General features: G+C 64.4%; 108 protein-coding genes and 4 pseudogenes (2 of these 112 cut by a window edge). 51 read left to right on the top strand and 61 right to left on the bottom strand.

The genetic code is table 11. The features are described from left to right. Positions 1-2395, bottom strand: the 5' portion of a protein-coding gene (locus AUC68_RS10470; RefSeq protein WP_083240633.1) for a penicillin-binding protein 1A. It extends 371 nt beyond the left edge of the window; 2395 of the gene's 2766 nt are visible here — the first part of the coding sequence; the start codon lies at positions 2393-2395; its stop codon lies beyond the left edge, outside the window. Between the two features lie 147 nt (positions 2396-2542). Further along, on the bottom strand, positions 2543-3778 hold the full coding sequence (locus tag AUC68_RS10465; RefSeq protein WP_083240632.1) for an N-acetylmuramoyl-L-alanine amidase: 1236 nt from the start codon (positions 3776-3778) through the stop codon (positions 2543-2545). A 675-nt stretch (positions 3779-4453) separates the two neighbouring features. On the opposite strand from AUC68_RS10465, the gene AUC68_RS10460 reads away from it, so the two are divergent. Both AUC68_RS10460 and AUC68_RS10455 read left to right on the top strand, forming a co-directional pair. Then, positions 4454-7468 (top strand): Rne/Rng family ribonuclease, encoded by a 3015-nt coding sequence (locus AUC68_RS10460; RefSeq protein ID WP_069437587.1) that lies wholly within the window; start codon positions 4454-4456, stop codon positions 7466-7468. A 121-nt stretch (positions 7469-7589) separates the two neighbouring features. After that, a complete protein-coding gene (locus AUC68_RS10455) occupies positions 7590-8210 on the top strand; it encodes a hypothetical protein (RefSeq protein WP_069437586.1) in 621 nt (206 codons plus the stop codon). Positions 8211-8265: 55 nt separating this feature from the next. Here AUC68_RS10455 and AUC68_RS10450 read toward each other — a convergent pair whose 3' ends face one another. Beyond that, the gene (locus AUC68_RS10450; protein WP_425283226.1) at positions 8266-9450 is read right to left on the bottom strand and encodes a pyridoxal phosphate-dependent aminotransferase; all 1185 of its coding nucleotides are present in this window, start codon (positions 9448-9450) and stop codon (positions 8266-8268) included. Positions 9451-9706: 256 nt separating this feature from the next. Here AUC68_RS10450 and AUC68_RS10445 point away from each other — a divergent pair, with 256 nt between their 5' ends. The 6 genes from AUC68_RS10445 to aat all read left to right on the top strand — a co-directional run bounded on the left by AUC68_RS10445 (position 9707) and on the right by aat (position 15169). Continuing rightward, complete coding sequence (locus AUC68_RS10445; protein ID WP_158008294.1) at positions 9707-11074, top strand: M48 family metalloprotease; 1368 nt, start codon at positions 9707-9709, stop codon at positions 11072-11074. Positions 11075-11110: 36 nt separating this feature from the next. Continuing rightward, positions 11111-11914, top strand: a complete 804-nt coding sequence (locus tag AUC68_RS10440; RefSeq protein ID WP_083240630.1) for a DsbA family protein — start codon at positions 11111-11113, stop codon at positions 11912-11914. 194 nt (positions 11915-12108) lie between these two features. Further along, on the top strand, positions 12109-12552 hold the full coding sequence (aroQ, locus tag AUC68_RS10435) for a type II 3-dehydroquinate dehydratase (RefSeq protein ID WP_069437584.1): 444 nt from the start codon (positions 12109-12111) through the stop codon (positions 12550-12552). 27 nt (positions 12553-12579) lie between these two features. Next, entirely contained in the window at positions 12580-13038 is a 459-nt protein-coding gene (accB, locus tag AUC68_RS10430; protein WP_069437583.1) for an acetyl-CoA carboxylase biotin carboxyl carrier protein, read from the top strand. Between the two features lie 16 nt (positions 13039-13054). Next, positions 13055-14404, top strand: a complete 1350-nt coding sequence (gene accC / locus AUC68_RS10425; protein WP_069437582.1) for an acetyl-CoA carboxylase biotin carboxylase subunit — start codon at positions 13055-13057, stop codon at positions 14402-14404. A gap of 63 nt (positions 14405-14467) precedes the next feature. Then, the gene (gene aat, locus AUC68_RS10420; protein ID WP_069437581.1) at positions 14468-15169 is read left to right on the top strand and encodes a leucyl/phenylalanyl-tRNA--protein transferase; all 702 of its coding nucleotides are present in this window, start codon (positions 14468-14470) and stop codon (positions 15167-15169) included. Between the two features lie 63 nt (positions 15170-15232). Here aat and AUC68_RS10415 read toward each other — a convergent pair whose 3' ends face one another. The 3 genes from AUC68_RS10415 to AUC68_RS10405 all read right to left on the bottom strand — a co-directional run bounded on the left by AUC68_RS10415 (position 15233) and on the right by AUC68_RS10405 (position 17208). Further along, positions 15233-15802: a DUF2155 domain-containing protein gene (locus AUC68_RS10415; protein ID WP_069437580.1), complete on the bottom strand. Its 570-nt coding sequence runs from the start codon at positions 15800-15802 to the stop codon at positions 15233-15235. Positions 15803-15999: 197 nt separating this feature from the next. Then, positions 16000-16815 (bottom strand): class I SAM-dependent methyltransferase, encoded by an 816-nt coding sequence (locus tag AUC68_RS10410; RefSeq protein ID WP_083240629.1) that lies wholly within the window; start codon positions 16813-16815, stop codon positions 16000-16002. Positions 16816-16824: 9 nt separating this feature from the next. Next, entirely contained in the window at positions 16825-17208 is a 384-nt protein-coding gene (locus AUC68_RS10405; protein WP_069437579.1) for an NADH:ubiquinone oxidoreductase subunit NDUFA12, read from the bottom strand. Between the two features lie 505 nt (positions 17209-17713). On the opposite strand from AUC68_RS10405, the gene AUC68_RS10400 reads away from it, so the two are divergent. Continuing rightward, a complete protein-coding gene (locus AUC68_RS10400; protein ID WP_425283230.1) occupies positions 17714-20278 on the top strand; it encodes an adenosylcobalamin-dependent ribonucleoside-diphosphate reductase in 2565 nt (854 codons plus the stop codon). Then, positions 20275-21381 carry a TSCPD domain-containing protein gene (locus AUC68_RS18735; protein WP_425283225.1) on the top strand — a complete coding sequence of 369 codons (1107 nt, stop codon included), beginning with the start codon at positions 20275-20277 and terminating at the stop codon, positions 21379-21381. The genes AUC68_RS10400 and AUC68_RS18735 overlap by 4 nt, the downstream gene beginning before the upstream one ends. Here AUC68_RS18735 and AUC68_RS16435 read toward each other — a convergent pair. Then, positions 21341-21904, bottom strand: a complete 564-nt coding sequence (locus tag AUC68_RS16435; protein WP_141701209.1) for a hypothetical protein — start codon at positions 21902-21904, stop codon at positions 21341-21343. The genes AUC68_RS18735 and AUC68_RS16435 overlap by 41 nt on opposite strands. A gap of 474 nt (positions 21905-22378) precedes the next feature. After that, complete coding sequence (locus AUC68_RS10390; protein WP_069437577.1) at positions 22379-23149, bottom strand: competence/damage-inducible protein A; 771 nt, start codon at positions 23147-23149, stop codon at positions 22379-22381. Positions 23150-23244: 95 nt separating this feature from the next. Between AUC68_RS10390 and sfsA the strand changes: the two genes are divergently transcribed. The 4 genes from sfsA (at position 23245) to AUC68_RS10370 (ending at position 26372) form a co-directional block, all read left to right on the top strand. Next, the gene (gene sfsA / locus AUC68_RS10385) at positions 23245-23988 is read left to right on the top strand and encodes a DNA/RNA nuclease SfsA (protein ID WP_083240628.1); all 744 of its coding nucleotides are present in this window, start codon (positions 23245-23247) and stop codon (positions 23986-23988) included. Between the two features lie 131 nt (positions 23989-24119). Further along, positions 24120-24863 (top strand): type I methionyl aminopeptidase, encoded by a 744-nt coding sequence (map, locus tag AUC68_RS10380; RefSeq protein ID WP_083240685.1) that lies wholly within the window; start codon positions 24120-24122, stop codon positions 24861-24863. Between the two features lie 61 nt (positions 24864-24924). Then, positions 24925-25668 (top strand): RadC family protein, encoded by a 744-nt coding sequence (radC, locus tag AUC68_RS10375; RefSeq protein WP_069437792.1) that lies wholly within the window; start codon positions 24925-24927, stop codon positions 25666-25668. A 2-nt stretch (positions 25669-25670) separates the two neighbouring features. Continuing rightward, entirely contained in the window at positions 25671-26372 is a 702-nt protein-coding gene (locus AUC68_RS10370; RefSeq protein WP_069437575.1) for a DUF4336 domain-containing protein, read from the top strand. A 117-nt stretch (positions 26373-26489) separates the two neighbouring features. Here the strand turns inward: AUC68_RS10370 and AUC68_RS17800 are convergent, their stop codons facing one another. The 3 genes from AUC68_RS17800 to AUC68_RS10360 form a co-directional block, all read right to left on the bottom strand. Then, positions 26490-26942 (bottom strand): beta-ketoacyl-[acyl-carrier-protein] synthase family protein, encoded by a 453-nt coding sequence (locus AUC68_RS17800; RefSeq protein ID WP_244500487.1) that lies wholly within the window; start codon positions 26940-26942, stop codon positions 26490-26492. 73 nt (positions 26943-27015) lie between these two features. Then, the gene (locus tag AUC68_RS17795; protein WP_244500506.1) at positions 27016-27567 is read right to left on the bottom strand and encodes a beta-ketoacyl synthase N-terminal-like domain-containing protein; all 552 of its coding nucleotides are present in this window, start codon (positions 27565-27567) and stop codon (positions 27016-27018) included. A gap of 158 nt (positions 27568-27725) precedes the next feature. Beyond that, entirely contained in the window at positions 27726-27995 is a 270-nt protein-coding gene (locus AUC68_RS10360; protein ID WP_045366578.1) for an acyl carrier protein, read from the bottom strand. 420 nt (positions 27996-28415) lie between these two features. Here AUC68_RS10360 and AUC68_RS10355 point away from each other — a divergent pair, with 420 nt between their 5' ends. Next, entirely contained in the window at positions 28416-30065 is a 1650-nt protein-coding gene (locus tag AUC68_RS10355) for a long-chain-fatty-acid--CoA ligase (protein ID WP_244500486.1), read from the top strand. A gap of 94 nt (positions 30066-30159) precedes the next feature. Here AUC68_RS10355 and AUC68_RS10350 read toward each other — a convergent pair whose 3' ends face one another. The 5 genes from AUC68_RS10350 to AUC68_RS10335 all read right to left on the bottom strand — a co-directional run bounded on the left by AUC68_RS10350 (position 30160) and on the right by AUC68_RS10335 (position 37211). Beyond that, on the bottom strand, positions 30160-31209 hold the full coding sequence (locus AUC68_RS10350; RefSeq protein ID WP_158008293.1) for a DUF2147 domain-containing protein: 1050 nt from the start codon (positions 31207-31209) through the stop codon (positions 30160-30162). A 171-nt stretch (positions 31210-31380) separates the two neighbouring features. Then, positions 31381-32688: an acetyl-CoA C-acetyltransferase gene (locus AUC68_RS10345; RefSeq protein ID WP_069437572.1), complete on the bottom strand. Its 1308-nt coding sequence runs from the start codon at positions 32686-32688 to the stop codon at positions 31381-31383. A gap of 48 nt (positions 32689-32736) precedes the next feature. After that, positions 32737-32955, bottom strand: a complete 219-nt coding sequence (locus AUC68_RS17790) for a hypothetical protein (RefSeq protein WP_244500485.1) — start codon at positions 32953-32955, stop codon at positions 32737-32739. Further along, positions 32931-34733, bottom strand: coding sequence for a 3-hydroxyacyl-CoA dehydrogenase NAD-binding domain-containing protein (locus AUC68_RS10340; RefSeq protein ID WP_244500484.1), 1803 nt, complete (start codon positions 34731-34733; stop codon positions 32931-32933). Before AUC68_RS10340 ends, AUC68_RS17790 begins: the two co-directional genes overlap by 25 nt. 9 nt (positions 34734-34742) lie before the next feature. Then, positions 34743-37211 carry an acyl-CoA dehydrogenase gene (locus AUC68_RS10335; RefSeq protein ID WP_083240626.1) on the bottom strand — a complete coding sequence of 823 codons (2469 nt, stop codon included), beginning with the start codon at positions 37209-37211 and terminating at the stop codon, positions 34743-34745. Between the two features lie 317 nt (positions 37212-37528). On the opposite strand from AUC68_RS10335, the gene AUC68_RS10330 reads away from it, so the two are divergent. From AUC68_RS10330 to AUC68_RS10305, 7 genes are all read left to right on the top strand, one after another. Then, entirely contained in the window at positions 37529-37771 is a 243-nt protein-coding gene (locus AUC68_RS10330; RefSeq protein ID WP_069437571.1) for a CDGSH iron-sulfur domain-containing protein, read from the top strand. Positions 37772-37928: 157 nt separating this feature from the next. Beyond that, positions 37929-38843: an ABC transporter permease subunit gene (locus tag AUC68_RS10325; RefSeq protein WP_069437570.1), complete on the top strand. Its 915-nt coding sequence runs from the start codon at positions 37929-37931 to the stop codon at positions 38841-38843. Between the two features lie 3 nt (positions 38844-38846). After that, positions 38847-39011 carry a hypothetical protein gene (locus AUC68_RS16805; protein WP_158008292.1) on the top strand — a complete coding sequence of 55 codons (165 nt, stop codon included), beginning with the start codon at positions 38847-38849 and terminating at the stop codon, positions 39009-39011. Further along, positions 39005-40396 (top strand): high-affinity branched-chain amino acid ABC transporter permease LivM, encoded by a 1392-nt coding sequence (gene livM / locus AUC68_RS10320; protein ID WP_244500483.1) that lies wholly within the window; start codon positions 39005-39007, stop codon positions 40394-40396. The genes AUC68_RS16805 and livM overlap by 7 nt, the downstream gene beginning before the upstream one ends. Next, entirely contained in the window at positions 40393-41247 is an 855-nt protein-coding gene (locus AUC68_RS10315) for an ABC transporter ATP-binding protein (protein ID WP_069437569.1), read from the top strand. Before livM ends, AUC68_RS10315 begins: the two co-directional genes overlap by 4 nt. Next, entirely contained in the window at positions 41244-41993 is a 750-nt protein-coding gene (locus AUC68_RS10310; protein ID WP_069437568.1) for an ABC transporter ATP-binding protein, read from the top strand. Before AUC68_RS10315 ends, AUC68_RS10310 begins: the two co-directional genes overlap by 4 nt. After that, on the top strand, positions 41990-42352 hold the full coding sequence (locus tag AUC68_RS10305) for a DUF6867 family protein (RefSeq protein ID WP_244500482.1): 363 nt from the start codon (positions 41990-41992) through the stop codon (positions 42350-42352). Before AUC68_RS10310 ends, AUC68_RS10305 begins: the two co-directional genes overlap by 4 nt. A 58-nt stretch (positions 42353-42410) precedes the next feature. Here the strand turns inward: AUC68_RS10305 and AUC68_RS18375 are convergent, their stop codons facing one another. Next, positions 42411-42647 (bottom strand): hypothetical protein, encoded by a 237-nt coding sequence (locus tag AUC68_RS18375; RefSeq protein ID WP_342027477.1) that lies wholly within the window; start codon positions 42645-42647, stop codon positions 42411-42413. Here AUC68_RS18375 and AUC68_RS10300 point away from each other — a divergent pair. Next, entirely contained in the window at positions 42549-43571 is a 1023-nt protein-coding gene (locus AUC68_RS10300; protein WP_342027480.1) for a branched-chain amino acid ABC transporter substrate-binding protein, read from the top strand. The genes AUC68_RS18375 and AUC68_RS10300 overlap by 99 nt on opposite strands. Positions 43572-43585: 14 nt before the next feature. Here AUC68_RS10300 and AUC68_RS10295 read toward each other — a convergent pair whose 3' ends face one another. Further along, positions 43586-43795, bottom strand: coding sequence for a hypothetical protein (locus AUC68_RS10295; protein ID WP_069437789.1), 210 nt, complete (start codon positions 43793-43795; stop codon positions 43586-43588). 145 nt (positions 43796-43940) lie between these two features. On the opposite strand from AUC68_RS10295, the gene AUC68_RS10290 reads away from it, so the two are divergent. Next, positions 43941-44429 (top strand): hypothetical protein, encoded by a 489-nt coding sequence (locus tag AUC68_RS10290; RefSeq protein ID WP_069437567.1) that lies wholly within the window; start codon positions 43941-43943, stop codon positions 44427-44429. 75 nt (positions 44430-44504) lie between these two features. Then, positions 44505-45791, top strand: coding sequence for an adenylosuccinate lyase (gene purB / locus AUC68_RS10285; protein WP_069437566.1), 1287 nt, complete (start codon positions 44505-44507; stop codon positions 45789-45791). A gap of 57 nt (positions 45792-45848) precedes the next feature. Here purB and AUC68_RS10280 read toward each other — a convergent pair whose 3' ends face one another. The 4 genes from AUC68_RS10280 to AUC68_RS10265 form a co-directional block, all read right to left on the bottom strand. Next, entirely contained in the window at positions 45849-46331 is a 483-nt protein-coding gene (locus AUC68_RS10280; protein WP_069437565.1) for an SH3 domain-containing protein, read from the bottom strand. Positions 46332-46590: 259 nt separating this feature from the next. Continuing rightward, positions 46591-46941: an excalibur calcium-binding domain-containing protein gene (locus tag AUC68_RS17235; RefSeq protein WP_244500481.1), complete on the bottom strand. Its 351-nt coding sequence runs from the start codon at positions 46939-46941 to the stop codon at positions 46591-46593. A gap of 74 nt (positions 46942-47015) precedes the next feature. Further along, positions 47016-47774, bottom strand: coding sequence for an HpcH/HpaI aldolase family protein (locus AUC68_RS10270; protein ID WP_069437564.1), 759 nt, complete (start codon positions 47772-47774; stop codon positions 47016-47018). Between the two features lie 42 nt (positions 47775-47816). Then, complete coding sequence (locus AUC68_RS10265) at positions 47817-48146, bottom strand: DUF1476 domain-containing protein (protein ID WP_069437787.1); 330 nt, start codon at positions 48144-48146, stop codon at positions 47817-47819. Positions 48147-48450: 304 nt separating this feature from the next. On the opposite strand from AUC68_RS10265, the gene purC reads away from it, so the two are divergent. The 8 genes from purC (at position 48451) to AUC68_RS10225 (ending at position 54746) form a co-directional block, all read left to right on the top strand. Further along, positions 48451-49221: a phosphoribosylaminoimidazolesuccinocarboxamide synthase gene (gene purC / locus AUC68_RS10260; RefSeq protein ID WP_069437786.1), complete on the top strand. Its 771-nt coding sequence runs from the start codon at positions 48451-48453 to the stop codon at positions 49219-49221. Positions 49222-49258: 37 nt separating this feature from the next. Next, on the top strand, positions 49259-49504 hold the full coding sequence (gene purS / locus AUC68_RS10255; protein WP_069437563.1) for a phosphoribosylformylglycinamidine synthase subunit PurS: 246 nt from the start codon (positions 49259-49261) through the stop codon (positions 49502-49504). A 60-nt stretch (positions 49505-49564) separates the two neighbouring features. After that, a complete protein-coding gene (purQ, locus tag AUC68_RS10250) occupies positions 49565-50272 on the top strand; it encodes a phosphoribosylformylglycinamidine synthase subunit PurQ (protein WP_069437562.1) in 708 nt (235 codons plus the stop codon). 14 nt (positions 50273-50286) lie between these two features. Beyond that, entirely contained in the window at positions 50287-52494 is a 2208-nt protein-coding gene (gene purL / locus AUC68_RS10245) for a phosphoribosylformylglycinamidine synthase subunit PurL (protein ID WP_069437561.1), read from the top strand. A 51-nt stretch (positions 52495-52545) separates the two neighbouring features. Further along, complete coding sequence (locus tag AUC68_RS10240; RefSeq protein WP_069437560.1) at positions 52546-52782, top strand: BolA/IbaG family iron-sulfur metabolism protein; 237 nt, start codon at positions 52546-52548, stop codon at positions 52780-52782. Between the two features lie 23 nt (positions 52783-52805). Next, positions 52806-53156: a Grx4 family monothiol glutaredoxin gene (gene grxD, locus AUC68_RS10235; protein WP_069437559.1), complete on the top strand. Its 351-nt coding sequence runs from the start codon at positions 52806-52808 to the stop codon at positions 53154-53156. Positions 53157-53295: 139 nt separating this feature from the next. Then, positions 53296-53934, top strand: coding sequence for a DUF1326 domain-containing protein (locus tag AUC68_RS10230; RefSeq protein ID WP_204377025.1), 639 nt, complete (start codon positions 53296-53298; stop codon positions 53932-53934). Between the two features lie 17 nt (positions 53935-53951). Beyond that, positions 53952-54746, top strand: a complete 795-nt coding sequence (locus AUC68_RS10225) for a DUF2182 domain-containing protein (protein WP_069437557.1) — start codon at positions 53952-53954, stop codon at positions 54744-54746. A gap of 66 nt (positions 54747-54812) precedes the next feature. On the opposite strand, the gene rpsD is transcribed toward AUC68_RS10225, so the two are convergent. The 3 genes from rpsD to AUC68_RS10210 all read right to left on the bottom strand — a co-directional run bounded on the left by rpsD (position 54813) and on the right by AUC68_RS10210 (position 57240). After that, positions 54813-55430: a 30S ribosomal protein S4 gene (gene rpsD, locus AUC68_RS10220; RefSeq protein ID WP_069437556.1), complete on the bottom strand. Its 618-nt coding sequence runs from the start codon at positions 55428-55430 to the stop codon at positions 54813-54815. A gap of 215 nt (positions 55431-55645) precedes the next feature. After that, the gene (locus AUC68_RS10215; protein WP_141701208.1) at positions 55646-56215 is read right to left on the bottom strand and encodes a hypothetical protein; all 570 of its coding nucleotides are present in this window, start codon (positions 56213-56215) and stop codon (positions 55646-55648) included. Positions 56216-56418: 203 nt separating this feature from the next. After that, positions 56419-57240 (bottom strand): RNA methyltransferase, encoded by an 822-nt coding sequence (locus AUC68_RS10210; protein ID WP_244500480.1) that lies wholly within the window; start codon positions 57238-57240, stop codon positions 56419-56421. Between the two features lie 93 nt (positions 57241-57333). Between AUC68_RS10210 and AUC68_RS10205 the strand changes: the two genes are divergently transcribed. Then, positions 57334-58563, top strand: a complete 1230-nt coding sequence (locus AUC68_RS10205) for an NADP-dependent isocitrate dehydrogenase (RefSeq protein WP_069437554.1) — start codon at positions 57334-57336, stop codon at positions 58561-58563. Between the two features lie 37 nt (positions 58564-58600). On the opposite strand, the gene AUC68_RS10200 is transcribed toward AUC68_RS10205, so the two are convergent. The 4 genes and pseudogenes from AUC68_RS10200 to recA form a co-directional block, all read right to left on the bottom strand. After that, positions 58601-59776: a cyclic nucleotide-gated ion channel gene (locus AUC68_RS10200; RefSeq protein WP_069437553.1), complete on the bottom strand. Its 1176-nt coding sequence runs from the start codon at positions 59774-59776 to the stop codon at positions 58601-58603. Positions 59777-59779: 3 nt separating this feature from the next. After that, positions 59780-59947: a hypothetical protein gene (locus AUC68_RS18730; RefSeq protein WP_425283224.1), complete on the bottom strand. Its 168-nt coding sequence runs from the start codon at positions 59945-59947 to the stop codon at positions 59780-59782. A 73-nt stretch (positions 59948-60020) separates the two neighbouring features. Continuing rightward, positions 60021-62552 (bottom strand): annotated as a pseudogene (gene alaS / locus AUC68_RS10195) (alanine--tRNA ligase); the annotation flags it as partial. A 461-nt stretch (positions 62553-63013) separates the two neighbouring features. After that, positions 63014-64168: a recombinase RecA gene (gene recA / locus AUC68_RS10190; protein WP_083240624.1), complete on the bottom strand. Its 1155-nt coding sequence runs from the start codon at positions 64166-64168 to the stop codon at positions 63014-63016. Between the two features lie 332 nt (positions 64169-64500). Between recA and AUC68_RS10185 the strand changes: the two genes are divergently transcribed. Together AUC68_RS10185 and AUC68_RS10180 are read left to right on the top strand one after the other, a co-directional pair. Beyond that, on the top strand, positions 64501-65616 hold the full coding sequence (locus tag AUC68_RS10185; protein WP_069437552.1) for an AI-2E family transporter: 1116 nt from the start codon (positions 64501-64503) through the stop codon (positions 65614-65616). 193 nt (positions 65617-65809) lie between these two features. Further along, positions 65810-66097 carry an HU family DNA-binding protein gene (locus AUC68_RS10180; protein ID WP_069437784.1) on the top strand — a complete coding sequence of 96 codons (288 nt, stop codon included), beginning with the start codon at positions 65810-65812 and terminating at the stop codon, positions 66095-66097. Between the two features lie 91 nt (positions 66098-66188). Here the strand turns inward: AUC68_RS10180 and AUC68_RS10175 are convergent, their stop codons facing one another. The 3 genes from AUC68_RS10175 to AUC68_RS10165 all read right to left on the bottom strand — a co-directional run bounded on the left by AUC68_RS10175 (position 66189) and on the right by AUC68_RS10165 (position 69972). Then, complete coding sequence (locus AUC68_RS10175; RefSeq protein WP_069437551.1) at positions 66189-68024, bottom strand: autotransporter outer membrane beta-barrel domain-containing protein; 1836 nt, start codon at positions 68022-68024, stop codon at positions 66189-66191. Beyond that, complete coding sequence (locus tag AUC68_RS10170; RefSeq protein WP_069437550.1) at positions 67985-69181, bottom strand: beta strand repeat-containing protein; 1197 nt, start codon at positions 69179-69181, stop codon at positions 67985-67987. The genes AUC68_RS10175 and AUC68_RS10170 overlap by 40 nt, the downstream gene beginning before the upstream one ends. Positions 69182-69270: 89 nt before the next feature. After that, entirely contained in the window at positions 69271-69972 is a 702-nt protein-coding gene (locus AUC68_RS10165; protein WP_141701207.1) for a hypothetical protein, read from the bottom strand. Between the two features lie 513 nt (positions 69973-70485). On the opposite strand from AUC68_RS10165, the gene AUC68_RS10160 reads away from it, so the two are divergent. Continuing rightward, a complete protein-coding gene (locus AUC68_RS10160; protein WP_141701206.1) occupies positions 70486-71637 on the top strand; it encodes a TIGR03032 family protein in 1152 nt (383 codons plus the stop codon). A 5-nt stretch (positions 71638-71642) separates the two neighbouring features. On the opposite strand, the gene AUC68_RS10155 is transcribed toward AUC68_RS10160, so the two are convergent. Both AUC68_RS10155 and cckA read right to left on the bottom strand, forming a co-directional pair. Further along, positions 71643-72914, bottom strand: a complete 1272-nt coding sequence (locus AUC68_RS10155; RefSeq protein WP_141701205.1) for a sulfotransferase family protein — start codon at positions 72912-72914, stop codon at positions 71643-71645. Between the two features lie 116 nt (positions 72915-73030). Beyond that, positions 73031-75574 carry a cell cycle histidine kinase CckA gene (cckA, locus tag AUC68_RS10150; protein WP_069437782.1) on the bottom strand — a complete coding sequence of 848 codons (2544 nt, stop codon included), beginning with the start codon at positions 75572-75574 and terminating at the stop codon, positions 73031-73033. 172 nt (positions 75575-75746) lie between these two features. Here cckA and AUC68_RS10145 point away from each other — a divergent pair, with 172 nt between their 5' ends. From AUC68_RS10145 to AUC68_RS17155, 3 genes and pseudogenes are all read left to right on the top strand, one after another. Then, a complete protein-coding gene (locus AUC68_RS10145) occupies positions 75747-76106 on the top strand; it encodes a flagellar biosynthetic protein FliO (RefSeq protein ID WP_069437547.1) in 360 nt (119 codons plus the stop codon). A gap of 307 nt (positions 76107-76413) precedes the next feature. Continuing rightward, a pseudogene (locus tag AUC68_RS18725) lies at positions 76414-76758 on the top strand (M15 family metallopeptidase); the annotation flags it as partial. 131 nt (positions 76759-76889) lie between these two features. Beyond that, positions 76890-77222, top strand: a complete 333-nt coding sequence (locus AUC68_RS17155; protein WP_069437546.1) for a M15 family metallopeptidase — start codon at positions 76890-76892, stop codon at positions 77220-77222. A gap of 63 nt (positions 77223-77285) precedes the next feature. Here the strand turns inward: AUC68_RS17155 and dksA are convergent, their stop codons facing one another. Continuing rightward, a complete protein-coding gene (gene dksA / locus AUC68_RS10135) occupies positions 77286-77717 on the bottom strand; it encodes an RNA polymerase-binding protein DksA (protein WP_069437781.1) in 432 nt (143 codons plus the stop codon). 336 nt (positions 77718-78053) lie between these two features. Here dksA and AUC68_RS10130 point away from each other — a divergent pair, with 336 nt between their 5' ends. Together AUC68_RS10130 and AUC68_RS10125 are read left to right on the top strand one after the other, a co-directional pair. Further along, positions 78054-79511, top strand: a complete 1458-nt coding sequence (locus tag AUC68_RS10130) for a YcjX family GTP-binding protein (protein ID WP_069437545.1) — start codon at positions 78054-78056, stop codon at positions 79509-79511. Beyond that, positions 79508-80506, top strand: coding sequence for a YcjF family protein (locus tag AUC68_RS10125; protein ID WP_069437544.1), 999 nt, complete (start codon positions 79508-79510; stop codon positions 80504-80506). Before AUC68_RS10130 ends, AUC68_RS10125 begins: the two co-directional genes overlap by 4 nt. Positions 80507-80630: 124 nt before the next feature. Here AUC68_RS10125 and AUC68_RS17785 read toward each other — a convergent pair. Then, positions 80631-80819 (bottom strand): annotated as a pseudogene (locus AUC68_RS17785) (transposase); the annotation flags it as partial. Positions 80820-80866: 47 nt separating this feature from the next. Between AUC68_RS17785 and AUC68_RS10120 the strand changes: the two are divergent. Further along, positions 80867-81442, top strand: a complete 576-nt coding sequence (locus AUC68_RS10120; RefSeq protein ID WP_069437543.1) for a dihydrofolate reductase family protein — start codon at positions 80867-80869, stop codon at positions 81440-81442. A 77-nt stretch (positions 81443-81519) separates the two neighbouring features. Here AUC68_RS10120 and AUC68_RS10115 read toward each other — a convergent pair whose 3' ends face one another. Both AUC68_RS10115 and AUC68_RS10110 read right to left on the bottom strand, forming a co-directional pair. After that, entirely contained in the window at positions 81520-81816 is a 297-nt protein-coding gene (locus AUC68_RS10115; RefSeq protein WP_069437542.1) for a hypothetical protein, read from the bottom strand. Next, positions 81813-82469 (bottom strand): hypothetical protein, encoded by a 657-nt coding sequence (locus AUC68_RS10110; protein ID WP_141701204.1) that lies wholly within the window; start codon positions 82467-82469, stop codon positions 81813-81815. Before AUC68_RS10110 ends, AUC68_RS10115 begins: the two co-directional genes overlap by 4 nt. 789 nt (positions 82470-83258) lie before the next feature. Between AUC68_RS10110 and AUC68_RS10105 the strand changes: the two genes are divergently transcribed. Next, a complete protein-coding gene (locus tag AUC68_RS10105; protein ID WP_069437540.1) occupies positions 83259-83765 on the top strand; it encodes a hypothetical protein in 507 nt (168 codons plus the stop codon). A gap of 7 nt (positions 83766-83772) precedes the next feature. Here AUC68_RS10105 and AUC68_RS10100 read toward each other — a convergent pair whose 3' ends face one another. Then, positions 83773-84243: an anti-sigma factor gene (locus tag AUC68_RS10100; RefSeq protein ID WP_141701203.1), complete on the bottom strand. Its 471-nt coding sequence runs from the start codon at positions 84241-84243 to the stop codon at positions 83773-83775. After that, positions 84240-84773, bottom strand: a complete 534-nt coding sequence (locus tag AUC68_RS10095; protein WP_141701202.1) for a sigma factor-like helix-turn-helix DNA-binding protein — start codon at positions 84771-84773, stop codon at positions 84240-84242. Before AUC68_RS10095 ends, AUC68_RS10100 begins: the two co-directional genes overlap by 4 nt. Before the next feature lie 367 nt (positions 84774-85140). On the opposite strand from AUC68_RS10095, the gene AUC68_RS10090 reads away from it, so the two are divergent. Beyond that, entirely contained in the window at positions 85141-85995 is an 855-nt protein-coding gene (locus AUC68_RS10090) for a hypothetical protein (RefSeq protein ID WP_141701201.1), read from the top strand. A gap of 30 nt (positions 85996-86025) precedes the next feature. Here AUC68_RS10090 and AUC68_RS10085 read toward each other — a convergent pair whose 3' ends face one another. The 3 genes from AUC68_RS10085 to AUC68_RS10075 all read right to left on the bottom strand — a co-directional run bounded on the left by AUC68_RS10085 (position 86026) and on the right by AUC68_RS10075 (position 87966). After that, positions 86026-87054, bottom strand: coding sequence for an NAD(P)/FAD-dependent oxidoreductase (locus tag AUC68_RS10085; protein ID WP_069437536.1), 1029 nt, complete (start codon positions 87052-87054; stop codon positions 86026-86028). Between the two features lie 6 nt (positions 87055-87060). Next, on the bottom strand, positions 87061-87381 hold the full coding sequence (locus AUC68_RS10080) for a 2Fe-2S iron-sulfur cluster-binding protein (RefSeq protein WP_069437535.1): 321 nt from the start codon (positions 87379-87381) through the stop codon (positions 87061-87063). Between the two features lie 171 nt (positions 87382-87552). Further along, positions 87553-87966: an Hpt domain-containing protein gene (locus AUC68_RS10075; protein ID WP_158008291.1), complete on the bottom strand. Its 414-nt coding sequence runs from the start codon at positions 87964-87966 to the stop codon at positions 87553-87555. Between the two features lie 432 nt (positions 87967-88398). Between AUC68_RS10075 and AUC68_RS10070 the strand changes: the two genes are divergently transcribed. Together AUC68_RS10070 and AUC68_RS10065 are read left to right on the top strand one after the other, a co-directional pair. Beyond that, on the top strand, positions 88399-91161 hold the full coding sequence (locus AUC68_RS10070; RefSeq protein WP_069437534.1) for an apolipoprotein A1/A4/E domain-containing protein: 2763 nt from the start codon (positions 88399-88401) through the stop codon (positions 91159-91161). After that, complete coding sequence (locus tag AUC68_RS10065) at positions 91158-92420, top strand: hypothetical protein (RefSeq protein WP_141701200.1); 1263 nt, start codon at positions 91158-91160, stop codon at positions 92418-92420. The genes AUC68_RS10070 and AUC68_RS10065 overlap by 4 nt, the downstream gene beginning before the upstream one ends. Positions 92421-92598: 178 nt before the next feature. Here AUC68_RS10065 and AUC68_RS10060 read toward each other — a convergent pair whose 3' ends face one another. The 3 genes from AUC68_RS10060 to AUC68_RS10050 are packed head-to-tail and all read right to left on the bottom strand — an operon-like array spanning position 92599 to position 95423. After that, positions 92599-93420, bottom strand: a complete 822-nt coding sequence (locus tag AUC68_RS10060) for an MlaD family protein (protein ID WP_083240619.1) — start codon at positions 93418-93420, stop codon at positions 92599-92601. Positions 93421-93450: 30 nt separating this feature from the next. Then, on the bottom strand, positions 93451-94251 hold the full coding sequence (locus AUC68_RS10055; protein ID WP_204377016.1) for an ABC transporter ATP-binding protein: 801 nt from the start codon (positions 94249-94251) through the stop codon (positions 93451-93453). Continuing rightward, complete coding sequence (locus AUC68_RS10050) at positions 94248-95423, bottom strand: MlaE family ABC transporter permease (RefSeq protein WP_083240618.1); 1176 nt, start codon at positions 95421-95423, stop codon at positions 94248-94250. Before AUC68_RS10050 ends, AUC68_RS10055 begins: the two co-directional genes overlap by 4 nt. 101 nt (positions 95424-95524) lie before the next feature. Here AUC68_RS10050 and dgcA point away from each other — a divergent pair, with 101 nt between their 5' ends. Further along, complete coding sequence (gene dgcA, locus AUC68_RS10045) at positions 95525-96544, top strand: N-acetyl-D-Glu racemase DgcA (RefSeq protein ID WP_069437531.1); 1020 nt, start codon at positions 95525-95527, stop codon at positions 96542-96544. On the opposite strand, the gene AUC68_RS10040 is transcribed toward dgcA, so the two are convergent. Continuing rightward, complete coding sequence (locus tag AUC68_RS10040) at positions 96514-97779, bottom strand: MFS transporter (protein WP_083240617.1); 1266 nt, start codon at positions 97777-97779, stop codon at positions 96514-96516. The genes dgcA and AUC68_RS10040 overlap by 31 nt on opposite strands. Positions 97780-97852: 73 nt before the next feature. Here AUC68_RS10040 and AUC68_RS10035 point away from each other — a divergent pair, with 73 nt between their 5' ends. Continuing rightward, on the top strand, positions 97853-98833 hold the full coding sequence (locus tag AUC68_RS10035) for a hypothetical protein (protein WP_141701199.1): 981 nt from the start codon (positions 97853-97855) through the stop codon (positions 98831-98833). A gap of 378 nt (positions 98834-99211) precedes the next feature. Here the strand turns inward: AUC68_RS10035 and AUC68_RS10030 are convergent, their stop codons facing one another. Together AUC68_RS10030 and AUC68_RS10025 are read right to left on the bottom strand one after the other, a co-directional pair. Then, positions 99212-100285, bottom strand: coding sequence for a glycosyltransferase family 4 protein (locus AUC68_RS10030; RefSeq protein ID WP_069437528.1), 1074 nt, complete (start codon positions 100283-100285; stop codon positions 99212-99214). Beyond that, complete coding sequence (locus AUC68_RS10025) at positions 100285-101115, bottom strand: UDP-2,3-diacylglucosamine diphosphatase (protein WP_069437527.1); 831 nt, start codon at positions 101113-101115, stop codon at positions 100285-100287. Before AUC68_RS10025 ends, AUC68_RS10030 begins: the two co-directional genes overlap by 1 nt. Before the next feature lie 81 nt (positions 101116-101196). Between AUC68_RS10025 and AUC68_RS10020 the strand changes: the two genes are divergently transcribed. Together AUC68_RS10020 and AUC68_RS10015 are read left to right on the top strand one after the other, a co-directional pair. Next, entirely contained in the window at positions 101197-102075 is an 879-nt protein-coding gene (locus tag AUC68_RS10020) for a fructosamine kinase family protein (protein ID WP_069437526.1), read from the top strand. 672 nt (positions 102076-102747) lie between these two features. Beyond that, positions 102748-103593: a fumarylacetoacetate hydrolase family protein gene (locus AUC68_RS10015; RefSeq protein ID WP_069437525.1), complete on the top strand. Its 846-nt coding sequence runs from the start codon at positions 102748-102750 to the stop codon at positions 103591-103593. Here the strand turns inward: AUC68_RS10015 and thiD are convergent. The 12 genes and pseudogenes from thiD to AUC68_RS09955 form a co-directional block, all read right to left on the bottom strand. Then, positions 103590-104423 carry a bifunctional hydroxymethylpyrimidine kinase/phosphomethylpyrimidine kinase gene (thiD, locus tag AUC68_RS10010; RefSeq protein WP_069437524.1) on the bottom strand — a complete coding sequence of 278 codons (834 nt, stop codon included), beginning with the start codon at positions 104421-104423 and terminating at the stop codon, positions 103590-103592. The genes AUC68_RS10015 and thiD overlap by 4 nt on opposite strands. Positions 104424-104498: 75 nt before the next feature. Then, positions 104499-105233 carry a cytochrome c biogenesis CcdA family protein gene (locus AUC68_RS10005; RefSeq protein ID WP_069437523.1) on the bottom strand — a complete coding sequence of 245 codons (735 nt, stop codon included), beginning with the start codon at positions 105231-105233 and terminating at the stop codon, positions 104499-104501. A gap of 9 nt (positions 105234-105242) precedes the next feature. Further along, positions 105243-105932, bottom strand: coding sequence for an HAD hydrolase-like protein (locus AUC68_RS10000; RefSeq protein ID WP_069437522.1), 690 nt, complete (start codon positions 105930-105932; stop codon positions 105243-105245). Further along, a pseudogene (rpe, locus tag AUC68_RS09995) lies at positions 105932-106611 on the bottom strand (ribulose-phosphate 3-epimerase). Before rpe ends, AUC68_RS10000 begins: the two are co-directional and overlap by 1 nt. Next, on the bottom strand, positions 106608-107846 hold the full coding sequence (locus tag AUC68_RS09990) for a phosphoglycerate kinase (protein ID WP_069437778.1): 1239 nt from the start codon (positions 107844-107846) through the stop codon (positions 106608-106610). The pseudogene rpe and the gene AUC68_RS09990 overlap by 4 nt, the downstream one beginning before the upstream one ends. 14 nt (positions 107847-107860) lie before the next feature. Continuing rightward, the gene (gap, locus tag AUC68_RS09985; RefSeq protein ID WP_069437521.1) at positions 107861-108874 is read right to left on the bottom strand and encodes a type I glyceraldehyde-3-phosphate dehydrogenase; all 1014 of its coding nucleotides are present in this window, start codon (positions 108872-108874) and stop codon (positions 107861-107863) included. Between the two features lie 29 nt (positions 108875-108903). Then, positions 108904-110901, bottom strand: coding sequence for a transketolase (gene tkt, locus AUC68_RS09980; RefSeq protein WP_069437520.1), 1998 nt, complete (start codon positions 110899-110901; stop codon positions 108904-108906). 40 nt (positions 110902-110941) lie between these two features. After that, on the bottom strand, positions 110942-111880 hold the full coding sequence (locus tag AUC68_RS09975; protein ID WP_069437519.1) for a phosphoribulokinase: 939 nt from the start codon (positions 111878-111880) through the stop codon (positions 110942-110944). 36 nt (positions 111881-111916) lie between these two features. Then, complete coding sequence (locus AUC68_RS09970; RefSeq protein ID WP_204377015.1) at positions 111917-112843, bottom strand: class II fructose-bisphosphatase family protein; 927 nt, start codon at positions 112841-112843, stop codon at positions 111917-111919. A gap of 264 nt (positions 112844-113107) precedes the next feature. Then, positions 113108-114028 carry an ABC transporter permease gene (locus AUC68_RS09965; protein WP_069437518.1) on the bottom strand — a complete coding sequence of 307 codons (921 nt, stop codon included), beginning with the start codon at positions 114026-114028 and terminating at the stop codon, positions 113108-113110. Then, on the bottom strand, positions 114025-114927 hold the full coding sequence (locus AUC68_RS09960) for an ABC transporter permease (RefSeq protein ID WP_204377014.1): 903 nt from the start codon (positions 114925-114927) through the stop codon (positions 114025-114027). The genes AUC68_RS09965 and AUC68_RS09960 overlap by 4 nt, the downstream gene beginning before the upstream one ends. Before the next feature lie 118 nt (positions 114928-115045). After that, positions 115046-115343 carry the 3' portion of a hypothetical protein gene (locus AUC68_RS09955; RefSeq protein ID WP_141701197.1) on the bottom strand. The gene runs 293 nt beyond the window's last position, so 298 of the gene's 591 nt are visible here — the last part of the coding sequence; the start codon falls outside the window, past its right edge; the stop codon is at positions 115046-115048.

Below are 115343 nucleotides of genomic sequence, written 5' to 3'. Positions count from 1 at the left end.
CCCCGCCCTTTCGGGCCGGTAGGCCGGTCTGGTGATTCACCGGCATCATGATCGTTCCTTCCGGTGCGCGGAACGGCTGCGGCGGCACGTCCTTCAGGGCCTCTTCGAAGAAGTCCTTCACGATCGGGGCCGCGAGGCCACCACCCGTCGCGCTTCGGCCCATGGGCTTCGGCTGGTCGTAGCCCACATAGGACCCGACGACGAGATCGGGCGTATAGCCGATGAACCAGGCGTCCTTGTAGTTGTTGGTCGTCCCGGTTTTGCCCGCAAGGGGCCGGTTGAGAGAGGCCAAACGCCGTGCCGTACCGGAGGTCACCACGCCCTGCATGATGCCCACCATCTGATAGGCCGCGATCGGATCAACGACCTGCTCGAGCACATCGACAAGTTCCGGCTCGGACTGGTTGGTCCATTCGCGCGCGACGCAACCCTTGCAGTCCCGCTTGTCGTGTTTCCAAACCGTCCGGCCGTAGCGATCCTGGATGCGGTCAATGAAGGTCGCCTCGACCTTCTTGCCGCCGTTCGCAATCATCGAATAGGCCGTGACCATGCGGAGCAGCGTGGTCTCGCCTGCGCCAAGCGACATGGATAGGGCCGGCATCAGGTTGTCGTAGACGCCGAAGCGCCGCGCATATTCCGCGATGACCGGCATGCCGATATCCCGCGACAGACGCACGGTCATCAAGTTCCGCGACTTCTCGATGCCCGGCCGCAACGTCGAGGGACCGGCACCGCCGCCCGAATAGTTCTTCGGACACCATGGCGGCATGCCCCGCCCCTGGCTCACGCAAATACGGCCGTCGAGAATGACGCTGTTGGGCGCGTAACCGTTGTCCAGCGCGGTCAGATAGATGAGCGGCTTGAACGACGAGCCCGGCTGGCGCAGGGCCTGGGTTGCGCGGTCGAACTGGCTTTGGTGGAAGCTGAAACCGCCGGCGATCGCAAGCACACGGCCCGAGTGGGGATCCATGGCCACGAGCGCGCCGCTGACTTTCGGGACCTGTTGGAGCGACCATTGACCCGGAACCGCTTCGCTGACTTCGGTCTCCTTGCCCTCTTCATCCTTCTTTTTCGTCGTCTTCTCGAGCGGTGCCACGTAGACGACGTCGCCGGGCTTCAGAGCCGACTGGATCGACTTCCGCGTCCACCGGACTTGCGAGGCGGGAATGACGCCGGTTTCGCGCTCGGCGACCAGCTGGCCTTGCCTGTCGCGTCCCGGACGGAGGCCGATCTTGGCTTCCGAGCCGCTTACTTCGAGGACGACGGCGAGCCTCCAAGGCTCGATGTCCTTCCAAACCGGAATACCGGCAAGGGTCTTGCCCCAATCGCCGGCGATCTCGATCTGCTTCTCGGCCCCACGCCAGCCGGCGTTCGACCGGTCGTACCTGGTCAGCCCCTCGACGAGAGCGTCGCGCGCAGCCGACTGCAGGCGCGGATCCAGAGACGTGCGGACCGAAAGACCGCCGCCATAGAGCTTGTCTTCGCCGAACCGGTCGAGAATCTCGCGGCGTACTTCCTCGGCGTAGTATTCGGAGGCGTGAATTTGGGGTCCGTAGCGCTTGGCCAGAACCGTGAGCGGCTTCTCCTTGGCCGCCTCGCCCTCTTGGGCCGTCGCGTAACCGTTCTCGACAATGCGGTCGATGACCCAGTTGCGCCGGGCCAGCGCGCGCTTTTGATGCTTGATCGGGTCATACCGGCTCGGCGCTTTCGGCAAGACCGCAAGATAGGCCGCCTCTTCCAAGGTGAGTTCGTTGAGCGCCTTATTCCAGTAGCGCTGGGCCGCGGCCGCGACACCGTAGGCGCCGCCGCCGAGATAGATCTCGTTCAGATAGAGCTCGAGGATCTGATCCTTCGTGAACGCACGCTCGATACGAATGGCAAGGATCGCCTCTTTGAGCTTGCGCTCGATGTTCTGGTCGCTCGTCAGGAGGAAGTTCTTCGCCACCTGCTGGGTGATCGTCGAGGCGCCGACCATGTTTCCGCCGCCCGACTGCATCGCACTCAGATTGGTGACGATGGCGCGGATAATGCCCTGAATGTCGAGACCGCCGTGCTGATAGAAATTCTTGTCCTCGGCGGAGATAAACGCGTCGATGACACGCTTCGGAATCGCCGTGATCGGCACGTAGATGCGCCGCTGGCGCGCGTATTCGGCAATCAGGCGCCCGTCATTGGCATGAATGCGGGTCATCACCGGCGGCTCGTAGCGGGCGAGCTTTTCGTAGTCCGGAAGTTCCTGAGACACCTTCCACAGCACGAAGGCCACGGCGCCGGCGACGGCAATGGACAGAATCATGCACGCGGCAAAGACAAAGCCCAAGAGCCGCAAGAAAAACCCGCCGCGCTTCTTCTTCTTCCCCTGTTTGGGGGGCTTCACTGGTGCCGTGATATCCATGTGATCTCTGCTATTTCGGCCCGCCTGCCCGGTCGGCGGGATTCCTGACTTCAACCTAACCAAGAATATGGCAACAAAACGCAATAGTCCCGCGGAATCGGGGAGTCCCGGGGCGCTGGCCGCGCCGGAATCCGCTGGATGCGCCCGCTAGAACGGCGCCTGGGCCATGCGTTGTTTGAAATAATTGTCCACCGCGTCCCGAATGGCGCCCGCCATGCGCTCCCGCCAGGTCTCCGAGGTGAGCTGCTTCTCGTCCTCTTCGTTCGAGAGAAACCCGAGCTCCAACAACACCGAGGGCACGTCCGGGGCCTTGAGCACCCGGAAGCCCGCCGAGCGCAACTGCTTGGTATGGAGCCGGCCCTTCGCGGCCAGTTCCCCGACGATGGAGCGGGCCATCACCACCGAGCGGTTGTTGGTTTCGCGCTGGGCCAGATCGATGAGGATGTTGGTCACCACCTCGTCGGAGTCCTTCGGCAACTCCACCCCTGCAATCGCGTCGGAGAAATTCTCCTTGGCGGCTAGCGCCCTCGCCTCTTCGTCGCTCGCTTCCTCGGAGAGCGTAAAGACGGTGGCGCCCCGCGCATCGTCGATTTCGGCCGGGAAGTAGTCCGCGTGAAGCGATACGAAAAGCCCGGCGCCCTTCTTGCGGGCGAATTTGACCCGCTCCTTGAGCGGCAGGAAGGTATCGTCCTCCCGGGTCATGAACACTTGATACCGGTCCGTCTCCTCGAGTTTCTTGCGCAGCAGTTTGGCGAACGCCAGCACGACGTCCTTTTCCTGGACGCCGTTGGCGCTCTTCGCGCCGGGGTCGACGCCGCCATGGCCCGGGTCCAGCACCACCACCGGTTTTGCATCGTCAGGGGGTTCCACGGCCTGGGGGCGCTCCACCGTTTCCGTCTCAGTGGCCTTGCTGCGCTGTTCCTTCAGCCTCGCGAGGAACGTCTCTTCGTCCGTCGGCACAAGGTCGATGACGAGGCGGGCCGGCTGGTCGTCCCGCGCCCCGAGCACGAAGGACCGGTCGATGAGGAACGGCCCGCTGAGGTCGAGCACGATGCGGGACTTGCCCGGCGCGAACAGGCCGTAGCGGAAGGCCGTGACCAGCCCCCGTTTCTCGTTGCCGATGCCCTTCGGCATCTGGAAGCTCACATCGGCGGCGTCCACGATGACACGGTAGGGATTGCCGAGCGCGAAGACGTTCACGTCCACCTTCTTCGAGAGGTCGGCGATGAAGCGGGTGCGCTCCCGGTCTCCGGCTAGGCGCGCGTCCTGCGCGATGGCGCCGGAGCCTTCCGCCAACGCCTGTTGGGGGCCCGTCAGGGTCATGAGGGCGGCCGTCGAAAGCGCGAATAGCGGCGTCAGAACCCGCCTTCCCAACTGTCGCATGATGCGTATTTCGTCCTATCCGACCGACTCAAACCCCGCCTTGCGCACCAAACGCGACGAGCGCAGTTTCGTTCACGCTGACACGCGACGAGGACGTTTTTGCGGCCCCTCGGTGCCCCAATCGACCCTTGGGGTGACCCAAATCGACCCTTGGCGGGCCCCAAATGTTAACCACGTCTGGTTAAGCGACCGTTGTCCTTTAGAGCCAATCCGGCGCTCAGCACTTGCCAAATCTCCCGGCAACACACTAATAGAGGGTGACTCAAATCAGTGAGTCTCAGGCCCTTGGACGCCGGGAGGCGGGACGGGCACACCAATTTGGCGCGTCGAGCCGAGGAGAAGCTGGCTCCGGCGCAGGTATGCGGCGGCATTTAAGGACTATGCGCCGCCTTGAGTGAAAGCAGCCGCAGCATTTGACCTGCGGCCCGTAGGAAATCGTGATGCACAGTCAGGGCAGACAGATAAGCGGCCGGAATCATGGTGCTTTCTCTTTGCCTCTCGACGCTTGGCGGCCAAGACAGGCCGCTCCCCGAGGCGCCTCGACCGGGGCCGTGACGGGGCATTGCATGAAAATATCGTCTACTGAAATTAGGTCCGCGTGGCCGTCAGGCTTGCGCCCGGCGGAGCGGCTGATGCCGCTTACTGCCGAATGCCGCGCGGCGGAGAACAAACAACATGGCAAACAAAATGCTTATCGATGCGGCGCATCCGGAGGAGACCCGGGTCGTCGTCAAAGGAACTCGTGTCGAGGAATTTGATTACGAATCCGCTAGTAAAAAACAGCTCCGTGGAAATATTTATCTCGCAAAAGTCACACGGGTAGAACCTTCTCTACAAGCCGCATTTGTCGATTACGGTGGCAATCGGCACGGCTTTCTGGCTTTTACTGAAATCCACCCCGATTATTACCAAATCCCTGTCGCGGATCGTCAGGCGCTTCTCGACGAAGAGGCCGCCGAGCAAAGCCGTGCTTCCGCCGAGGAAGCCGCGGAAGACGACGCCGCCTCCAATGGCGGACGCCGGCGCCGGCGCGGCCGCCGTGGCCGTAGCCGCGGCGAGCCCCGCAAGGAGGCTCAGAAGCCCGAGACGGTCCCCGAAGAAGACGCCGTCATGGTGGACGCGCTTCCGATCGCGACCTTCGAACTCGACGATGAGGACGAGATCGATACGACACCCCGCGACGAGGACCGCGGTCCCGATATCCAGCTCGAAGCGGCTGACCTGACCTATGAGGTCTCCGAGCCTGCGGAGCCTGTCGCCGAGTCCGAGGAGGCCAAGAGCGACGAGACGGAGGCGGAGTCGCAGAGCGAGGCTGACTCCGACGAAGACGCCGTCGCGGCCCGGCGCCCGGATGCGCCGAGCGAGACCGACGAGCCCGCGGGCGATGAGTATGACGACGCCGGCGAGACCGACGACGACGTGAACGACGATGAGGACTCGGACGACGACGAGGATTCGGACGACGACGAGGATTCGGAGGAGGACTCGGACGACGACGAGGATTCCGATGAGGACGAGTCCGGCGAAAACGGCCGCAGCGGCTCTGCGAAGGATCGCGTGGAGTCGGTCGGCTCGGAAGATGCGCTCGAGGAATTGCCCGAGCGTGCGCGCCGCCGACGCGGGCGCCCCTACAAGATCCAGGAGGTCATCCGCCGCCGCCAGATCATTCTGGTCCAGGTGGTGAAGGAGGAGCGCGGCAATAAGGGCGCGGCCTTGACGACCTATCTGTCGCTCGCCGGCCGGTACACGGTGCTGATGCCGAACACGGCACGCGGCGGCGGGATTTCCCGCAAGATCACGCAGCCCACGGACCGCAAGCGCCTGCGCGAGATCGCAGGCGAGCTCGAGGTGCCCGAGGGCATGGGTCTGATCATCCGCACGGCCGGTGCCCAGCGCACCAAGACCGAGATCAAACGCGACTACGACTATCTCCTGCGCCTGTGGGAGACGGTTCGCGATCTGACCTTGAGCTCGACGGCCCCTGCCCTCGTCTACGAGGAAGGCAGCCTGATCAAGCGCTCCATCCGCGATCTGTACAACAAGGATATCGACGAGGTCCTGGTCGCCGGCGACGATGCCTACCGGGAGGCCAAGGATTTCATGCGCATGCTCATGCCGAGCCATGCGAAGAACGTGAAGCCCTACAAGGAACCGGAACCGATCTTCATCCGCTATCAGGTCGAGCGGCAACTGGCGGCGATGTTCTCGCCACAGGTGACGCTGAAGTCCGGCGGCTACATCGTCATCAATCAGACCGAGGCCTTGGTCGCCGTCGATGTGAACTCGGGCAAGGCAACGCGCGAACACAGTATCGAGGACACGGCGCTCAAGACCAACCTGGAAGCGGCGGAAGAGATCGCACGGCAGTTGCGCTTGCGCGATCTGGCCGGCCTCATCGTGATCGATTTCATCGACATGGACGAGCGGCGCAACAACCGCCAGGTCGAGAGGCGCCTGAAGGATGCCTTGCGCAACGACCGCGCGCGCATTCAGGTGGGGCGCATCAGCGCCTTCGGCCTTCTGGAAATGTCGCGGCAGCGCCTGCGAACGGGCGTGCTGGAAGGTTCGACCAGCGCCTGCGCCATGTGCCAGGGCACCGGCATCGTGCGCTCGGTGGAATCGGTCGCCCTCGACATCCTGCGTTCGATCGAGGACCGTCTGATCACCGATGGGGTCATGCCGCTCCGTGCGACGACCGCGGTCGAGGTCGCGCTCTACATTCTCAATCAGAAGCGCGCGCATCTGAAGGACATCGAAGCCCGATACGGGGTTTCGATCGCGGTCGGGGCCGATCAGGATCTGCACATCCCGCAATTCGTCATCGAGCGAGCCACGGACAGCACGCAGCGTCGGGCGAGAGTGCCGTGGTCCACATGGACTGGGCGCATCATCGCGAGGACGGTGCGCCGTCCGGGGACCAGGACGCGGACGGCGGCAAGCGACGGCCGCGCAAACGCCGGCGCGGGCGCGGGCGCGGCGAAGGCGAGGCGGACGCCGATCAGACGGCCGATGCGGCCTCCGCCGACGCCGAGTCCGTTGCCGCCGATACGGACAACGAGGCGACCGATGGCGACGGCGAGACGCAGCAGCGCAAGTCGCGCCGCAGAGGTCGCCGTGGCGCCGCCGTGGCCGGGGACGCGGTCAGAGAAACGGCGGCGAGTTGACGGCCGAGCAGCAGGACGGGCAGAGCGGCGATGCCGTCGCGGACGCGAGATCGGTCCTGCAGGATCGGAGCCGGCGGAAGCCCTGTGGACTCCCAGGACGACGATGGCTCCGAGGACGAGACGTCACCGCGCGAAGTCTCGGTCAGCGCCTACGTGTCCGAGGAGAACGCGGACGAAGCCGCCGCAAACGAACCGGCCGACGACACGTCCGAACCGGTGTCGGACGCAGGTTCCGATGAGGACGAGGCCGAACCGGCGACCCGGGACACCGAGCCCGCGCTCAGCATCGCCTCCTCGCGCGACGAACCGGTCGCACCGGCGCCGAAGCCCGAAATTCGCGTGGAAAGCGACAGCGACAAAGAGGCCGCGCCTCAGCGCAAGGGCTGGTGGTCACGCGGTTAAACAGGATTACGTTACAACTAGATGCCAGTGCTTAAGGCTCATGCTACACTGGCATCTACTGAGGAGATTTCGATGCCGCGCGAACGTACAATTTCGTTACCAAAGACGGTACGCACAACCGTAAGCAAGGACGCGATACGCGATGCAGTCCGGTCTACGTTAAAAGAGACACGGTCAGACCGCTCGGTGCAGAACGATCCACATCCGCCGAAGGATGGCGGTCGAAATTTGGCTCCCAAGAGGGGGTGAGCAGGCAGGGGCGATACGCCGGGCGCGTCTTCATCAACTGTCCGTTTGATGCCCGCTACGCTCCATTGTTTCATGCGATCGTATTTGCCATTCTTGACTGCGGTTTCACCCCGCGGTCAGCACTTGAACTTCAGGACGGCTCGCAAGCTCGGATTGAGAAAATCCTGAACATTATCGGCAACTGCATGTTCTCGGTACATGACTTGTCTCGTACTACGTTGGACGAGGCTACTGGGTTGCCGAGATTCAATATGCCGTTCGAGCTTGGTATATTTCTTGGAGCCAAGAAGTTTGGCGATGGCAAGCACAAGCAAAAAAATGCACTGATCCTCGACACTGAACAATACAGGTATCAGGCGTTTCTCTCGGACATTGCGGGGCACGATATCCGAGCCCACCACGACGACTCCGATCAGGTGATCTGCATCATCCGGGATTGGCTAGACACCGCCTCGAATCGCAAAACAATTCCGAGCGGATCAGTCATTTGCGAACGGTATAAGTCTTTCCAACAGGACTTGCCGACCATCTGTGCGGATGCCCGGCTCAATCTCGCTGAACTGACCTATGGTGACTACCTCTACGCCGCTGGCCAATGGCTAAAGCAAACAACCTGACGGCTCGCGAAACTCGAGCGTCTCGACGCAACGACAGCGTCATTTTCGCCTGGCGCTAACGCGTCCTCAGCCAGCCCGCGATGCGCTTGGCGGCTTCGCGCATCTGGTGCTCCGCCCCCGCATAGCTCAGCCGCAAATAGGATCGCCCCCGCGCGGGGTCGAAATCGACGCCGGGCGTGGCGGCAACCCCGATATCGCGCAACATCGCTTTGGCGAACGCCACGCTGTCGTCCGTCAGATGACTGATATCCGCGTAGAGATAAAACGCCCCGTCCGCCGGGAGAATGTTCGGAAGCCCCGCCGGCGGAAGTTCGTTCAGGAGAAGCGCCCGGCTCCGCGCGTAGCGGCTCTTGATCTCCTCGAGTTCGTCAATGCCGTCGAAGGCGCCTAAAGCCGCGACCTGCGAGACGGTGGGCGGGGCAATGTAGAGATTCTGGCACAGCCGTTCGATGGTCCGCGTCAAGGCTTCCGGCACCACGAGCCAGCCCACCCGCCAGCCGGTCATGCTGAAATATTTCGAGAAGCTGTTCACCACGATGGCGCTTTCGGAATAGGCGAGCGCCGTTTCCGCGGCCACGTCGTATTCGAGGCCGTGGTAGATCTCGTCGGAGATCAGCCAGAGCCCTTGCCGGGTACACGCCTCGGCAAGTTCCTTCAAACGCGCGCCCGACGCCATGGTCCCCGACGGATTGTTGGGGCTCGCAAGCAGCAGACCCGCAGCATCCGAACGCGCCAGCGCCTCGACATCGGCCGCGGTCGGCATCCAGCGTCCGTCCGCGCCCGTCTCGATCAGATGGGGCCTGAACCCCAGCGCCTTGAGAATCTGGCGGTAGCAGGGATAGCCGGGAGACGGCAACCCGAAGCCATCGCCGTGATCGAGGATGGCGAGGAAGGCCAGGACGAATCCGGCCGAACGACCCCGACGCACAATCACGCGCTCGGCCCCCACGCCGACGCCGTAGCGCTGTCGGACATAGGCCGCGATCCGTTCGCGCAACTCGGGCAAACCGAGCGACAGCGTGTAACCGAGAGTCTGTTCCGCCATGGCTTGCGCGACACGCTCGCGGGCGGCGCGCGGGGCCGGTGTGGCCGGCTGGCCCACTTCCATGTGGATGATGTCTTCGCCTGCGCTCTCCCGGCGGTTCGCCTCGCTCATCACGTCCATGACGATGAACGGATCGATCGCGCGCGCTTGCGCAAGCTGCCGGGGCAACGGCGGGAACTCGGACGGGTCGTTCACGGGCGGCGCCCCTCGCGGACTATTGATGGAAGCCGGTCGGCAGGTGTCACGTTGTCGCCGCAATCAGGCCTCAAGCAAATCGTGCTTGGCAATGGCGGGGGCCATCAGCGGCGTGCCAACGTAGCGCCCTAAAGAGGCAAAAGAAAACAGCGTCTTTGCGCTTCACAGCCGAGCCAATACGATCGCGTCCATCATGCCGTACCTGGCCAAATTCACGGCTCCGCCCTCCTCCCGCCGCAGGCCCACGGTTTGGCGCGTGGCGGCCACGGCCGGCCTGATCGCTGGGCTCGTGCTTCCGAGTAGCGCCCAAGCACGCGGCGTCATCCGCGATGCGGAGACCGAAGGCCTGATCCGCGATTATGCGGCGCCTATCTTCCGTAGCGCGGGGCTCGGCTCTCAGAACATCAAGATCCACCTCGTCAACGATCAGAACTTCAACGCGTTCGTCGTCGACGGGCACAACATGTTCATGCATGCCGGGACCCTGTTGATTTCCGAAACGCCCAACCAGGTGATCGGCGTCATCGCCCATGAGACCGGGCATATCACCGGCGGCCACTTGGCCCGTTTGCGCTCCCAAGTGGCCCGGATGCAGTCCACGGCGCTGGCGCTCCAACTTCTCGGATTGGCCGCGATGGTGGGCGGCGGCCTCGCGGGCGTTCCCAATGCGGGCCAGATCGGCATGGGCGCCATGGCCGGCGGAACGGACGCGGCCATGCGCAGCTTCATGGCCTACCGGCAAACCGAAGAGTCTTCCGCCGACCAGGCCGCGATGAAATTCCTGGACGCGACCGGCCAATCGGGACGCGGCATGCTGGAGACCTTCGACGTGCTGGCCGACAAGCTTCGGGGCATTCAGGGCATCAATCCCTATTTGATGTCCCACCCGCTCCCGCAGACGCGTATGGCTCAGCTTCGGGCGCTCGTGGAGGCCAGCCCCCATTACGACGTCAAGGATTCGCCGGAGCTGCAATACCGGCACGACCTCGTGCGTGCGAAGCTGTCGGGGTTTCTTGAAAAGCCCGATGCGGCCCTGAACCGCTACCGCCAGGACGAGACCCTGGCGGGCGACTACGCCCGGGCGATCGCGACCTATCGCAAGTCGGGCGTCGATGCGGCCATGCCGTATATCGACAAGCTCATCGCGGCGCAGCCAAATGGCCCTATTTCTATGAGATCAAGGGACAGTTTCTGTTCGAAAGCGGACGCGGGACGGAAGCCATCCCTGCCTTGCAGCACGCGGTTGCGCTCGCCCCCCACGGAGGCCTTGATCCAGATCATGCTGGCCCAGGCCATGCTCAGCACCGAGGACAATCGCTATCTCGACGAGGTCATCCGCAACCTGAGGAAAGCCTTGGTCCGGGAGCCGCAATCGGCTATGGGCTATCGTCAGCTCGCCATGGCCTATGGCCGCAAGGGCGACCAAGCAAAGTCCGAGGGCGCACGGCGCAATTTTCTGGCGCGCGCCTCGCTTGCCTCGGCGGAAGCCTATTTCTATGAAGGGCGCCTGCGCGAGGCCAAGATGATGGCCAAACGGGCGCAAGACGGTTTACCGGGCGGAACCCCGCAATGGCTCCGTGCCCAAGACATTCTCGATTTCCAGATGCCGACACGCAAGAAATGATGCGTGCGGCCCACGCAAGCCCTCGGAGACCATAGCATGACCTTTAAGACTGGCTTGGCCACCGCCCTCGTCGCCGCGGTCGTCGCCGCCATCGTGAGCGCCGCGACCGTCCTGCTCGTTGGGCGGGACGTTGCCGGCACGGCCGGGCTTCCCGGCGCCGACCCGAATACGAAGCAGGTCGAGAACATCGTCCACGATTATCTCACCAAGAATCCGGAGATCCTCGTGGCCATGACGACGGAACTCGACCGGCGCCAAAAGGAAGAACAGGACGTCCTGCAAACCAAGGCGATCAGCGACAACGCCGACGCCCTGTTCCGCTCGGACAAGTCCTTTACGGCCGGCAACCCGGACGGTGACGTCACCGTCGTAGAGTTCTTCGACTACAATTGCGGCTATTGCCGCGCGGCCATGCCTGATGTGGTGAAGCTCACCGACAACGACGAAAAGGTTCGCGTCGTGTTCAAGGAACTCCCGATCTTCGGCGGGGATTCGGAGGACGCGGCCAAGGGCGCTCTCGCGGCCAAGATGCAGGGCAAATATTTCGAGATGCACCAGAAGCTGTTCTCCGCGCCGGGCAAGGCCAACAAGGAGAAGGTGCTCCGCATCGCCAACGAGCTCGGACTGGACGTGCCGCAGCTCGAGAAGGACATGGAGAGCCAGGAGGTCGCCGACGCCCTGGACGAGGCCCATGGGCTGGCCCAAGAGCTCGGCCTGCAGGGCACCCCGCTCTACCTGATCGGGGACCGCACCATTCCGGGAGCCCCGGACGATCTCTACGACCAGTTGGTCGAGAACGTCGCGATCATCCGGAAGAACGGCTGCAAGACGTCCTGCTGAGGCCGGTCCGCCGATCCTCAAAACGGCCCCGATCCGCGACGGCGCGTATCGGGGTCCTCTCGGCTTTTGCTCCGTTGCGAAAAAGCTGATAAACGGCGCCCTACCGCAATGTTCTTTGCGAGTTCTGCGCGCGCGTCCGTCCCATCCGCCGGCCGGGGCCGTTACTCCCCTGGATCGCCTACCGGGAATGAACCATGGCCAACCCGATCTATGTCTTGAACGGCCCGAACCTGAATCTCCTTGGCACGCGCGAACCGGCGGTCTACGGGACCGAGACTCTCGCCGATCTGGAGCAGCGTTGCGTGCGCAAGGCGCAAGCGTTGGGTCTTACGGTGGACTTCCGGCAGAGCAACACGGAAGGTGAGCTCGTCGGCTGGATCCAGGAGGCCCGGACGAAGGCCTCCGGCCTGATCGTAAACGCCGGCGCTTACACCCATACCTCGATCGCCATGCTCGATGCGTTGCTCGCGTGCGAAGTCCCTGTCGTCGAGGTCCATCTCTCGAATATCTTCGCCCGCGAACCGTTCCGCCACCGCTCCTATATTTCCCAGGCCGCGAAGGGGGTAATCTGCGGTTTCGGTGGACTCGGCTACGAACTCGCGATCGAGGCTCTTGCCTCCGCGCGTTCCGGCGCCTAGCAGGACGACGACAATGAAAGGACGCCAATGAGTAAAGACGGGGGAAGCCTCGATACGGATCTCATCCGGGAGCTCGCCACGCTCCTGGATGAAACCGGCTTGACGGAAATCGAGATCGAACTTGACGGACGTCGCTTCCGGGTGGCGCGAAGCGTCAACGTCACCGCGGCTCCCGTCGCCGCGGCGCCCGTATCGGCACCGGAGCCATCCGAACCGAAGCGAGCCGCTGCGTCCGAAGAGGCAGGCGCGCATCCCGATGCCGTGACCTCGCCGATGGTGGGGACGGCCTATCGCTCTCCGGAGCCGGGCGCCACCGCGTTCGTCGAGGTCGGCAGCAGCGTCACCGCCGGCCAAACGCTTCTCATCATCGAAGCGATGAAGACGATGAACCACATCCCTTCGCCCCGCGCCGGCAAGGTCACGGCGATCCTTGTCGAGGACGGTCAGCCGGTGGAATACGGCGAACCCCTCATCGTGATCGAGTAGGAACCGTCAGACGCAAATGTTCGACAAGATCCTGATCGCCAACCGGGGAGAGATCGCGCTTCGCATCGAGCGGGCTTGCAAGGAGCTCGGTATTTCGACCGTCGCGATCCATTCGACGGCGGACGCGCACGCGATGCATGTCCGCCTCGCCGACGAAAGCGTGTGCATCGGCCCGCCCCAGGCCAAGGACAGCTATCTCAACATTCCCGCGATCGTCGCAGCCTGCGAGATCACCGGTGCCGATGCGGTTCATCCAGGCTATGGCTTCCTGGCCGAGAACGCGCGCTTCGCCGAAATTCTCGAGGAACACAGAATTACGTTTATCGGTCCGACGGCCGAGCACGTGCGGCTGATGGGCGACAAGATCAAGGCCAAGGAGACCGCGAAGTCCCTCGGCATTCCCGTCGTGCCCGGCTCGGACGGACCCGTGACGGATATCGAGACGGCGAAAGGCATCGCCGAGGAAATCGGATACCCCGTGATGGTGAAGGCCTCGGCCGGCGGCGGCGGGCGCGGCATGAAGCTGGCCCATTTCGATTACGAACTCGAGGCCGCGCTCAGCACGGCGCGCAACGAAGCCCGCGCGGCGTTCGGCGACGACACCGTGTATCTCGAGAAATATCTCGCCAAGCCGCGCCATATCGAGGTGCAGGTCCTCGCCGACGGGAACGGCAACGCCATTCACCTCGGCGAGCGCGATTGCTCCTTGCAGCGGCGGCACCAGAAGCTCTGGGAAGAGGCCCCCTCGCCCGCGCTCAACGAGAGCGAACGTGTCCGGATCGGCGAGATCGTCGCCAATGCCATGCGCACGCTCCGCTACCGCGGCGTGGGCACCGTGGAGTTCCTCTACGAGAACGGCGAGTTCTACTTCATCGAAATGACAACGCGGCTCCAGGTGGAGCACACGGTGACGGAAATGGTCACGGGACTCGATCTCGTCATCGAGCAGATCCGGATTGCCTCGGGCGCTCCGCTGTCGATCCGTCAGGAGGACGTGCGCTTCGACGGCCACGCCATCGAGTGCCGCATCAACGCGGAGAACCCGCTCACCTTCCGGCCCTCTCCTGGCACGATCACCCATTTCCATCCGCCGGGCGGCCTTGGGGTACGTGTCGATTCAGGCGCCTATGCGGGCTACACCATCCCTCCCTATTATGACAGTCTGATCGGGAAGCTGATCGTGCACGCCCGGACCCGCAACGAATGTCTGATGCGGCTCAAGCGCGCGCTGGGAGAATTCGTGGTCGATGGCATCGAGACAACCATTCCCCTGTTCTCGTCGCTCATTCAGGAGCCCGATATCGTCGACGGCCATTACGACATCCATTGGCTGGAAGACCATTTGGCGCCCAACGGCGAACGGTAGAAACCCGGCATTGCCAAGTCGTCACTTGTTGCCAGGCGATCATTCGTCGGGGATTGTTGCACCATGACCTCTCTCGACGACGTCATGATCGAGATCACGCCGCAGGTTCTGCTGAAGGCGTATTCGTGCGGCATCTTCCCGATGGCGGAGAGCGCGGACAACAACGCGCTCTATTGGATCGAACCGGAGCGCCGCGGAATCCTGCCGCTGGATGCGGTTCACATCCCCAAGAGCCTCGCGCGGACCATTCGCCGGGCCACGTTCGAGGTCAGAATCGACAACGACTTCGATGCCGTGATCGAAGGCTGCGCCGAGCCGCGGGCGGGACGCCGCAGCACCTGGATCAACGGGCGCATCCGCAGCCTCTATCGGGAGCTGTTCGCCCTCGGCCATTGCCATACCGTCGAAGTCTGGCAGGACGGCGAGCTGACCGGCGGTCTCTACGGCGTCCATCTCGGCCGGGCGTTCTTCGGCGAAAGCATGTTCTCCAGAGCGCGGGACGCCAGCAAGATCGCCCTGGTCTATCTGATTGCCCGGTTGAAATATGGTGGCTTCACCCTGCTCGACACGCAGTTCATCACCGACCATCTGGCGCGGTTCGGCGCCGTCGAGATCAGCCGTCAGGCGTTCCAGCGGCGCTTGGAGGATGCCTTGGACCGCGGCCAGGACAATCGCAGCCGTGCGAACGCGTTTGCCGCGCTTCCTGCCGGCACACCGCCTACAGAGATCCTGCGGCTGGTTGGCCTCGCGTCCAAGACGGAGTGATCGACGGCATGAAGCCCGGAACGCGCAGGTAGCCTAGACGCAACGTTCGCTGGTGCCTGCCTGTCAGGCAGAGCGCCTCAACCTAGCGCCGCAGCCAGGGGAGGACCGGCTGCGCGGGCCTTGCGGCCGGAGGCGGCGAAGCCCGGCGGGCTGGCGGTGCCGCCGCAGGCGGCCGTGCGGCGGGAGCCGGTGCGGCAGGCTCTGACGCCGCGGCTTCCGCCGGGGCCTCGGTCCCCTCGGTCTCGGCACTCTCGGCAGGCTGTCCGCCGATCGGGTTCTTGCAGCTTGTGAGCCAGACGTCGAACACGGGATGCTCGACGGCGTGAAGCCCCGGGCCTCTCGGCAAACATCCAAACCGGTGAAGATGCGCTGCTGTTCGCCGGTGAGCTTCACCTCGTCCACCTCGACGAAGGAGGCGGTGTCGGGCTTCTCGGTGAGCGGACGGGAATTGCAGATCCGCGGCGTCACCTTGAGGGCGCCGAACGCGACCGTCTGATTGATCGGAATCTCCAGATGTTGGATCCGGCCGGTGACCTTGTCCAACGCGGCGAAGACGGCGACTTCGTTCTTGATCTGCGCGGCGCAAACAGACGTGTCGGCGAGAAACAGCCCGCAGGTCGCAAGCGCGGCCAACACGGCGCGCCCAGCCAGTCGCCGTCCCCTATAACTCCCCTCAGCCTGCATCTATGCGCTCACCTCCTGCCGCCGGGATCGCGCCCGGCACAGCACCCAAGCCTACCTAGCCGGCGAAAGCGATTCCCGTATCACCGAACGCGTGGGCGATCATTGAGGCAACGGTGTGACATAGATGCCTCAGCTTTCCTAGGCGTTTATTCACCTGGACTGCGCTCGGCGCTGAAGCGGAGGCGGATGTGGTTCACCGTCCAGCGGCCTTCCGTATCGCAGAGCGAGGGCTTCAGCAGTTCGAGCACTTCCGCCAAGACGGCGCTGCGCTCGGGCTCCTCGAACTGGTCGAAGAAGAAGCGGCAAAACGTTCCGAGCCACCCTTGCATATCCGCCTTGAGCGGCGTCGATCGCGGTATGAGGGCCATCTCCCGGACGGCGAAACCATGCGCCGACAGAAGCGCACCGTATTCCTCCATCGTGGGGAAGTACCAGCGCACCGCGTGCTCCGGATCGCCGCCGCGCGCCTTCACGACGGCCCGGATGGCCGTGGCGATCGCGGCGACGTTGCCGTGTCCGCCGAGCTCTCCAACGAACCGGCCGCCGGGGCGGAGCGCGCGCGCGACGCCCTCGATCACGAGATCGGGCGCCTGCATCCAATGCAGCGCCGCATTGGAGAACACGGCGTCGAATTCCTGGACGTAGTCGAGGGCGTGGGCGTCGATCTTCTTCACCGACAGCCCTTTCATGCGCGCAACCGCCAGGAGTTCCTCGCTGGCGTCGATCCCGAGAACGTCGGCGCCCGCGGCCTCGATTTCCGCCGTCAGCGTGCCGTCGCCGCAGCCGAGGTCCAAGATCCGCTCGCCGGGCTTGGGCGCGAGAAGCGCGAAGATGGGACCGGCCATGTCGTGAATGAAGCGGCCGTTCTTGGCGAAATCGGAGGCGGACCACCGCTGCAGCACGCGGGCGTCCGTGCGAGACGGCCTGGGCGGCGCGATGGGATCGGTGATGGGGCCGTGCATGGCTTGGCTCTACGCGGAGTCCGGAGACCAGGGTTCGTAATCGAGCGGTTGCTCGTGCACGCGCGGCCGCATCACGGAGCCCGGGGGCCGATAGGCTTCGTAAGTTCCGGTGAGATTGGGCCGGTGGGCCTCTTCCCACGGACGCGGCTTGTAATCCTCATCGCTCGGCGGCTCGTCGGTGATGAAGTGGATCCAGGCGTGCCAGCCGGGCGGGATCTGGGAGGCCTCGGAGAGATCCTTGTAGATGACCCAGCGCCGCGTGCCGTTCCGCTCCCGGTAATAGACGTTGCCGAGGCCGTCTTCGCCGACGCGCTCGCCCTTGCGCCACGTGTACAGGCGCGTTCCCAGCGTGTCGCCGTGCCACCACGTGAACAGGTCACTGAAGAGTCCCATGAACAGCCTTCGCCCTTGGATGTCTGCGTCTCAGCCACGAAATTGTGCAGTGCGCTAAAGTCGACTATGGCCCGCGCGCGGGGCCCCTGTCCAGCGGCTCAAGACGGCATGGTGGCGCACGGCGTTCTACGGATCGGGACGGGATTTTTGGTGCGGCCGACCCCATATATCTTGTGGTCGTCAACACGTTATACACTGCGACCGGATTCGGCGTCCGTGGCCGTGCACGCGGGCATCCGAGGATGCAAATGACGGTTTTTTGGCAGTTTTCCGTATGGGCCCCGCCATTCATCCAAAGGCTGTCCACACGGTTTTCACCCCACAACCCACAGGGTTTAGTGTTATCGTAACCCCTGGACAACAATATGTTGATGCGGCTGTTGCCTGCCGCGTTCGAATCGGCCCAGTCTGAAAGTTCGCACAGAGCGCACGATTTGGGGCCGAAATTCACGGAAGGGGCATGAGCTAAAATGCGGATTCAACGACGTTTTACAGAGAACGGACAATCTCCTTACGAAGGCATCGCGTTTCGCCAGAGCGCGAGCGAGATCAGAACCCGGACGGGTCGGTCGTCTTTGCTCTGGAGGAGTTCTCGGTCCCGGCTCATTGGAGTCAGGTCGCGGCGGACATCCTCGCCCAGAAATATTTCCGTAAAGCGGGCGTCGCCGCCAAGCTGAAGCGCGTCGAAGAGAATTCGGTCCCCTCCTGGCTGTGGCGCTCCGTCCCCGACACCGACGCTCTGGAGGCCTTGCCGGAAGAGGAGCGGTTCGGCAGCGAGACCGACGCGACGCAGGTCTTCGACCGTCTGGCGGGCACCTGGACCTATTGGGGCTGGAAGGGCGGCTATTTCTCGTCCGAGGACGACGCGGAGGCCTTCTTCGACGAGATGCGCTTCATGCTGGCCAAGCAAATGGGCGCGCCCAACAGCCCTCAATGGTTCAACACGGGCCTGCACTGGGCCTACGGCATCGATGGTCCGAGCCAGGGCCATTACTACGTGGACTTCGAGACCGGCATTCTGAAGGCCTCCGAGTCTGCCTACGAGCATCCCCAGCCCCACGCCTGCTTCATCCAGTCGATCGACGACGACCTCGTCAACGAGAACGGCATCATGGATCTGTGGGTGCGCGAGGCGCGCCTGTTCAAATACGGCTCGGGCACCGGCAGCAATTTCTCGCGGCTGCGCGGCGAGAACGAACCCCTTTCGGGCGGCGGCAAGTCGTCGGGCCTGATGAGCTTCTTGAAGATCGGCGACCGGGCGGCCGGCGCGATCAAGTCCGGCGGCACCACGCGCCGCGCGGCCAAGATGGTCGTGGTGAACATCGACCATCCGGACATCGAGTCCTACATCAATTGGAAGGTCATCGAAGAACAGAAGGTGGCGGCGCTCGTCACGGGCTCCAAGGTCCTTTCCGAACGGCTGAACGCGGTCCTGCGCGCTTGCGTCAACTGCGATAGCGACAATGACGGCTGCTTCGATCCGAAACAGAACCCGGCGCTGAAGCGCGAGGTCAAGACTGCGCGCAAGGCCAAGGTGCCCGACAGCATGATCCGGCGGATCATCCAGTTCGCGCGCCAGGGCTACACCTCGATCGAGTTCCCCATCTACGACACGGACTGGGACTCGGAGGCCTATCGCACGGTCGCCGGACAGAACTCGAACAACTCCGTACGCGTCACCGACGAATTCCTGACCGCGGTCGAGGAAGACGGCGACTGGAACCTGATCCTCCGCAAGACGGGCGGCGTGGCCAAGACTCTCAAGGCCCGTGAGCTTTGGGATCAGGTCGGCTATGCCGCCTGGTCGTGCGCGGACCCGGGCATCCAGTTCCACACGACGATCAACGACTGGCACACCTGCCCTGCCGCGGGCGCCATCAACGCTTCGAACCCGTGCTCGGAATACATGTTCCTGGACGACACGGCCTGCAACCTCGCCTCGCTCAATCTGATGGCGTTCCGGGCCGGGGACGGCAGCTTCGATATCGAGAGCTACGAGCATGCGGTCCGGCTGTGGACGGTGGTGCTCGAGATCGCCGTCACCATGGCGCAGTTCCCCTCGCGCCAGATCGCGCAGCTCTCCTACGAGTACCGGACGCTGGGGCTGGGCTACGCCAATATCGGCGGGCTGCTGATGGCCTCGGGCATTCCTTACGACAGCGACGAGGGCCGCGCGCTCGGCGGCGCGCTCACCGCGATCATGACCGGCGTGGCCTACGCCACGAGCGCGGAGATGGCGCGCGAGCTCGGAACGTTCCCCGGCTTCGAGGCGAACCGCGAAAGCATGCTGCGGGTCATCCGCAACCATGCGCGTGCCTCGCGGGGCGAGCCGTACGGCTACGAGGACCTGTCGACCCCGCCGGTGCCCCTCGATCAGGCGGCGTGCCCCGATCCGCGCCTCCTCACCCATGCCATGCGCGCCTGGGATCAGGCGTTGGAGCTCGGGCGCCAATACGGCTACCGCAACGCGCAAGCCACGGTCATCGCGCCCACCGGCACGATCGGGCTCGTGATGGACTGCGACACGACGGGCATCGAGCCGGACTTCGCCCTCGTGAAGTTCAAGAAGCTGGCCGGCGGCGGCTACTTCAAGATCATCAACCGCATGGTGCCGCAGGCACTCGAGGCGCTCGGCTATGACGAGGCCGAGATCAAGCAGATCATCGAATACGCGGTGGGCCGCGGCTCGCTCGACGGGGCGCCGGGCGTCAGCCTGGAGTCCCTCGCCGCAAAAGGCTTCACACCAGACAAGCTCGAGACGGTCGAAAAGGCGGTCGCCTCGGCCTTCGACATCAAGTTCGTGTTCAACAAGTGGACCCTCGGCGAGGACTTCTGCACGCAGACGCTGGGCCTCAGCCCCGACCGGCTCGACCAGCCCGACTTCGACCTCCTGGCGGAGATCGGCTTCGCCAAGGCCGATATCGACGCGGCGAACGAGTATGCCTGCGGCGCCATGACCCTCGAAGGCGCGCCAGGTCTCGACCCCGCGCATCTGCCGGTGTTCGACTGCGCGAGCCCCTGCGGCGCAAGGGCAAGCGCTTTCTGTCCGTGGAGAGCCATATCCGGATGATGGCGGCGGCGCAGCCCTTCATCTCCGGCGCCATCTCCAAGACCATCAACATGCCGAACGATGCCTCGGTCGAGGACTGCAAGGCGGCCTATCTCCTGTCCTGGCGTCTGGCCTTGAAAGCCAACGCGCTCTATCGCGACGGCTCCAAGCTGTCCCAGCCGCTGAATGCGCAGCTCCTGGCCGACGAAGAGGAGGAGCAGGACGAGGTGTTGTCCGCTGTGTCCTCCGATCAGCCTTCCATCCAGCGTGCGACGGTAGTCGCCGAACGCGTCGTGGAGCGGGTGATCGAGCGGATGCGCACAAGGGCCGAGCGCGAGCGCCTGCCCGACCGGCGCAAGGGCTATACGCAAAAGGCCGTGGTCGGCGGCCACAAGGTCTATCTCAGGACCGGCGAATACGACGACGGCCGCTTGGGCGAGATCTTCATCGACATGCATAAGGAAGGCGCCGCCTTCCGGTCGCTGATGAACAATTTCGCCATCGCAGTGTCGGTGGGCCTGCAATACGGCGTGCCGCTCGACGAATTCGTGGATGCGTTCACCTTCACCCGCTTCGAACCGGCCGGTCCCGTGCGCGGCAACGAAGCCATCAAGAACGCCACCTCCATCCTCGACTACCTGTTCCGGGAACTGGCGGTGTCCTATCTCGGCCGCTACGAACTCGCGCATGTCGATCCCAACGAAATCGGCAGCACCACGGTCGGCTCGGGCGATGCCGCCCAAGGCGAACCGCGCCCGGAGATGCTGGTGTCGCCGGGCTTCACGCGGGGACGGCTTGGCGAACGCTCCCACTCCGTCACGGGAGAGGCGCGATCGGCAACGGCGCAGGTCCGGATGATCGAGGACGAGGTCGACGAGGAATCCGATTCCAAATCGACTGGTCTGACCACGGCCTCTCTCGAAACCACGGCGTCCGAAACGGTCGAGCATGTCGCCCTTGCCGTCGAGGCTCTGGCCCAGCGGGGCGCGTCGGCCCTCGTCGCCGAAGCGCGCGTTAAAGGTTATGAAGGGGAAGCATGTGGAGAATGCGGGAACTTCACTCTCGTTCGAAACGGAACGTGCCTCAAATGCGATACGTGCGGATCGACGAGCGGGTGTAGTTAGGGTGTAGTTTTAGTGTCATCCGATTAGCCAGCCACCCGATAGGAAGGGATCTAGAAATGGCAGTAGCAAAGAAGAAGACCGCAACGAAAAAGAAGGCGCCGGCGAAAAGGAAAACCGTCGCGAAGAAGAAGACCGTCGCGAAGAAGAGAGCACCGGCCAAGCGGAAGACCGTCCGCAAGACCACGGCTGCAAAGAAGCGGGTTGTGAAGAAGAGGGCCCCTGCGAAGAAGCGGGTCGCCAAGAAGAAAGCGCCGGCGAAGAAGAAGACCGTCCGCAAGACCGCGGCAGCGAAGAAGCGGACTGTGAAGAAGAGCGCCCCTGCAAAAAAGCGGGTCGCGAAGAAGAAAACCGTCGCCAAAAAGCGGGCCAAAAAGACCGCCTGACGTTTCGCGACAACCTGGAAGAAAGGCGCGGGGACGCTGGTCCTTGCGCCTTTTTTATTGCTTAAAATCAACGACTTACGAAGGCGTCTCCCGCGGCCGGAAAATGGCTGACAGCGCGCTCCGTCCTCGGCGGAAGCCATGCGAGGCGGGCCGCAACGTCCCGGCCTAGCCGCAACGGAGAACCGGGCGCTTTCCCTCGTCAGCACTCCCTGTTCGTTCGTGTACAGATGGTTTTTTCGCGGACGTGAGCCGCGCACCGCCCTCGCTCCAGCCCCAAGGACGGCAGGAGCCGCGGCGGACGCCGGCGCGGCGGCAGAACTGCCACATCCACGTTCGACAATCCGTATACGCACAATAAGCCTGTGTGACTTTCGGTCGTGTGCACACGGCCCTTGCGGCGAACGTACATGCGCCGGCCGGTATCGTGCGCCGCACAGCCGGGCCGAGGGCCTCTCGCCATGGCGGCGTCCGTGCGAATCGCATGGGCGCCTGTGTCAGAAATGGGCGCACCGGACGTGCCAAAGGGCCTCGCGGCGCAGAAATTTCCACAGCTTTGAGAGACGGGCAAATCGCGGCCCGAGATGATTCGAATCGTGTCGCGTTGGACGGCCGCGTTAAGATTCTTCGACTTGGCTCGCGGCAAAGCCGTGTTCGGCGATGAGACGCCAAAGCGCCTCGAGGGCTTCGGCGAGCCTGTCGTCGTCGGCGGAACGGAGGACGAGATAGGTGCCGTAGCGCCGGTGCTCGAAGAACGGATAGGACCCCATCTGTACATCGGCATAGGCCATCTGCAGCGCGGCGAGCGGCGTGGCGACTTCGCTTTCGGGCGCGCTCACCCGCACCGAACGGGCTTGAAGAGGACGCCCCTTTGCAAGGCGGGGCATGACCTCGTCCAGCATCACCTGCATCACGCCCGGAATGCCGGCCATCACGATCACGTTCTCGATCATGTAGCCGGGCGCGCGCGAGACCGCATTGTGGATCAGCGCCGCCCCTTGGGGAATGCGGGCCATCCTGAGCCGCGTCGGGGTCAGATCCTCCGGGCGGTATTGCAGGCGCATGGCCTCGACCGCCTCGTCGTTGATCGCGACCGGGACACCGAAGGCCCGGCCAATCGCATCGGTGGTGACGTCGTCGTGGGTGGGACCGATCCCGCCTGTCGTCAGCACATACGCGTAGCGCTGCCGAAGCGCGTTCACCGCGTCCACGATCTCGGCCTCGACATCGGCGACGATCCGGACTTCGCGCAGCGCGATGCCGGCGTTCGAGAGATGCGCCGCGATATAGGGTGTGTTGGTGTCCTTCGTGCGGCCGGAGAGGATCTCCTCGCCGATCACAACGAGAGCGGCGGTGACGGTGTCGGACGGTCCGGGCTCCTCGATCATGCCCGGGAGTGAATGGGAAGTTCGCCCCCATGTCTAGTGGGGATGGCCGGGAGGCGCTGCTTGCTGCGGTGCAAAGGCTTTCCTAGGGTTGCGCCATGCTCCTTACGCGGTTTTCTGCCCCGCTTGTGGAGGGCCGGCTGATCCGGCGCTACAAGCGCTTTCTCTCCGACGTCGAACTGGTCACCGGCGAGACGGTCACGGCCCATTGCGCCAATCCCGGGTCGATGCTGGGGCTCGCGGACCCCGGCGCGCGCGTCTGGTTGTCGCGATCCGACAATCCCAAACGGAAGCTGGCCTACTCTTGGGAACTGATCGAGGTCGATCTCGGGCGCGGGCCACGCTTGTGGGCATCAACACGTCGAGCCCCAACGGCGCGGTGGCCGCGGCCATTCAAAACGGCCTCGTTCCCGAACTCTCCGGCTATGCTCTTGCGCCGCGAAGTGCGCTATGGCGGCAATAGCCGGATCGACATCCTGCTCGAAGACGAGGCGCGCCCGCCCTGCTACGTGGAGATCAAGAACGTGCATTTGATGCGCGAAGCGGGGCTGGCCGAGTTCCCGGATTCGGTGACGGCGCGGGGCGCCAAGCACTTGGCCGCGCTCTCCGGGATGGTGGCGGCCGGCGCCGGGCGGTCATGGTCTATTTCGTGCAGCGCGGCGATGCGGACGCGTCGCGCTGGCGAGATATCGACCCCGCCTATGCGGCGGCCTTCCGCGCGCGACCGCGTCCGGGGTCGAGGCTTTGGCGCTGGTTTCGAGCCTCTCCCTCGCGGGCCTGAGCCTGCCCCGCCCCATCCCGCTGAGGCCCCCGGCCCCGCCCGCGTGACGGCGCCATCTTGAACCGGAGGCGATTTGCCACTAGCTGTAGCGGAAACGCCTCCTATAATCCGTAGCAATGTCCAATCTCGAAATTGCCCGCGCCAGCGCGCGACAGCAGAATCAAGCTCCACGGCCCCGATGCCTTCGCCGGCATGGCGAAGGCTGGGCGGCTCGTGGCCGAAGCCCTCGACATGCTCGTCTCCCATGTGGAGCCCGGGGTCACCACCGAGGCGCTGGACGACCTGCTGTTCGACTTCGCCATGTCCCACGACGCGATTCCGGCGCCGTTGAACTACCGCGGCTTCCCGAAATCGATCTGCACGTCCTTGAACCACGTGGTCTGCCACGGGATTCCGGGCCCGCGCGCGTTGCGCGAGGGGGATATTCTCAATATCGACGTCACGCTCATCGTCGATGGCTGGCATGGGGACTCCAGCCGCATGTATCCGGTCGGCAAGATTTCCCGCGCGGCGGAGCGCCTTCTCGACGTGACGCACAGGGCCCTGATGCTTGGCATCGAAGCGGTCAAGCCGGGCGCGACGACCGGCGATATCGGCCATGCGATCCAAGCTTACGCGGAAGGCGAGCGCTGCGGCGTGGTGCGCGATTTCTGCGGCCACGGTTTGGGGCGCGTCTTCCACGACCGGCCGAACATTCTCCATTATGGCGAGCCGGGCGAAGGACTGCCGCTCAAGCCCGGTATGCTGTTCACGATCGAGCCGATGATCAATCTCGGCAAGCCCCACGTGAAGATCCTCTCCGATGGCTGGACCGCCGTGACCCGCGACCGGTCGCTGTCCGCGCAATACGAGCACACGATCGGCGTGACGGAGACGGGATGCGAGATTTTCACCCTGTCGCCGAACGGGCTCGATCGTCCGCCTGTGCGCGCTTAGGCGTGCGCCGCTCGAAGGGGGCGATGAACCGGGACTCGGCGCCATGAGCGCTAACGACAAGATGAGCTCCAACGACAAGACGGGCTCGGAAGGCAAGACGCCCGCCCCGGATATTGGGTTCGAAGAGGCCGGCAAGCCGCATTATCTCGGCCACCGCGAGCGCCTGCGGAAGCGGTTCCGGGAAGGCGGCGCGGATTCCCTCCCCGACTACGAACTTCTGGAGCTCGTGCTGTTCCGGGCCATGCCGCGCCGGGACACGAAGCCCTTGGCCAAGGCCATCCTCAGCCGGTTCGGCACCTTCGCCGAAGCCATGAACGCGCCCGACGATCTTCTGCTCGAAGTGCCGGGGCTGGGCGAAGCGGCGGTGACGGAGATCAAGCTCGTGCGGGCGGCGGCGCTGCGCCTCATGCGGGGCGAAGTGCTGGACCGGCCGGTGCTGTCGTCCTGGCAGGGCGTGCTCGACTATTGCCGCGCGGCCATGGGATTCGAGGCCAAGGAGCAGTTTCGCATCCTGTTCCTCGACAAGCGCAACCAGATCATCGCCGACGAGATCCAGCAGGAAGGCACCGTCGATCATACGCCCGTCTATGTGCGCGAGGTGGTGAAGCGGGCCCTGGAACTCTCCGCGACCGCCATCGTGCTGGTGCACAATCACCCGAGCGGCGACCCGACCCCGTCGCGCGCCGACATCGAAATGACGAAGCAGATCGTGGCGGCGGCAAAGCCCTTGGGCGTGGTCGTTCACGATCACATCATCGTCGGCAAGCAAGGTCACGCGAGCTTCCGAGGATTGGGATTGATCTGAAGATGCTGGAGCAAGTCGGCGATCGCTTGTGGCTGGCCGAAGGCCCGATCGTCGATTTCTACAGCTTCCCCTACCCGACCCGGATGGTGATCGCCCGGCTGGGCAACAACGATCTATGGGTATGGTCGCCGGTCAAGCTCGACGCCGCGCTCAAAGGCAAGGCCGATGCGTTAGGGCGCACCGCCCATCTCGTCAGCCCCAACAAGATCCATCACCTCTATTTGCCCGAATGGCACGCCGCCTATCCGGAGGCCAAGCTCTGGGGACCGGCCTCCACCATCGCGCGCTTTCCGGCGCTGCCCTTCGAACCGCCGCTTGAGGACAGCGTGCCGGCGGCCTGGCAACCGGACATCGATCAGGCCTGGTTCCGGGGGTCGATCATGATGGACGAGGTGGTGTTCTTTCACCGGCCGTCGCAAACCGCGATCCTGGCCGATCTCATCGAAGCCTTCAGCGCCGACTTTCTGAAAACGCACTGGTCGTGGTGGCAGCGTCCGCTCGCCGCCCTCGACGGCATCACCCTCAGCAAGCCCGGGCCCCCGCGCGAATGGCGGCTGTCCTTCACGACCCGCGCGCCGGCCCGCGCCGCCCGCGAGAAGGTTCTTGGCTGGCCCGCCGAACGCGTGGTCATGGCCCATGGCGAATGGCAGCGCGCGGACGGTCATGCGTTCTTGCAGCGCGCCTTCGCGTGGCTTGGCCGATAGACGTCGGCAGATAAAAACTGAACAGAGAGGCTGCGGACTTTGCCGGAGCGCCCTAAGCCGGCGCCGGGCCGAACACGAGCACGGCGTTCAGGCCGCCAAAGGCAAAGGAGTTGGACATCACGTAGTTGACGTCGCGCTTCTTGCCTTCATTCGGCGTGTAGTCCAGGTCGCATTCCGGGTCCGCCTCTTGGAGCCCGATCGTGGGCGGCACGAAATTCTCTTCCATCGCCTTGATGGAGCTGCCGCCTCGATCCCGCCGCAGGCGCCGAGCGTGTGCCCGTGCATGGACTTGGTCGACGAGACCGACAGATTGTTGGCCGCGTTGCCGAACACGTGCTTGATCGCCCGGGTCTCGTTGACGTCGTTGACGGCCGTCGCCGTCCCGTGAGCGTTGATGTAATCGATATCGGACGGCGCAAGCTGCGCATCGTCCAGCGCGATCTTCATGGCCGTCGAGGCGCCGTCGATGGACGGGTTCACCATGTCGGCCGCGTCCGCCGTCATGCCGAAACCCATGAGCTCGGCCAGGATCGGCGCGCCGCGCGCCTTGGCCTTCTCGTATTCTTCCAAAACGAGTATGCCCGACCCTTCGGCGAGAACCGTTCCGTTCCGCGTCTGGAGAAGGGAAACAACCCGTCGGGGCTCAAGACGCGCATGGCCTGCCAGGCGCGGGTGGCGCCCCAGTTGAGCGAGGCCTCCGCGGCGCGGCGATGCCGGTGTCGATCAGGCCGCTGCGAATCATCTGGTAAACGACACCGATCGAATGGGTCGCGGTCGAACAGGCGCTGACGACGCCGAAGGTCGGCCCCTTGATGCCGTATTCGATGCTGACATGGGCCGACGCGGACGAGCCGATCGCTTTCAGGAGCGTCAGCGGGTGGGTCGCGCGCTTGTTCTCCTTGAAGAGCATCTTGTAGGAGAATTCGAGCGTGGTCAGACCGCCGACGCCCGAACCGATGATGCACGCCGTACGATAGGCATCTTCATCGCTGATCGGCGTTTCGAGGCCGGACTGCTCGACGGCCTCGCGGGCCGCGCAGCCTGCATATTGCGAGTACTTGTCCGCCATCAGGAGCTGCTTGCTCAGCTCGCGCTCTCTGGGGTCGAAGTCGGGAACCTCACCGGCAATGGTGATGTAGAGCTCGTCGGTCTCGAAGCTCTGGACTTCGCGAATCCCGCAAGTGCCAGACTTCAGTCCCGACCAGAACTTTTCACGCCCGTACCCAAAGGCGTAACGACGCCCTGGCCAGTGACCACGACGCGCCTGCGTCCGTTAGACTGTGTCATGTAGTGCTAAGCCGTAACTCCAAGCCTGGCCGATACCCCGGAAAGCTCCCGAGCGGTTGGGCTGGTCTAAGCTGCTGCGCCCGAGGCCTTCGACTCTGCGATAATTCCCTTCACGCGATCGACAACCGAGCCGACCGTCGCAAATGCTTCGACTTCTTCGTTGGCATTATAGGGAATTTCGATTCCGAAGGTATCCTCAATATCAAAGACAATCACCGCCAGATCGAGGGACTCGATCTCCAGGTCGCTCAGAGGCGTCTCGAGCGTAACCTCCTTGGAAGGATCCTTCATATTCTTCCGCAGAATCTCAATGATCTTGGTGGCCACCTCGTCCATATCACTCTCCCTGCCCCGTTGAGGGGTCCGTATATAATGTTCCCTGGCTAAAACATAGCGAGTTCGAGGGCAAGTCAGGCAATGGAATAGACTTAAAAACAGGCCGAGTCCAGCCGCGCCATACTCGCTCGATGTCCGATACTATATGCTCTAATCGCTAACAAAATGGGCGTTTTTGCGCCTGCCCCCGCCTTCGTTTCAGCATAATCTGTGGGCCCCATATGTGCGTGAGCACGCGCTGTGCCAACCCCGTGTTACAATAATACAAGAATCGGGGCTTGCGGCGAATTGCCTCCCCGAAAGCATGGCGCGAGCCAGCTAACCCGCCGATTGGCAAGGCAAATTACTGTCACGCAGATGGCCGTCAAGGCAAATCCAGCGGCAATCGAGGCCGCAACGGCTCCCCGGGACCGACCGTGGTTGAAATCGTACCCGGCCGGCCTGTCCTGGACGGCCCGGTTCGAGCCGGGACTCGTCCACACCCTCCTGGACGAGGCAGTTCAGCGCCACGGCACAAGGGCCTGCACGTATTTCGAAGGCCGACGCCTCACCTATGCGGAAATCGGCGCACTGTCCGATCGGGCCGCGAAGGGCCTGGCCGCTCTCGGCGTGCGCGAGGGCACCCGAGTCGGACTGCTGCTGCCGAATTCTCCGACCTACCTGATCTACTACTTCGGGATACTCAAAGCCGGCGGGACGGTCGTGAACTTCAACCCGCTCTACAGCGTCGAGGAGATCGGGTTCCAGATTCGGGACAGCGGGACCGAGATCATGGTGACGCTCGACCTGGAGCTCCTTTTCGGGAAGATCGAGCCCCTGCTGGCCGACGGCAGGTTGCTGAAGGCCGTGGTCGCCGACTTCGCATCGCTGCTGCCGAAGCTGAAGCAGGTCGCGCTTAAGCTGACGCGCAAGGTCCGCCTCGCCAAGGTGGGCCGTTCGCGCCAGCGGCGCCAGATCGTCCGCGAGCGCGATCTTCTTGCCAATGACGGCCGCTTCACGCGGCCGGACGTCAAGCCCGAGGCCGTCGCCGTCCTGCAATATACGGGCGGCACGACGGGCACGCCCAAGGGCGCCATGCTCAGCCACGCCAACATCTTCATCAACACATCGCAGGTGCGGATGTGGGGCCAACGTCCTCCGGACGTCGTGGACCGGGTCGTGGGCGTGCTCCCGCTCTTCCACGTGTTCGCCATGACGACGGTGATGACCTTCGGGATCGCCAGCGGCATGGAGCTCATCCTCATGCCGAAATTCGAGCTGCGCCGGGTTCTGAAACTCATCGGCACGCTGCGCCCCACGGTGATGCCCGGCGTGCGAACCTTGTTTCAAGCGCTGCTGCATCACCGCAATATCGAGCGTTTCGACCTCAGTTCGCTGCAGTTCTGCATCTCGGGCGGCGCGGCCTTGCCGATGGAGGTCAAGAAGGGGTTCGAGAAGCTGATCGGCGGTTCGCTCGTGGAGGGCTACGGCCTCAGCGAAACCTCGCCGGTGGCCACGTGCAATCCGTTCGACTCGTGCAAGGACAGTTCGATCGGGCTCCCCCTGCCCCGCACCGACATCGCCATACGGTCGCTCGAGAACCCGGCCCAGGAGATGCCCATGGGCGAGCCGGGCGAGATCTGCATCTCCGGTCCGCAAGTCATGAGCGCCTATTGGAACAAGCCCGAGGAGACGGCGGAGGCGTTCGTCGGTCCGTTCTTCCGTACGGGAGACGTTGGCTACATGGACGAGGACGGCTTCATCTTCATCGTCGACCGCATCAAGGACATGATCAACAGCGCCGGCTTCAAGGTCTATCCGCGCCGCATCGAAGACGCTCTGTACGAACACCCGGCCGTCGCCGAATGCTGCGTCGTCGGTATCCCGGACGCCTATCGCGGCGAAGCGCCAAAGGCCTATGTCCGCCTGCACGAGGACAGCCTTGCGACGGTCGTCGACCTCATGACGTTCTTGCGGCCGAAGCTCTCAAAGCTCGAACTGCCGACGGCGATCGAGCTGCGCGACGAACTGCCAAAGACAATGATCGGCAAACTGTCGAAGAAGGCGCTGCGCGCCGAGAGGTCGGGCTAGAAGAGGCCGGGTTAGACCTGCGTCCGAACCGCACTGGCTCCGGCGGCATTGGCGCGGATGCCAAGCCATCGAGCCCGCGCTCGGCCCCCCGAACCTAACGCAGCCAGGGAATGAGATTATTCTGGCCTTGCGCCTGCAATTCCTTCAGACGCCTCTGACGGCGCAGTTGGCGCCGCTCCCGCCAGGTCAGCCTTTCGCCCTGGCCAGCTTCGATGTCCGCCTCCGTCTGCGGTTCGGCGTATTCCTCCGACGGCGGCGCTTCGGCAGATTGCGATGGCGCCGGCTCCGTTGCCGGGTCGGCCGTCTCCGTCTCCTGCGGCGCTGGCTCCGGCGCCTGTGCCGGGGGCACCGCGGCCTGCCGTCCTGCCGGCGCTTCTCGCGCGGGTGCCGGTGTCGAACGGGTGGCCGTTTGTGCGCTGCCGGACTCAAGCGGCGTCGCCATGGAGAACATGCTCGACACGCTCTCGCCGGAGAAACCCTCCGGGTCCTGTTTGGTCTTGGAGCCTTCGAGATATTGATAGCCCGGCTGCAGGTCCTGCTGCTCGGCAGGCGCGAGCACCTCGGCATTGGCCACACTGCTGGCCGAAGCGGCAGCGGTCGCTTCACTGTCCGAAGTGCCGCTGCGGGCCGACGTGTCGGCGCTGGCTTGTTTCGCTTCAGGCTCTGCCTTGGCCTCGACCTGAGGCTCCGGCTTCTTCTCCTCCTCGCGCGACGGCGGCGCGGACGTGCGCAACCAAACCTGTTCGCGGCAGAGGAAGGATGCGACGCACCCCTTCAGGACGATCTTCCCCGACGATACCAGCGTCACGGTCGCCGAATAGGTCTTGCCATCTTCCGGGTTGTAGACGGTGCCCTTCCACTGATTGGCACTCGCCTGCTGCATGCCCCGAATGATGTGCATGCCCTCGATGGTACGCCCCCGCAGAGACGGATTGACGTTCCGCACGTCCTGCAGCACGCGGCCTTTGCTGTCGCGGGGATTTTGCAGCCAGGCGATCTTCACGCAGATGGATCGGCCGCCGCAGCGATAGAGCTGCATCTTGGCCGGAAACTGACCTTGATTGGCCTTGCGCCAATAGCCGCTGGGATCGCCCGCCTGTGCACTGGTGGCGCTCGCCGGAAGCAAAGCGGCGGCCAGGCCCAAACCGATCGCCGCAGAGAAAACATGGTGCCGCATAAGAACCTCCGTCATGGGTCAGACGCGGATCGCGAGCCGCGCCTCGGCAGTGTCACAGTTACTCCCTGTCCCCGACGGGCCTCGTTGGACCCGGCACTTGATCCGGCGGTGGAGCACTTAGATTCGTGCGCTCTCGTTCTATACCGCACCCGCCGGGCTTGGCGTTCCGACCCCTTCCAGGATCGCGGCGACGCCCATGCCTCCGGCGGTACACACTGAAATCAAACCTCTTTTACGACCTCCATTATGCAGGAGTTTGGCTAAAACTGCCAGGATTCGCGCCCCTGTGGCGGCAAAAGGGTGCCCGATCGCGATTGACGAGCCCTCGACGTTCAACTTCGTCCTGTCGATCGAGCCCAAAGGCGCGTCCCGCCCCAACCTGTCGCGGCAATAAGTCTCCGACTCCCATGCCTTCAACGTCGCGAGTACCTGTGCAGCAAAAGCTTCGTGAATCTCGTAATAGTCGAAGTCTTGAAGAGCAAGGCCAGCTTGCTGCAGCAGGTCGCTAACAGCAACAGTCGGCGCCATCAAGAGCCCTTCACCTTCGACATAGTCTACGGCAGAAGTACGACCCAAAGTTAAATAAGCCTGAACCGGAATTCCGCGGGAATCCGCCCATTCTTCGCTCGCCAGGAGCGCCGTGGCGGCGCCGTCCGTTAACGGTGTCGAATTCGCGGCCGTAATGGTGCCGCCCTGCTTGTCGAAGACCGGCTTCAGCTCGGCTATCTTCTCAAGCGAAATGTCCTCGCGGATATTGTTGTCGCGGAACACGCCGGCGCACGGGATCACGAGATCGTCCATGAAGCCGCTGTCATAGGCGGCGGCGGCCTTCTTGTGGCTCTCGTAGGCGAGAAGATCCTGGTCCTCGCGGGAGATGCCCCATTCCTTGGCCATCAGCTCGCAATGCTCACCCATGCCGAGGCCGGTGCGCGGTTCGCGCGTATCGGGCGGGAGCGGCGCGAGTTCGCCGGGGCTCATGCCCTTGAACGCGGCGAGGCGCTGGCCCCAGCTCTTGGCCCGGGACGCTGCGACGAGGCGCTTGGCGAATTTCTTCTGGAACACGATCGGCGCATCGCTCGTCGTGTCGGAGCCCATGGCGATCCCGCACTCGATCTGGCCGGTCGCGATCTTGGCCGCGAGGCCGAGCGCCCCCTGAAGGCTGGTGCCGCAGGCTTGCATCATGGTGATGCCCGGCGTGGTCTGCGCCAAGGGGCTGCCGATGACCGCTTCGCGGGCGAGGTTCCAATCCTTGGCGTGGGTGACCACCGCGCCGCCCACCACCTCGTCGATATGCGCCCCGCCCAACGAGAAGCGCTCGGCGAGCCCGGTCAGCGCCGTCGTCAGCATGTCGAGATTGGAAAGTTCCGCATACGCCGTATGGGACCGGCAGAACGGGGTCCTGACACCGCCCAATACCGCAACGCGACGCAATTCCGTTTTCGTCATCTCGTTCCTTCCGGCCCTATGCGCATCATCTGCAGCATCATGTGTGCGTCATGCCGCGGCCTGGTCGGACCCGGCGGCGTCCTTGGTCTTGGCGTAATGGAGCGGGCCGCCGCGGAACGGCGCGAACCCGGTGCCGAAGATGACCCCGGCATCGACGTGATCGGCGTCGGCGACCACGCCTTCGGCCTCCGCGCGCGCGGCTTCCGCCAGGAGCGGCGCGACCAGCTTCTCGCCCAAGCGCGTCAGCTCCGTATCGGAGAAGTCCATGGGCTCGCGCTTCGGCTTGCCATCCTCCCATTCGTAGAGCCCCGCCCCGTCTTCTTGCCGAGCTTGCCTTGGCTGACGAGACTGGCGAGGACGTTGTCGCGGGAGCCTTCGCCCTCAGGGGCCAGGGACAGTTCCTCGCCCACCTTGTTGCAGATATCGAGGCCGACCATGTCCATCAGCTCCATGGGGCCCATGGGCATGCCGAATTTCAACGCGGCTTGGTCGATCTTCTCGCGCGGCTGGCCCTCCTGATAGAGCCGCACGGCTTCCATCATGTAGGGCGCGAGCACGCGGTTCACGAGGAAGCCCGGGCAGCTCTTGACGATCAGCGGAAGCTTGTTGATCGCCGTCACGAAGGCGCAAGCCTTGCCGATCTCCTCCGCGCGGGTCGCGTCGCCCCGGACCACCTCGACCAGCGGCAGCTGGGCCACGGGATTGAAGAAGTGAATGCCGACGAGGCGCCCCGGGTCCTTCAGCGGCGCGGCGATCTCCTCGAGCTTCAGCGACGAGGTGTTCGTCGCCAGCACCGCGCCGGGCTTGGCCTTGCCTTCGATGTCCACGAAGAGCGTCTGCTTCACGTCGAGCCTTTCGGCGACGGCCTCGATGATCACGTCCGCATGTTTGATCTGCTTGCCGTCCGGGTCCGCGATCAGGCGCGCCACGGCGGAGTCGAAGGCGGTCTTGCCGCGCACGCGCTTCTTGAAGAGCTTCGTCGCCCGCGACAGCGCCTTGCCGATCTGCGCTTCGTCGAGATCCTGCAGGCTCGCCTGCATGCCGCACGCGACGCACCAGGCGGCGATGTCGCCGCCCATGGTTCCGGCGCCGATGACGTGCACCTTGCGCGGCTTGAAGGCGTCCTTCGGCGCATCGGCCTTCAGCATCTCCGACAGCTTGAACACGCGGCGGAGATTGCGCGAGGCATCGCTCACCATCAGCGGCGCGAACATCTCCGTCTCTGCGAGGCGCATCGCTTCGGGATCGTCGCCGCAGGTCTCGAACAGGTCGATCAGCCGGAACGGGGCGGGATAGTGCTCCTCGCGTACCTTCGCCGCGGTCTTCTCGCGCATCTGCTTGGCAAGGAGGCCGCGCACCGGCTGCTTCGCCATGAGCTTCTTCCACCAGGGCGCGCCCTTGGACCGGAGCTTCTTGAGGACCGCCTTGCGCGCGGCCCATCTGAGATTATGCCGTGTGGGGACGAGTTGATCGACGAGCCCCATGGCGCGAGCGGCGGTCGGGCGCAGCATCTTGCCCGTGAGCATGGCGGTCATCCCGTCGAGCGGCCCCGCCGAGCGAATGGCGCGAACGGTCCCGTTCAGGCCGGGGAAGATGCCGAGCTTGACTTCGGGAAAGCCGAGCCGCGTCCCCTCCTCGCGATCGGCGATGCGGTAGTGGCAGGCCAGCGCCAGCTCCAGCCCGCCGCCGAGGCAATAGCCGTGAATGGCCGCAACCACGGGCACGGGCAGGTTCTCGATGCGATCGAACAGCGCCAGCGTCTGCTTCACCGCGTCCTTGATCTTCTCCTCGGTGTCGTAGCCGTCGAACTCGTTGATGTCGGCGCCGGCGATGAAGCTCGTGTCCTTGGCGCTGATCAGGACCAGGCCCTTGATCTCGCCCGCCTCGGCCCCCTCGACGGCGGAGACGATCTTCTCCAGCTCCTCGGTGGGGCGGCGCCCCAGCGCGTTCATGCTCTCGCCCTCGCGATCGGCGATGGCCCAGGCGATGCGCTCGAAGTCGACCGCGAACGTCCAGTCTTTCAGCTCGGGAATGGTGATGGGCATGAGGGCGTTCTACTCGGCGGCCAGGTGCTGATTGGAAGAGGCGCCGGACCGCCCGTTGCGGGCAAGGTCCTCGGCCGGGAACTCGTCCACGGCGATAACGCGGGCGACGAGGTCGCGCAAGTCCGCCAGCTCGCGGGCTTCCTCGGCGCTCAGGATGTTTTTCGTTTCCGCCTCCTTGATCCAGTCGCGATCATGGAAGCGTTGCACCTCGCCCTTGCGGATCGCGCGCTCCAGTTTCTTCTCCGCCTCCTCGTTGGCGATGGTCTTCGCAAGCGCCAGTTCGAGCAGACCCACCGCCTCGTCCGGATCCTCGGACAGGTAGATCTCGCGGGTCAGACGGTCCCGGAACGCGCCCGGCTCCAGGGCCTGACGCACGATGGCCTTGGCGTCCTTGTCCGGCGCGGGGCGCCGCGCGCCGAAAGGCAGCACCAGCGGCCCCATGATCCAGGCCGCCCAACGGACCGGGAAGTTGTCCATCACGCCGCGCAGGGCAATATCGAACCGCGCCAGGCAATTCTGCGCGCAATAGTCCACGAGCTTGCGGTCCGCCCATTGGCGTCCGTCGTCCTGGTAGCGTTTGAGGATCGACGACAGCAGATAGAGTTCCGCCAGCGCGTCGGCCATGCGGCCGGTGATCTTCTGCTTGGTCTTCAGGCCGCCGCCGAGCAACGCGACGGTCGTGTCGGCGACGAGCGCGAACGACCGGGCGGCGCGCGACAACTGCTTCCACCAGCGCTTCGTCTCGCCCGCATCCACGGGCGCGGCGGCGAAGAACCCCAACGTCGCGTTATGGAACAGCGCCCCGTCGCGTTCGAAAACAGGAAGGCCCGGTGATCGTCGAACACGGTCTCGAAGCGGTCGAGGCCCGCGCGCGCGGCCCTCGTCGTTCAGCGCCTCGATCTCGGCGAGCAGATAAGGATGGCTGCGCAGTGCCCCTTGGGCAAAGACGATCAGCGAGCGCGTCAGGATATTCGCGCCTTCCACGGTGATGCCCACGGGTACCATCTGATAGGCGCTCTGCAGATAGTTCGACGGGCCGTCGCAAATGCCCCGTCCGCCATGGATGTCGAGCGCATCGTTCACGGATCCGCGCATGCGCGCGGTCGACATGTATTTCAGCAAGGCCGAAATCACCGCGGGCTTCTCGCCGGCGGAGACCATGGACGCGGTGACGGCGCGGGCCGCTTCCAGCCCATAAGCATTCTCGACGATGCGGGCGAGCGGCTCCTCGACCCCCTCCATGAAGCCGATCGGCAATCCGAACTGCTTGCGCACACGTGCATAAGCGGTGCTGTGCCGCGCCACGGCCTTGGCCGCGGCTGCGCTCGTGGCGGGCAGCGAGATCGAGCGCCCGGCCGCGAGACATTCCATCAGCATGCGCCAGCCCTGGCCCGCGCGGTCAGGGCCGCCGATGATCCACTCCATGGGAATGAAGACGTCGCGCCCCCGCGTCGGACCGTTGGGAAAGGCGGCACCCGAAGGCAGATGTCGGCGTCCGGTCTCGACGCCCGGATGGTCGGTCGGAATCAGCCCAAGGGTGATGCCGATCTCCTCGCCCTGCCCCAGATGATTGTCCGGGTCCAACAACCGGAACGCGAGACCGAGCAGCGTGGCCTTGGGCGCGAGCGTGATGTAGCGCTTGTCCCAGGTGAGGCTGACGCCGAGCGTCTCAACGCCGCCATGCATGCCCTTGGTGACGATGCCCACGTCGCGCATGGACGCCGCATCCGATCCGGAGAACGGCCCGGTGAGCGCGAAGCACGGGATCTCCGCGCCCTTGGCCAGGCGCGGCAGGTAGTGCGCCTTCTGCTGCGCCGTACCGTATTTCTCGATGAGCTCGCCGGGCCCGAGCGAATTCGGCACCATCACGATGATGCAGACGTCCGGACTCTTGGTCGAGATCTTGCCGAGCACGAGCGATTGCGCCTGCGCCGAAAAGCCGAGCCCGCCATGCTCCTTGGAAATGAGCATGCCGAGAAAGCCCTTCTCGCGGACGAACTGCCAGATCTCCTCGGGGATGTCGTGCAGGTCGTGGCGGATGTGCCAATCATCGATCTTCCGGCACAATTCCTCCGTGGGCCCATCCAGAAACGCGCGCTCCTCGTCGGTCAGCGTGAGCGGCGCGACGTTGCGGAGTTTCGCGAAGTTGGGGCGCCCGCTGAAGAGTTCGGCGTCCCAGCCGGTCGTGCCCGCTTCGAGCGCCTCCCGCTCGGTCTTCGAGATGGAGGGCATCGCGCCCTTCAAGGCCCCGAAGACCGGTTTGGTGATGTAGGTGCGCTTCACGCCCGGCAGGCCCAAGGCATAAAGCAGCCCGGCCACGATCCATCCGGCGAAGGACCAGAGCGGGAATCCGAAGGTGATTTGAAGAGCCAGCGTGTAGATCGCAACGGCGACCGCCCACGTCCGGAAAGAGGCACGGTTCATCGCCAGCGCGAAAAACAGCGCCAGCGCCAAAAGTGCAAAGATCAGTTCAGCCACGGGTGGCCTCCAGATTCGCCACGCCCCCGCTGCGCCCACGCGCCGCTTTCGCCTGCGCTGCCGCCCTTAGGGAATCGGACGGCGCAGGCCGAAAACAGCCGCCTGCCCTTAATGATGCGGATGGGCGTCGGACTCAAGGGGTCTTCCAAAAAATCGTTTCCTTGCGCGGATTCGCGCGAACGGCTGACTCAGCTCAGACCAAAGCCCAAGAAACCAAACGCCTTCTTAAGGCACCCGGCGCCGCTTCCTTGTCACCCCATGCCGAATTGGCTAAGCAGGATCAGGCTACTGGGTGATACATAAGCTGGGAAAGTTAAATGACCGAAGAGCCGGAACGCCCACAGCTCAACCCCTATCAAGTTGAGCTCGAAGAGGGCAAACGCTACGCGTGGTGCCGCTGCGGACGCAGCAAGAAGCAACCTTTTTGCGACGGCTCCCATGCGGGCACGGGCATCGAGCCTTTGATGTTCACCGCCGAGCGCACGGAAACGGCGCTACTGTGTGGCTGCAAGGACACGGGCGACCCGCCCTATTGCGACGGTTCGCACCTGTTGCTCTGAATTTGGGCATGCACAGGACATGCCCTTCTTGCTAGAAAGATAAGGACGTAGCGCGCGGGCCCGCGTTTCGCTCGCCTGGGGGCGTGCACGCATGGGGCGCACGCGCATCTCCTTATGAGTCTGCATAGCCCAACGGGGGAAGGCGCGGCAGGCATCCATGGCTTATTTCCTGCAGCAGCTGATCAACGGCGTGACACTGGGCTCGATCTACGGCCTGATCGCCATCGGCTATACGATGGTGTACGGCATCATCGGCATGATCAACTTCGCCCATGGCGACATCTTCATGGTCGGAGCGTTCATCGCCTTGATTGCGTTTCTCGCGCTCACCGCCATCGGCGTCACCGCAATTCCGCTGGCCCTGCTTCTCGTTCTCATCATCGCCATCGGGCTCACCTCAGTCTGGGGCTGGACCGTTGAGCGGGTCGCCTATCGGCCCTTGCGGGAGTCCTTCCGCCTCGCCCCGCTCATCACGGCGATCGGCATGTCGATCGTGTTGCAGAACTTCATCCAGATCGCGCAAGGCGCGCGGGTGAAGCCGCTCCAGCCCGTGATCACCGGCGGCTACGAGCTGTTCAAGCAGGGCTCGTTCACGGTCATCGTGTCGAACATCCAGATCCTGATCGTCGCGACCACGGTTCTGGTGATGGGCGCCTTCTGGCTCCTGATCAACCGGACGGCGCTCGGACGGTCGCAGCGCGCGTGCGAGCAGGACCGGCTGATGGCCGCGCTGTCCGGCGTGGACGTGGACCGCACCATTTCGCTGACCTTCGTGCTGGGAGCCGGCCTCGCCGCCGTCGCCGGACTGCTTTATCTCCTCTATTACGGCGTGATCGATTTCTTCATCGGCTTCATCGTCGGCATCAAGGCGTTCACGGCGGCGGTGTTCGGCGGCATCGGCTCCATTCCCGGCGCGATGCTGGGCGGCCTCGTCATCGGTCTGATCGAGACGTTCTGGTCCGCCTATTTCACCATCGAGTACAAGGATGTGGCGGCGTTCTCGATGCTCGCCATCGTCCTCATCTTCTTCCCGACGGGTCTGCTGGGCCGGCCCGAGGTCGAAAAGGTGTAACGCTTGGCGGAAACCGGCAAAACCCGCGGCCAGAAATTTGTCTCGGCACTGAGCGATTCCGCGCTCGCCGCGATCATTGCCTTCGCGCTGTTCTCGCTGCTTCTGGGCTTGCGCACCGTGGACGGCGCGACGGGCCTGACGCTGGAGCCCGGCCGGGCCTGTTGCTGACGGTCGTCGCCATCGTGTTCTTCGGCCGCCTCGCGCTGAACCTGTTCGTGTGGCAGGCCGAGTATCCGCTCGCCGCGCCGTTTGCCAAACTCTTCACGTCCGAGCCGTTCGAACGACGCGACCTCGTGACATATGCGGTGACCTGTATCTTCGGCGCGGCGTGGATCGTCACGGGACTCGTGCTGGAGGAGGCGGTTTACGGCGTCCTCGGAACGGTCGTGCTCCTGTTCGTGGGACTCGGCCTGTTGCGCCGGGCGATCCTGCAACGGTTTCCGGACCTGCCCTACGCGCAGATCTTCATCGCGTGCGGCATCGCCTTCGCGCTGTTCTTTCCGATCGTATCCTATGCACTGGAGTCCGTCTTTCACCTGGGCCTGCCGCTCCGCTACTGGTTCGACCTGTCCATCCTGATCCTCACCTATGTGATGCTGGGCTGGGGGCTGAACATCGTGGTGGGGCTCGCAGGCCTCCTCGACCTCGGTTATGTGGCCTTCTACGCCGTCGGCGCTTACACCTTCGCGCTGCTGGCGACCCATTTCGGTTTCGGATTTTGGATGTGCCTTCCCATCGCCGGCGCGGCGGCCGCGCTCTGGGGCGTCATTCTCGGATTTCCGGTTTTGAGGCTTCGGGGCGACTATCTCGCCATCGTCACCTTGGCCTTCGGCGAGATCGTCCGCATCGTCCTGCTCAACTGGACCGAGGTGACCGGCGGTCCGAACGGCATCGCGGGCATTCCGAAGCCGACATTTTTCGGCCTGCCCTTCTCGCCGTTCGCCGAAGGCATGACCTTCAGCAAGTTCTTCGGCGTGCCGTATGACGGCCTCTACGCGCTGATCTTCCTCTATTACGTCATTCTGGTTCTGGCTCTTCTCACCAATCTCGTGACCTTGCGTCTGCGGCGCCTGCCCGTGGGACGAGCCTGGGAGGCCATGCGCGAGGACGAGATCGCCTGCCGCTCGCTCGGCATCAACACGACACTGACCAAGCTCAGCGCGTTTGCGACCGGTGCCATGTTCGGCGGACTGGCGGGCTGCTTCTTCGCGACCCGGCAGGGCTTCGTCAGCCCGGAGAGCTTCACCTTCATCGAGTCCGCGATCATTCTCGCCATTGTCGTCCTCGGCGGCATGGGCAGCCAGCTCGGCGTCGCCATCGCGGCCGTGGTCATGGTCGGCGGCTTCGAAGCGCTGCGCCATACCGCCGGACTTCAGGCGATCTTCGGCGACGAGTTCGACCCGGCCCTCTACCGCATGCTGCTGTTCGGCATCGCCATGGTGGGCATCATGGTGTGGCGGCCGCGGGGGCTCGTGTCCTCCCGCGCGCCCACAATCGCGCTTGGCGATGCGGACACCATTTCCGGCGATCTCGTGCGGCAGGGGCGCGGATGAGCGAAGGCGGCGCCAAACCCTGGGACACCGACCCGATCCTCCGCGTGGAGCACCTGACCATGCGGTTCGGGGGGCTGACGGCCGTGGACGATGTGTCCTTCTCCGTGGGGCGCGAGGACATCACCGCGCTGATCGGCCCCAACGGCGCCGGCAAGACCACGGTCTTCAATTGCATCACCGGGTTCTACAAGCCGACGGAAGGCATGCTGACGCTCGATGCCGACGGCGGCGATCCGTTCTATCTGGAGCGCCTGTCCGACTACGAGATCAACGCGGACGCCCGCGTGGCCCGGACGTTTCAGAACATCCGCCTGTTTCCCGGCATGACGGTTCTGGAGAATCTCCTTGTCGCGCAACACAACGTGCTGTCGCGCGCCTCCGGGTTCTCCTTCGGGGCCATTCTCGGCCTCGGCCAGTTCGGCCGCGCCGAACAGGACGCCGTCGATCTTGCGCGATCCTGGCTCGACCGGATCGGTCTCTTACCCCGCGCCGACGAAGCGGCGGGCGGCCTTCCCTACGGCGATCAGCGGCGGCTCGAGATCGCGCGCGCCATGTGCACGAGGCCCAAGCTCCTGTGCCTCGACGAGCCCGCGGCCGGCCTCAACGCGCGGGAGAGCGAGGCGTTGAACGCGCTGCTCCAGACGATCCGCGAGACGGACGGCACCGCGATCTTCCTCATCGAGCACGATATGAGCGTGGTCATGCGGATCTCCGACCACGTCATCGTGCTCGACTACGGGAAGAAGATCGCCGACGGCACCCCGAGCGACGTGCGCAACGACCCGCATGTGATCGCGGCCTATCTCGGCGTGTCGGACGAGGACGCGCAAGCGCTGGAGGCCCGGCCATGAGCGCGTCCCTGCTGGCCCTCGAGAGCGTCACGGCCGCCTATGGCCGGCTGCCCGTCCTGCACGATGTCAGCCTCCAGGTCCGGCCGGGCGATATCGTCTCCCTGATCGGCGCCAACGGGGCCGGCAAGTCGACGACCATGATGACCATCTGCGGTCGGCCGCGGGCAAGCCGAGGCCGCGTGCTCTTCGACGGCGCGGACATCACCCGCTGCCCGACCCACGAGATCGCGCGGCTCGGCATTTGCCAGGCGCCGGAAGGGCGCCGCATCTTCGGACGCATGACGGTGATGGAGAACCTGCAAATGGGCGCCATCGTCGCGAACGCACCCGACGGGTTCGAGGCCGACCTCGCGCGCGTGTTCGCCCTCTTCCCGCGGCTGAAGGACCGGGCCAGTCAGCGCGGCGGCACGCTCTCCGGCGGCGAACAGCAAATGCTCGCCATCGCCCGCGCCCTGATGGGCCGGCCGAAACTTCTCTTGCTCGACGAACCTTCGCTCGGTCTGGCCCCGCTCGTGGTGAAACAGATCTTCGAGGCGATCAAAGCCCTCAACGCGGACGGTCTGACCGTATTCTTAGTGGAACAGAACGCCTATCACGCCCTCAAGCTCGCCGACCGCGGCTACGTGATGGTCAACGGACGCATCACCATGACCGGGACAGGCGCGGAGCTGCTGGCCTCCGAAGACGTGCGCAGCGCCTATCTCGACGGGGCCGCGAGCGAGGCCGAGGAGCCGGTCTCATCGTGAGCACGCTCGCCCAGACGATAACCCCCTGGATCACCGACGACGGCTTGCGCGTCTTCGTCGTCCTGACGCTGCTCATCGGCGGCGGCGCCGCGTTCCTGTCGGGACGCGGCCTGGCGCGGGCTTGGAGACCTCTCTGGCGGCTCTTGTTCTACATGGCGCTGCTCGCCGCGGCGGTGCGGTTCTTCAACTACGCCCTGTTCGACGGAACGCTGCTGTCCCCCTACTACTACGCGGTCGCCTATGGGGTACTGTTGGCGGCGGGGCTGCTCGGCTACCGCACCATGCGCACGACGCAGATGGTGACGCAGTATCACTGGCTCTACGAACGGACGAGCCCGCTCACTTGGAAGGCCCGGTAGCCTGGAGGCCCCGGCCGCTTGGCGTAGGCGCGCGCCTTCACTACGTTAGGGACGCCACTCACCGAAGGAAGACCGGCATGATGCGTTTGATTTCCCTGCTCGCCGTTGCCGCCTGCGGCCTCGCGCTCGCGGCCTGCAAAGGCGAGGACGATCCCGACGTCATCAACGTGGCGGTGGCCGGTCCCCAGACCGGCCAATACGCCTCGTTCGGCACCCAGATGACGGCGGGCGGCGAGACGGTCGTCGCCGATATCACGCCGCCGGCGGCGTTCTCGGCAAGACGCTCAAACTGCATATCGGCGACGATGCCTGCGACCCCAAACAGGCCGTCGCGGTCGCGAACCAGATGGCCGGCGACAACGTCGCACTGGTGGCCGGGCATTTCTGCTCCGGCTCGTCGATCCCCGCGGCAAACGTCTATGCCGAAAGCAATCTCGTGATGATCTCGCCCGCGTCCACCAGCCCGGTTCTGACGGACCAGCGCGCGGGACCGAACATCTACCGCGTGTGCGGCCGCGACGATAAGCAGGGCGAGGTCGCGGGCGCCTATCTCGCCGAGCATTTCGGCGACAAGAACATCGCCATCATCGACGACAAGACGGCCTATGGGCGCGGCCTCGCCAACGAGGTGAAGAAGGCGCTGAACGCGGCCGGGGTCCAGGAAGTGTTCCGGGAATCCATCACGGCCGGCGAGAAGGATTATTCGGCGCTCGTGTCCAAGCTGAAGCTCGCCGGCGTGGATGCGCTGTTCCTCGGCGGCTATCACACCGAGGCCGGGCTCATCTTGCGCCAGATGCGCGACCAGGACATGGATACGGTCCTGATGGGTGGCGACGCGCTCGTGACCCAGGAATATTGGTCCATCACGGGCCCGGCCGGTGAAGGCACCGTGATGACCTTCTCGCCCGATCCGAGGCGCAATCCGGCCGCGGCGGATGTGGTCAAGCGCTTGAAGGCGCAAGGCATCGAGCCGGAAGGCTACCTGCTCTACACCTATGCGGCCATCCAGGCCTGGGCGGAAGCGGCCGAGAAGGCGGGCACGACCGACGCGCCGGCCGTGGTCGCGGCGCTGAACGACGCCACGATCAAGTCGGTGATCGGCGATTTCCAGTTCAACGACAAGGGCGATCCGAGCCTGCCGCCTTATGCGGTCTATCGCTGGTCGAACGGGGCCTACGCGCAGATCGACCAGGCGCCGGATGGAACGCCCGCGGACTAGGCGCCCGCGCCGCGCTAACCCTTCTTCGGCGCTTGCGCCGCAGCGAATTCGGCTTCCAGCTCTTCTTCGAGCCGCACCAGGTCCTCGGGCACGGGCATGCCGAAGGCCCGCATCTCGTTCAGCTTTTCCCGAATCTGCATATAGAGCTCGTGGCGATCCTCAGGCTGGTTTTCCATCTGATTGATCAGAAGCGCGAGTTCTGCCTTCAGGTCCTCGAATGCCATGAGCCGGCTGCCTTTCTCTTTTTGGGAGGCGGATCGGACCACAAAGCGTGCAGAGCGGCAAGCCCGCGTGTCACCGTCCATTGCAGTCCGGGCGTTTCCCTTGCATATTCCCCCTGCAATCGAGTGTTCGGAGGGGGAAGCTGCGATGGAAAAGCTGACATTCAGCAAGGTGGTCGGGTTCATTCTCGCGGCGGCTTTCGCGATCGTGATCGGGGTGTCGACCTGGGCCCTCATGGTCGGCGACTATATGAACACGGTGGTGACCCCGCAGACCCAGCACACGGTTCGCATTGTCGGCTTTGCCGGCCTGCTCGCAGCCTTGGTGACCTGGTGGTGCCAGCGCTTCGTGGCCCATCGCGGCTTCGTCATGCGGACGCTGTTCGCCCTCTTCATCTTCCTGGTGGCGTTCTGCAGCTTCGGCGGTTTCCTGCGCTTCGCCTATATCCATGCGATGTATCCGAGCCAGGCCGATTGGTCACTCGGCGGCCTGTACGGGGCATCGGTGAACGACTTCTACACGTTCCTGCTGGACATGCTGCTGCCGCCACGGCTCGGCTTCGCGGCCCTCGCTGTCGGCGCGGCCGTTTACGTCGCTCTGTTCGGCACGCGCGAGCCTCGGACCGTCGAGCTCTAGATTCCAAACGAAACCGGAGCCCCGGCCGGCCCCTCTTTCGCCAGGCCCCGGGGACCGGGAAAGGCCTGAACCTTTATGATTCCGCGCTATAGCCGCCCCCAGATGACAGCCATCTGGGAGCCCGAGAACAAGTTCCGCATCTGGCTCGAGATCGAGGTGACGGCCGCCGAGGCCATGGCCGAGCTCGGGCTCATTCCCAAGGCGGCGGCGGAAGCGGCAAGGGCCCGCGGCGGTTTCGACATCGACCGGATCGACGAGATCGAACGGGAGGTGAAGCACGACGTGATCGCCTTCCTCACCTCCGTGGCCGAGCATGTGGGCCCCGAGGCCCGTTACCTCCACGCCGGGCTCACCTCCTCCGACGTGCTCGATACCTGCTTCAACGTGCAGCTCACGGAAGCGGCGGACATTCTCATCGCCGATCTCGACGGGCTGCTCGCGGCGTCAAGCGCCCAAGCACAAGCACACGATCACGGTCGGGCGCAGCACGGCATTCATGCCGAGCCGACCACGTTCGGGCTGAAGCTGGCCCAGGCCTATGCCGAGTTCGACCGCAACCGCGCGCGGATGGTCCAGGCGCGCGCGGAAGTCGCCACCTGCGCCATCTCGGGCGCCGTCGGCACGTTCGCCCATGTGGATCCGCGCATCGAAGCCTATGTGGCCGAGAAACTTGGCCTCCGGCCTGAGCCGATCTCCACACAGGTGATCCCGCGGGACCGGCACGCGGCCTTCTTCGCGACGCTTGCGGTCATCGCCAGCTCCGTGGAGCGGCTCGCCACCGAGATCCGCCATCTCCAGCGCACCGAAGTGCTCGAAGCGGAGGAGTTCTTCTCCAAGGGGCAGAAGGGCTCGTCCGCCATGCCCCATAAGCGCAATCCGGTTCTGTCGGAAAACCTGACCGGGCTCGCCCGCATCGTGCGCGGCTACGCGATCCCGGCCATGGAGAACGTGGCGCTGTGGCACGAACGGGACATCTCGCACTCGTCCGTCGAGCGGATGATCGGCCCCGACGCGACCGTGACGCTCGATTTCGCGCTGGCGCGCCTTACCGGCGTGATCGAGGGCTTGATGGTCTATCCGGAACGCATGCAGGCCAATATGGACCGGCTGGGCGGGCTCATTCACTCCCAGCGCGTCTTGCTGGCGCTGACCAATGCGGGTGTCTCACGCGAAGACGCCTATCGCCTGGTTCAGCGCAACGCGATGAAGGTCTGGCAGGAAAACAAGGACTTCCTCACCGAGCTCCTGGCCGATCCGGACGTGACGGCTGCGCTGTCCGAAGAGACGATCCGCGATCAGTTCGACCTCGGCTATCACACCAAGCATGTGGACGAGATTTTCGCCCGCGTGTTCGGAGACTAGCCCCTCACCCCATTCCCAGACGGACCGCCCCTGGCCTGCCGCTGCGGCGATGCCCCGCTATTCCGGGTCGCGCAAGGAGGCGGCGGCGGCACTCGTGTCGATATAGCCGATGGGGCCGGCGTCGTAGCCCGCCGAGCCCCGGAAGATATTCGGCACGTAGCGGTAGCGGTCGCGCTCCTGGGCCATCATCAGGAATCGGCGGCGGTAGAATTTCGGCGAGATCGCCGTGTAGGGCGGCATGTCGAAATACCAGTCGGCCTTGGCGTAGTAGCCGGCCCGGTACGGGTAGTCCGGGAAGACCGGCCAGACCTCGGGCACCACCGATTCGGCATACTCGGCATAGCCAAGCGCCAGGCCTCGCTGGCTGGCATAGCCCTTCCGGCCGCGCCAGACCACGCCGCACCAGCCCTCGCGGCAGCCCTTGACCTTGACCGGATCGCCGGCGGGCATGGTCGCGATGCGGGCATAGCCGGTGCCCGGACCGTCGCGGAGGTTCAGGGCCGTCGCCGTGCTCGCCTCGGTCGCGAGCGCGCCGGCCATGGGCCATAAAAGAGCGACAAAACCTGCAATAACGACCCTAAGTCCGAAGCCCATTCCATCCACCCGTTATGCCCGCGCAAACCGCAGGTTCGATGGGGCATAGTGGCATAAGCCCCTCGCAAATCCAGCCCTTGTCGGTGTGCGCGGCGCATATGCCTCGGGCGCTGGTGCAAGGATGCAACGCTCGCGACGTCCAGGGCCGTGCGGAAAATAGCGGAATCCTTTGAGCGGCTTGGGGGGTGGCCCTTGAGAGTCCGACTCAACGGCAGAGCCCTTCGCATGGAATGCCGTCCCCGTCGCGATCGAGGGAGCGGACGCCGCACTTTTCGAGATGGAACCGCGCCTCCGCGCAACTGTCCATTTCCGAGCAGGTCCGTTTGGCGCCGCAGGCGTAAGAGGGCGGCAAAAGGCTCTGGGCCTGCTGAGCGCCGAGACGCCGGTCCATGGTTTGGCGGTCCTTGCCGCACAGCGTCTCGCAAGGAATGCCGTCGCCATCGCCGTCGAGCCGCCCTCGACCGCAATCCCGGAGGTAGTGCACGGCTTCGGCGCAGCTCGCCATCTCGCCGCAGGTGCGTTTGGGCCCGCAGCTCATCCCTGCTGTGGGAGGCAAGACGATTAGGCTTGCGATGCCGAGACTGGCGACATGGCGCGAAACTACAATCATTCCGCGAGATTAGCGGATATTCACCTTCCTGGCGAAACCGCTGCCAGCGTACCCGCCGCGGCGGATGTCAGCCAGCCGGCGTCGGTGCCGATGGCCACCACGTCCCAGCCTTCCTTGATGCGGGGCTTGGCGAAGTCGATGTCGTTGCAGAAGATCAGCGTCATGACGCCGTGCTCGCGGGACTTGGCCAGAACCTCGGCCATGGCCTCCTGGATCTCCTTGGCCCAGATGTCGAGTTTGCCGGTCAGCGCCACCGACAGGTCGTTCGGGCCGAGACACACCATGTCCACGCCCTTGAGCCCGAGGATGGCGTCGAGCTCTCGAAGCGCGCCTTTGGTCTCGATCTGCGGACAGGCGATGGTGAAGCGGTTGGCGGTCTTGAAGTAATCGCCGGGCACGCCGATCTTGGCCCGGTACGGCCCCCAGCTGCGAATGCCTCTTGGGGGATATTTCACGGCCCGAACAAAGGCTTCCGCCTCGTCCACGCCATTGATGAGCGGGCACATGATCCCTTGCGCGCCCGCATCTAGGGCCCGGCCCACAAGACCGGGATCGTTGTTGGCCACGCGCACGATGGCCGGCAGGCCCGCGGCCTTCGCGGCCGTGAGGCAGGACAGCAGGGTCTCGTTCCCGCCCGCCCCGTGCTGCTGGTCGATTGTGACGCAGTCCCAGCCCGCCTCGCCGATCAGTTCGACCGCAAGCGGGTCGTTCAGCATCGACCAGGCGTTGAAAAGCGTCTGCCGCTTCCTGGCGGCGCTGCGGAAGAGGTCCTTGGCCATGTGTCTCCCGGCCTTTCGGAGGCGTTTCGGACCGAAAGGCCGCTAGGCCTTGGCTTCGGCTTCGATTTGACGCACCGCCTCGGTCATGAAGTCCGCCATGGCGCGGCGGATCTGATGGTCCGACTGGTCGACGCTCTTGCCGTCGAAATCGGCGCGGATCTTGCGGAAAACGTCCTCTTCGCCCGGCTCCTCCAGGTCCGCTTTCACCACTTCGCGGGCATAGGTCTGGGCATCGTCCCCGGAAAGCCCCATTTTTTCAGCGGCCCAAAGGCCCAGGAGCTTGTTCCGGCGGGCCGTGGACTTGAACTGCAACTCCTCGTCGAGGGCGAATTTCTTCTCGTAACTCTTTTCGCGATCGTTAAAGCTCGTCATCGGCGCGACCTCCAAAGCCCCGCCAATCGCGGAGCGCCGTCTTTAAATTATGGGGGGAAACCCGGCTTTCAAGGGCGGGTGATAGCCAAGAAACCGGCGCAAATCAACAAATCCCGTGAGGCGCCGAAAGGCATTGCGCGGCCTCTCGGCCCGTTGTACCCCCTTCCCCCATACGCTAATCTCGACACGAGATTTCTATATCGATTCCAGCGATGGCGATTCTGACTTGGCGCGCGGCAGGGGGTTCCCGTCTCCCGCGCGCTTGGCGTTTGACAGTCATGAGCAGCTCAAAGAGGAACCCAACATGAACCGTCGCCGGCGCGTCTACGAAGGCAAGGCCAAGATCCTCTACGAAGGGCCAGAGCCCGGCACCCTCGTCCAGCATTTCAAGGACGACGCAACCGCGTTCAACAACAAGAAGCACGACCGCATCGAGGGCAAGGGCGTCCTCAACAACCGCATCTCGGAATATATCTTCGAGCGGCTGAACGAGATCGGCGTGCCCACCCATTTCATGAAGCGCCTCAATATGCGCGAGCAGCTCATCCGCGAGGTGGAAATCATTCCGCTCGAAGTGGTGATCCGCAACGTCGCCGCGGGCTCGCTGTCGAAGCGCCTCGGTCTCGAAGAAGGGACCACCCTGCCCCGCTCGATCGTGGAGTTCTACTACAAGGCCGACGAACTGGACGACCCGATGGTCTCCGAAGAGCACATCACGGCCTTCGGCTGGGCCTCACCGCCCGAGCTCGACGACATCATGTCGCTCGCGCTGCGCATCAACGACTTCCTGACGGGCCTGTTCCTCGGCGTCGGCATCCGCTTGGTCGACTTCAAGATCGAGTTCGGCCGTTTGTGGGAAGGCGACCAGATGCGCATCGTGCTTGCCGACGAGATTTCCCCGGATTGCTGCCGCCTCTGGGACATCGACACGCAAGACAAGCTCGACAAGGATCGCTTCCGCCGCGACATGGGCGGGCTGGTCGAGGCCTATCAGGAGGTGGCGCGCCGTCTGGGGCTGCACACCGAGAACCCGACGCCCGGCCGGAGCGGCCCCGTCCTGGTGCAATCCAAATAGGCGTCGCGAAGCGCGCGCCGAAAACGCGAAGGAAGCCATGAAGGCTCGCATCACCATCACGCTGAAACCCGGCGTGCTCGACCCGCAAGGCAAAGCCATCGAAGGTGCGCTGCACGCGCTCGGCTTTGGCGGCGTCGAAGGCGTTCGTCAGGGAAAGTTCATCGAGGTCGAAGTGGCGGAAAGCGATCCGGCCCGCGCCCGCGAAGAAATCGAACGCATGTGCAAGCAGCTTCTCGCAAACACCATCATCGAGAACTATGCCTATGAGCTCGAGGCGGCGTAACCCGCGCGCCTTACGCGCAAGAGAGACCTTCTCCAAGCGAAGCGAGGCCCTTCGAGACTCATGAAAGCAAGCGTGATCGTTTTTCCGGGATCGAATTGCGACCGCGATGCCGCTGTCGCCTTGCAAGGTGCCATGACGGCCATGGGCGATAAGGGCGCCGCACCGACGATGGTGTGGCACGGCGACTCCGAGCTGCCCGACAGCGATCTGATCCTGCTTCCCGGCGGCTTTTCCTATGGCGACTATTTGCGCTCCGGCGCCATGGCGGCGCACTCGCCGATCATGCGCGAAGTGGTGCGCCGCGCCAAAGCGGGCACGCCGGTGCTCGGCATTTGCAACGGCTTCCAGGTCCTCACCGAGGCGGGGCTCCTGCCCGGCGTCTTGATGCGAAACGCGACCTTGCGCTTCATCTGCAAGGACGTGCTGCTGCGGGTGGAGCGCGACGACACGCCGTTCACCAGCCACTACAAGCAGGACCAGGTGGTGCGATTTCCGATCGCCCACAAGGACGGATGCTATTTCGCGGACGCCGGGACGCTGTATCTGCTGGAAAACGAGAACCGCATCGCCTTCCGCTATTGCGAGGCGGACGGAGCGGTCACGGAGGCGGCGAACCCAAACGGCTCGTCGGGCAATATTGCGGGCATCTTCAACGAGACCGGCACCGTGCTGGGGATGATGCCGCATCCCGAACGGCTGATCGATCCGGCTCTGTCCGGCACCGACGGCATCCACATGTTCTCCTCACTCGTGGAGGCTCTCCATTGAGCGGCGCCGCCGAAATGGCGTCCGAAGCGCCGGCACTCTCCGTTGACCTGATCGCCGAGCACGGCATCAGCCCGGACGAGTATGAGCGTCTCCTGAAGGAGCTCGGACGCGAGCCGACCTTGACGGAGCTCGGCGTGTTCTCCGTGATGTGGTCGGAACACTGCTCCTACAAATCCTCCCGCGTGTGGCTGAAGAAGCTGCCCACCACCGGCCCGCAAGTGATCCAGGGCCCGGGCGAGAACGCGGGCGTTGTGAGCCTTGGCGATGGCCAGGCGGCCGTCTTCAAGATGGAGAGCCACAACCACCCCTCCTATATCGAGCCCTATCAGGGCGCGGCCACGGGCGTCGGCGGCATCATGCGCGATGTGTTCACCATGGGCGCGCGCCCCATCGCCAACATGAACGCGCTGCGGTTCGGCAGTCCCGGCCATCCCAGACCCCGGCATCTGGTTGCGGGCGTGGTCTCCGGGATCGGCGATTACGGCAACTGCATGGGCGTGCCGACCATTGGCGGCGAGACCAATTTCGACCCCCGCTACAACGACAACATCCTGGTCAACGCCATGTGCGTCGGGCTTGTCGACGCCGACCGCATCTTCAAGTCCGCGGCGAAAGGCGTCGGGCTGCCCGTCGTCTATGTGGGCTCCAAGACCGGCCGCGACGGCATTCACGGCGCGACCATGGCCTCGGCTGAGTTCGACGAAGCCTCCGAAGAGAAGCGCCCCACGGTGCAGGTGGGCGATCCCTTCACCGAGAAGCTGCTGCTGGAGGCCTGCCTCGAACTGATGACCGAGGACGTCATCATCGCCATCCAGGACATGGGCGCGGCCGGGCTCACCTCCTCGTCGGTCGAAATGGCCGACAAAGGCGGCGTCGGTATCGATCTCGACCTCGACAAGGTTCCAATGCGCGAAGAGGGCATGACCGCCTATGAGATGCTCCTGTCGGAGAGCCAGGAGCGCATGCTCATGGTGCTGAAGCCGGGATCGGAGCCCGTGGCCGAACGCATCTTCACGAAATGGGAGCTCGATTTCGCGGTGATCGGCAAGACCACCGACACCGGTCATTTCGTGGCGCGTCACAACGGCGTCGTCGAAGCGGACATTCCCCTGCCCGCCCTCGCCCATGCGGCGCCGATCTACGAGCGGCCCTTCGAGAAGCGCGAGACGCTGCCGACCATCGCGCCGGAGGACGTGAAAGCCCCGCCCAGCATCCTGAGCGCGCTGGAACGCCTGCTCGGCTCGCCGCATCTTTCGTCCCGGCGCTGGATCTACGAGCAATACGACCACATGGTCATGGGCGACACGGTGCAGCGGCCCGGCGGCGATGCGGGCGCGGTTCGCGTTCATGGGACCGACAAGGGCCTCGCCGTCTCCTGCGACGTCACCCCGCGCTACTGCGCGGCCGACCCGTTCGAAGGCGGCAAGCAAGCCGTCGCCGAATGCTGGCGCAATCTCACCGCCACCGGGGCCAAGCCGCTGGCCATCACCGACTGCCTAAATTTCGGCAATCCGGAGCGGCCCGAGATCATGGGCGAGTTCGTGGGCGCGATCGAGGGCATGGCGGAGGCCTGCACGGCTCTTCATTTCCCCGTCGTGTCCGGGAACGTGTCGCTCTACAACGAGACCAACGGCGTTGCGATTCCGCCGACCCCGGCCGTGGGTGGCGTCGGGTTGATCGCCGATATCGCCGAAATGGCGGACATGGCGCTCAAGGCCGACGGGGATGTGATCTTGCTCCTTGGCAGCGAGACTGGTCACCTCGGCCAATCGATCTATATGTCCGTCATGGAAGATCGCCTGGATGGCGCCCCGCCTCCGGTCGACCTGGCGCGCGAGCGCTCGGTTGGTGACCTGATCCGCGGCTTTATCAAGGCCGGCACGGTCGACGCGGTTCACGACGTCAGCGACGGCGGGCTGCTCGTGGCAATCGCCGAAATGGCGCTGGCCGGCAAACGCGGCGTAGACTTGGAAGCCGCGCCGGACGAACTTCCGGCCCATGCGGTTTGGTTCGGCGAGGACCAGGCCCGCTATGTGGTCACCACGACGCCGGATAAGGTCGACACGATCGTGGACGTGGCTGCGGTTTATGACGTGCCGGTCCGCGTGCTCGGAACGGTCGGCGGCGACACGTTCACCTTGTCCGGCGAGGCACCGCTTCCGCTCGGGATGCTGCGCGCGGCCCATGAAGATTGGTTGCCGCGCTTTATGACGCGGCGCTAAGATCAGGGTCCGGCGCTAAATTGGTGTGGACCTAAGACAGGAGAGACGACAATGGCGATGGCCGCCACGGATATCGAGCGCCTGATTCTCGAGCGCTTCCCCGACGCAAAGATCGAGATCGAAGACCTGGCCGGTGACGGCGACCACTACGCGGCATCTGTCGTGGCAGAGGAATTTCGCGGAAAGTCCCGCGTGCAGCAGCATCAAATGGTCTATGACGCCCTGAAAGGCAACATGGGCGACGTGCTGCACGCGCTCGCTCTGAAGACATCCGCCCCCCAGCAGTAATCGTTCGGAAAAGGACAGCAGCCATGAGTGACCAAGACGTCAAAGACTGGATCAGCAAGCAGATCTCCGGCAACGACATCGTGCTGTTCATGAAAGGCACGAAGTCGACGCCCCAATGCGGCTTCTCCATGCAAGTCGCGCAAATCCTCAACCATCTCGGCGTGGAATACGAAGATATCAACGTCCTGGAGGATATGGGCGTGCGCGAAGGCGTGAAGGCCTTCTCCAACTGGCCGACCATTCCACAGCTCTATGTGAAGGGCGAATTCGTGGGTGGGTGCGACATCGTCCGCGAGATGTTCCAGGCAGGCGAGTTGCAGGACATGCTGAAGGAGAAGGGCATCGCCAGCAACGCGGAGACGCAGACGGCCTAGTCTCGCAGACGGTTTTCTAGGATAATCATCCCGGCCCGGACCTCTTGGTCCGGGCCTTTTCACTCTTGGCATGGGTTGATCTGGTCCGGACACGGATTATGCTCCAATCAGGTCTGACTACTCTTGAGCCACGGAGCACATCGCAATGATCGACTGGGAGTTGAAAGGCGTCGAGTTCATCAATTGCAATTGCGACTACGGGTGTCCCTGCCAGTTCAATGCACTGCCGACCCATGGCGATTGCCAGGCGATTGGCGCCTACCGCTTCGACGAAGGCCACTTCGGCAATATCGACCTCGGCGGCCTCAATGTGATCGGGATGTTCACCTGGCCCAAGGCCATCCACGAAGGAAACGGCCGCGCCTTCCTCATTGTCGATGAGCGTGCGACCGAGGAACAGCGAAGCGCTCTCCTGTCCATCCTGTCCGGCGAACATACCGAACCGGGCAAAACGATCTGGAACGTCTTCGCGGCCACGTTCGCCGAAGTGCTGCCGCCTGAGGTCAAGCCTATCCATATCGACATCGATGTCGACGCCCGGACGGGTACGGTGCGCGTCGATGGGATGGTCGAGATGCATGGCGAGCCGATCCGCAATCCGGTGACCGGCGCGGAACTGCGGGCGAGGATCGACCTGCCGAACGGCTTCGAATATTCCCTGGCCGAGATGGGTAGCGGCTCTTCGAGATCGCAGGGTCCAATCCCGCTCGCGCTGGAGAACAGCTATGGCCAGTTCGCGCGCCTGCATCTGAACAATTCAGGCATTGTACACGCCTGAAGCGGACACTTGCGGAAATGCTCGAAGCCCTTCTCCGGCGGGAGAGCGCGGTCGTCACTGCCGCGCTGATCGTCCTGATCCTCCTGGCTTGGCTCGCGCTACTGGCCGGCGCCGGGACGGGTATGAGCGTGGTGGCCATGAGCGGCTGGTGGTTGCCGATGTCGCTTCCGGCCGGAGAGAGCTGGCCGTGGACACCCCATTACTGGCTGATCGCTTTCGTGATGTGGGCGGTGATGATGGTGGCGATGATGTTGCCGTCGGCGGCCCCGATGGTGCTGCTCTACGCGAGGGTGGTCCGGCGTGCGGACCAGCAAGCCGCAAGTGCCGAGGCACCGCTTTCAATCGCCTCGTTCGCTGGCGGCTATCTGAGCTTGTGGATTCTTTTCAGCATCTTGGCCGTCGCGGTTCAATTTGCGTTGGAGCGTGCCGGGCTCATGACGATGATGATGAGTTCTCGCAGTGCGCTCCTGTCGGGAGCGCTCCTCATTGCCGCCGGAGTCTATCAACTCACTCCGCTCAAGGCAGCGTGCCTGGAGCATTGCCGGAGCCCTGCGGCCTATCTCGCCAACCATTGGCGTGCTGGACCTATGGGCGCCTGGCGCATGGGGCTTGAACACGGCGCCTATTGCGTGGGCTGCTGTGCCGTCCTGATGCTCTTGCTCTTCGTGGGCGGGGTCATGAATCTCGTTTGGATCGCAGGCCTGTCGCTCTTCGTGGCGATCGAAAAACTCGCCCCTTTCGGGCCTAAGCTCGCGAAAGTCCTCGCCGTCGTTCTGATTGGTGCGGGGGGCGCGCTCATCGCAACAGCCTGACTCGTAATTACGGCCTGCCACCGGAAACCGGTGCAGGCCGTAAATCGTTTCAGATGCCTGGTTCGCTTAGCGCGAATAGAATTCGATGACGAGGTTCGGTTCCATCATCACCGGATAGGGAACGTCGGACAGCCCCGGCACGCGCGTGAACGTGGCGACCATCTTGCCGTGATCCACATCGACGTAATCCGGTACGTCGCGCTCGCCGCTCTGCGCGGCCTCGAGCACCAGACCGAGATCCTTCGACTTGTCCCGCACCTCGATCACATCGCCTTCCTTGCAGCGGTAGGACGGGATCGTAACCCGGCGGCCGTTCACCTTCACATGACCGTGCGAAATGAACTGGCGCGCGGCGAAGACCGTCGGCACGAACTTCGCCCGGTATACGACCGCATCCAGGCGGCGCTCCAGCAGCCCGATAAGGCGCTCGGAGGTATCGCCCTTCAGGCGCGACGCCTCGTGATAGATAGCCTTGAACTGCTTCTCTGTGATGTTCCCGTAATAGCCCTTCAGCTTCTGCTTGGCGCGAAGCTGCTGGCCATAGTCCGAGAGCTTACCGCGGCGGCGCTGGCCATGTTCGCCAGGTCCGTACTCGCGCTTGTTCTGGGGGCTCTTCGGGCGTCCCCAGATATTCTCGCCAAGCCGGCGGTCGATCTTATGCTTGGCGTGAATGCGTTTCGTCATTCGTCAAGACTCCAAAGCCAAATCAGGCTTTCCACGGGCGGTCGATTGTCCCCGCGTCTGCCGCAAAAACCCATTGATGGTGGTTGATCGGGGACCGCCAAAGTCGTCCAGCGGTCCGCACCCAGCCCGAAACGGCCGGGCCAAGGCGTTCTGTTACACGGAATGCCTGGAAAATGTCAATTCCGCTATCGCGATCCTTGTTGGCGGGTGCCCGATTATTGGGCCCCGGCGGACGCCACATAGGCATTGATGGCGCTCTCGACCCTCTGCCGCTGTTCCGGCGGGCATTTCGGCGGCGGGGGCGCCTTATGAACCTCGGAGGGCTCGCCGGATGCCTGGGCCGCCGCACCTTCACCCTCGGCGGAGTCCGAATCGGGCTCTGTCGAGAAAGACGCATTGCCGGTGAAGAACGAGACCGCAAACAGATGCAGCGCCTCGATCATCAAGAGTTGCTCCCGGCTCCAGCTCTGCTGGGCCTTTTCCTTCGTCAGCATCGCCTCGTAATTCGCCTGGGCAAGGTTCGGAAGGCCGCACACATCGGCATAGGCGGACCGGGTGGCCGCCCGAATGACACGGCGCGCGTCGTCCTCGGGAATCACGAATTTATTGGGGTCGGCCTTGTCGACCGGAACCATCTTGCCGTCGGGGCCCTTGACCTCGTCGGGGATGAGGGAGAAGGCGTAGTACACCATGTTGCGCACGCCACGTTCGCTCAGGCCGCCGTTCTGGCCCGTAGCGGGCTGCTTGCTGCGCTGATTGAGTTCCTCGGCAGCGACGGTCGTCATGCTCGAGCGACGATCCGTGGCTTGATCTGCGGCTTCGGCGGGCGTTCCAATCAGCGGCACGAGCACAATGCCTAAAACTCCACCCAACTTCACCCACGCTTTTATCATTGGACGCCCCTCTCCTTAGTCTCGCGGAAGCTACCACTGTTGACACCCATCGCAACAGGAGAAACGGGGCGTAACTGTGGCCGCAATCGGCACAGCTAACCCTTTGATGCCGCTGAATGCCGCGTCAGAGCCGCGATGATCCCGCGCCATGTGCGGACATCTTGTTCGGTGCACGCCATACGGTGGAACATGTTCCGTATCGAGCGGACCATGGCCGGGCGTTTTTCAGGCGGACGCAAAAATCCGGCCGCGTCGAGCGCCCCTTCCATATGGTCGAAAAGACCGAACAGCGATGCGCGCGTGGCCGGTCCAGTGCCGGGAGTCGCGAGGCCCTCCCGGGCGGGCCCATCGAAAGACGTGATGCGTCCCAAGCCTTCCGGATTGCCGCCTTTCATCCACTCATAGGAGAACAACAGCACGGCCTGGGGCAGGCTGAGAGAGGCGCAACCTGGATCCACCGGCGCCGTCAGGATGGCATCGGCCAAGGCGATCGAGTCGTTGTCGAGACCGTTGCGTTCGCCTCCGAACATCACCGCACACCGCTCGCCCGACTGCGCGCGCTTGCGCAGACCCACCGCCGCCGTTTCGGGACTGAAGACCGGCTTCACCATCTCGCGCGGCCGGGCCGTAGCGGCCACGACGTAGTTGCAATCGGCCAGCGCGGCCGCGACGGTCTCGAACACCTTCGCCCCGCTCGCGATCGGCTCGGCGACCGCGGCCGCCGCACACGCCTTCTCATTGGGCCAGCCGTCGCGCGGCGCGACCAGCCGCAAATCGCCTAACCCGAAATTGCCCATGGCCCGGGCGGCAAAGCCGATATTCTCGCCCAGTTGCGGCTCCACCAGCACGATCGCCGGAGCCATCAAGCAGGCGTGCGCTTTCGTCAACTTGCCGGTTTGCTCATCTGTTTCCATCATGGCCGGACGATGCTACAGGGAGCCGCGGCCCGCAATGGGTGGCGGCGTAAAGCCTTCGGGCCCGGACACTCCCCCTTTCTTGGAGATAGCTGCGTGGACAAGATCAAGGTTCAGAACCCGATCGCCGATTTGCTTGGCGATGAGATGACCCGCGTTATTTGGGACATGATCAAGGAAAAGCTCATCGAGCCCTATCTCGACATCGAGCTTGTACCGTTCGATCTCGGTATCGAACATCGCGACGCCACGGACGATCAGGTGACGGTCGACGCCGCCCACGCGATCCAGGAATTCGGCGTCGGCGTGAAATGCGCGACCATCACGCCGGACGAAGCCCGTGTGGCGGAATTCGGGCTCAAGAGGATGTACCGCTCGCCCAACGGCACGATCCGCAACATACTTGGCGGCGTGATCTTCCGTGAACCCATCATCTGCCAGAACGTGCCGCGCCTTGTGCCGGGTTGGACCAAGCCCATCGTGATCGGGCGTCATGCCTATGGAGACATCTACCGGGCCCAGGACTTCCGGGTGCCGGGGAAAGGCAAGCTGACCATCCGGTTCGAAGGCGAAGACGGCGAGACGATCGAGCGCGAGGTGCATACCTTCGACGGCTCGGGCGTGGCGCTCGGCATGTTCAATCTCGACAGCTCGATCCGCGACTTCGCGCGCGCCTCGATGAATTACGGCCTGGCGCGCAACATGCCGGTGTACCTGTCGACCAAGAACACGATCCTCAAGGCCTATGACGGCCGCTTCAAGGATCTGTTCGCGGAAATCTTCGAGACCGAATTCAAGGACGCGTTCGCCGAAGCAGGCCTCACCTACGAGCACCGGCTGATCGACGACATGGTTGCCGCCGCGCTGAAATGGTCCGGCGGCTATGTGTGGGCGTGCAAGAACTACGATGGCGACGTCCAGTCCGACACGGTCGCCCAGGGCTTTGGGTCGCTCGGCCTGATGCGTTCCGTGCTCATGACCCCGGACGGCAGCACCGTGCTGGCCGAAGCCGCACACGGTACGGTGACGCGCCATTTCCGCCAGCACCAGGAGGGCCGCGCCACCTCGACCAATTCCATGGCCTCGATCTTCGCCTGGGCCGGCGCTCTGAAGCATCGGGCCAAGCTCGACAACAACGAGGCGCTCGCCCGCTTCGCCAACACGATCGAAACGGTCGGGGTCGCGACCATCGAGTCGGGCTACATGACCAAGGACCTAGCCCTACTCGTCGGCGCCGATCAGGCCTGGCTGTCGACCGAGGGCTTCATCGACAAGATCGACGAGAACATGCAGGCGGCCATGTCCGGGAACGTCGCGGCCGCCTAGCTTGGCCATGCCGTGAGAACCGGGGCCGTTTCAGCGCTCAGGTGGCCGTTTCGCCCACGGCATTTTGCGAGGCCGCCGCGAGGCTGAGGCGCTCCCGGAGATCGGGATAGCGCCGCGACAGCCGACCCAGCGCCCGGCCATCCAGCATGTAGACCCTGCAATGAGTCGTGGCGATCACGTCGTGCTCGTGGCGCCGGCGTTCCAGCAGCGCCATCTGGCCGAAGAGATCGCCTTCGCGCAGCGTGAGCGTGCGATCGTCGCCGAGGGCGAGCAAGGCCTCGCCACTTGCCAGAATGTACATGCCGTCGCCGGCGTCCCCCGCCCGCACGATGGGAACGCCGGGATCGACGCTCCGCGTCTCGAGCAGCTTGGTGATGTCGGCGATTTCCACGCGGCTCATATTCGCAAAGACTGGCACGCGCGCCACCATGGACCAGGTCGCCACGAACTGATGGCGCATGGACTCCTGGCTGAACCCCGTGGCGATAATGGCGACGGGCAGCGCGAACATGCCGACGCCAAGCACCATCACCACGCCGCCCAGGACCTTGCCCCAGGGCGTGACCGGAACGACGTCGCCGTAGCCCACCGTGGTGAGGGTCGAGAGCGCCCACCAGGACGCCGCGGGAATCGATCCGAATGCATCGGGCTGTGCGTCCCGCTCCAGGAAGTAGACCCCGGTGGAGGCGAACAGCAATAGGATCAGCATGACAAGCAGCGCACCCAACAAGGCGCGGTACTCGTCCTGGAACACGCGCAACAACGTCTGCAAGGCGGGCGAAAAGCGCGCGAGCTTGAAAAGCCGCACGACGCGCAGCAGTCTGAGCACCCGCAGATCGACGGGGATCAGCCACTGCACATACCAGGGGGCAAAAGCCAGCAGGTCGATGATCATGATGGGACGCGTGGCGAAGATGGCCCGCGCGCGCGCTGGCGGCATCCGCGACAGAACCGGAATCTCGACCGCGCTCCAAACCCGCAGTGCGTATTCGACGGTGAAGACGAGCACGGAGAACACCGTTGAGGCGCGGAACCACGGGCCGTAGCGCACCGCCAGATCGCCGACGGTTTCCGCGGCGAAGGCGATTGCGTTCAACACGATCAAGACGACGATGAAGCCGTTGACGACGTAGGCGGCCGGATGGGCATCGCTGCCCAGTTCCAGAATTTCGTGGACCTTTCGGCGCCAACGGCGCCAAGCGGTCATGGCCATGGTTTACGCTTGTCCGGCGTGCCCGGACGCCGACGGCGGCGCCGCGCCATCGGACCCGGCTTCGAGGCTGGCCGCGATCGCATCGAGCGCGGCGTCGGCCTTGGCGCCGTCGGGGCCGCCGGCCTGGGCAAGATCGGGGCGCCCGCCGCCGCCCTTGCCGCCTAGCGCCACGGCGCCCACAACGCACGAGGTCGACCGCGTTGAAGCGGGAGGTCAGGTCCCCAGTGACCCCCACGACAAGTCCGCCTTTTCCGTCCGGGGCCGTATTCGCGATGGCGACCACGCCGGACCTTGCTTTGGCGTCGTCGGCCAAAGCCTTCAGATCGTTGTTGGGCAGTCCGGAGACGCGCAGCGCAAGGTACGAAGTTCCCCCGACGGAGATGATGTTGGTCTCCTCGCCTTGCGATCCGCCGCCGCCGAGCGCCACCTTCTTCCGCATGTCCGCCACTTCACGGTCGAGCTTGCGGCGCTCCTCGACGATGGCGGCCAGCCGGTCGAGCATCTCGTCCGGGGCGACTTTGAGCATCTCGGCCGCCTCTCTGACCCGCATGTCTTGCGTGGCGAGATAGGTGCGCGCCGCATCGCCGGTCAGGGCCTCGACGCGGCGGACGCCCGCCGCCACGGCACTCTCGCCCACGATCTTCAGAAGACCGATATCGCCCGTGCGGCGAACATGGGTCCCGCCGCAAAGCTCGATCGAGTACGCGTGATCCGCCTTCTCGCTTTCCGGCGTCACGCCCATGGAGACGACACGCACTTCCTCGCCGTATTTCTCTCCGAACAGCGCAAGCGCGCCGCGCCCAATCGCCTCGTCCGGCGTCATCAGATGCGTTTCCACCGGGCTGTTCTGAAGGATCATGGCGTTCGCCATGTCTTCGACGGCCTTGATCTCCTCCGCGCTTGGGTTTGGGATGAGAAAAGTCGAACCGCAAACGCCCGGGCTCCACCAGCGAGCCTTCTGCGCCACATGGGTCCCGAGGATCTGCCGCAAGGCTTCGTGCAGAAGATGGGTGGCCGAATGATGCGCACGGGTGGCTGTGCGGCGCGCCCGATCCACCGACAGGGTCACCGTCTGCCCCCGCAGCAGCTTGCCCTGCTCCACGACGCCGTCATGGAGAAACAGGCCATGCAGCTTCTTCTGCGTGTCGGCGACGGCGAAGACCGTGTCGTCGCCGATCGTGAGCGTGCCCCGGTCGCCGACCTGGCCGCCGGACTCCGCATAGAACGGCGTTTGATTGACGATGACGATGCCGCGGTCGCCCGCTTCCAGCTTTTCGACCCGGGCACCCTCCTTGACGAGCGCCACGATTTCGCCCGACGCGGTCTCGGTCTCGTAGCCCAGGAACTCCGTGGCCCCCAACTCTTCCTTGAGCTCGTACCACAGACCATCCGTCGCCGCCTCGCCGGACCCGGCCCAGGACTTCCGGGCTTCGGCCCGCTGACGCTCCATGGCCGCGGCAAAGCCCGCCCCGTCCACGCCGATGCCCTTGGCTTTCAGCGCGTCCTCCGTCAGGTCGTAGGGAAAGCCGTAGGTGTCGTAGAGCTTGAACGCGATCTCGCCCAAAAGCGTATCGCCGGACGAAAGACCTTCGACCGCCTCGTCCAGCAGACGCAAACCCCGGTCGAGGGTCTCGCGAAAACGGGTTTCCTCGAGCTTCAAGGTCTCGCCGATCAACGCCTCGCCGCGCTGCAGTTCCGGAAAAGCGCGGCCCATCTCGCCAACGAGCGTCGGCACGAGCCGGTACAGCAGCGGCTCCTTCGCACCCAGAAGATGCGCGTGGCGCATGGCCCGCCGCATGATCCGGCGCAGCACATAGCCGCGGCCCTCATTCGAGGGCAGCACACCGTCGGCAATCAGAAACGACGACGCGCGCAGATGGTCGGCGATGATGCGATGGCTCGGCGCCTCGTCCCCATCGTCCGGCACGCCGGTGAGATCGACGGACGCCGCGATCAGCGTTTTGAACAGATCGATTTCGTAATTGTCGTGGGTGCCTTGCATGACCGCCGCGATGCGCTCGAGCCCCATGCCCGTGTCGATCGACGGGTGCGGCAGCTCGACCCGGGTGCCGTCTTCGCGTTGGTCGTATTGCATGAAGACGAGATTCCAGATCTCGACGAAGCGGTCGCCGTCCTGATCGGGACTGCCGGGCGGCCCGCCCGGCAGATGGGGCCCGTGGTCGTAGAAGATCTCCGAACAGGGCCCGCACGGTCCCGTATCACCCATGGACCAGAAATTGTCCGATCCCGCGATCCGCAAGATCTTGTCGTCGCCAAATCCGGAGACCTTTTTCCAGAGATCCGCGGCCTCGTCGTCATCCACATACACGGTGACGAGGAGCTTCTCCGGCGGAAGACCCAGCGTGCCGGTCAAGAACGACCAGGCCAGCGAGATCGCCCGCTCCTTGAAATAATCGCCGAACGAAAAATTGCCGAGCATCTCGAAAAACGTGTGGTGCCGCGCGGTGTAGCCCACATTGTCGAGATCGTTGTGCTTGCCGCCGGCACGCACGCATTTCTGCGACGAAGCCGCCCGCAACGCTGGCGGCTTCTCCTGGCCGGTGAACACGTTCTTGAACGGCACCATGCCGGCATTGGTGAACATCAAGGTCGGATCATGCCGCGGAACCAAAGGCGCCGAAGGCTCCACCACATGGTCCGCATCGGCGAAGTACTGAAGAAAGGCGGCACGCAGTTCGTTCGCCCGCGTGGGTACGTCCAGCACCGGCACCTTGCGCGCCGGCGTGCCTGTCTTGGGCGTGCCTGTCTTGGGCATGCCTGTCTTGGCCGAGCCATTTTGGGCCGTGCCATTTTTGGCTTTCCTAGCGCTCACTCTCGCAGCACCCAATTTGCCAGCAGCCGATTTGGTAGCATCCGCTCCGGCGGCTCCCTACGATCTACGGAGCCCGCCCTTCAATGTCCGCACCCATGCGACGGCTCAGGAACCAAGCAGCGTCCCGGACCCTACCCGATTCGGCAGTCCCGGCCGCACCTCCGATCCCCGTTTCGACACAGACGGAAACAGGGAGGAAGCCGGGGCAGACATACGGTCTCACTCAGGCGCTGTCCAGCGCTCACCGCACGGCGGAACGCCCCACGATCCACAAAACCATGAGGCGCCCGCACACCAGACCACGTTCGGAAAACCGCGAAACCGACGCCGCTCCCCAGCGAGCAACGGGCAATGGGCAATGGGCAATGGGATGCCACGATAGGCGCTCGGGCCCTAGCCCAAGCTTACCCGCGTTTGCTCTTGCGGCCGCCACCGGAGATCGGCGTCACGGTTTCATCCTCGTCTGGCTCTACAGGCGGGAGATCATCATCCCCGGCACCGCCCTCCATGTCGCCGCCCTCCAAGAGCTGATCGCCCAGAAGGCCGGCATTCTGCCGGATGGCCAGCTCGATCCGCTGGGCCATGTCCGGATGCTCCTTGAGGAAGGTCTTCGCATTCTCGCGGCCCTGGCCGATCCGCTCGCTGTCGAAGGAGAACCAGGACCCGGACTTTTCGACGATACCGGCCTTCACGCCGAGATCGATCAACTCGCCCATCTTGGAGACGCCTTCGCCATACATGATGTCGAACTCGACCTGCTTGAAGGGCGGTGCGACCTTGTTCTTGACGACCTTGACGCGGGTCTGATTGCCGACAACCTCGTCCCGCTCCTTGATCGCACCGATCCGGCGAATGTCGAGCCGCACCGACGCGTAGAACTTCAAGGCATTGCCGCCACTCGTGGTCTCGGGCGAGCCGAACATCACGCCGATCTTCATGCGGATCTGATTGATGAAGATGACCATGCAGCGGGATTTGGAGATCGAGCCGGTCAGCTTCCGCAAGGCCTGGCTCATGAGACGGGCCTGGAGGCCCGGCAGGGAATCGCCCATCTCGCCTTCCAGCTCGGCCTTGGGCGTCAGCGCCGCCACCGAATCCACGACCAGCGTCGATGCGCCCGACCGGACCAGCGTATCGGCGATCTCAAGCGCCTGCTCGCCCGTGTCGGGCTGTGAGATCAGAACGTTCTCGAGATCCACGCCCAGCTTCCGGGCATAGACCGTATCGAGCGCATGTTCCGCATCGACAAAGGCGCACACGCCGCCCTTCTTCTGGGCTTCCGCCACGACGTGAAGGGCAAGCGTCGTCTTGCCGGAGGATTCCGGCCCGTAAATCTCCACGACCCGGCCGCGCGGCAGACCGCCGATCCCGAGCGCGATATCGAGCCCCAGGGAGCCGGTCGGAATCGCCTCCACCTCCACGGCGGTCTCGTTCTGGCCGAGCCGCATGATGGAGCCCTTGCCGCAGGCCCGCTCGATCTGGGAGATCGCAGCTTCCAGCGCCTTCTCTCTGTCCATTTCCCCTCCAGCCTCAACAAGGCGCAGCGCGGCGTTCGACATCGACGAATCTCCTTATTTCACAGCCCTGGGGCTTGCGTAAATGGCGGTGCGTAGACCCGGCGGCCCTCGTCCACATCCGGAAGGGCCCTCAAGCGCCGGGGACGTCCTCGATAATGCAATGTACCTGCTTTGTTCTATGTTCGCAAGATGTTCTTTCCGGTCGGTTGGCGCAGTCGAGAGGTTTTCGCGGGCGGCCCCCAGACGTTCCGGAAAAGCGCTTCGTGCGCGCGCCTGAATCACTATGATCGAGCCGAACGCCAGGCCCGAGACCGAAGCCCCGAGACCGAAGCCCCGAGACCGAAGCCCCAAGACCCAGGATGGAGCCCCCGCGCATGCGCAGCGATCCCGACAAAGGTGCCCTGCACGACAAGGTCTTCATCGGCCTGCTGGTTGCGGTCTCGCTGGCCTTTGCCTGGATCCTGCTGCCCTTTTACAGCGCCATCCTGTGGGCCGTAATCCTCGCCATGGTGTTCTCGCCGGTGCAGCGCTGGTTCAACGGGCACCTGCCCGGCCAAACGAACCTCAACGCCTTTCTCACGCTGCTGTGCATTGTCGGGATCGTGCTGATCCCCGTGGCGCTGACCGGCGCCTCGATCGTCAGCGAGGCGACGACGCTCTATGAAAACATCCAGTCGGGGAATCTCAATCTCGGGACGTTTCTGCAGCGCTTTCTCGATGCCCTGCCGAGCTGGGCGACCGACTTCCTGGCCCGGTTCGGCGTTACGGACGTCGCCGACATTCAAGCGCGCGTCATCGCGCTCCTGGCCGAAGGCAGCAAGTTCTTCGCCACCCAGGCGGTCCTGGTCGGGCAAGGGACGGCCAATCTCCTCCTGGGCGTCGCGATCATGCTTTACCTCCTGTTCTTCCTGCTGCGCGATGGCGGCAAGCTCTCGCGGAAGATCGCCAACGCGGTGCCGCTCGAGGGCGAATACAAGGACGCGCTGTTCGAGAAGATCGCCGTCGTCGTGCGCGCCATGGTCAAAGGCACGATCCTGGTGGCGATCGTGCAGGGATTTCTCGGCGGGCTGATCTTCTGGGCGCTCGGAATCCACGCGCCGGTGCTTTGGGGCGTGGTCATGGCCTTCCTGTCGCTGTTGCCGGCGGTGGGCGCGTCGATCGTCTGGTTTCCGGTCGCCGTCTATCTCATCGCCACCGGCGCGATCGCCAAGGGCCTCGTACTCATGGCGTTCGGGGCCGGCGTTATCGGACTCGTGGACAATCTGCTGCGCCCCTATCTCGTCGGGAAGGACACCGCCCTGCCCGACTATGTCGTCTTGATCTCGACTTTGGGCGGCATCGCCCTTCTCGGCCTCAACGGCCTCGTAGTGGGCCCCCTGGTCGCGGCCCTGTTCCTCGCGGTCTGGGACATCGCCGCACGCGCCCAGACGGCCCATGCGACCCCGGCGGCGGCGGAACGCCGCGCGAAAGACACGCCGGACAGGACGTGAAAACGCGTTTGGCCCTGCAATTCGCGGGTCGAGATACCAACAGCATCCTTTCCTTAAATGCAGACAAAGCGGCGCGAATCGGCCATCCCTCAAAGGGTATGAAGAGCCGGTGCAGGCTCGGACGGCGAAGACGGTTCGTGAGAACTGCGCTTTTTTACAGCCACGTCCTACTCTCAGGAGCGCTACTCAAATGATGACAAAGACCGCACTCATCCAAACGATTGCCGACCAGCTCGACATGACGAAGAAGGACGTGAAGGACGTTCTCGAGACACTGGCGACGGTCGGCTACAAGGAAATGAAGAAGACCGGCGAGTTCATGCTGCCGGGCTTCGCCAAGTTCGTGGTGGTCAAGAAACCCGCCGTCCGCGCCCGCAAGGGCATCAACCCTTTCACCAAGGAGCCGACGGTGTTCAAGGCCAAGCCGGCCCGCAAGGTGATCAAGGCGCGTCCGGTCAAGGCCGCCAAGGACGCGGTCTAGCGTACCGGTCAAACGCAATTGGTTCGACGGAATGCGCTGCCCTCCCGGGCAGCGCATTTTTTCTTGCCCGGGTCCGTGCGCCGCGGCGCGCCTAGTTGAAACGCCAGGTCAGGCGCCCCTTGACGGCATTGTCGGAGACGCTGTCCGCGTACTGACCGGCGTAGGACACGCCTGCGGTGAGGCGATCGCTCACGTCGAGGTCGAGGCCGGCATCGAGCAACGCACTGTCTTCGGCGAGCGGTACACCGGTCACGTGGAAACCCGCCCCGGCCGCCGCAAAGGTCAGCGAGGCATTCGGCGTCACATCGTTGAAGGCATGAAGCCAGGCGGCTTCCACATGCGGTGTCACGTGCATCGACCCCCACATCATGCCCCTCGCCGCCCGCACACCCAAGGTGGTGTAGCCCACGTCCTGGGATGCGTCTCCGCCGCGCAAGGCCGCCCGCGCGCCGCCGCGCTCGCGGAAGCTCCCGGAGTCGACGGAAACATAGGCGAGACCGGCAAAGGGCTCGACATCGAGGACGCCCATCTGCGTGGGATAAGCGATCTCGCCGAAGAGCTGCCCCGTGTCGGCGGCGTAATCCGCCTTCTCGCGTTCGTAGAAGTTGGGGAACGCCACCACGCGGGACGTCTCGATGTCGCTCCAGGCCCACATGCCGCCGCCGCGAAGTGCGAAGGCGCCCGCCATGCCGCCAACATAGCCGCCAAGATGGTAGGTCTCCACGTTGGCGCTGCTGTAGCGATCGTCCACGCTCACATCGGAGAAGGAAGCACCGGTGGCGAGGCCGACGCGCCAGGATCCGCCGACGCCTGCATCCATGCCCGAGATGAAGCCGCCGAGATTGCGGTTGGCGGCGCCGGCGTTGCCGTTGCCGCCGAAGTCGCCCCACGCGCCGAAGGCTTGCGTCCAGAACGCCAGCGGCTGCGGCGCCGGATCGGCAAACCCGTTGCCGTCATAGAGCGAGCTGCCGCCCAGCAGCATCGCCTGATTGTCATAGCTCGCCACAAGCGGCCCGCTGGACCCGAGCGCCGAGCTTCGATGGCTCGCCTGTATGAGCCGGCCCATGACGGCATCGCGCGCATAGCGGCTGTCGTCCACCAGTGTCCCCATGACCGTTGCGTGGACCTCGCCCGACAGAGCGTTGAAGGCTTGCCGTGCGCCGTCGACGGTCTGGGTCAGGACGGCGAGGTAAAGCGAATTGGAGAAGGGCAACGGATCCAGGGCCTCGGCCACGTTGCACTGGTTCTTGCTCTCCGCCACGGAGCAGAAGCTGACATAGGTCGATTCCCCGTCGCCCGTGGCGCCGCTCCCGGCGCTGCCGCTCGAGCCGGTGCCGCCCGTACCGCCGCCGCTTCCGCTGGTGCTCGAGCTCGTTGTCGTGCTGGTGCTTGTCGTCGCACTCGTGCTTGATGTCGTGCCGGCGCCTGATGTCGAGCTCGTGCTTGATGTCGTGCCGGCACTTGTCCTCGAGCTCGTGCTTGATGTCGTGCTCGTGCTTGATGTCGTGCCGGTACTTGATGTCGTGCCCGTCTTCGGTACCACGGTGCGCCGCAGTGTCAGCGTGACATCGTTGCCGTCGCCGCCATCATAGACGACCGTCGGCGTCAGGAAGGCATAGTTGCTGGTGACGCGGGCGAACCTGCCTGTCACCGCGCCTGCGCTCCTCTTTTCGATGATCGTGTAGTCCGTATACGGATTGTAACTCCCGTTTTGAGCCAACACGCGCAAGGTGGATCCGGTCAGGTTGACGGCCCCGTACGCGATGACCTTGTCCGAGTTCCCGGCTGCGTCGACTTCCACCTCGAAGACGGCGCCGCTGCGGAGCGTGAAGTCGCCGTTCACGACCATCGTGCCGATCGAGTTTCCGAGTGCGATGACGCCGCCGTTCAGGACAAGATCGGCGAAGGTGCCGGTCCCCTTGAGCACGCCGCCATTGACGGTAAAGGAATACGACGTCGAGCCTGAAAAGCTCCAGACACCGCTATTGACCTCGAAGTTTTCGAAGCTCTGGTATTTCCTCGTCTTGTCGCCCGTGTCGATCTCGTCAAGGTCGAACGTGCCGTTGCCGTTGCCGCCGAAGGCAGCGTGTCCGTTCCCGGCCCCGCCAAGACGGTGCCGTTGATGACGGCCGTCGAGTAAAGCACGAGCCGGTCGTTAAACGCATTGGAACTGCTGCTATCGAAGGCCACGGCACCGCCCGCGCCGGGGTTAAGGGTACCCGCGACGGTCAACGTCGTCGATCCGCCCGTCGTTTGGATCGCGTAATCGCCGCGGTTGGTGCCCGAGCTCGTCACGACGCTGTCCGTCCCGACGGTGACGTCGATGGACCCACCGTTGCGGTGATAGGCATAGATGCCGTCCTGAGTGCCGGTGACGTTTCCGCCGGTGGTCAGGTTGAGCGCTTCCGTGCCGTCGGTCCTGGCATAGATGCCCTGGCCGTTGAGGCCCTGCACGTCTCCGTCGAGATGCAATGTCAGCGACCCCGTCCCCGCATGGAGGGCCCGCACGCCCGTGGTGGCACCGCGAATTGTCGACGCGCTCCCCGAGGTGATCGTCGTCGTTTCGCCGCTGTTCGTCGCCGAGACGCCATACGTCTTGGTGCCCTCGGCATCGCCATCGATGCCGAGACTCAAGATTCCTGTCCCGGCGTTGCTGGCGGAAATACCCGTAGTTCCGCTCACGGTCGTTCCGGCGGCCGTTGTGATTGACAGGTCCGTGCTGCCCGTACTCTTATTCGAAGCCGCGATACCGGCACCGGTGCCGCCGGTGACATCTCCCGCAGTGTTGACGGTCAGCTTGCCCGTGCCGTCGTTCGTAGCGCTGATCGCCGTTTTCGCGGCCCTGACCGTATCGCCGGCGCTGACGGTCAGATCGGTTCCGGAGTTCGTGGCGCTGATGCCGTTTTGCGTGGTGCCGGTGACCTTTCCGCTCGTATCGATGCTCAACGCCCCTGCGCCGTTGTTGTTGGCGCTGATGCCCGTCTCACCGCTGACATCGCCATCGGCATCGATGGTGAGAGGGCCCGTGCCGTAGTGAATGGCCGTGATCGCCGTTTGCGTAGCCGATACGGCCTCCTTCGTCACGATCGACAGGGTCGTCGAGTTGGCGCTCCTGTTGATCGCGTAAATGCCCTTGCCGCCCGTCGCCGTGACCGTACCCCGCGCCTCGATGCTCAGCGCGTCGGATCCGTTGTTCGACGCGCTGATGCCGGTCGCACCACTGCGTCGGCGGCCGTGTGGACCGTCAGCTTACCCGTGCCGTAGTTGGTCGCACTGATCGCCGTTTTCGCCGCAGTCACGGTATTGCCGGTGAGGACGGAAAGATTGGTCCCATAGTTCGTGACCGCAATCGCGTTGCCCTCGCTGGCGGTGATCTTGCCGCTCGCGTCGATCGTCACGGCACCGGCACCCCGGTTGATCGCGCTGATTCCGCTCGCGCCCACAAGATTCCCGTCCGCATCGATGCTCAACAGCCCGGAACCGTAGTTGGTGGCGCTGATTGCCGTGCGCTTGGCCGTGACCGTGCCCCCGGTCGCGATCGTGAGGCCTTTGGACTGCGTGTTCTTGTTTACGGCTTGAATGCCGTTGCCGGACGTACTCTCGACGGTGCCGCCCGCCTTGATCGTCAGAGCGCCGGCCCCCTTGTTGTTGGCCGAGATGCCCGTGCTCCCGCCGGTCAAAGGGCCGTCGACATCGATCGTGACACTCCCGTCCGTCGCGCCGTCGTCGCCCGTCGAAACGACGTTCAGAGCGTCCCGCGACGTCGACGTGAGCGAGGAACCGTTCTTGTCGGTGTAGGTGATCTGTCCGGCGCCGGAGATAGACAACGCATTCTTGTTGGTCGCCGAGACTCCGAAGCCCGGACGCGTCTTCACATCGGCGTTGTCGGCCTTGATGGACTGTGCGGTGCTACCGCTGCCCGAGCATTCGAGTCGGGGGCGGTGCCGGTGCAATCGGCATAGGCGTCCTGGCTGCCGCCCGTGCACGCGACCGCAGCCGCGAGCAACGACAGCAGCACGGACCTCCGTGCTGACCGGTTGCGCATCATTTCCCCCTTGGGCCCCTCGCCGGCGTTTCTGTCTATGTCGATCGCCGGATGTCCGCTCTTCGACCATACGGAGGGGCGCCGGGAAGACGAGCGCTCGGTGGAATCACTCTGAACGGTTCACGCAGACCCGTGCCACATCGAAACAGAACGTGCTTCCAAGCGCCGGTGGCGTGCCGATGTCCTAACGAGTACTTACCGCACTCGTTCGCGCACCGCGGCACGGCGTCGTATCGGCACGGCAAAATCAGACATTGCGCGTTATGTTGCAGAATCGGCCGCACTAGGTAAGTTCGCGGCGGCGCGCTAGAACAAGCCCGTCAACGGTCGAGGAAGGACGAGCATGACCGGAACTGCGGAGCAGGCGGAGGCACGCGGCGGCGAGGCGCCCGGGCAGGACGGCACGCCGGCAGATCAGACGGCGCAGGAGCAGCCGCCGGTCAAATACTCGATGTCGCCGGGTCTGTCCTCGTTTCTCGGCAGCAACGGGATCGGCCTCGGCATTTCGTCCTACCAGTCGGGCAAGTTCTACCTGTTGGGCCAGAACACCGACGGCGGCCTGCTCGTCGACGAGCGCTTCTTCCGCAAAGCCATGGGGATCGCGGTTCCAGACAAGGACACGCTTCTACTGGCAACGCTATTTCAGATCATCCGCTTCAAGAACGTTCTGGGTCCCGATCAGCAGATCAACAATCTGTACGATGCCTGCTACGTGCCACGGGAGCTCTTCGTAACCGGAGAGTTGGATGCGCACGATGTGGGCCTGCTGAAGGACGGTCGGATCGTGTTCGTGAACACGCTGTTCAACTGCCTCGCCACGCCTTCGGCGCGCCACAGCTTCACACCGCTTTGGAAGCCGCCCTTCATCTCGAAGATCGTCGAGGAGGACCGGTGTCATCTGAACGGTCTGGCCATGGAGGATGGCGTCCCGCGCTACGTCACCGCGGTCAGCAAGTCCGACACGATCGACGGCTGGCGCGACCGGCGCTATGACGGCGGTATCGTGATCGACGTGGCGACCGGCGAGATCGTGATCGGCGGACTGTCCATGCCGCACTCGCCGCGCATGTACTGCGGCAAGCTCTATGTCCTGAACTCGGGAAGGGGCGAACTGTGCTGGGTCGAACCTGCGCCCAAGGCCGCCGACGCCACGCTCCACGTGGTCGCGTTCTGCCCAGGCTTCGTGCGCGGTCTCGGCTTCCACGGCCGTCACGCCTTTGTCGGCCTCTCCAAGCCGCGCTACGAGCGCTTCGAAGGGCTCGCCCTCGACAAGAAACTCGCGGATGCGGATTCGGAGCCCTGGTGCGGGGTACAAGTGATCGACTTGGAGACGGGCGCGGTCGCGCACTGGTTCCGCATCGATGGGGCCATTGGCGAACTTTACGATGTGGCCGTGATACCGGGCGTGTTGCGGCCCATGTCCCTCGGCTTCGCATCGAACGAGGTGCTGGGGCTCATCACCCACGACGAGATGGACGAGTCCGCCTCGTTCTGAGTGCGCTAGGACAGCGTTTCTTCCGGAACCTTCGGGTCCGATGACGATTCCGATTGCAGGTCCGGCTCGGCGAGAGCGGCGTCCACGGCCTCACGATAGCCATGCGCGTCGATGAAGGGCTTCAGACGCTCGGCGATCTTCTGCGTGAGGTCCTTCGGCATCTTGTAGCTGGAGACCTTGTGATCCGAGCGCTCGGCGAGGAACGCGCGCATCGGCCCTTCCGCTTCGTCAAATCCCTCGATACGGAGCTTCTCGTAGATGGCCCGCATGGAATCGATGGGGTTCTTCACGAGGTCCTCGTAGCGGATCTCGTACAGGTTCTCGCTCGGGATCAGGTGCTTGTCACGCTCGTAGACCGTGGTGACACGCTCCATGAGGTCCAAGACGTAGTCGTCGAGCCAGGCGTCGCAATGCGGCGGGTTGTGCAGCCCTTGCGCCGAATAGAGCGCACGCCACAGCTTGACGGTTGATGGAAACACTTTCAGCGGACTGCGCGAGATATGCACCCAGCGCGCATCGGGAAACAGTTTCGTCAGAAGCTTGATCCGCGCGGTATTGGGCGGCGTCTTCATGACCAAGGTCTTGCCGTGCCTCAACATCAGCCGCCGGTAGAACCACATATAGGCGTCCGCCCAGCGGCGGACCTCCGCCTCGGGCACGCCTTCGAAATCGATAAAGTCCGTATCTGCGGGGCCAAGCCGCGGCCACGCCATCGTGACCAGGGGCGACCCCTGTCCCAGCATCAGCATCGCGAACTCTTCCTCCTGGGGCCGGTCGAAGCCCACCGGCACGTCGTCCTGCGGCCGGCGTTTGGGCAAGAGCCCCTTGGCGAGGTGGTCGAGCGTGCCTTCCGTCAGCAGGAAGTGGTGCGGCACAAAGCACTCATAGGTCGTCGGGAAGGCGAGGTTCGGATCTTCGGAGAAGAGATCGTGCATCAGCGTGGTGCCGCTGCGCCAATGGCCGACGACGAAGACCGGCGGCTTGTCGAGGGGCAGGCTCTCCGCCTTCTTCTTGTACAGCGCCTCCGAAATCCACGTGAGCGGCGTGTTCCAGGGTACGAACAGGAACAGGGCCAGCGTGTCCGGGATGCAGTTCAACGTGAAGGAGAAGCGGCCGCGCCAGAACAGCCGCATCAGCGTCAGGAAACGCATGCCGAACCACATATAGAGCAACCGGCCACCATAGCGCTCGACGGTGAGCCCCATCTTCTTCTTCTTGTGGCGCTTGCGGCGCTTGTCGCCGTCGTCGTCGGACGGCATGACCTCGTAGTCTGGCACGCGTACTCTCTCCCGGTTGCGGTGATCAGGGCGTCCTAGACGCGATTGGCGCGCAAGGGAAGCCCCCCGTTCGGAATGCCGGCCATTCCCGGTGCTGCCGGAGGCGTAAGAGCCGGTCAGCCCTCGAGCGCGGACTTGACGGTTGCCGCGAGCGTCTTGAGGTCGAAGGGCTTCTGCAGGAACGTGAAGGTCTCGTTTTCGTCCAGATTGCGCTTGAAGGCATCTTCCGCGTAGCCGGACATGAAGACGATCTTGATGTCCGGGAGCTTCTTGCGCAGCTCCTTGAGCAGCGTGGGGCCGTCCATTTCCGGCATCACCACGTCGCTGACCACGAGATCGACCTTGCCGCCGTGTTCCTCGAGCACTTCGAGCGCCTCGGCGCCCGTCGAGGCTTCGAGTACTTCGTAGCCCCGGGTCCCGAGCGCGCGGGCCGCGAAACTGCGCACAGCGTCCTCGTCCTCGACCAGCAGCAGCGTCCCGCTTCCCGTGAGATCCTTCGGCTTTTCGGGCTTGCGCTCCAGCTTGGCCGGTTCCTGGTCGATCTTGGTCGTGCCTTCCACGTATCGCGGCAGGAAGACGCGCATGGCCGTGCCTTCGCCGACCTCGCTGTCGACATACACATAGCCGCCCGTTTGCTTGACGATGCCGTAGACGGTGGAGAGGCCGAGCCCCGTGCCGCGGCCGATCTCCTTGGTGGAGAAGAACGGCTCGAAGATCTTCTGTTTGACCTCTTCGGTCATGCCGGTGCCGGTGTCGCGGACCTCGATCATCACATATTCGCCCGGCGGCATCTCACTACCGCCGACCTCCCGCGACTGCGCCTCGGCCACGTTCGCGGTCCGGATGGCGAGCTTGCCGCCTTCGGGCATGGCATCGCGCGCATTTACGGCGAGATTGATGATCACCTGCTCGAACTGATGCAGGTCCGCCTTGACCGGCCAGAGATCGCCCGCCGTATCGAGACTGAGTTCGACGTTTTCGCCAAGCAGCCGGTCGAGCAGGATGGACAGCTCGGAGAGGACGTCGCCGAGCTGCAGCACTTGCGGCCGCAGCGTCTGCTGGCGCGAGAACGCGAGCAACTGCCGAACCAGCCCGGCGGCACGGTTCGCGTTCTGCTTGATGTTCATGATGTCCTGGAAGGCCGGGTCCGTGGGCCGGTGGTTCAGGAGCAGGAAGTCCGAAAACCCAATGATCGCCGTCAGCATGTTGTTGAAGTCGTGCGCGATGCCGCCAGCCAGCTGACCCACCGCCTGCATCTTCTGGCTTTGCGCGAACTGCACTTCGAGTTCGTGCTGCTCGGTCGTGTCCAGCGCATAGACGATCGCTGCTTCGCTCTTGTCGTTCTCATCGGCGATGGAACTCAGGTAGATGCGCCCGGTGCGCGGTTCGGGGCCGGCGAAGGTCACCTCGATCGGCTCGATCATGCCCTGGCCCGCGAGGGCCGCGTCGAGCGCCTTGCGCAAGTCGGCCCGGTTGCCCTCGTCCACGAGCGTTTCCAGTTTCGTCTTCCCGCCGCCTGCATCGGCACCGGCACCGAACATCCGCGAGAACGCTGCGTTGGTTTCGCTGACGGCACCGTCTGAGTCCACGGTCGCGATGCCAAACGGGGAGGATTGGAACATGCGCGTGGAGCGAAGCTCGGCCGTGCCGGCTTCCTGCGCCTCCCCCGGACCCCGGTTGAGAATGAGGATCAGGGCGAGCTGGTTGCCGCGCGGCAGGCGGTGCAGCACGCGGACCGGCAGCGTGGTGCCGTCGGTCCGCAGAAGGTCCATATCGAAACGCCGGACGGTGCCCTGCCCGCCGCCAGGGCCCTGGCTGTCGCCGCGGCCGGCGCCTGCAAGCAGCGCGGCGTTGTCTTTTGACATGATCTGCGACAGATCCAGCGGCTTCGCGGCGATCTCGGTCAGGTCGAGCTTGAGCCATTGCGCCAGGGTCGCGTTCAGATACTCGATGTGGCCGTCCGCATCGGCCGTGAAGAAGCCCGCGGGCGCATTGTCGAGATAGTCGATGGCCGCCTGGACTTTCGCGAAGCTCGTTTCCTCGCGCGCGCGATCCTGCGTGACCTCGTCGACTTGCCAAACGGTGAGTTGACCCTTCCGGCCCGAGCCCGGATCCGGCGGCATGGGCTGGACAGAAATCCGAAACCACCGGGGCTCGATGGCGGACTCCTCGTCGACCTCGCCGGGCGGCGGCAGGCGAAACTCTTCCTTGAGGGCCCGCCCCTGCTGCGCGGCGCGCGCCAGCCGGAAGATCGGCTCGGCCAGATAGGGATTGCCCCCAAAGGCGCGGTCGGGCGATGGCACGGGCGCCTCGGTATCCAACCCAAGAAGATCGCGATAGGCACGGTTCGCGTAGAACACGCGGCCTGTCGCGTCGCCGATCAGGGCCCCATGCGGCAGGTTGTCGACGAAGGCCTTGGTCAGGTCGTTGCGCTCGTGCCGCTGACCGAAATAGAGGATGCCGACCGCGCCGGCGAAAAGGCAGAACACGCCGACGACGGCGAGCGCCGCCAGGATCGCCAGCACGAAGGGCTCGGCGACTTCGCGGCTGACCATCGCCAGACCGACCGCGGCGACGGCCAGGGCGAGGGCGAGAAGGACCACGAGCCCGACACTGCCGTCCCGGCTGGTGCGGTCCGTGATAGGTTCGGCGTAACGCATCGGCGTATCGATATCCGACATGGTCTGAGAAAGTACCCGATTCGAATTGACTTGACCGGAGATTGTCACAAAGGCCAAGTCCTAATCCGGCCCCCTGGAACGACTTTGGTTTCAACATGCGGCGAACCGGCTAAGGTGCGGTAAAGTTTGGCTTGCGTAGGGAGCGTTTGCCATGGATTTCGACCTCAGCACCGCCATTCTCGGCATTGCGGCCCTTCTCTTCGTCATCGCCCTGATCGTGCTTACGGTTTGGGCGTTCAAGGCCGTTTTCGGTGCGGCCGATACGGAAACGGCACGGAAGGGACGCGAAAAGCGCCTGGCCGTGGTCGAGACCACCCCGGTCGACGCGAACCGGAAGCTCTGCCTCGTCCGGCGCGACGATGTCGAGCATCTCCTGATCATCGGGGGCCCCGTGGATCTGGTCATTGAGACGGGCGTCAAAGCCCGTCCTGCCCAGCTTCAACCGCCCCATGGCGACGTGGTCATCGCAAAAACCGCGCCCCGGCCCGCCCCGAAAATGGGCCAACCCTAAGGACGGAAACAACCTTTTGAGTTGACTGTTGCATATTTGCAACGGCGGGTTTCCCTTGAGGTCGGTCCGGACTTGCGCTAGCGTTAACGCACGCTCTTACGGCGGTCCGAGAGGACCAGCGAATTTGGCGACGCCGGTAGCTTCATTCGCCAACCGTGAGAACGCCGGCAGTTCCCTGCTAATGGTCCGACACCGACTGGCCATGCCAGTCTTGTCAGTCCCCCAAACACTCTCCACTCCCCGCCCCCAAGCGGGGAGTTTTTTTGTGCGTATTGACGCCCTCGGACCCGGCTGAAAAGCTCGCACGATGCGTGTCCGTCACCTTTTCGGCCCGGCCTTCCTCGTCGCGGCCGCCCTCAACGCCGTCATGGGACCCTCGACGAGTGCTGCAGGCACGCCAAAGACCGCGATGCCCGACAGCTTCGTCTACCTGCGCGATGTGGACCCCACGATCCAGCAGGACATGCGCTATGCGGGGAGCGCCAATTTCACGGGCCGGCCGGTCCCCGGCTACGATGCGCCGGAGTGTATTTTGGTCCGCGAAGCGGCCGAGGCGCTGATGGCCGCCCAGGCCGATCTCAAGCCGAGGGGATACGCGCTCAAGGTCTATGACTGCTATCGCCCCGCCCAGGCAGTGGCGGCCTTCGTCGACTGGTCGGCGGAGCCGGACGACCCCAACGCGAAGCGACCCACTATCCCAATCTTTCCAAGAGCGACCTGTTCCCGAACTATATCGCGACGCGATCGGGCCACTCGCGCGGGGCGACGCTCGACGTCACCCTTGTGCCGATTGGGTCGCCGCCGTCGCCCGCCGAAGCCGATCCCGCCAACCCGAAGCTATGCACGGAAGGCGATCCCGCCGACAACGGCCTCGACATGGGTACCGGCTTCGACTGCTTCGACCCCAAAGCCAACACGGTGACTACGGGCCTGACGCCCGAGGAGGCGCACAATCGGCACCTGCTTCTGGATGTGATGAGCCGCCATGGCTTCCAGAACTATCCCAAGGAGATCTGGCACTACACGTTCCAGCCCGAACCGTTCCCGGATACCTATTTCGACTTTGCGATCCTGCCGCATCCCGGAAGCGGCTCCGGAGAGCCTCACACACCGTAGCGTGGATGCCGAGCGGAAGTCGCTGGAGACCGTGGCCAAACCGCTTTCGGCCGTCCGAAAACGTTACTCGTCGCGGTAGACGCGCTCGCGGCGCTCATGCCGCTCCTGCGCTTCGACGCTCAACGTGGCGATGGGACGCGCATCGAGCCGCTTAAGGCTGATGGGCTCGCCCGTCTCCTCGCAATAGCCGTAGGTCCCGTCGTCGATGCGCGCCAGCGCCTCGTCGATCTTGGAGATCAGCTTGCGCTGACGGTCGCGGGCCCGCAACTCGAGCGCCCGCTCCGACTCGGACGTCGCCCGATCGGCAATGTCGGCATGCTGCTCGGAGTCGTTTTGCAGATGCTCCAGCGTCTCCTTGGTGGAACGCATGATTTCGTCACGCCAGTTGAGGAGCTTGCGGCGGAAATAGGCCCGCTGCGAATCGTTCATGAACGGTTCGTCCTCCGACGGGGTGTAGTCTTCGGGGAGAGTCTTGCTCGTCTTCGCAGTCGCCATCAGAGACATTCCAAACGTGTTCCGTTCTTGTTGGCTCAGTGCCTGCCGTCGACGTTCGCTCGCCTTGCCGGCATCCCCCCGTCGGACAGCCCCGTATTTACGGAACCGAGTCGCCAAGTCAAGACAGCACTCGCTGTTGACAGGCACAGAAATTGGTGCCGCATGCGCCGGTGCACCGTCGTCATGCAAGCGAGGCGCGATGTAACGTGTGTCAGCACATTTGTTGTGCAGTGCGGTCGTGCGCGCTACCACATGTTCGGGGCGTTACATCCTGCGGCCGATGGCACAAAGTGCCTTGCCGGATGTGGGTAGCGAGGAAAAGGACAGAGCCGAAGCGTGCCACTTTCCACCTATACCGATGCCGCCGGCGATGCTGTGCGCAATCTCGGCGACTACGCCTCCGGTCTCGTCACGCCGACGATCCGGCTGGGCGTGACCGGGCTCGCCCGGTCCGGCAAGACCGTTTTCATCACGGCGCTCGTGCACAATTTGATGTCCGGCGGCCGCCTGCCCTTCTTCGACGCGGCGGCGGAAGGGCGTCTTTCACGGGCCTATCTCGAGCCGCAGCCGGACGAGATCGTGCCGCGTTTCGAGTACGAGAGGCACTTGGCCGATCTGACCGCGAGCCCGCCGAAATGGCCCGAGAGCACCCGCCGCATCAGCCAGCTCCGGCTTACGCTCGAATACCAGTCGGCGAAATTCTGGAAGCGTCAGCTCGGACGCGAACGCCTGCATATCGACATTGTCGACTATCCGGGCGAATGGCTGCTCGACCTGCCGCTGCTCGATCTGTCCTACGAGGACTGGTCGCGGGACGCGGTGGCGCGCGCCTACGATGCAGACCGGAACCCGGCCGCCAAGGCCTGGCAGGAGGCCCTAAGCGAAATGGATCCAGCGGGTCCCCCCGACGAGGCACGGGCCGCGATCCTGTCCGATCTGTTCAAGGCCTATTTGCATCGCGCGCGGGCCGATCAATATGCCCTGTCGACCACGCCGCCCGGCCGCTTCCTGATGCCGGGCGATCTTGAGGGGTCGCCTGCGCTGACCTTCGCACCGCTCGATGCGAACGTCGAAACGCGGTTTGCCCGCGACACCCTCTGGTCGCTGATGGAGCGGCGCTACGAGGCCTATAAGCGTCACGTCATCCGCCCCTTCTTCCGCGATCACTTCGCCCGTCTCGACCGCCAGATCGTCCTCATCGACGTGCTCTCCGCACTGAACGGCGGACCGGCGGCAATGACCGATCTGGAACGGGCCATGCGCGACATCCTGGAGTGCTACCGGACCGGGTCCAACAGCCTGTGGTCTAGCCTGTTCTATCCGCGCATCGATCGCATCGTGCTGGCCGCCACCAAGGCGGATCGTTTGCACCACGAGAGTCACGACCGGCTCGAGGCGATCCTGTCTCTTCTCACCGCCAACGCGATCGAGAAGGCCCGCTTTGGCGGCTCGGAGGTCAAGGTGCTGGCGATGGCCGCGGTGCGCGCGACGCGCGAGGCCGAAGCCAAGAAGGGTGGCGAGACCCTGCCCTGCATCGTTGGCTATCCCCTCGAGGGCGAAAAGATCGGCCGCCGCACGTTCGACGGCAGCGAGGCCTTCGCGATCTTCCCCGGCGACCTGCCGGAAAATCCCGAAGAGGCCATGTCGGGCTGGAGGACGGGCGACGCGGACGTGCGCTTCGTGCGCTTCCGGCCGCCGGATCCGAAGCCGCTGCCGGCGGGCGGCTTCGCGCCCTTCCCGAATATCAGGCTGGACCGCGCCATGCAGGTGCTCATCGGAGACCGTCTCGCATGACCAAGCCCCAGTCTCAGACCGAAAAGGCCCCACGCCGGAAGCCCGCCTCGTTCCGGGTGGAGGATGTCGAAATCGTCATGCCCCCGGAGCCGGAGCCGTTGCCCGATACGTCCGAGACGGACGCGGAGGCGGCGGGCCTTCCGACGCTGGAGCGGGGCTTGCGTTGGGGCAGCATCTTTCTCAGCGCGCTCGGCGGCCTGATCGGCCTGCTCGCATCCCTATGGCTCTACGACTACGTGCTGGCCCTGATCGCGCGCGAAGACTGGATTGGCTGGGTCGCGGTGGTTCTGCTCGGCCTCGTCCTGTTCGCGCTTCTGATGATCATCCTGCGCGAACTCGGCGGCCTCATGCGCCTTGGCCGCTTGGGCAAGATCCGTCACGAGGCGGACAGCGCCGCCCGGCAAAACGACAAGCCGCTTGCGGTGGACGTGACACGGCGGCTGAAGCGCTTCTATCGCGGACGCGAGGACATTGCCTGGGGCATGCAGCGGCTCGCCGAGCACGAGCACGACATCATGGACGCGGAGGAACTCCTGCGCCTGTCGGAACGGACGCTGGTGGCGCCGCTCGATCCGCTCGCGCGCGCCATCGTGGCGTCGTCCGCAAAGCGTGTCTCCGTCGTCACCGCGATCAGCCCCAATGCCGTTGTCGATATGATGTTCGTGGCCGCGCAGAATATGCGGATGCTGCGAAAGCTCGCGACGCTGTATGGCGCGCGGCCCGGTTTCTTCTCGCTGATGAAGCTCGCCCGCATGGTGGTGACCCATATCGTGCTCACGGGCGGGATCGCGCTCGGCGACGACGTCATCCAGCAGCTGGTGGGCCACGGGCTCACGGCGCGGCTCTCCCGCAAGCTCGGCGAAGGCGTCTTCAACGGCGCGCTCACGACGCGGATCGGCATCGCCACGATCGACGTATGCCGTCCGCTGCCCTATCTCGAGCAGCAACGTCCGCGTTTTCGCGAATTGGTGGCGGAAGTGGCGGGATTCAACTAGGCCGCAGACTCATTAAACCTCAACCACAATCTGACCGCGGCGCGTTTTGCGAAAGCCAGGTAGGCCGAGGCATTTCCGTCGGCGCGGGTGGCGAAGTGGCGGAATGGCTTGAGCTTGTCGATGCAGCGTTCAACGAGGTGGCGTCGATCGTTTGCAGCTTCCGGCCTTTGGCTTCATCCGCAGCAATGATGGCGTCCATCAGCCTGTCCCAGACGCCTGCTTTCCGCCAGCGGTTAAAGCGGCTGTAAATCGTTACGTGAGACCCGTACCTGTCGGGCAAATCAGCCCACGGCATGCTTGAGCGCAGCAGCCACTGCTAAACCGTGCGACAGGGATATCGGATGCTGTTATGCCAGTCGCATGGGACTCTTAACCTTCAGCATCAATGTCACCTTAGATGGCTGCATCGACCATCAAGAAGGCATCGCCGACGACGAAACACACGCCTACTTCACCCGCCTCATGGGCGAGTGCGGTGCGATGCTGTGGGGCCGCATCACTTACGAAATGATGGAGAGCTACTGGCCGATGGTCGCCCGAGGCGAGGCGGAAGCGCCACCAGCGATGCGCGAATGGGCGGTCAATCTGGAAGCCAAGCCGAAATACGTGGTGTCATCGACGCGAAAGGACTTCCCGTGGACGAACAGCCACCACATAGAGGGTGACCTGCAATCGGGCGTCCAGAAGCTGAAAGACGCGACCCCAGCGGGCGTGCTCCTTGGCAGCGGCAAGCTCGCGGCCGAGCTGGATCGGCTGGACTTGATCGATGAATACAGGTTCCTCGTTCACCCCAGAATCGCCGGCCACGGACCTACCCTTCATGAGAGCGGCCTGCCGAGCGCAAGACATCTCAAGCTGATCTCGGCCAAGGCGCTCTCCAACGGCATTGTCGCCGTGCACTATCGGCGTTCCAACGAACTTGTAAGGCCCGAATAGCTCTTAGACGGCTTTTCTCGAAGGTGGGCGAAGTTTTCTCTGCGGCGACAGATTTATGCGTAACGCGGCCTGAGCGCTTAGGCCTTGTTGAACAGTTCGCACCCGTCGATATTCGTCTTCTCGACGCGGCCATCGTCGAAGCGCAAGGTCACGGTGATCTCGTCGGCGCACGCCAAACCGGCCGCATTGATCTTGAAGCCGCTGGTCTGGTCGCTGGACGCCTGAGACTGCGGCTGGACGGCCGGCGAACTGAAATCGTAAGACACGCCCGCCACACGTCCTTGGAGCGCCGTGGGCGGCTCCACCCAGACGACGAAATGGTAGAGGGGCTTGGTCCGTTCGGCGCCCTTGATCTTCGTCGCCTTGCCCTTCATCCACTTGCCGATCTCCGCACCCGAGACCTTGAGCGCCGGCGGTCTGGCAGCAGAGGACGTCGCGCCTGCCGGTTTCTCTTGCTGACCGGGCCCCATGGGCGTGAGACGACAGGCTCGGCGGCACTCCAGGGGAGGTTTTCGCGCGCCTCGGAGAAGGCGGCGAAGGAGGCCGTGCGCCGCTCGGTGTCAGGCTTGCGTTCGGGCTGATCGACCATCAGCTCCTCGGGGATCTCGGCGAGGCCCGCGAGGTTGGGCTCCTTGGTTGGCAGTTCGGATGCAGGTTGCCGCACTTCGGGTCCCGCGGTGGTCGCCGCGTCTGTGGACTCGTGCGCCGCGGCGGCAACGGCCTGCACCGGAAACGCCACGGGGATTTCTACGGCCGTCGTACCGGCTGCTCCGGTGCCGAGCGTCAACTCCACCGAGGCGAGAATCCGGCCATCGCTCCTGCCCGGCAGAGCCAGCGCGGCAAGGGTCAGGACGAGGGCCGTGCTTGCGACAGCGAGCCTGACAACAGGTCTCGGTAGCCGTACGGCCCGCCCCCGGAGCCAACGTGCGCGCAGGACCGTCTTCGCATACAACGCGGCGATCAAAGGCGCGGCTGTCGTCCTGGCTCTCGACGCGAACGCGGCCAACGCGATCGAAGCGGCCGACATCGCTGCGCGCGATGCCGCCCCAAACGCAAACGCCTTGGACACCAGTCGATGCATAACGCTCGAAAATCCCTCTACCGGAGCCTAGCATAAGGTCACGACCGGGACAGAAAAACGGCGGCGCGGCAGGAAATGGTGCGTTTTTCCGGGGACCCGCCCGTACTGCGGCAACCTGTCTCCCTGTGCATTGTTAGAGGCTTGATTCCAATGCCTTTCCTTGGACCGCAGTGGATTGCGGGGAAAAGCTGCACGGAGCTGCTGCAACACGAAAGCAATCGTTTAGTCTTGATCTTGCGAGTTGGCCGGTTGTGGAAGGGGCCGCTGGAGAAATCCAAGGGCTCCGGGAAACGACCGCAAGGCTCGTAAGGGCAAGGCAAGCCCGAGGTCATCCAGGCCATGGGTGGCTGAAGGCGGCGGGAAAGGTAGACGCGGAATTCTACGGTCTGGCGGTGTCGCCCCAGTACCGTGAGGTGAAACCGACAGAGTGTTTCGCGCCGCTGATCCCACCGCTGACTGGCTCAAGCTTGGCCAAAGCGAGAGCCGCGTCGTAGCAACGCGACGGTAAACAAGGGCCGTGGTCAGGTCGCGGCGCTGGCTTGGTGGGAAACCGTCGGGCCGAAACCGTGGCCAAGGGGCCGAAAGGTCTCGCGGCGCCGACCAGACGTCCCGAACGGGCGGGTGGTTCGACAACGCAACAGGGAGGCGGGGCCGACAAAGCTCCGCCTTTCCTTGTTTTTGGCGTCGGCGTTCCCCCTTCTGCTTCCCTCACCCGGCCGATAAGATCGCGCCGTCATGCTACTCGGCTTCAAGACATTCGGCTTCAAGACATTATGGCGCGCAGCCCTTTCGGCCGCAGTATTGCTTCCGCTTCTCTTCGGGCTCAATGCTTGCGGCACGACAGGTTCGTCCGGCGGCGGCACCAAAGCCGGCACAGGGGCCGGCGAAAATCCGATTAGCGGGCTTTGGGGTGGCGGGAGTTCGGCTAGCGGCCTTCCCACCTTCACGAAGAAGCCTGGTCCCAACGATCGCCCCACGCGGGTCGGCTGGACCGCGGCGCGCGCGGCACGATGCGGATTCGTCTTCGACCCGGCCCGCTTGCGCGCAAGCTATCTCGCGTTCGAACAATCCTACGGCGCGGACCCGAAACGCATGCAGGAGATTCAGAAGGCCTACGACTACGCGCTGCAGTCCACGGCCGAAGGCGCCAAACAAGACGCCGGCTACTGCACGCGAGAGCGCGTCGACGAAATCCGCCCCGAGTTGAACCGCTATCTTTCAGGCGATTTCCGGACGCTGTGATGTCGCGCTACGGCCCCGGTCGGGGCTCGGGTAGCACCTCGAGTTCGACTTGAGGCGCCGGGCCGGCTCTTTGTGCAGAGCCCGTGCTTGGCGCGGCGTCGGTGCCCGGAACCGGCCCGATATCAGCGGCCGGGGATGAACCTAAGCCCGGCAAAGAGACGGGCCAGCCGTAGCCGAGCGCGGCGAACGCGAGCGCGAGCACGATCCCGGCGGACGCGGCGGCGATCTTGAAGGTGCGCCACGGAACCCAAAAGCCATCGTCGGGCGGCAGCACCGTTGCCTGGGAGATCTCGGCCTCCTCGCCGGCAAGGATCGCCTCGAAGGCGGCCTCCAGCCTGGCATGGGCATGTTTGAGGGCGGTGACGCGGGCCTCAAGGACATCGTCCTGCTCGAGAACCTTGTCGATGGCGCGGGTCTGTTTCCTCGCCAGCTGGCCATCCACATACGCCACCAAGAGTTCGTCTGAGAGTTCGGTCATGGTGAAGCTCTGTGCCATTCGGGATAGAGGGTTTCGACAATGGCGGCCGCCTGGGCCGGCGGGCGTTCGCTGAGGCGGTCCGACAGGGACGCGCTCATACGGATGAGACGCGCGGCGATCATTTCGGACGAAACGTCGAGTATCCGCCCGGCATCCTCGTGTTCGAAACCCTCGCCGTAGACCAGCAACAGCGTGAGCCGCTGTTGCGGCGGCAGGCCCATAAGAAACGCGATCACCGGCTCGTCGCGATGGCCCTCGCCGTCGATGTCGAATAGCGCGGCGAACGCCGCATCGTCGATCTTCGCCTGCGCCATCGGATCGGCCTGGCCGCTCAATTCATGGCGCCACTGACGGTAGACCTCGCTGAAGGCCCAGACATCGAGGGCGGTCCCACGCTGATAGAGATGCTGCTCGGCCAGCATGTATTGCAGCGCACGGCGCAGCAGGCCGCCGCCCGCGTCGCGCCCGCCGCCGAGCACATCGGCAAAGCGTTTGAGCCTCGGCAACATGGCAATAAGGCCGGGTCTCACGGAATCGTGGAAATCTTTTGCCTGCACGCCTCAACCCCCGCCGCTTCGGTCCATGCTGACGACACGCCGGAGTCTCCCCAGCGAATCAAGAGGATACCATATTTCTTTGGCAACTTGGACGGGCACCGTTAACCTAAGTCCCGGATGAGTGCTTGCGTCACAAACCGCACTGCCCAATCTTGGCGCAGGAGGGGGACTGCCGATGACGCTGACAACCCGCAGCTCACAGCCTGCGGAGAGCAAGCCTGCCGCGTCGTCCCAAGAGCGCAGCGCGGCAGCCGGCGACGCATTGTCCAACACCAGACGGGTAACGACAGACGCGATGGACGCGGACCGACTCGCGATCAGAGGACGCCTCGCAGAACGCATGGCTCAGATCGCAAACAAGGCCGCCAAGCCGGCGCAGCCGCAACCCCGTGCCCCATCCCCCGCGCCGCAGCCGCGCCCCGAGGCCGCCGCAGCGCCCCGGCCGGCACCGCAGCCCGAGAGGAGCGAGGCTCCAAAAGCGCAGGCCACACCCCCCGCTGCCGCGAGCCGTTCGCGAATCGAGTCGCTTAAAGAGGAATACCAGACCCTTCTGCACAGACTGCACGAACGGGTCTTCGATGCGCCGCGCGAGCAATTGTTCTTTGTCCCGACAAAAGAGCCCGCGGCCCTTTCCGGTCTGACCATCGCCAGTCCCAACCGGGCCTTCGGGCATGACTACCGCCCGATTCCCTGCAAGGTCTTTGACTGGGCCCTGGACCAAATTCCAGAAGACTTTTCGGAGTTCACCTTCGTCGATTACGGCGCCGGCAAGGGGCGCGCCATGCTGCTCGCCGCGGAGCATCCCTTCGCAGCGGTCGCCGGCGTCGAGTTCGCCGCCGAACTGCACGACAACGCGCAGATGAATATCGCGCAATATCCGCGCTCCAACATGCGCTGCCGGAATGTCGAGTGCGTCCTGGAAGATGCGGTTCAGGTGGGACCGCCGGAAGGTGCGTCCGTGCACTTCTTCTTCAATCCCGTTCGCACGCGAGGTGTTCGCGGAGGTTCTGAACAATCTCGTGATGGCCTATCGGATGAAGCCGCGGCGGCTTTATCTCATCCTAGTCGACGCCGTCGCGGCGGACCTGGTCGACGCAAGCGGCGTCTCGCCCGTGTCGAGCCCTCGCAGGTCGACGAGCTCAAGCTGAAACTGCTCAGCCCGCACGCCGTCACGGTCTACCGGTCGCTGGCCTAGCGATAGTCCCGGCCCATCGGCGCGGCAGTTCTATTTGACGCCGAGCTTCTTCTGCAGGTTCGACGACGACGTCGTGTACTGGAAGATCAGCTTCTTATCGGGATAGACGATCCGGTGCGCGGCCTGCGCCATCAGGGCCCCCTCGTGGAAGCCCGATAGAATCAGCTTCAGCTTTCCCGGATAGGTGTTGATGTCGCCGATGGCGAAGATGCCCTTCTCGCTCGTCTCGAATTTCGCCGTGTCGACGGGAATCAGGTTCTCTTCGAGATTGAGGCCCCAGTTGGCAACCGGCCCCAGCTTCATGGTGAGGCCGAAGAACGGCAGCATGATATCGGTCGGCTGCTCGAAGGTCGAACCGTCCGGCGACTTGACCGTCACGCCGGTCAGCTGCCCGTTGTCGCCGTGTAGCGTGGTGACCTGGCCGAGCTTGAAGGAGATGTTGCCGCTGTCGACGAGATCCATCATCTTCTGCACGGAGGCGGGCGCGGCGCGAAACTCCGAACGCCGGTGCACCAAGGTCAGCGACTTGGCGACGGGCTGAAGGTTCAAGGTCCAGTCGAGTGCGGAATCGCCGCCACCGACGATGAGAACGTCCTTATCCTTGAAGGCATCCATCTTGCGGACCGAGTAGAACACCGACGTGTCCTCGTAGGCCTCGATGCCCGGAAGCGGGGGCCGCTTCGGTGTGAAAGATCCGCCGCCGGCCGCGATGACCACGACCTTGCATTCGAACTGCGTTCCGCAATCGGTTACGAGGCGAAAGCCGTCCTCGATCTTCTCGATCGTATCGACCCGCTCATTGAAGTGATACTCGGCACCGAACGGCTCGATCTGCTCCATGAGCTGATCGGTGAGCTGCTGGCCCGTCACGATCGGGATCGCCGGAATATCGTAAATCGGCTTCTCGGGATAAAGCTCCGCACACTGACCGCCTGGGCGGTCCAGAATGTCGATCACATGAGCTTTCACATCGAGCAAGCCAAGCTCGAAAACCGCGAAGAGCCCCACGGGCCCGGCGCCGATAATGACTGCATCGGTCTTGATGACGTCGACTGACATAGTGCCTCAGAATTGTTTTTCTGGAATTCGGACCCTGAGCCCGTCGAGCTCGTCGGTCACCCTGATCTGACAAGAAAGCCGGCTCTCGGGACGAACGTCGAACGCAAAGTCGAGCATGTCCTCCTCCATGGCCTCGGGCTCGCCCGTGGCCTCGCGCCATTCCTCTTCCACATAGACATGACAGGTGGCGCAGGAGCAGGCGCCGCCACATTCGGCTGCTATCCCCCGCACCGAATTCTTCACCGCCGCTTCCATGACGGTCATGCCCGGTTCCGCGTCGACCGCGTTCTCGCTTCCGTCAGGCTGAATGAATGTAATCCTGGCCATGGGACTGGCGGGCTTCAAAACCAAAGTTCGATTTCGGGATCCGGGCTACAGGCGTCGGTCTCGGCCGCCCCCGGCAGCATGCGCGGGTTGGACAATCCCGCCCGCAGCCCGTGCTCTATAGGGCAATTGATCTAACGACACCAGGGCCATGCGACAAGAAGGCGTCGGGACTTATTTGCGGCTTCCATCGCCGAGGCTGGCCACAAATGCCGCCGCCTCTTGGAGGGAGGCTTCGAGTTCATCGACCTGCGCCGCACGCACATCCGGCGGAATATCCTCCCGCAGCGCCTCAATATGTTCGGCCGCCCGCGCCGCGCGCCAAGCCCCGACGGCCCGGGCGCAGCCTTTGAGGGAATGGGCCGCATCGCTCCAGGCCTTGCGGGACGTCGCCGCCCGGAGCTGCTCCAGATACGACACGGACTGCGTGCAGAAGAGCTCCAGGACCTCGCGCTCCAGCGCCACGTCGCCAAGCGTGTAACGGGCGAGATGTGCCAGATCGACCGGTACGACCGGCGCATCATCGTCGCCATCGCCGGCAGCGCGCGCCCCGGAAAAACCAGCCTGTCGCACCCGTTCGCCTGCCATGGCCTTCCTCCGTTCGAATTGTCTTTTCGGGCACTGGATCTTGCCCGTGACGGGAACACGCGGCCGGACTGTCGGTTGCCGGTCTGTTGCTCCTGGGCCACTCATGTGTCCTAGGCGCAATAGTCGTCACGTCCGCCCAACGATCAGCCTTCGCTTAACTATAGGCGATTCGTCGGACTCGCCTACAGAATTTTCTTTCTTTATAATGGGTTATACGCCGTTAACCCAAGCAATCGATTCAGCTTTGTTTATTGCTAAGAATTCGTTAACGATGTTGACATGAGGGGGAAAAAGCGTTGGGCGCCTTTCGGTTAGGATAGACCGGACAAGAGGCGGGCCGTCCGGGACGCAATGCACCGCCAGTAGCGGACTTTGGGTCAGACGGCATACAATTCTCCTACTCTGAGTATCAAGTGGTGCGAGGAACGCGTAATGGCGCAGGAACAAGCGAAGTCGGCTCCGGAAAAGGAAACATCCGACGAGAAGGACAAGGCCAAGGGACCCCTTGACGCAATGATGCAAGGGTCGTCCGAAGGCGACGTCGACGACACGCCAACCCTGCCCCGGCGATCTTCGCTGGCCGACAGGCTCAAGGCCGAACAGCGGCGGCGCGAAGAGCCGCGCGGTGAGGCGCCCCAGAAGCGCGAAGAGCCCAAGGTCGAGTTCAAGGAGCCGTCCAAGCCTCAGGCCAAGGCGCTGCCCCTCAAGACACCGCAAGAGGATGCCAGTGGCGGCGAAGCTGCCGAAGGTGCAAGCCCGGCCCCTTCACCCAAGCATTTGGCCCGTACGCGACGGCCGGCCGGCCCGCCGCCGCAGCGGCGCCTCTCGGCGCCTGCGAACGACGATATTCCCTCCATCGGCGGTCTGATTTTCGCACTGCAACAGCGGCCCGCGCGCACCCCATTCCTGATTGCCCTGGCCGCGTCCGTCGCCTGGTTCATCCTGGGCGGCTTCTTCGCCTTTGGCGTGATCTCCGATGCAAGCAGCACTGCCAGCGCAATTCTTTCGTCGACGGCCGCGATCCTCGTGCCGATCGTCATCTTCTGGTTCCTGGCCCTCCTCGTTTGGCGCGCCCAGGAATTGCGGCTGATGGCGTCCGCGATGACCGAGGTCGCCGTACGCCTGGCCGAGCCGGACAAGCTTGCCGAGCAGTCCGTGGCCTCGGTCGGCCAGACCATCCGCCGCCAAGTCGCGGCGATGAACGATGCCATCTCCCGCGCCATCGGCCGGGCCTCCGAGCTCGAAGCCATGGTGCACAACGAGGTCGCGGCGCTCGAACGCTCCTATGGCGAGAACGAGCTTCGCGTCCGGAACCTGATCAACGAGCTGGCAACGGAGCGTGACGCGCTCACCAACAACAGCCAGCGCGTGAGCGAGGCGTTGAAGGGCGTCGGCGCGCAGATTTCGCGCGATATCGCCAATGCCAGCGGGTCCATCGACCAGAAACTTTCCGAGCGTGGCACGCAGTTGACCGAACTCCTGGTCGCGCGCTCCAACGAAGCCGCCGAGCAGGTGCAGCAGGCACAGACGAAGATCTCCGAGCAGGTGCCGGGTCTCATCGAGCGCATGACGAAGGAACAGGGCCGCCTGACCAAGATCATCGACGCGGCGACCAAGAACCTGACCTCGCTCGAAACCACCGTGACGGAAAAGACGACCCTTCTGGACAACACCATGAAGGACCGGACCGAAGCGCTCCAGACCTCGCTGGCCGAGCGTATCAAGGGCCTGGAATCCACCGTGGCGGAAGGCGCGATCGTCCTCGACAAGACGATGACCGAACGCACCGAGGCGCTCACCAATGTGGTCGCGCAGAGCGCGGTCACCCTCGACAAGACGCTGACCGAACGCACCGAGGCGCTCACCAATGTCGTCGCGCAGAGCGCAGTCACCCTCGACAAGACGTTGGGCGACCACACCGAGGCCTTCACCAATCTGGCGGCCGAGAGCGCCGTCGCGCTGGGGCGGACCTTCGACGAGAAGACGACCGAGCTCACGAACCTCGTGGCTCAGGGTGCCGTTGCGCTCGAGTCGACGCTTGCGGAGAAGACCGACACGCTGTCCAAGACGCTCACCGATCACACGCAGGCCCTCACGAACGTGGCCGCGGAGAGCGCCGTCACCCTCGACAAGATGCTGACGGACCGGACAGACACGCTCAATACCGTCATCGCCGAAAGCGCCGTGACCTTGGATCAGTCGCTGAGCGAACGTACCGCGGCCTTCACCAACGTCGTGGCCGAAAGCGCCGTCACCTTGGAGAAGACGCTTCAGGACAAGACAGATGGGCTGACCAACATGGTTGCCGAGAGCGCGGTGGTCTTCGAAAAGACGCTGGCGGACCGTACCGAGGCCCTCAGCGCCACAGTCGCCGCCGGCACCGCCAAGCTTGGCGAGACCATTGCCGAGCGGACCGACGCCCTCACCGGCATCGTCGCGCAAGGCGCAGTCAGCTTCGACAAGACGCTGGCCGACCGGACCGCCGATCTCGCGGCGGCCGTCGAGCAACAGACTTCGATCGTCGACAAGACGCTGGCCGACCGCACCGCGCAGTTCACGTCCGCCGTCAATCAAGGCGCGATCGCCCTCGACAAGACGCTGGCCGAGCGCTCCGACACGTTCACCAAGCTGATCACCGGTCAGGCGGATACCTTCACGCAGACCCTGCTCGACCGGGCCAAGAGCCTGGAAGCGTCGATCACCGAACAGGCTCAATCGTTCGACAAGGTCATGAACGAGCGCGCCCAGTACGTCATCAACGCTCTCGCCGAGCGGTTGAAGGTCATCGAGACCACGTTCGGCCAGAACACCGCCGAGACGGACAAGATGCTCGGCGAGCACACCCGGATGGTTGGGCAGGTCTTCTCCTCGCAGACCATGCAGCTCAACGAGGTCCTGGCCAACAACTCGCAGATGATGCAGCAGACCGCCGAGCAGGTCGGGGCGCAGTCCACCGAGGCCGTCAACATCCTGACCAGCCAGACCGGTACGCTGCGTGATGTCTCGCGCGGCCTGTTGGACCAGATTCACGGGCTGACCCAGCGCTTCGAGAGCCAGGGCCAGGCGATCCTCACCGCGGCCAAGCGCTCGATTCCTCCAACGCCAAGATCGACTCGATCCTGGAGGGCCGCCACCAGGCCATCATCTCCCTGCTCCACACGGTCAATACCAAGGCGCAGGATCTCGACGGCATGATGCGGAGCTACTCAGGCCTCATGGAAAGCGCCCTCACCCAGGCCGAGGAACGCGCCAAGCAGATCACGACATCGCTCGGCCGCGAGACGAGCGGGCAGGTCCAGCAGACGCTGGCCCAGATCGAAAAGCTCCGCGAGGAGGCTCAGGCCCATACGGTCCGCGCCGTCAACGACCTCAAGGGCAATTTCGAAACCGTCATCACGCAGGTCGGCCGTCAGCTCGAGCAGATCCGCGGTCAGTTCGACAACACCTCGCGTGGCATGCGGGAGTCGGCGCAGAAGACCGCCGTGGATCTCGACGCGCTGCGCCAGAACATGCAGTCGCGGCTTGACACGATGCCCGAGCAGGCCGCGCAAGCGACGACCGCGATCCGCAAGGCGCTCAACGACCAGCTTCGCGAAATCGAGGCGATGACGCCGAACCTGACGCAGGCCGCATCCTTGGCGGCCAAGGAAGCCGCGCGGCAAGCTGCGACAGAGGCTGCCTCGGAGGCGGCGTCCATCGCCGCCCAGCAGGCCGCGGCACAGGCGGTGTCTCAAGCGTCCTCGCAGGCTGCCAGCCTCGCGGCCGCATCGTTTGCGCCCGCCCCGTCTCCGGTCCCGCCGATGGGGTCCATGCCGGCCAGCGCACCGCCGGCCGCCGACCCCCTGGGTGCCCCGCCGTTGACGCCCGGGCCCGAGTCGTACCAGCAGCCCGCGCCGGCACCCTATGCGCCGCGCGCCGAGGAACAGCGCCCGACCGGCGAGTACGGCCTGCCGCCAATGCCGCGCTTCGATGCTCATGGCCGCCAGGTGGCCGGCGCGCATGAAGCGACGGATCTGGATCAGGCCGCGGGCGGCTACCCGCCCCAGTACGCCGAAAACCAAGGGCGTCAGAGCTGGGCTCCCGCGGAAGCCGAACCGAGAGGCGGTTATGCATCGTCAGGCGCGGCTCAGCTTCGCATCGACGAGCTCGCACGCTCCATCGATATCAGGACCGCCACGGAGGTCTGGTATCGCATGCGGGCCGGCGAGCGGGGCGTCCTTGGACGTCACATCTACACCTATGAAGGTCAGGCGACGTTCGATGAGATCTCCAGCCGCTACGACCGGGACCCCGAGTTCCGCAACACCGTCGACCGGTATGTGGCAGACTTCGAACGGTTGCTCGCCGAAGCGGAGCAGTCCGATCCGGCCGGCAATATGCTTCAGAACTACCTGACGTCCGAGACCGGGCGCGTCTATCTCCTGCTCGCCCATGCGAGCGGTCGCCTGCGGTAGCACGACCGCCACGGCGGGAACGGCGGAGACGACGCCGCACTCGGCGCGGCTCCCTCAAGACAAAGGCCCCTTCTCCGTCCCGGAGCGAGGGGCCTTTCTTGTTGCGGCGTCTCTTGTGGCCGGGGGGGGGCAGCGCATTGGCGAAGGCCCGAACCGGCTGGGCCGGCACCGGCGTGCTCTACCGTCGCGGCTGCTGCCCGGCGCGGGAACCTCCGCCGAGAAGGAAACTGGTCGGGTTGGCTTCGAACTTCTTGAGGACCCGGTCCAAGGTGGCGGCGGTCCGGCGCGCCTGCTGCATCGCGGCGCTGAAGTCCTGCATGCCTTTCTTCGCTTCGAGCGTCAGCTCGTCCAGGTTCTTGTCGAGCTTGGCGCTGATCCCCTTGAAGTCTTCCGCCCCGGCGCGCAGGTCGATGATGGCCTGCTCGATCTCTTCGTTCTTCCCTTCCAGCATCGTGGTGAACTCATTGACATTCGCCATGGTGCTGCTGATCTCCTGCTCATTCGCGGCGATCAGCGCATCCAGCCGTTTGATGAACGCGTTGGCCGTGTTGAGCGCGGCGGGGGCCGCGTCGAAGATGCCCGCACCGGCCATGGGCGCGGCCTCGATGGTCGGAATCGGATTGTCGTCCGTCGCGACCAGAAGCGGTGAGCCCGGCGTACCGGGCGAGATCTCGACGCCACTGCCGCCGGCCAGACCCATCGACTTGATGGTCGCGAGGGAGTCTTCGCGGATTGGCACGTTGTCGTTCACGCTGATCACCACGCGGACTTTCCGCGCATCGTTCAGGTCGAGCTGGAAGGACTGCACCTCGCCAACTTTGATGCCGTTGAAGCCGACACGAGAGCCGGACGTCAGTCCCGCGACCGAACTATCGAAGACGATCTGATAGCGGTTGCCGCCCCCGGCGATATTCGTGATCCAGAAGACGAAGATGAAAATGAAGGCGAGCGCGCCCAGGATAAAGCCGCCGATCATCAGGTAGTTGGCTCGAGTTTCCATCGGACCCTCTTAAAAAGAACCTCGCGCCGCTCAGCCGGCCACCCGCCGCTCTTCGGCGGGACTCGCGGCGCGCGCGCGTTCACCACAGAAATACTCTTCGATCCACGGATGATCGGGCTTGCTTTGAAGCTCTGCGGGCGACCCAGTCCGGACGATCTTCTTGTCCGCCAGGACGGCCACCCTGTCACACACCGTGAAGATCGTATCAAGGTCGTGGGTCACCATATAGACCGTAAGCCCAAGTGTCTGTTGCAGCTTGCGAATAAGGTGATCGAACTCTGTGGCGCCAATCGGGTCGAGACCGGCCGTGGGCTCGTCCAGGAACACGATCTCAGGGTCTAGCGCGAGCGCGCGCGCCAGGCCTGCGCGCTTGCGCATGCCGCCGGAGAGTTCGGACGGGAACTTGTGCGCGGCTTCCGGCGGCAAGCCGACCATGGACAGTTTGAGGAACGCAAGGTCGTCCATCATCGACTGCGGCAGGTCCAGGTGCTCACGCATGGGGACCTGGATGTTCTGCAGTACGGTGAGCGATGAAAACAAGGCGCCGTCCTGAAACAGGATGCCCCAGCGCTGTTCGATCGCGAGACGGGCCTCGGGGGTCAGCGCATGCTCTTCGATACCGAACAACGTGACGATCCCGGCGTCCGGTTGGACGAGGCCGGTGATCACGCGCATCAGCACGGACTTGCCTTGGCCCGATCCGCCGACGATGGCCAGGATCTCGCCGCGATAGACGTCGAGGTCGAGGGATTCCCAAATCTGATGGCTGCCGAAGCTCTTGGCGAGCCCGCGCACGCGGATCACGACTTCACGGCCATCCTCGACGATCACTGGCCGATCCCCGCGAGGAACATGGCAAAGATGCCGTCGATGCAGATGACGAGAAAGATCGCCTTGACCACGGCCGAGGTCACATGGCTCCCGAGGGACTCGGCACTGCCTGCAACGCGCAGGCCTCGAGACAGCCGACCAGCGCGATGACGACGGCCGCGAACGGCGCCTTGATCATGCCGACCATGAAATGGCGAAAGCTGATGATCTCTTGCAGCTTGTCGATATAGATCGGCGGGTCGAGCCCCAGCATGACCCAGGCCATGGCGCCGCCGCCGGCAAGCGCGGCCATGTCGCCCATGAAGGTGAGCAGCGGCAATGCGACGACCAAGCGCGACGCGCGGCAGCACGAGCGTATCCATCGGATCGATTCCGAGCGTCCGCATGGCGTCGATCTCTTCGCGCATCTTCATGGACCCGATCTCGGCCGTGAAGGCCGAGCCGGAGCGGCCCGCGACCATGATCGACGTCAGCAAGATGCCGACTTCTCTCAACGAGAGAATGGCGACCATGTTCACCGCCATGGGTTCCGCGCCGAAATAAGCGAGCTGAACCACGCCCTGCTGCATGACCACCGCACCGATCAGAAAGCAGATCAGAAAAATGATCGGCAGAGCGCGCAGGCCCGCGTGATCGAGATGGTGGATGAACGACACCGGGCGAAATCGCCAGGGCTCCCGGATCAGACGGACGGATGCAGCGGAGACCTCGCCCAGAAACGACGTCAACGCGAGCGTGTCGCGCCAGATACCCGCCAGGCTGGTCTTGGTCGTTTCGAGAAAATGCTTGAACGGCGTGACCGTGTCGATGTCCGGCTTTTCGGCTTGTCCGCGGCGATGGACTTCCTCGATGAGGATGCGAAAGCTGTCCGTGGCGCCCGCATAGCGCGTCTTCAAGCCGCCGCGCTGCCAGGCCCCCGCCGTCCGCTGCAGCAACCACGCGCCCGCCGTGTCGATCTCGGCGATGCCTGAGATGTCCATCTCGCCCGTGAAGTCCGGCGAGGGCGGGATCGGGACCTTCAGGCGCTGGAGTTCCTGATCCAGAACCGTGGCCTCCGTGATCGTCCATGCCCCGGTCGCGACCAGGCGAAAGGTGGTGCCGCGCAACTCGACGCGAAATCCCGGGGCCTCGGTTTCGGTCTGAAGGACGAATTGATTGTCGCGCTTTAGCATGTAAGGGCTTGGCCTGGCTCAGAATCTAAGCTTCTTTGTGGCAGTCGGCGCAAATTCAGATGGACCGTTTTGGCCGAAATCTATGGAGAAATAAAGCTGAGATGGCATGTGAACGCGCCGAGAGCATAGGCGGCGGCCAGCCGCTGACCCTCTCTGTCAGCGTGGAACACTGGCCCATCCGCGGCCATTTTACCATTGCGCGCGGATCGAAAACGCAAGCGGCCGTCGTCCTGGTGGAGATCGGGGACGGGACTTGGTCCGGCCGGGGCGAATGCGTTCCCTATGCGCGCTATGGCGAAAGCGTCGAAGGGGTGGTCGCCGCAATCGAGATCCTGCGCCCGTCCCTCGCGCAAGGCCTGGACCGGACGCGGCTTGAGCGGGTTCTGCCGGCGGGTGCGGCGCGCAATGCCGTCGACTGCGCCTTGTGGGACCTCGCGGCCAAACAGGCGGGATGCACTGCCGCCGAACTTGCAGGCCTCGCGCCGCTGAAGGCGGTCCCCACAGCCTATACGATCTCGCTGGGTGCGCCGGAGATCATGGCTGCGCAAGCGAAGGACGCCTCCGCCCATCCGCTGCTGAAACTCAAACTGGGCGGCGCGGACGACGCGATCCGCATGCGGGCTGTGCGTCAGGCTGTTCCCGATGCGCGCCTGATCGTCGATGCGAACGAGGCGTGGCGCCCGGATGAGGCCGCGCACCTCCTGGCCGTGGCGGCCGAGACCGGCATCGAACTCGTGGAGCAACCGCTTCCGGCCGGCGAAGACCGCGCGCTCGCCCAACTCGTCCATGACGTTCCCATATGCGCCGATGAGTCGGCGCATGACACCGCCTCGCTCGACGAGATCGCGGGGCTTTACGACGCCGTCAACATCAAACTCGACAAGACCGGCGGCCTCACCGAGGCGCTGCGCATGGTGGATGCGTCCCGCGCGCGCGGCCTCAAGATCATGGTCGGCAGCATGGTTGCCACGTCGCTTGCCATGGCGCCGGCAATCCTCGTCGCGCAGACTGCCGACTGGGTGGACCTTGACGGCCCGCTCCTGCTCGCGCGCGACCGGGACGACCCGCTCGCCTATGGCGAGGGCAAGGTCTATCCGCCTTCGCCCGCGCTGTGGGGATGAACCTCCGCGTTGGCGTGTCCCACAACGAGGCCGCCGTCCCAACGCCGGCGCAGCACCATGGCCGCGACGGTCCCGGTTGCGGCCACGACAGCCATGACCGCGTAGGCTTCGCCACCAAGGCTTCCGTAGAGGGGTCCGCAGGCGAGCGTGGCGGTTCCCATCACAAGCCCCGCGACCACGGCTGAAAAGAGTCCTTGCGCGGTAGCGGAGCGGTCCTCCGGCACGGCATGGGTCAGAAAGTGGATGGCGGCAAGATGCGCGGCACCGAAACTCATCGCGTGCAGCGTCTGCAGGATCACCGTGGCCCAGAGCGGCGGGTCGAACGCCATGAAGCTCCAGCGGAGCGCCGTCATGAAACCCGCCAGCACGAGCAGGCGCGCGGACCCGATGCGGCCAATGATGCGGCCGGACACGGCGAAGAGCAGAACCTCCGCGATGACGCCAATCGACCAGAGCGCGCCGATCGTGCCCCCGGTAAAGCCTTGTGCGCGCCAGTGGAGCGAACCGAAGGCATAGAGCATCGCGTGGCTGCCGTGGATCAAGCTGGTCCCGACGAGAAACACGAGAAACAGCGGCGCACGGCACAAGCGCGACCGCATCGGTGAGGCAGCGCCGCGGCTGCGTGCTGTCCGCCGCGGATCCGGCGCGGTGCGTGACGGCCAAGTCGCGCGGAATGAAATAGGTGCCGAAGAAGCCGCCGCGCCCATAAGCAGAGGCAGAACGAGCCCAGCGCCAGCCTGCTGAATGACCACGCCGACCCCAAGACTGGCCGCGATGAAACTGAGCGAGCCCCAGAGCCGGACCTGTCCGTAGTCGAGCCTGGCGCGACGAATGCCAGTGATGGCAATCGTCTCGGTCAAGGGCATCAGCGTGGTCGATGCCAAGGCCACGAGGACCATCGCGATGAACATCTGCCAGAACCCGCTGGAGACCCAAAGCGCGCCATAGGCGATGAGCGACCCCCAGGCGGACAGGACGAGCACGAAGCGCCGGTCTCCCAGCCGGTCCGCGACGAAGCTGATCGACGGCGCGATGACAATGCGGCCGAACAGCGGGGTCGCGAGCAGAATGGCGATCTGATCGGCCGTGAAGCCGCGCCACTTCAGCCAGACCGGCAGATACGGCAGGTAGCAACCGATGATCAGGAAGAGCACGGCATAGAGAAACCCAAGCCGCCAGGCGAGCGAGCGGCGCGTGGTTTGCCTGGCAGTCGGCGGTGACACAGGGCCGCTCATGGTCGTTAACCGTTCCCTCTACGACGATTGCTACCTTCGGGTGCAACTTCGAATCAGCTAGACTTCTCCCGCCATGCTGAAACGCGCCGACAGCGCCTCACAGTCCCTACTCCAAGGTCGTAGCGGCCCGCAGCCCGACGCGGCTGAGGATGGTGACTACGCTACGCTCGAGGCTACGCTCAAGAGTACCGAACTCGGCCGCCGATTTCTGGCGGACTATGCGCGCCAGCACCCCACACCGGAAGTTGAATTGCTGCTCGATACGGTCGGGCGTCTCGACGGCGTTTCGGTCGAACCGGCGCGGAAGAGCCTCCCCCTGGCCCTCATCTCCGAACTCGTGGCGATGAGCGAAACCATCAGCGAAATGCGGCGGGAGATCGGCGGACTTGGCCTCGTAGGCCTCCCCGGCGGCGACCCGCGTGCGGCGCCTTGCGCCTTCGAGCAGATCGTCGAGGCCGCGACCCATGCCACGTCGGATGTGCTGATGGCCTTGGAAGAGATTCAAAACGTATCGTGGACGCTGCGCGAGGAAGGAGTCGCGCCAGAGCATTGCGACATGCTGGATGAGAGCGCCGTAGCCATCTACACGGCCTGCGCGCGCCAGGAGATCGCGGGGCAGAAGAGCGCTGAAGCGATGCGCCTGTTGCGCGATATGGAGCGCCGCATCGATGCGCTGATCGATGACTGGAGCGACCATGAAACTCAGAACCTTCTGGATGCGGCAAATGCACTCGATGTGAGCGATGCGCTCGAGATGACTGCCTCGCGGACCGGCCCCGAGGCACCGGGAAGCCCCATGCACAAGACACTGCGGACCAATCGGCTCGTGCCGATGGAAGACCTCGCAGAGACCATAGGCGGACTGGAGTCTGCGGCGGCCCAGGACGTGGCCGAAGAACCCGCTGCCGGCGAAGGCGTTGACCTGGCCGAGGTGCGTGAGGCCGCAGATACGCTTTCCAACGGTGCGCGGCCATTCCAGCGGCCATTCGAAAGACCCGGGCCGCTGGCGCTGGAAGAGCTTCGCGCAACGCAGCGTGCCTCACTCTTTGGGTGAGACATTCCATATTACATTTCAATATGTTGTGGCGGTGCGCTGGAAAAATGCGCACCGGCTCTTGAAAGCACTTGGCTGCCTACCCATCTCTGGCGGGACGCAAGTTTCCCCCAAACGCGTCCCCCAAACTGACGCATGAAAATGCGAACGGCCCCGGTTCCCCCCCAACCGGGCCGTTTTCTTTTGGCTCGGCGGTTTCTGTCTTGGCGGTCTTTGTTCGGTGGCGGGTCAAAATAAAGATCGGGGCACACTTGAAAGCCGGGGGCGCCCGAACCATCTGTGGGTAGACGCAAGATCCCCCAACGCGTCCCCTAAACTGACGCATGACCCATGCAGCGGCCCGGTTCCCCCACCGGGCCGCATCTTTTTGGGGTCGGCCTAAGCGGCCGTCTTCTTCCGCATCAGCATTTTCGGCCGCAAGCGCGGCAGGAGCCGGCGCCGTTCGGGCAGGCCGAGATTGTGGGCCGCGAGCACATTGTCGAGAAACTGCTGCGCGGAGTTCTCCCAGCTGAAGTTCAAGGCATGGGACCGTGCCGCGTCGCGGCTGAGGTCCAGCGCCTTGAGGGCCGCGGTCCTGAGGTCGGGATCGAGCACGCCGGCCTCCGGATCGTCCACCACGTCCTTGGGACCGTGGACGGGATAGGCGGCGACCGGAACCCCGCAGGCAAGCGCCTCCAAAAGGACAAGGCCGAACGTGTCGGTCAGGCTAGGGAACACGAACACATCGCCCGAGGCATAGGCCTCGGCCAAGTCTAGGCCTTCCTTGGGGCCCGTGAAGAGCACGTCCGGATAGGCGCGCTTGAGTTCGGCAAGCTGAGGGCCACCGCCGACGACCACTTTGCGGCCCGGCAGATCGAGTTTGAGAAAGGCCTCGATATTCTTCTCGACGGCCACACGGCCCACATAGATGAAGACAGGCCCCTGCCCGTAGAGCCGCACGTTGCGCGGCCGGAACAGATCCACGTCGACGCCACGCGTCCAGCGCATCATGCGCTGGAAGCCCTTGGCCTCCAGGTCCTCTTCCACCGAGGGCGCGGCCACGAACATGCCGGCACCGCTATTGTGGAAGCGGCGCTGGAAGCTGTAACCCCAGGACTCAGGGATTGGCAGGCGCGCCGAAATATATTCGGGAAAGCGCGTGTGATAGCTCGTGGTGAAGGGACGCTTGTGCTTGCGGCAATAGCTCCGCGCCAGAAGACCGAGCGGCCCTTCCGTCGCGATGTGCACGAAATCCGCCCCGACGCCCTCGATATAGCGGTCGACCATACCGGGCGTCGCCAGCGCGAGCCGGATTTCCGGATAGGTGGGACAGGGAAGCGTGCGGAATTGCGAAGGAACGAGGAAACTGATCTCCGCGCCGAATTTGGGAATTTCCTGCGCCAGCCGCTCGTAGGTGCGCACAACCCCGTTGACCTGGGGAAACCAGGCGTCGGTGACGACGAGAATGTGCATTAGGCGGCCGCCTCAAGCTCCTTGGAGGAAGTCTCGGGCTCACGCACGCCGGTATGAGGATTCCAACGGATGATCTGGAAGTCTCCTTCTTCGGTCTCAACGACTGCCGTGCAGCTCTCGACCCAATCGCCCGTGTTAATATAAACCACGTCTTCGAGCTGGCGCATAGCGGCATGGTGGATATGGCCGCAGATCACGCCCTGGGTGCCCGTCCGGCGCGCTTCCTGCGCCAGAGCGTGCTCAAACTCACCAATGAAATTCACAGCCCGCTTGACCTTGTATTTCAGATAGGCCGAAAGCGACCAATAGGGCATTCCGAACCAGCGGCGCACCACGTTGAGATGGGTGTTGAACCACAGGGCCGTGACATAGCCCCAATCTCCAAGAAAGGCCAGCCATTTGGCATAGCGCACCACCACGTCGAACTCGTCGCCATGCATGATCAAATAGCGGCGCCCGTCCGCGCCCGTATGGATCGTCTGCCGCTCGATCACGACGCCGCCGAACTGCGACCCGCAATATTCGCGCATGGCCTCGTCGTGATTGCCCGGGATGTAGATGAGCTCGGTACCTTTCCGAACCTCACGCAGGAGCTTTTGCAGGACATCGTTATGGGGCTGCGGCCAGTAGACCCCGCGCCGGATGCGCCAGAAGTCTACGATGTCGCCCACGAGGTAGATTCGCGGCGCCTTGTGCGTTTTCAGAAAGTCCAGAAAGGCTTCAGCCTGGCAAGCCTTGGTGCCAAGGTGAATGTCGGAAATGAAAAGGGCCCGGTAACGCTGCACGCCAGCGTTAGACTGCCCCTCATCTTCTATCCGAGTGTCCAGCATATTAAACCGGCGAATAAGCTGGTTTTGTATCAACGTTGTGACATCCCACACGATCTGTGTACGACCAAAAACCGCAGTTGAATGAGAAATCGCAACGCCGCGCTAACCCAACGTTTGGACACGATTCTCGGGGCCGAGGTCGTTCGGCTCGAGCCGCTCTCGGTCGGCTTTGGCTTGACTGGGGCCGTGGCTCTTCTCAGTGATGGACGCCGTCTGGCCGTCAAAGCCAGGCAAAGCGATTCGCAACGCGGCACCGACCTGGCGCTCGAGGGCGCCATGCTTGCCGATCTGGCCCGCCTGTCGGATTTGCCCGTCCCGCATGTTCACGCGGCCGCGGCGGATGTCCTGGTCATGGACTTCATCGACAATGACGGTGGCCGGATCACGCCGGACGTGGAGCGCGATGCCGCGACGCTCATCGCAAGGCTCCATGCGACGCCGCGTCCCTATTTCGGTTACGAGCGCGATACGCTGATCGGCCCGCTGCATCAGCCTAATCCGCGCGGCGAGGCCTGGGTGCCGTTCTTCCGCGATCATCGGCTGCTTCATATGGCACGTGCCGCACGGGACGAAGGCGCGTTGCCCCCCTCGCTCCATGACCGGCTCGAGCGGCTCGCGGACGATCTTGGCGCCTATCTCACCGAACCGCCCTTCCCCAGCCTTCTCCATGGCGATCTCTGGACCGGCAACGTGCTGGTCAAGGGCAACCGCATAGCCGGGTTCATCGACCCCGCCATCTATTTCGGGCATCCGGAAATCGAACTGGCGTTCACCACCATGTTCGGCACGTTCGGGCGCGCGTTCTTCGAGGCCTACGAGGACATGATGCCGCTCGAACCCGGCTTCCACGAGGTTCGCAAGGACATCTACAATCTCTACCCGACGCTGGTGCATGTGAGGCTGTTCGGCGGCAGCTACGTGGCTGCGGTCGACAGCACTCTGAAGACGCTTGGACTTTGACGGCGACCGGGACGGACTCTCAGATGCGCAGAGCGCAAAAAAGAACCGGCCCGGACTAAGCCGGGCCGGTCTTCCCTGCGAACGAGTCGAAAGCTAAAGGCCTGGAGCTTCATGAGGTTTCGACTCGCCCCCCCATTTTGTTCCTGAGCCGTCGCTCGAATTCTTACGTCTTTCGCGGCGTTCACCGCTTGCTTCTTCTTGCGGAGAAGAAGGCCCCCCAGCCCGTCCCCCGTGATGTGATGCAAAGCTATCGCAGGCTGCGGGCGTCCTTCAACAAAGCGAGAGGGCCCGAATGCACTTCGCTGTTGGAGTGTTGCGGAAATGCAAAAGACGCCGGATCGGCCATCACAGCGGCGTATTTTATACATATAATTCAATGTATTAGATGTTCATCGTCAAACCGGCGACCGCGCGAATCCGCGCGTTTCGGGCGGTCCATAGCGCGCCGAGCGGGCGCCCGAGCGCCAAATCTTTAGGCAGTGCTGTGGCAAATGCGCCACGGCACCCAACGAGCAAGTCACAAACCACTTTGCGGGCGGACGCAGCGCGTCGGATTCGCGGCCCGAATGCGCCCCCGCATGGCTTTAGAAATTCACGGCCATAATTCTCCCCATGGCGTTGCGCGGCTCCCCGCCATGTGCATCATGCGCCAGACATTCGCTGGGGGAGACGATGAAACTCGTACGATTTGGTGACCTTGGGCAGGAGAAGCCCGGCCTTGTGGATGCGGACGGCACGATTCGCGACCTGTCCGGCATCGTCGATGACATCGCCGGCGACGTGCTGACGCCTGCGGGCCTTCAGCGCCTCCGGGATATCGATCCGGCCTCGCTGCCTGCCGTTGGCGGCAACCCCCGTCTCGGCGCGCCCGTCGGCCAGGTCCGGAAGTTCTTCGGCATCGGCCTCAACTACCGCGATCATGCCGAAGAGACGGGCCTTCCAATTCCGGAAGTCCCCATCGTCTTCGTGAAGGCGACCTCGTGCATCTCGGGCCCGAACGATGCGATCTTGGCGCCCGCCGATTTCAAGCGCATGGACTACGAGGTGGAGCTCGGCTTCGTCATCGGCAGCCCCGCGAAGCGCGTGTCCGTCGAGGACGCGCTGGACCACGTGGCGGGCTATTGCATCGGCAACGACGTTTCCGAACGGAGCCTGCAGAAGGGCGGCCCCGGCGAATGGGTCAAGGCCAAGAGCTACGACACGTTCGGTCCGCTCGGTCCGTGGCTCGTCACGGCGGACGAGATTCCCGACCCGCAGGGTCTGAGCCTCACCACGGACCTCAATGGCGAGCGCATGCAGACGGGCAATACGTCGACCATGATCTTCCCGGTGGCCGAACTCGTCAGCTATATCAGCAAATACATGACGCTTCTCCCCGGCGACGTCGTCGTGACGGGCACGCCGCCCGGCGTCGGCATGGCGCGGAACCCGCGCGTGTTCCTCAAGCCCGGGGATGAGCTCGTCTTGCGCATCTCCGGCCTCGGCGAGCAGCGCACGACGATCGTCGCCGAAAGCTAGCGCGGTTCTTCCCCAGCCCGGGGCCACAGCGCGTGGAAGTGGTGGACGGGACCGTTGCCCTGCCCCACGTCAAGTTCGTCCGCGGCGATGATCGCGGCCGTGACATACATCTTGGCGAGCTTGACGGCCTTCTCCAGGCTCTCGCCCTTGGCCAGTTCCGCGGCGATCGCCGAAGACAACGTGCAACCCGTGCCATGGGTGTTCCGGGTCTCGTGACGCGGCGCTTCGATCCTTTCAACGCCGTTCGCATCCGCATAGATGTCAAGCGCCGTCTCGGCCATGGACTCGCCACCGGTCAGAAGCACCGCACCCGGCCCCAACTCCAGCAGCCGCGTCGCGCGGCCTTCCAGCATGTGCTCGCGGCTCTCGGGCGGTTCGCCGAGCAGCGCCGCCCCTTCCGCCAGATTGGGCGTGATGAGCGTGACACGCGGCACGAGCCGGTCGCGCAAGATGCCAACGGCCGTCTCGTCGAGTAGCAGCGCGCCACTGGTCGAGACCATGACGGGGTCGAGCACCACGGGCACCTCCGGAAAGGCCTCGAGGCCCGCCGCCACCGCCTCGACCGTTTCGTCGGTCGCGAGCATCCCGATCTTGATGGCCCCCACATCGAGATCGGACGCGACGGCCCGCATCTGGGCCAGGACGAACTCCGGCGGTACCGCCATGACCTCATCGACGCCGGTCGTGTTCTGCGCCGTCAGTGCAGTGATGGCGCTCGCGCCATAGACGCCGAGCGCGGAGAAGGTCTTGAGATCGGCTTGAATACCCGCCCCACCCGATGAGTCCGAGCCGGCAACGGTGAGCGCGATCGCGGTCTTGTCTTTCTTCATGAGAGATCAGTAACGACCACGGATGGGCGACTGCAAGCACCCAATTCGTCCCGGGTGTGCAAATGCGGGGGACGGTCAGCCGATCGTCGCCAGAGCGGGGAACGTTTGAAGAATCCAGCCCGCGATCAAGGTCATCGAATCCGTCAGGAACAGGATGCCGGTCAACACGAGAAAGCCCCCGAGGATCTTCTCGACCGCCCCCAAATGCTTCTTGAAACGCTGCGCGGCCCTCATGAACGGCCGGACGGCCAAAGCTGCCAGGATAAAAGGTATGCCGAGGCCCAGCGAATAGACGAAGAGCAGGCTGACCCCTTTGCTCACGGTCGACTCGCCCGCCGCGACCGCCAGGATCGCGCCGAGCACGGGGCCGATGCAGGGCGTCCAGCCGAAGGCAAAGGCGAGGCCGATGATATAGGCGCCGAACAGACCGGCGGGCCGCGTATCGGCGTGATAGCGCGCCTCGCGATGGAGGATCGGAATGTGGATCACCCCAAGAAAATGCAGCCCGGCGATGATGATCACCACGCCCGCGATCTTCGACAGGATCGGCAGGTTGGTCACGACGATCTGGCCGAGCGCAGTCGCCGTGGCACCGAGGATCACGAAGACCGTCGTGAACCCCAGCACGAAGGCGATCGAGGACAGCACCACGGTCTGGTAGACATGCGCCGGGGTCTCGTCCTCGCCCGTAAGCTGGTCGAACGTGGTGCCGCCGAGGAAGCAGAGATAAGGCGGAACGAGCGGCAGAACGCAGGGGCTGAGAAAACTCAAGAAACCCGCCAGCAGCGCGCCGTAATAGGTGACATCCATCGGACTTTGCTAGTCCGCTTCCGGGGCAAGAGCAAGACCGGCCACCAACTCGTGAAGATGGTTGATGACCGCATCCGCCCCTAGCTCGGCGACGGGAATGGCCGAGTAGCCATGGCTCACCAGCACGGCACCTCTTAACCCGCCCGCCCGCGCGGTCTTCAGGTCCGTTTCGCTGTCGCCCACCATGAGCGTGGTCTCCGGGCGCGCGCCGAGCGTGCGCACGAGGTCCAGAAGCCCGGCCGGATCGGGCTTGCGGGCAAAGCCGACATCGGCGCCCCGCACCGCCTTGATCGAGCCGGCAATGCCCAGCCCATGGATGACATCCCGCGCGATCGGCTCGTGCTTGTTGGTGAGCACGGCGCAATCGATCCGCGCGGCCCCAAGCGCGTCCAGCATGGCGCGCGCGCCAGGGTAGAGCCTTGCGCGTTCGCAAGGACGGCCCGCGTAGTGTTCCAAGAGGCGGCGACAGGCCCGCTCGCGGGTCGTTTCATCGAGGACCACACCGTGGCGGGAGAATCCGCGCTCCAGGAGCTTGGCGAGGCCGTTGCCGACCATGCCCCGAACCGCGTCCTCCGGGTGAGGCGGCAGGTCGAAGTCCGACAGGGTCCGGTTGAGCGCGTCCGCGATATCGCCGACCGTATCCGCAAGCGTGCCGTCGAGATCGAAAACGACGGCGCGGCAAGTGCGGAAGCGATCCATCAAGCGGCGGCGCAGCCGGCCATGGCCGCCGCGCGAATGGCGGCGATGTTCTTCGCGTAGTCGCCGTCCTTGAACACGGCGGAGCCGCCACAAGGGCGTCCGCGCCGGCCTCGGCCACGAGCCCGGCCGTGTCGACGTTCACACCGCCATCGACCTCGAGATGGATCGGCCGCTCGCCGATCATCTTGCGGATGGCACGGATCTTCTCGAGCTGCGCGGGGATGAAGGTCTGCCCGCCGAAACCGGGGTTCACGGTCATCACCAGAACGAGGTCGAGCTTGTCGAGCACGTATTCGATGGCGCTTTCCGGCGTCGAGGGCGTCAGGCTCACACCGGCCTTCTTGCCGAGGCTCCGGATATGCTGCAACGAACGGTCCAGGTGCGGACCGGCTTCGGCATGCACGGTGATGATGTCCGAGCCGGCCTTGGCGAAGGCTTCGAGATATGGATCGCAGGGCGCGATCATCAGATGGGTATCGAAGACCTTCTTGGAATGCGGCCGCAAGGCCGCCACCACATCGGGACCGAAGGTGATGTTCGGCACGAAGTGGCCGTCCATCACGTCGAGATGGACCCAGTCGCAGCCGTCGCGGTCGATGGCCTCGACTTCTTGCCCGAGCTTGGCGAAGTCCGCCGAAAGGATCGACGGCGCGACGATGATCTCGCGCGGGACCGTCATGCGACCGCCGAACGGGTGGGCGCGGGGTTGCCGGCCAGAACGGCGATGCCCGGCAGTGTCTTGCCGGCCAGCCATTCGAGGAAGGCCCCACCCGCCGTCGAGATATAGGTGAAGTCGTCCGCCGCGCCGGCCTCGTTGAGGGCGCGCACCGTGTCGCCGCCGCCCGCCACCGAAATCAGCGTGCCGTCTTTCGACCGCCGTGCGGCCTCCTTCGCCAGTGCAAAGGTCGCCTCGCCAAACGGTGCGATCTCGAATGCGCCAAGCGGGCCGTTCCAAAGAATGGTCTTCGCGCCCGCGAGCTTCTCTTTCAGCAAGGCGACGCTTTTCGGTCCCTGGTCCAACGCCATGGTATCGGCGGGAACGTCACCGACGCCGCATACGGACGTCTCGACACCCTCCGCGAGGCTGGTCGCGACCACCACGTCGACAGGCAACACGATCTCGCAGCCGGATGCCTTGGCCTTCTCGGTGATGTCCTTGACGGTCGCGACGAAGTCCGGCTCGCACAGAGATTTGCCCACGTCGATCCCGTCGGCGAACAGGAAGGTATTGGCCATGCCGCCGCCGACGACGATCATGTCCATGCGCTGGGCAAGGTTGGTCAGCACCTCGATCTTGGTGGAAACCTTGGCCCCGCCGACCACGGCCATGACCGGGCGCTTGGGGTCTTCCAGCGCGGCGCTCAGGGCGTTGATCTCCGCCATCATCGCCATCCCCGCATAGGCCGGCATCAGTCGGGCGATCGCCTCGACCGAGGCATGGGCGCGGTGGGCGCAGGAAAACGCATCGTCCACATAGAGGTCGCCGAGCGCTGCGAGCTGTTTGGCGAAACCGATGTCGTTCTTCGTCTCGCCCGCGTGGTAGCGCAGGTTCTCGAGGAGCGCGACGTCGCCATCCTTCAGCGCGGCGACGGCGGCTTCCACATCCGGCCCCACGCAATCGTCGAGAAACAACACGTCCGTGCCCAGAAGGTCCTTCAGCTTCGCCGCCACGGGCCGAAGCGAGGTCTCGGGCGAGCGCTCCCCTTTCGGCCGTCCGAAGTGCGAAATCAGAACGATCTTGGCGCCGCCTTTCCGGAGAGCCTCGATCGTCGGCAGGACGCGTTCGATCCGCGTCGCGTCGGCGACCACGCCGGCCTCGACAGGCACGTTGAGATCGGCACGGACCAGGACGCGCTTCCCCGCCACATCAAGACCGTCGATGGTCTTGATGGCGGCGAGGTCGATATCCGCCATGCCGTTCTCCGTGGTCATAGCAGGCGGCCCATCGCGACTGCGGTGTCGCTCATCCGGTTGGAGAAGCCCCACTCGTTGTCGTACCAAGCGACGACGCGGCAGAACGTCCCGTCGATGACCTGCGTGCCCGTGACGTCGAAGACGGAGCTGAGCGGGCTGTGATTGAAGTCCGACGACACCAGCGGCTTGTCGTTGATGCCCAGAACGCCAAGCAGCGGTGCTTGAGAGGCCGCGGCAACGAGGGCATCGTTGATCTCCTCGACGCTTGTCTTGCGCGAAGCCTGGAAGGTGAGATCGATCAGGCTGACATTGGGCACCGGCACCCGGATGGACGCACCGTCGAGCTTGCCCTCCAGTTCCGGCAAGACGAGCCCGACCGCCTTGGCCGCGCCGGTCGATGTCGGGATCAGATTCGCGGCGCTCGCGCGGGCGCGGCGGGGATCCTTGTGGAGTGTATCAACCGTACGCTGATCGCCCGTATAGGCATGGATGGTGGTCATGTAGCCGCGTTCGATGCCCACCGTCTTGTGCAGCACTTCGGCCACCGGCGCGAGGCAGTTGGTGGTGCAGGAGGCATTGGACACGACCAGATCCGCGTTGGTCAGCTTGGCGTCGTTGACGCCGTAAACGACGGTCAGGTCGGCACCCGAACAGGGCGCGGAGACGAGAACGCGCTTGGCGCCCGCCTTCAGATGCTGCGCCGCGGCTTCACGCTTGGTGAAGCGCCCGGTGCATTCCATGACGATATCGATGCCGAGTTCGGCCCAGGGCAGTTGCTCGGGATCGGGTTCCGAGAGAACCGTAACGTCCTTGCCGTTGACGCGGAGATTGTGGCCATCGACGGCGATCTCGCCCGGGAATCTCCCATGCACGGTGTCGTATTCGAGCAGCAATGCGTTCATCTCGGCGGAGCCGAGATCGTTGATCGCCACGAACTCAAGATCGTCGCGGCCGGCCTCCATGAAAGCCCGGAATGTCAGACGGCCGATGCGGCCAAATCCATTAATGGCAACGCGTGGTGTAGCCATGTCCTCCCTACCCTTTACGTGACTATGATTTAAACGACGAGCCCACGCGCCGCGGCCGCAACGGCCTCGGGCGTGATGCCGAAATGCTTATAGAGTTCTCCGGCCGGGCCGGAAGCCCCAAATCCGCGCATCCCAATAAAGACGCCGTTCGGCCCCAGCCATTTCCGCCAGCCGAACTCGACCGCGGCCTCTACGGCCACGCGGGGACCCGAGCCGAGGACCGTATCCCGGTAGGCCGCGTCCTGAGCGTCGAACAGTTCCCAACAGGGCATGGACACGACCGCGGCCTTGATGCCCTCGCCGCCGAGGACCTTGGCGGCATCCACCGCCAACGACACTTCCGATCCCGTGGAGAGCAGCGTGACGTCGCGGCCGCCCTCGGGCTCGATCAGCGCATAGGCGCCCTTGGCGCAGAGATTGTCGCCGGTCGGTGCCGTTCTCAGCAGCGGTAGACCCTGGCGGGTCAGCGTCATGATGGTGGGCGTGGTCTTGGACTTGAGCGCGATGTCCCAGCACTCGGCGCACTCGATCGAGTCCGCCGGTCGCATCACGTTGAGGCCCGGGACGGCGCGCAGGGCCGCCAATTGCTCGACCGGCTGATGGGTGGGGCCGTCCTCGCCGAGGCCAATGGAATCGTGGGTCATCACATAGATGACGCGCTGTTCCATCAGTGCCGAAAGCCGGATCGACGGGCGGCAGTAATCCGAGAAGACGAGGAACGTCCCCGCATAGGGAACGATTCCGCCATGCAGCGCCATGCCGTTCATGGCCGCGCCCATGGCGTGCTCGCGGACGCCGTAATGAATGTAGTTTCCGGTGAACTCGCCTGCTTTCACGGTGCTGTGCTGCTTGGTCAGGGTGCCGACCGAGCCGGTGAGATCCGCGGAGCCGCCGATCAGGCCCGGCACGACCGGAACGAGGCGTTCGAGCACTTTCTGCGACGATTGGCGCGTGGCGAGCTTTGCGCCTTCCGCCGCGAAATCGGCCTTGATCCCGGCCACCGCTTCGGAAATTGCCGCCGACACCTTTTCGTCCACGGGATCGACCAGATGGTCGCGCGCCGTCCCATCCAGCTTGGCGGCCGCCGCGGACCAGCGCTCGAAGGCAGCCCGGTTCTGCGCACCGGCCTCGCGCCAGGCGGCGAGAATTTCATCGGGGACGACGAACGGGGGGTAGGACCAGCCCAGCTTCTCCCGGGCGCCTGCAACCTCCTCCTCGCCCAGAGGCGAGCCGTGGGTCGAGGACGTGCCTTCCTTATTGGGGGCGCCGTAGCCGATCACAGTACGGCAGGCGATGAGGGACGGCCGGTCGGTGACGTTGCGCGCATTCTCGATCGCGAGCGCCACGGCTTGAGGGTCGTGTCCATCCACGGCCGCCGTATGCCACCCGGACGCCGAAAAGCGCTGAAGCTGATCGTCGCTGACGGCGAGGTCCGTCGATCCGTCGATCGAAATCTGATTGTCGTCGAACAGGACGATGAGCCGGCCGAGCTTCAGATGTCCGGCCAGGGAAATCGCCTCCTGGCTGATCCCTTCCATCAGGCAGCCATCGCCGGCGAGGCAATAGGTGAAATGGCTGACGATGTCATCGCCGTAGCGGGCGTTCAGCAAACGCTCCGCGAGCGCCATGCCGACGGCGTTGCCGACGCCCTGCCCCAGCGGTCCCGTGGTCGTCTCGATACCGGGGGCATGGCCATATTCGGGGTGCCCGGCCGTGGCCGAGCCGAGCTGGCGAAAGCGCTCGATCTGTCCGATATCCATCTCCGGGTAGCCGGTCAGGTACAGCAGGGCGTAGAGCAGCATCGAGCCATGGCCCGCGGACAGCACGAAGCGATCCCGGTCGGGCCAATCCGGATGGGCGGCATCGAATTTGAGAAACTGCGTGAACAGGACCGTCGCCACGTCGGCCATGCCCATGGGCATCCCGGGATGGCCGGAATTGGCCCTCTGCACGGCATCCATGGCCAGCGCGCGAATCGCATTTGCCATGTCCTTATGAGTTACATCCGCCAACGCCTGGTCCTGCATCAATGGCCCCTAGCCTCGTGTTGTCCTGACGCGCCCGCCTCTAATAGGCGCGGACGCCCATCGCCGCCTTGACCGCGTGATAGCCCACGAGAAGCTGGGTTAGCGCCAGCGGGTGGCTCTTACTCGCGCCATTGGCACCATTGGCGACATCGATGCAACCGACCTGATCGCGCAGATGCCCCGCCTCCGGGATGAGATTCCACAGCAGATCCTCGATCCGCTCGGCTCTCTTGTCGGAGATATTGCCGTTGATCTCAAGTACGTCGACCGGTTTTCCATCCCGATCGCGCGCGAGCTCAAGATGGAGGCCCGCATTGCTGCTGCCGTCGAAGAGCGGGGAGAAATCGGGATGCGGCAATGTGGGCCGCAGGAGATGCCGCACGCAGAGGTGGGTGTCGGAGCCGTCGGCCTCTGCCGGCGGCTGAAACCGGATGACGATATCCGCGAAGGTGCGCTGGGGATGGATGAATTTCGAGCTGTCGCGCTTACGGCGCTCAAGCGAGGCGACGACCTCCTCGAGCCTGTAGTTCCGCTTGGTGGTGTCGCGATGGATCTTCCACTTGATCCTCAGATCGTCCACCGGATCGAGGTAGATCTTGACGTCGTAGCAGTCGCGCATGGCGCGCGTGCTGTAGCCGAGCAGTCCCTCGACGATCACGAACTCGGTCGGCTTGAAATAGCGCGGACGCCCCAGCGTTCCTTCCGTGTGACAGTAGACCGGCTTCAAGACCGGCTCGCCTTTGCGCAGCAGGCGCAAATGTTGCTCCAGGATGTCGATATAGTTGGCGCGGGGGTCGAGCGCGGAGAGGCCAGCGTCGTTGCGCTCCTTCCGGCTGAAGCTGTGGTAGTCGTCCGTGCAGAAGACCGAGCAGTGCTCCTCGCCCAGAATCTGAGCGACTCCGGCCGATAAGGTCGTTTTTCCCGACGCCGAATCACCCACGATTCCGAGGATGATCGGATGATCTACTCGCTTGGGCATGGTCCTTTCCCAGGCGTTTCCAACCGCTGAGGCTTGTTAGGCGACATCGCGAGCCGCCACGCTCTCAAGACGGTCGGTCGGCAGATAGCTCGTCATGATCTGCCGTTCGCCCGTCGCCCCGGTTATCATCATCGTTTGCACTTTGTAGTGCGTTCGTCCGCGCTCCACGCCTTCGAGCATAAGCCCGGTGGTAATGCCCGTCGCGCAAAAGAAGACATCGTCCGACGTGATGAGCTCGTCGCGCCCGTACCAACGCGACGTGTCGATCCCGGCGTCATGGACGGCCTGGCTTTCCGTTTGGAGCTGCGGGTCGAACCGCGCCAGGAACTCGCCGCCGATCGCGCGCACGGCGCAGGCGGACATGATGCCTTCGGGCGTTCCGCCCGTCCCCATGAGCGCATCGACCGACGAACCGGGAACCGCCGCCATAAGCGCGCCGGCGACGTCGCCGGCCGGATACATCGCCACGCGCGCGCCGGCCGCCAAAATTTCGTTGACCAAGTCGCGATGACGGGGCTTTTCCAGGACGAAGACGTTGAGGTCGAAAATGTCCTTGCCCAACACCTTGGCGAGCTCCTCGAGCTTCTGCGCCGTTGACCAGGACGGATCGATCTTGCCGGCGGCCGGGGCCGAGGCGACGAATTTCTCCATGTAGAAGGCCGGGCCCGGGTCCATCATGGCCCCGCGGGGTGCGACTGCCAGGACCGCCAAGGCGTTCGTCAGGCCACGCACGAGGTAGCTCGTCCCCTCGACCGGGTCCACGGCGATATCGGCCTTGAAGGCGGCGCCGGGCCGGCCCAAGCGCTCGCCGCGCTGCGGCTGCGGCGCTTCGCCCGCCGTTGCCTCGCCGATCACCACGACCGCGTCGAGATCGATCTCCGACAGTGCCGACCGCATGGCTTCCAGTGCGGCATTGCCGCCGTCGCCCGCGTCGCCGCGGCCGATCCAGTTGAGGCCGCGCACGCCGCCCGCTCGGTGACACGACGCAAGGCATAGATGAGATCCGGGTTGACCGGGCTCGGGGTATTCATGACGTCTCCTCCGCGGTGCCTTCGGCACTCATGCCTGTGGGATGAAGTCCTTAGCAGCGTACCCGGACCATATCCCGGCACACCTGCGAAGGCGCCCTCCCAAAGCCAATAAGCTCGCGCCTTGTATAGCCTATGGGTGGCCGGAGCCCAAATTTTCAAGAAGTTTGGCCGCTTAGCCGACCGATTTGGCGCTTTGTCAGCGGGCCCCGCGCCGGGGACCCAACCAATCGCGCAAGCCATCCCCAAGCACATTGATGGAAATCAGGACGGCGATGAGGATCAGGCCGGGCAGGACCGTCACCCACCAGCTTCCGGCGAACATCAGGTCGTAGCCCGAGCGAATCAGCGTGCCCAGCGAGGGCTTCGTGACCGGCATGCCAAGGCCGAGAAAGGACAAGGCCGCCTCGGCCATGATGGCGCCGGCGACCTGTGTGGTGGCCACGATGATCAGGGGCGACAGAACGTTGGGAAGGACATGGCGGCGCATGATGGTCCAATCGCTGTCGCCGAGCGCGCGGGCCGCCCGCACATAGTCTTTCGTCACCTCGACCAGCACCGCGGCCCGTGCCGTGCGGGCGAAAATGGGCCACTCGGCAAGGCCGATCACGATCACCAGCAGGGGAATGGCAAACAGGCTCAGCGCTTCCCCGCCGAGACCGGCCCGGACCAAGGCCATAGCGACGATAGCCATCATCAAGGTCGACAGGGCCAGCTGGATATCGGCGAGGCGCGTGACGAAGCCGTCGAGGCGCCCGCCGAAATAGCCCGCAAGCAGCCCCAAAGAGATGCCGATCGCGGCCTGGATCAGAACCGCCAGGAAGCCGATCACAAGAGAGATGCGGGCGCCATAGAGCATGGCACTGAGAAGATCGCGTCCTTGCGCGTCCGTGCCCAGCGGAAACCGGGCCTCGCCGCCCTCTTGCCAGGCCGGTGGCAGCTCCGCGTCCAGGATATCGAAGCTGGCAAGGTCGAACGGGTCCTGTGGCGCGATCAGTGGAGCCAAGACCGCCGCGACGGCTATGACACTCAGGACGAGAAGCGCGATCAAGGCCCCCGGCCGTGCGCGCGTGAAAGCGATCGCACCGCGCATGGCCGTTGTGGTTGCCGGCGCACTCATCGTGCACCCTCAAGGCTGACACGCGGGTCGAGCGCCAGGCTCGCAAGGTCCACAAGCGTGTTGACCACGACGAACAGGAGCCCAACCAGAACGAGATAGGTCGTGATGAGCGGGATGTCGGAACGGGTGACCGCCTCGAGAAACAGAAAGCCCATGCCGGGCCATTGGAAGACGGTCTCGGTCAGGAGCGTATAGGCCACGAGCGTGCCCGCCTGCAGACCGCCGACCGCCACGAGCGGGAGAAGCGCGTTGCGCAACGCATGCACGATCCAGACGCGAAAGGGCGATGCGCCTTTGGCCCAGGCGGTCCGCACATAGTCGTGGTCCAGCTCGCCCAGCATTGCGCTGCGCACCAGCCGGACGAACAGCGGCAGCATGATCGAGGAGAGCGTGAGCGCCGGCAGCAGCAGATGCGCCAGCCCGTCGCGCGTCAATAATCCCGTCGTCCAGGGCCCGAGAGCCGCCGTCTCCCCGCGCCCGAACGCCGGCAGCCAGCCGAGCCAGACGGAGAAGACGGTGATCAGGACGATGCCGGTGAGAAACACGGGCACGGAAATCCCGAGCACGCTGAGCCCCAGGATCAGCCGCGCGCCAAGACGGTCCGGTCGGACGGCGCAATAGACGCCCGCGGGGACGCAGAGCAGCAGCACGATCAGGCTCGCGCCCAGCACCAGTTCGAAGCTCGCCGGAAACTTCGCCAGCACCACGTCGACCGTCGGTTTCTTGTAGATGAACGAGGTGCCGAGATCCCCGCGCGCCGCGCCGCCGAGATAATCGGCGAACTGAACCGGCCATGGCCGGTCGAGGCCCAGCTCCTTGCGCAGGTCGGCGCGCTCGGACTCCGAGACCGCCTGACCGGTGAACTCGCGGATCGGATCGCCAGCTCGTGCGGACGGCAAAGGCGATCACGAGGATCGCAAGCATCACCAGCAGAGCCTGAACGAGGCGGCGTGCGAGGAAGGCAAAAGCGGACAGCGCTGCGTGCATCTCAATCGGCCTGCCGCGCGCGACGTTGCCTCAGGGGCGCCGCGTCAGACCGAATCCGATCGCCGCCGCCACCAGCGCCTGCCACGGCACGAAGATCACAAACGGCAGACGGAGCTGCGCGGCGGGATAGAGCATGATGCCCGCCACGACGCCTGCGAGCACGACCAGCGTCCAGTTCTCGGGACGGCGGATCGCTCTTGCCGGGATCCCCGCGCCAAAGGCGGCAAGACCAGCGCCGACCGCACCGGCGAGCACGCCCCCGAGTATGAGCGCCATCGCCTCCCGACCCTCCTTCGCCCCGGTTTCGGTGCCGAAAACGGTCGAACCC

This window comes from Methyloceanibacter methanicus (assembly GCF_001723285.1).
In the GTDB taxonomy this organism is placed as follows: domain Bacteria; phylum Pseudomonadota; class Alphaproteobacteria; order Rhizobiales; family Methyloligellaceae; genus Methyloceanibacter; species Methyloceanibacter methanicus.
The sequence above is the reverse complement of the archived record's forward strand: the minus strand, read 5'-3'. Positions and strand labels throughout refer to the sequence as shown.

Coding starts and splice junctions, on each gene's coding strand:
- gap (WP_069437521.1), bottom strand. CDS start 108,874: ATGGCTACACCACGCGTTGCCATTAATGGATTTGGCCGCATCGGCCGT.
- grxD (WP_069437559.1), top strand. CDS start 52,806: ATGAGTGACCAAGACGTCAAAGACTGGATCAGCAAGCAGATCTCCGGC.
- purQ (WP_069437562.1), top strand. CDS start 49,565: ATGAAAGCAAGCGTGATCGTTTTTCCGGGATCGAATTGCGACCGCGAT.
- purS (WP_069437563.1), top strand. CDS start 49,259: ATGAAGGCTCGCATCACCATCACGCTGAAACCCGGCGTGCTCGACCCG.
- AUC68_RS10185 (WP_069437552.1), top strand. CDS start 64,501: ATGCGCAGCGATCCCGACAAAGGTGCCCTGCACGACAAGGTCTTCATC.
- AUC68_RS10085 (WP_069437536.1), bottom strand. CDS start 87,054: ATGTCAGTCGACGTCATCAAGACCGATGCAGTCATTATCGGCGCCGGG.
- AUC68_RS10240 (WP_069437560.1), top strand. CDS start 52,546: ATGGCGATGGCCGCCACGGATATCGAGCGCCTGATTCTCGAGCGCTTC.
- AUC68_RS18375 (WP_342027477.1), bottom strand. CDS start 42,647: ATGCAGTTTGAGCGTCTTGCCGAGAACGCCGCCGGCGGCGTGATATCG.
- AUC68_RS10125 (WP_069437544.1), top strand. CDS start 79,508: ATGACCAAGCCCCAGTCTCAGACCGAAAAGGCCCCACGCCGGAAGCCC.
- AUC68_RS10100 (WP_141701203.1), bottom strand. CDS start 84,243: ATGACCGAACTCTCAGACGAACTCTTGGTGGCGTATGTGGATGGCCAG.
- AUC68_RS10200 (WP_069437553.1), bottom strand. CDS start 59,776: ATGGCCATGACCGCTTGGCGCCGTTGGCGCCGAAAGGTCCACGAAATT.
- AUC68_RS10460 (WP_069437587.1), top strand. CDS start 4,454: ATGGCAAACAAAATGCTTATCGATGCGGCGCATCCGGAGGAGACCCGG.
- AUC68_RS10075 (WP_158008291.1), bottom strand. CDS start 87,966: ATGGCAGGCGAACGGGTGCGACAGGCTGGTTTTTCCGGGGCGCGCGCT.
- AUC68_RS10020 (WP_069437526.1), top strand. CDS start 101,197: ATGAGAAATCGCAACGCCGCGCTAACCCAACGTTTGGACACGATTCTC.
- AUC68_RS10120 (WP_069437543.1), top strand. CDS start 80,867: ATGGGACTCTTAACCTTCAGCATCAATGTCACCTTAGATGGCTGCATC.
- purL (WP_069437561.1), top strand. CDS start 50,287: ATGGCGTCCGAAGCGCCGGCACTCTCCGTTGACCTGATCGCCGAGCAC.
- AUC68_RS10265 (WP_069437787.1), bottom strand. CDS start 48,146: ATGACGAGCTTTAACGATCGCGAAAAGAGTTACGAGAAGAAATTCGCC.
- sfsA (WP_083240628.1), top strand. CDS start 23,245: ATGCTCCTTACGCGGTTTTCTGCCCCGCTTGTGGAGGGCCGGCTGATC.
- radC (WP_069437792.1), top strand. CDS start 24,925: ATGAGCTCCAACGACAAGACGGGCTCGGAAGGCAAGACGCCCGCCCCG.
- AUC68_RS10290 (WP_069437567.1), top strand. CDS start 43,941: ATGGAAAAGCTGACATTCAGCAAGGTGGTCGGGTTCATTCTCGCGGCG.
- aat (WP_069437581.1), top strand. CDS start 14,468: ATGACCTCTCTCGACGACGTCATGATCGAGATCACGCCGCAGGTTCTG.
- AUC68_RS10410 (WP_083240629.1), bottom strand. CDS start 16,815: ATGCACGGCCCCATCACCGATCCCATCGCGCCGCCCAGGCCGTCTCGC.
- AUC68_RS17790 (WP_244500485.1), bottom strand. CDS start 32,955: ATGGACTTCTCCGATACGGAGCTGACGCGCTTGGGCGAGAAGCTGGTC.
- AUC68_RS10310 (WP_069437568.1), top strand. CDS start 41,244: ATGAGCGCGTCCCTGCTGGCCCTCGAGAGCGTCACGGCCGCCTATGGC.
- recA (WP_083240624.1), bottom strand. CDS start 64,168: ATGTCGAACGCCGCGCTGCGCCTTGTTGAGGCTGGAGGGGAAATGGAC.
- AUC68_RS10000 (WP_069437522.1), bottom strand. CDS start 105,932: ATGGATCGCTTCCGCACTTGCCGCGCCGTCGTTTTCGATCTCGACGGC.
- AUC68_RS10160 (WP_141701206.1), top strand. CDS start 70,486: ATGACCGGAACTGCGGAGCAGGCGGAGGCACGCGGCGGCGAGGCGCCC.
- accB (WP_069437583.1), top strand. CDS start 12,580: ATGAGTAAAGACGGGGGAAGCCTCGATACGGATCTCATCCGGGAGCTC.
- AUC68_RS10405 (WP_069437579.1), bottom strand. CDS start 17,208: ATGGGACTCTTCAGTGACCTGTTCACGTGGTGGCACGGCGACACGCTG.
- AUC68_RS10040 (WP_083240617.1), bottom strand. CDS start 97,779: ATGAGCGGCCCTGTGTCACCGCCGACTGCCAGGCAAACCACGCGCCGC.
- AUC68_RS10035 (WP_141701199.1), top strand. CDS start 97,853: ATGCTGAAACGCGCCGACAGCGCCTCACAGTCCCTACTCCAAGGTCGT.
- purB (WP_069437566.1), top strand. CDS start 44,505: ATGATTCCGCGCTATAGCCGCCCCCAGATGACAGCCATCTGGGAGCCC.
- AUC68_RS10110 (WP_141701204.1), bottom strand. CDS start 82,469: ATGTCGGCCGCTTCGATCGCGTTGGCCGCGTTCGCGTCGAGAGCCAGG.
- AUC68_RS10315 (WP_069437569.1), top strand. CDS start 40,393: ATGAGCGAAGGCGGCGCCAAACCCTGGGACACCGACCCGATCCTCCGC.
- AUC68_RS10295 (WP_069437789.1), bottom strand. CDS start 43,795: ATGGCATTCGAGGACCTGAAGGCAGAACTCGCGCTTCTGATCAATCAG.
- AUC68_RS09975 (WP_069437519.1), bottom strand. CDS start 111,880: ATGCCCAAGCGAGTAGATCATCCGATCATCCTCGGAATCGTGGGTGAT.
- AUC68_RS10325 (WP_069437570.1), top strand. CDS start 37,929: ATGGCTTATTTCCTGCAGCAGCTGATCAACGGCGTGACACTGGGCTCG.
- AUC68_RS10030 (WP_069437528.1), bottom strand. CDS start 100,285: ATGCACATTCTCGTCGTCACCGACGCCTGGTTTCCCCAGGTCAACGGG.
- AUC68_RS10360 (WP_045366578.1), bottom strand. CDS start 27,995: ATGGACGAGGTGGCCACCAAGATCATTGAGATTCTGCGGAAGAATATG.
- AUC68_RS10145 (WP_069437547.1), top strand. CDS start 75,747: ATGGATTTCGACCTCAGCACCGCCATTCTCGGCATTGCGGCCCTTCTC.
- AUC68_RS10090 (WP_141701201.1), top strand. CDS start 85,141: ATGGCTCAGATCGCAAACAAGGCCGCCAAGCCGGCGCAGCCGCAACCC.
- AUC68_RS10105 (WP_069437540.1), top strand. CDS start 83,259: ATGCTACTCGGCTTCAAGACATTCGGCTTCAAGACATTATGGCGCGCA.
- AUC68_RS10180 (WP_069437784.1), top strand. CDS start 65,810: ATGACAAAGACCGCACTCATCCAAACGATTGCCGACCAGCTCGACATG.
- AUC68_RS10270 (WP_069437564.1), bottom strand. CDS start 47,774: ATGGCCAAGGACCTCTTCCGCAGCGCCGCCAGGAAGCGGCAGACGCTT.
- AUC68_RS10370 (WP_069437575.1), top strand. CDS start 25,671: ATGCTGGAGCAAGTCGGCGATCGCTTGTGGCTGGCCGAAGGCCCGATC.
- AUC68_RS10050 (WP_083240618.1), bottom strand. CDS start 95,423: ATGCTAAAGCGCGACAATCAATTCGTCCTTCAGACCGAAACCGAGGCC.
- AUC68_RS10465 (WP_083240632.1), bottom strand. CDS start 3,778: ATGCGACAGTTGGGAAGGCGGGTTCTGACGCCGCTATTCGCGCTTTCG.
- dksA (WP_069437781.1), bottom strand. CDS start 77,717: ATGGCGACTGCGAAGACGAGCAAGACTCTCCCCGAAGACTACACCCCG.
- AUC68_RS09990 (WP_069437778.1), bottom strand. CDS start 107,846: ATGGCGGATATCGACCTCGCCGCCATCAAGACCATCGACGGTCTTGAT.
- cckA (WP_069437782.1), bottom strand. CDS start 75,574: ATGCGTTACGCCGAACCTATCACGGACCGCACCAGCCGGGACGGCAGT.
- AUC68_RS10345 (WP_069437572.1), bottom strand. CDS start 32,688: ATGACGAAAACGGAATTGCGTCGCGTTGCGGTATTGGGCGGTGTCAGG.
- AUC68_RS10215 (WP_141701208.1), bottom strand. CDS start 56,215: ATGACGACCGTCGCTGCCGAGGAACTCAATCAGCGCAGCAAGCAGCCC.
- aroQ (WP_069437584.1), top strand. CDS start 12,109: ATGGCCAACCCGATCTATGTCTTGAACGGCCCGAACCTGAATCTCCTT.
- AUC68_RS10065 (WP_141701200.1), top strand. CDS start 91,158: ATGATGCGGAGCTACTCAGGCCTCATGGAAAGCGCCCTCACCCAGGCC.
- tkt (WP_069437520.1), bottom strand. CDS start 110,901: ATGCAGGACCAGGCGTTGGCGGATGTAACTCATAAGGACATGGCAAAT.
- AUC68_RS10025 (WP_069437527.1), bottom strand. CDS start 101,115: ATGCTGGACACTCGGATAGAAGATGAGGGGCAGTCTAACGCTGGCGTG.
- AUC68_RS18735 (WP_425283225.1), top strand. CDS start 20,275: ATGATGGCGGCGGCGCAGCCCTTCATCTCCGGCGCCATCTCCAAGACC.
- purC (WP_069437786.1), top strand. CDS start 48,451: ATGAACCGTCGCCGGCGCGTCTACGAAGGCAAGGCCAAGATCCTCTAC.
- AUC68_RS10060 (WP_083240619.1), bottom strand. CDS start 93,420: ATGGAAACTCGAGCCAACTACCTGATGATCGGCGGCTTTATCCTGGGC.
- rpsD (WP_069437556.1), bottom strand. CDS start 55,430: ATGACGAAACGCATTCACGCCAAGCATAAGATCGACCGCCGGCTTGGC.
- dgcA (WP_069437531.1), top strand. CDS start 95,525: ATGGCATGTGAACGCGCCGAGAGCATAGGCGGCGGCCAGCCGCTGACC.
- AUC68_RS10330 (WP_069437571.1), top strand. CDS start 37,529: ATGACCGAAGAGCCGGAACGCCCACAGCTCAACCCCTATCAAGTTGAG.
- AUC68_RS10115 (WP_069437542.1), bottom strand. CDS start 81,816: ATGAAGGGCAAGGCGACGAAGATCAAGGGCGCCGAACGGACCAAGCCC.
- AUC68_RS10005 (WP_069437523.1), bottom strand. CDS start 105,233: ATGGATGTCACCTATTACGGCGCGCTGCTGGCGGGTTTCTTGAGTTTT.
- AUC68_RS16435 (WP_141701209.1), bottom strand. CDS start 21,904: ATGGCTTCCGCCGAGGACGGAGCGCGCTGTCAGCCATTTTCCGGCCGC.
- AUC68_RS09965 (WP_069437518.1), bottom strand. CDS start 114,028: ATGAGTGCGCCGGCAACCACAACGGCCATGCGCGGTGCGATCGCTTTC.
- AUC68_RS10390 (WP_069437577.1), bottom strand. CDS start 23,149: ATGATCGAGGAGCCCGGACCGTCCGACACCGTCACCGCCGCTCTCGTT.
- AUC68_RS10070 (WP_069437534.1), top strand. CDS start 88,399: ATGGCGCAGGAACAAGCGAAGTCGGCTCCGGAAAAGGAAACATCCGAC.
- AUC68_RS10280 (WP_069437565.1), bottom strand. CDS start 46,331: ATGGCCGGCGCGCTCGCGACCGAGGCGAGCACGGCGACGGCCCTGAAC.
- AUC68_RS10225 (WP_069437557.1), top strand. CDS start 53,952: ATGCTCGAAGCCCTTCTCCGGCGGGAGAGCGCGGTCGTCACTGCCGCG.
- AUC68_RS10210 (WP_244500480.1), bottom strand. CDS start 57,240: ATGATGGAAACAGATGAGCAAACCGGCAAGTTGACGAAAGCGCACGCC.
- AUC68_RS10080 (WP_069437535.1), bottom strand. CDS start 87,381: ATGGCCAGGATTACATTCATTCAGCCTGACGGAAGCGAGAACGCGGTC.
- AUC68_RS10440 (WP_083240630.1), top strand. CDS start 11,111: ATGACCTTTAAGACTGGCTTGGCCACCGCCCTCGTCGCCGCGGTCGTC.
- AUC68_RS10015 (WP_069437525.1), top strand. CDS start 102,748: ATGAAACTCGTACGATTTGGTGACCTTGGGCAGGAGAAGCCCGGCCTT.
- accC (WP_069437582.1), top strand. CDS start 13,055: ATGTTCGACAAGATCCTGATCGCCAACCGGGGAGAGATCGCGCTTCGC.
- thiD (WP_069437524.1), bottom strand. CDS start 104,423: ATGAAGAAAGACAAGACCGCGATCGCGCTCACCGTTGCCGGCTCGGAC.
- map (WP_083240685.1), top strand. CDS start 24,120: ATGGCGAAGGCTGGGCGGCTCGTGGCCGAAGCCCTCGACATGCTCGTC.
- AUC68_RS10340 (WP_244500484.1), bottom strand. CDS start 34,733: ATGCCCATCACCATTCCCGAGCTGAAAGACTGGACGTTCGCGGTCGAC.